The organism is Stutzerimonas sp. R40042 (genome assembly GCF_026642215.1).
In the GTDB taxonomy this organism is placed as follows: Bacteria; Pseudomonadota; Gammaproteobacteria; order Pseudomonadales; family Pseudomonadaceae; genus Stutzerimonas; species Stutzerimonas frequens.
In genome coordinates this window covers 1,704,736-1,813,964 of record NZ_CP113258.1, presented here as the reverse complement: position 1 = coordinate 1,813,964, position 109,229 = coordinate 1,704,736, and the positions used below count along the sequence as shown (strand labels likewise).

General features: G+C 62.8%; 117 protein-coding genes, 1 tRNA gene and 1 pseudogene (2 of these 119 only partly in view). 55 read left to right on the top strand and 64 right to left on the bottom strand.

Annotation, left to right across the window (positions count from 1 at the left end; genetic code table 11):
• The 5 genes from OUY36_RS08715 to OUY36_RS08695 all read right to left on the bottom strand — a co-directional run.
• On the bottom strand, nucleotides 1-455 hold the 5' portion of the coding sequence (locus OUY36_RS08715; RefSeq protein WP_267937604.1) for a 1,6-dihydroxycyclohexa-2,4-diene-1-carboxylate dehydrogenase. Its footprint begins 322 nt before the window's first position; 455 of the gene's 777 nt are visible here — the first part of the coding sequence; it begins with the start codon at nucleotides 453-455; its stop codon lies off the left edge, out of view.
• Nucleotides 456-526: 71 nt separating this feature from the next.
• Nucleotides 527-1,537: a benzoate 1,2-dioxygenase electron transfer component BenC gene (gene benC / locus OUY36_RS08710; RefSeq protein ID WP_267937602.1), complete on the bottom strand. Its 1,011-nt coding sequence runs from the start codon at nucleotides 1,535-1,537 to the stop codon at nucleotides 527-529.
• Between the two features lie 10 nt (nucleotides 1,538-1,547).
• Nucleotides 1,548-2,036: a benzoate 1,2-dioxygenase small subunit gene (gene benB / locus OUY36_RS08705; RefSeq protein ID WP_063543988.1), complete on the bottom strand. Its 489-nt coding sequence runs from the start codon at nucleotides 2,034-2,036 to the stop codon at nucleotides 1,548-1,550.
• Nucleotides 2,037-3,398, bottom strand: coding sequence for a benzoate 1,2-dioxygenase large subunit (gene benA / locus OUY36_RS08700; protein WP_267937600.1), 1,362 nt, complete (start codon nucleotides 3,396-3,398; stop codon nucleotides 2,037-2,039).
• A gap of 231 nt (nucleotides 3,399-3,629) precedes the next feature.
• Nucleotides 3,630-4,583 carry an AraC family transcriptional regulator gene (locus tag OUY36_RS08695; RefSeq protein ID WP_063543986.1) on the bottom strand — a complete coding sequence of 318 codons (954 nt, stop codon included), beginning with the start codon at nucleotides 4,581-4,583 and terminating at the stop codon, nucleotides 3,630-3,632.
• 303 nt (nucleotides 4,584-4,886) lie between these two features.
• On the opposite strand from OUY36_RS08695, the gene pncA reads away from it, so the two are divergent.
• The gene (gene pncA / locus OUY36_RS08690) at nucleotides 4,887-5,504 is read left to right on the top strand and encodes a bifunctional nicotinamidase/pyrazinamidase (RefSeq protein ID WP_196762553.1); all 618 of its coding nucleotides are present in this window, start codon (nucleotides 4,887-4,889) and stop codon (nucleotides 5,502-5,504) included.
• Between the two features lie 11 nt (nucleotides 5,505-5,515).
• On the opposite strand, the gene OUY36_RS22055 is transcribed toward pncA, so the two are convergent.
• Both OUY36_RS22055 and OUY36_RS08685 read right to left on the bottom strand, forming a co-directional pair.
• On the bottom strand, nucleotides 5,516-5,842 hold the full coding sequence (locus tag OUY36_RS22055) for a hypothetical protein (protein WP_161612081.1): 327 nt from the start codon (nucleotides 5,840-5,842) through the stop codon (nucleotides 5,516-5,518).
• Complete coding sequence (locus OUY36_RS08685) at nucleotides 5,787-5,939, bottom strand: hypothetical protein (protein WP_161612080.1); 153 nt, start codon at nucleotides 5,937-5,939, stop codon at nucleotides 5,787-5,789. Before OUY36_RS08685 ends, OUY36_RS22055 begins: the two co-directional genes overlap by 56 nt.
• Before the next feature lie 95 nt (nucleotides 5,940-6,034).
• On the opposite strand from OUY36_RS08685, the gene OUY36_RS08680 reads away from it, so the two are divergent.
• The 3 genes from OUY36_RS08680 (at nucleotide 6,035) to tal (ending at nucleotide 9,341) form a co-directional block, all read left to right on the top strand.
• Nucleotides 6,035-7,147, top strand: a complete 1,113-nt coding sequence (locus OUY36_RS08680; protein WP_063543982.1) for a CapA family protein — start codon at nucleotides 6,035-6,037, stop codon at nucleotides 7,145-7,147.
• A gap of 133 nt (nucleotides 7,148-7,280) precedes the next feature.
• Nucleotides 7,281-8,282, top strand: a complete 1,002-nt coding sequence (dusA, locus tag OUY36_RS08675; protein WP_267937599.1) for a tRNA dihydrouridine(20/20a) synthase DusA — start codon at nucleotides 7,281-7,283, stop codon at nucleotides 8,280-8,282.
• Nucleotides 8,283-8,414: 132 nt separating this feature from the next.
• On the top strand, nucleotides 8,415-9,341 hold the full coding sequence (tal, locus tag OUY36_RS08670) for a transaldolase (protein WP_102840927.1): 927 nt from the start codon (nucleotides 8,415-8,417) through the stop codon (nucleotides 9,339-9,341).
• A 7-nt stretch (nucleotides 9,342-9,348) separates the two neighbouring features.
• Here the strand turns inward: tal and rssC are convergent, their stop codons facing one another.
• The gene (gene rssC, locus OUY36_RS08665; protein WP_015277472.1) at nucleotides 9,349-9,831 is read right to left on the bottom strand and encodes an anti-sigma factor antagonist RssC; all 483 of its coding nucleotides are present in this window, start codon (nucleotides 9,829-9,831) and stop codon (nucleotides 9,349-9,351) included.
• A complete protein-coding gene (gene rssB, locus OUY36_RS08660; protein WP_110777531.1) occupies nucleotides 9,828-11,012 on the bottom strand; it encodes a two-component system response regulator RssB in 1,185 nt (394 codons plus the stop codon). Before rssB ends, rssC begins: the two co-directional genes overlap by 4 nt.
• Nucleotides 11,013-11,207: 195 nt before the next feature.
• On the opposite strand from rssB, the gene OUY36_RS08655 reads away from it, so the two are divergent.
• Complete coding sequence (locus OUY36_RS08655) at nucleotides 11,208-11,507, top strand: PilZ domain-containing protein (protein WP_110777533.1); 300 nt, start codon at nucleotides 11,208-11,210, stop codon at nucleotides 11,505-11,507.
• Nucleotides 11,508-11,556: 49 nt separating this feature from the next.
• On the opposite strand, the gene OUY36_RS08650 is transcribed toward OUY36_RS08655, so the two are convergent.
• On the bottom strand, nucleotides 11,557-12,255 hold the full coding sequence (locus OUY36_RS08650; protein ID WP_102840924.1) for an MlaA family lipoprotein: 699 nt from the start codon (nucleotides 12,253-12,255) through the stop codon (nucleotides 11,557-11,559).
• Between the two features lie 223 nt (nucleotides 12,256-12,478).
• On the opposite strand from OUY36_RS08650, the gene OUY36_RS08645 reads away from it, so the two are divergent.
• Entirely contained in the window at nucleotides 12,479-12,745 is a 267-nt protein-coding gene (locus OUY36_RS08645) for a DUF4404 family protein (protein WP_063543972.1), read from the top strand.
• 39 nt (nucleotides 12,746-12,784) lie between these two features.
• Here the strand turns inward: OUY36_RS08645 and queF are convergent, their stop codons facing one another.
• The 8 genes from queF to OUY36_RS08605 form a co-directional block, all read right to left on the bottom strand.
• Entirely contained in the window at nucleotides 12,785-13,615 is an 831-nt protein-coding gene (gene queF / locus OUY36_RS08640; RefSeq protein WP_267937598.1) for an NADPH-dependent 7-cyano-7-deazaguanine reductase QueF, read from the bottom strand.
• A gap of 93 nt (nucleotides 13,616-13,708) precedes the next feature.
• Nucleotides 13,709-14,488: an ABC transporter permease gene (locus OUY36_RS08635; RefSeq protein WP_110777535.1), complete on the bottom strand. Its 780-nt coding sequence runs from the start codon at nucleotides 14,486-14,488 to the stop codon at nucleotides 13,709-13,711.
• Nucleotides 14,485-15,414, bottom strand: coding sequence for an ABC transporter ATP-binding protein (locus OUY36_RS08630; RefSeq protein WP_063544017.1), 930 nt, complete (start codon nucleotides 15,412-15,414; stop codon nucleotides 14,485-14,487). The genes OUY36_RS08635 and OUY36_RS08630 overlap by 4 nt, the downstream gene beginning before the upstream one ends.
• 86 nt (nucleotides 15,415-15,500) lie before the next feature.
• On the bottom strand, nucleotides 15,501-16,499 hold the full coding sequence (locus tag OUY36_RS08625; protein ID WP_267937597.1) for a succinylglutamate desuccinylase: 999 nt from the start codon (nucleotides 16,497-16,499) through the stop codon (nucleotides 15,501-15,503).
• Nucleotides 16,500-16,511: 12 nt separating this feature from the next.
• Entirely contained in the window at nucleotides 16,512-16,793 is a 282-nt protein-coding gene (locus OUY36_RS08620) for a hypothetical protein (protein WP_011912811.1), read from the bottom strand.
• A gap of 56 nt (nucleotides 16,794-16,849) precedes the next feature.
• Complete coding sequence (locus tag OUY36_RS08615) at nucleotides 16,850-18,070, bottom strand: aspartate aminotransferase family protein (RefSeq protein ID WP_156244498.1); 1,221 nt, start codon at nucleotides 18,068-18,070, stop codon at nucleotides 16,850-16,852.
• A gap of 140 nt (nucleotides 18,071-18,210) precedes the next feature.
• Nucleotides 18,211-18,900, bottom strand: coding sequence for a crotonase/enoyl-CoA hydratase family protein (locus OUY36_RS08610; RefSeq protein WP_102840920.1), 690 nt, complete (start codon nucleotides 18,898-18,900; stop codon nucleotides 18,211-18,213).
• Nucleotides 18,901-19,019: 119 nt separating this feature from the next.
• On the bottom strand, nucleotides 19,020-20,309 hold the full coding sequence (locus OUY36_RS08605) for an HD-GYP domain-containing protein (protein WP_267937596.1): 1,290 nt from the start codon (nucleotides 20,307-20,309) through the stop codon (nucleotides 19,020-19,022).
• A 203-nt stretch (nucleotides 20,310-20,512) separates the two neighbouring features.
• Between OUY36_RS08605 and OUY36_RS08600 the strand changes: the two genes are divergently transcribed.
• Both OUY36_RS08600 and OUY36_RS08595 read left to right on the top strand, forming a co-directional pair.
• A tRNA-Ser gene (locus tag OUY36_RS08600) sits at nucleotides 20,513-20,602 on the top strand.
• A 108-nt stretch (nucleotides 20,603-20,710) separates the two neighbouring features.
• A complete protein-coding gene (locus OUY36_RS08595) occupies nucleotides 20,711-22,423 on the top strand; it encodes a site-specific integrase (RefSeq protein ID WP_267937595.1) in 1,713 nt (570 codons plus the stop codon).
• 295 nt (nucleotides 22,424-22,718) lie between these two features.
• Here OUY36_RS08595 and OUY36_RS08590 read toward each other — a convergent pair whose 3' ends face one another.
• The 5 genes from OUY36_RS08590 to OUY36_RS08570 form a co-directional block, all read right to left on the bottom strand.
• Nucleotides 22,719-23,351, bottom strand: a complete 633-nt coding sequence (locus OUY36_RS08590; RefSeq protein WP_267937593.1) for a KilA-N domain-containing protein — start codon at nucleotides 23,349-23,351, stop codon at nucleotides 22,719-22,721.
• Nucleotides 23,348-23,473, bottom strand: a complete 126-nt coding sequence (locus OUY36_RS08585; protein WP_267937591.1) for a hypothetical protein — start codon at nucleotides 23,471-23,473, stop codon at nucleotides 23,348-23,350. The genes OUY36_RS08590 and OUY36_RS08585 overlap by 4 nt, the downstream gene beginning before the upstream one ends.
• A 350-nt stretch (nucleotides 23,474-23,823) precedes the next feature.
• Entirely contained in the window at nucleotides 23,824-24,324 is a 501-nt protein-coding gene (locus OUY36_RS08580; RefSeq protein WP_267937589.1) for a ribonuclease H family protein, read from the bottom strand.
• Between the two features lie 65 nt (nucleotides 24,325-24,389).
• Nucleotides 24,390-25,349, bottom strand: a complete 960-nt coding sequence (locus OUY36_RS08575) for a ParB/Srx family N-terminal domain-containing protein (protein ID WP_267937587.1) — start codon at nucleotides 25,347-25,349, stop codon at nucleotides 24,390-24,392.
• Between the two features lie 34 nt (nucleotides 25,350-25,383).
• Nucleotides 25,384-25,629, bottom strand: a complete 246-nt coding sequence (locus OUY36_RS08570; protein ID WP_267937585.1) for a hypothetical protein — start codon at nucleotides 25,627-25,629, stop codon at nucleotides 25,384-25,386.
• Nucleotides 25,630-25,908: 279 nt separating this feature from the next.
• Here OUY36_RS08570 and OUY36_RS08565 point away from each other — a divergent pair, with 279 nt between their 5' ends.
• Complete coding sequence (locus OUY36_RS08565; protein WP_267937583.1) at nucleotides 25,909-26,229, top strand: transposase; 321 nt, start codon at nucleotides 25,909-25,911, stop codon at nucleotides 26,227-26,229.
• 57 nt (nucleotides 26,230-26,286) lie between these two features.
• On the opposite strand, the gene OUY36_RS08560 is transcribed toward OUY36_RS08565, so the two are convergent.
• The gene (locus OUY36_RS08560; RefSeq protein WP_267937581.1) at nucleotides 26,287-26,847 is read right to left on the bottom strand and encodes a recombinase family protein; all 561 of its coding nucleotides are present in this window, start codon (nucleotides 26,845-26,847) and stop codon (nucleotides 26,287-26,289) included.
• A 524-nt stretch (nucleotides 26,848-27,371) separates the two neighbouring features.
• Between OUY36_RS08560 and OUY36_RS22050 the strand changes: the two are divergent.
• Both OUY36_RS22050 and OUY36_RS08550 read left to right on the top strand, forming a co-directional pair.
• A pseudogene (locus tag OUY36_RS22050) lies at nucleotides 27,372-27,554 on the top strand (hypothetical protein); the annotation flags it as partial.
• Nucleotides 27,555-28,545: 991 nt separating this feature from the next.
• The gene (locus OUY36_RS08550; protein WP_156244496.1) at nucleotides 28,546-28,971 is read left to right on the top strand and encodes a DUF1810 domain-containing protein; all 426 of its coding nucleotides are present in this window, start codon (nucleotides 28,546-28,548) and stop codon (nucleotides 28,969-28,971) included.
• A gap of 24 nt (nucleotides 28,972-28,995) precedes the next feature.
• On the opposite strand, the gene OUY36_RS08545 is transcribed toward OUY36_RS08550, so the two are convergent.
• Nucleotides 28,996-29,433: a hypothetical protein gene (locus OUY36_RS08545; protein WP_267937577.1), complete on the bottom strand. Its 438-nt coding sequence runs from the start codon at nucleotides 29,431-29,433 to the stop codon at nucleotides 28,996-28,998.
• Between the two features lie 187 nt (nucleotides 29,434-29,620).
• On the opposite strand from OUY36_RS08545, the gene OUY36_RS08540 reads away from it, so the two are divergent.
• From OUY36_RS08540 to OUY36_RS08525, 4 genes are all read left to right on the top strand, one after another.
• On the top strand, nucleotides 29,621-29,830 hold the full coding sequence (locus tag OUY36_RS08540; RefSeq protein ID WP_125872082.1) for a hypothetical protein: 210 nt from the start codon (nucleotides 29,621-29,623) through the stop codon (nucleotides 29,828-29,830).
• A gap of 30 nt (nucleotides 29,831-29,860) precedes the next feature.
• A complete protein-coding gene (locus OUY36_RS08535) occupies nucleotides 29,861-30,217 on the top strand; it encodes a rhodanese-like domain-containing protein (RefSeq protein ID WP_152481102.1) in 357 nt (118 codons plus the stop codon).
• A gap of 118 nt (nucleotides 30,218-30,335) precedes the next feature.
• Complete coding sequence (locus OUY36_RS08530; protein WP_267937574.1) at nucleotides 30,336-31,475, top strand: mechanosensitive ion channel family protein; 1,140 nt, start codon at nucleotides 30,336-30,338, stop codon at nucleotides 31,473-31,475.
• Between the two features lie 112 nt (nucleotides 31,476-31,587).
• On the top strand, nucleotides 31,588-34,032 hold the full coding sequence (locus OUY36_RS08525; protein ID WP_267937572.1) for an acyl-CoA dehydrogenase: 2,445 nt from the start codon (nucleotides 31,588-31,590) through the stop codon (nucleotides 34,030-34,032).
• A 231-nt stretch (nucleotides 34,033-34,263) separates the two neighbouring features.
• On the opposite strand, the gene OUY36_RS08520 is transcribed toward OUY36_RS08525, so the two are convergent.
• Complete coding sequence (locus OUY36_RS08520) at nucleotides 34,264-35,865, bottom strand: ATP-binding protein (protein ID WP_200595174.1); 1,602 nt, start codon at nucleotides 35,863-35,865, stop codon at nucleotides 34,264-34,266.
• Nucleotides 35,866-35,876: 11 nt separating this feature from the next.
• Entirely contained in the window at nucleotides 35,877-36,593 is a 717-nt protein-coding gene (locus OUY36_RS08515) for a winged helix-turn-helix domain-containing protein (RefSeq protein ID WP_267937570.1), read from the bottom strand.
• Nucleotides 36,594-37,300: 707 nt separating this feature from the next.
• On the opposite strand from OUY36_RS08515, the gene OUY36_RS08510 reads away from it, so the two are divergent.
• The 3 genes from OUY36_RS08510 to OUY36_RS08500 all read left to right on the top strand — a co-directional run bounded on the left by OUY36_RS08510 (nucleotide 37,301) and on the right by OUY36_RS08500 (nucleotide 42,950).
• Nucleotides 37,301-40,186, top strand: a complete 2,886-nt coding sequence (locus OUY36_RS08510; RefSeq protein WP_267937568.1) for a ribonucleoside-diphosphate reductase subunit alpha — start codon at nucleotides 37,301-37,303, stop codon at nucleotides 40,184-40,186.
• Nucleotides 40,187-40,482: 296 nt separating this feature from the next.
• A complete protein-coding gene (locus OUY36_RS08505) occupies nucleotides 40,483-41,730 on the top strand; it encodes a ribonucleotide-diphosphate reductase subunit beta (RefSeq protein ID WP_061374396.1) in 1,248 nt (415 codons plus the stop codon).
• A gap of 77 nt (nucleotides 41,731-41,807) precedes the next feature.
• Nucleotides 41,808-42,950 carry an FRG domain-containing protein gene (locus tag OUY36_RS08500; RefSeq protein ID WP_267937565.1) on the top strand — a complete coding sequence of 381 codons (1,143 nt, stop codon included), beginning with the start codon at nucleotides 41,808-41,810 and terminating at the stop codon, nucleotides 42,948-42,950.
• 916 nt (nucleotides 42,951-43,866) lie between these two features.
• Here the strand turns inward: OUY36_RS08500 and OUY36_RS08495 are convergent.
• Both OUY36_RS08495 and gcvA read right to left on the bottom strand, forming a co-directional pair.
• Nucleotides 43,867-45,099 (bottom strand): PDDEXK-like family protein, encoded by a 1,233-nt coding sequence (locus OUY36_RS08495; protein WP_170910695.1) that lies wholly within the window; start codon nucleotides 45,097-45,099, stop codon nucleotides 43,867-43,869.
• Nucleotides 45,100-45,250: 151 nt separating this feature from the next.
• Nucleotides 45,251-46,156, bottom strand: coding sequence for a transcriptional regulator GcvA (gene gcvA, locus OUY36_RS08490; RefSeq protein WP_267937563.1), 906 nt, complete (start codon nucleotides 46,154-46,156; stop codon nucleotides 45,251-45,253).
• A gap of 117 nt (nucleotides 46,157-46,273) precedes the next feature.
• Between gcvA and OUY36_RS08485 the strand changes: the two genes are divergently transcribed.
• The 4 genes from OUY36_RS08485 to OUY36_RS08470 all read left to right on the top strand — a co-directional run bounded on the left by OUY36_RS08485 (nucleotide 46,274) and on the right by OUY36_RS08470 (nucleotide 48,868).
• Nucleotides 46,274-46,996, top strand: a complete 723-nt coding sequence (locus tag OUY36_RS08485) for an FMN-dependent NADH-azoreductase (RefSeq protein WP_267937561.1) — start codon at nucleotides 46,274-46,276, stop codon at nucleotides 46,994-46,996.
• A gap of 76 nt (nucleotides 46,997-47,072) precedes the next feature.
• Complete coding sequence (locus OUY36_RS08480) at nucleotides 47,073-47,423, top strand: TfoX/Sxy family protein (RefSeq protein WP_267937559.1); 351 nt, start codon at nucleotides 47,073-47,075, stop codon at nucleotides 47,421-47,423.
• Between the two features lie 107 nt (nucleotides 47,424-47,530).
• The gene (locus OUY36_RS08475) at nucleotides 47,531-48,223 is read left to right on the top strand and encodes a GNAT family N-acetyltransferase (protein ID WP_267937557.1); all 693 of its coding nucleotides are present in this window, start codon (nucleotides 47,531-47,533) and stop codon (nucleotides 48,221-48,223) included.
• 201 nt (nucleotides 48,224-48,424) lie between these two features.
• Entirely contained in the window at nucleotides 48,425-48,868 is a 444-nt protein-coding gene (locus OUY36_RS08470; protein WP_063543930.1) for a DUF2846 domain-containing protein, read from the top strand.
• Between the two features lie 80 nt (nucleotides 48,869-48,948).
• On the opposite strand, the gene OUY36_RS08465 is transcribed toward OUY36_RS08470, so the two are convergent.
• On the bottom strand, nucleotides 48,949-49,692 hold the full coding sequence (locus OUY36_RS08465; RefSeq protein WP_267937554.1) for a class I SAM-dependent DNA methyltransferase: 744 nt from the start codon (nucleotides 49,690-49,692) through the stop codon (nucleotides 48,949-48,951).
• Between the two features lie 161 nt (nucleotides 49,693-49,853).
• A complete protein-coding gene (locus OUY36_RS08460; protein ID WP_267937553.1) occupies nucleotides 49,854-50,486 on the bottom strand; it encodes a TetR/AcrR family transcriptional regulator in 633 nt (210 codons plus the stop codon).
• A 73-nt stretch (nucleotides 50,487-50,559) separates the two neighbouring features.
• On the opposite strand from OUY36_RS08460, the gene OUY36_RS08455 reads away from it, so the two are divergent.
• The 3 genes from OUY36_RS08455 (at nucleotide 50,560) to OUY36_RS08445 (ending at nucleotide 53,657) form a co-directional block, all read left to right on the top strand.
• Nucleotides 50,560-51,663, top strand: a complete 1,104-nt coding sequence (locus OUY36_RS08455; protein ID WP_267937549.1) for a DUF2855 family protein — start codon at nucleotides 50,560-50,562, stop codon at nucleotides 51,661-51,663.
• Between the two features lie 104 nt (nucleotides 51,664-51,767).
• Nucleotides 51,768-52,166: an ester cyclase gene (locus OUY36_RS08450; RefSeq protein WP_267932871.1), complete on the top strand. Its 399-nt coding sequence runs from the start codon at nucleotides 51,768-51,770 to the stop codon at nucleotides 52,164-52,166.
• Between the two features lie 180 nt (nucleotides 52,167-52,346).
• Nucleotides 52,347-53,657: a methyl-accepting chemotaxis protein gene (locus tag OUY36_RS08445; protein WP_267937548.1), complete on the top strand. Its 1,311-nt coding sequence runs from the start codon at nucleotides 52,347-52,349 to the stop codon at nucleotides 53,655-53,657.
• A gap of 39 nt (nucleotides 53,658-53,696) precedes the next feature.
• Here OUY36_RS08445 and OUY36_RS08440 read toward each other — a convergent pair whose 3' ends face one another.
• Complete coding sequence (locus OUY36_RS08440) at nucleotides 53,697-54,479, bottom strand: NAD(P)H-dependent oxidoreductase (protein WP_267937545.1); 783 nt, start codon at nucleotides 54,477-54,479, stop codon at nucleotides 53,697-53,699.
• An 84-nt stretch (nucleotides 54,480-54,563) separates the two neighbouring features.
• Here OUY36_RS08440 and OUY36_RS08435 point away from each other — a divergent pair, with 84 nt between their 5' ends.
• Nucleotides 54,564-55,454 carry a LysR family transcriptional regulator gene (locus tag OUY36_RS08435; protein ID WP_267937542.1) on the top strand — a complete coding sequence of 297 codons (891 nt, stop codon included), beginning with the start codon at nucleotides 54,564-54,566 and terminating at the stop codon, nucleotides 55,452-55,454.
• A 91-nt stretch (nucleotides 55,455-55,545) separates the two neighbouring features.
• Here OUY36_RS08435 and katG read toward each other — a convergent pair whose 3' ends face one another.
• A complete protein-coding gene (gene katG / locus OUY36_RS08430; RefSeq protein WP_267937539.1) occupies nucleotides 55,546-57,780 on the bottom strand; it encodes a catalase/peroxidase HPI in 2,235 nt (744 codons plus the stop codon).
• A 370-nt stretch (nucleotides 57,781-58,150) separates the two neighbouring features.
• Between katG and OUY36_RS08425 the strand changes: the two genes are divergently transcribed.
• A complete protein-coding gene (locus OUY36_RS08425) occupies nucleotides 58,151-58,573 on the top strand; it encodes a DUF2141 domain-containing protein (protein ID WP_267932544.1) in 423 nt (140 codons plus the stop codon).
• Between the two features lie 59 nt (nucleotides 58,574-58,632).
• Here the strand turns inward: OUY36_RS08425 and OUY36_RS08420 are convergent, their stop codons facing one another.
• The 5 genes from OUY36_RS08420 to OUY36_RS08400 form a co-directional block, all read right to left on the bottom strand.
• Nucleotides 58,633-58,881, bottom strand: a complete 249-nt coding sequence (locus OUY36_RS08420) for a zinc ribbon domain-containing protein (protein WP_063543918.1) — start codon at nucleotides 58,879-58,881, stop codon at nucleotides 58,633-58,635.
• A gap of 92 nt (nucleotides 58,882-58,973) precedes the next feature.
• Complete coding sequence (locus OUY36_RS08415; RefSeq protein WP_267932542.1) at nucleotides 58,974-59,990, bottom strand: sterol desaturase family protein; 1,017 nt, start codon at nucleotides 59,988-59,990, stop codon at nucleotides 58,974-58,976.
• 209 nt (nucleotides 59,991-60,199) lie between these two features.
• Nucleotides 60,200-60,322 carry a cytochrome c biogenesis protein ResB gene (locus OUY36_RS08410; RefSeq protein ID WP_218276905.1) on the bottom strand — a complete coding sequence of 41 codons (123 nt, stop codon included), beginning with the start codon at nucleotides 60,320-60,322 and terminating at the stop codon, nucleotides 60,200-60,202.
• A 108-nt stretch (nucleotides 60,323-60,430) separates the two neighbouring features.
• On the bottom strand, nucleotides 60,431-60,580 hold the full coding sequence (locus tag OUY36_RS08405) for a hypothetical protein (protein ID WP_174214569.1): 150 nt from the start codon (nucleotides 60,578-60,580) through the stop codon (nucleotides 60,431-60,433).
• Between the two features lie 86 nt (nucleotides 60,581-60,666).
• A complete protein-coding gene (locus tag OUY36_RS08400) occupies nucleotides 60,667-61,062 on the bottom strand; it encodes a MerR family transcriptional regulator (RefSeq protein WP_267937535.1) in 396 nt (131 codons plus the stop codon).
• 62 nt (nucleotides 61,063-61,124) lie between these two features.
• Here OUY36_RS08400 and OUY36_RS08395 point away from each other — a divergent pair, with 62 nt between their 5' ends.
• Nucleotides 61,125-61,772 carry a cation transporter gene (locus OUY36_RS08395; protein WP_230725755.1) on the top strand — a complete coding sequence of 216 codons (648 nt, stop codon included), beginning with the start codon at nucleotides 61,125-61,127 and terminating at the stop codon, nucleotides 61,770-61,772.
• 31 nt (nucleotides 61,773-61,803) lie between these two features.
• On the opposite strand, the gene OUY36_RS08390 is transcribed toward OUY36_RS08395, so the two are convergent.
• Nucleotides 61,804-63,702 carry an alkaline phosphatase family protein gene (locus tag OUY36_RS08390; protein WP_267938130.1) on the bottom strand — a complete coding sequence of 633 codons (1,899 nt, stop codon included), beginning with the start codon at nucleotides 63,700-63,702 and terminating at the stop codon, nucleotides 61,804-61,806.
• Nucleotides 63,703-63,825: 123 nt separating this feature from the next.
• Complete coding sequence (locus OUY36_RS08385; RefSeq protein WP_267937532.1) at nucleotides 63,826-64,662, bottom strand: CAP domain-containing protein; 837 nt, start codon at nucleotides 64,660-64,662, stop codon at nucleotides 63,826-63,828.
• Between the two features lie 150 nt (nucleotides 64,663-64,812).
• On the opposite strand from OUY36_RS08385, the gene OUY36_RS08380 reads away from it, so the two are divergent.
• From OUY36_RS08380 to OUY36_RS08365, 4 genes are all read left to right on the top strand, one after another.
• On the top strand, nucleotides 64,813-65,214 hold the full coding sequence (locus OUY36_RS08380; RefSeq protein ID WP_095461156.1) for a hypothetical protein: 402 nt from the start codon (nucleotides 64,813-64,815) through the stop codon (nucleotides 65,212-65,214).
• A 166-nt stretch (nucleotides 65,215-65,380) separates the two neighbouring features.
• On the top strand, nucleotides 65,381-66,415 hold the full coding sequence (locus tag OUY36_RS08375; protein WP_267937529.1) for a MerR family transcriptional regulator: 1,035 nt from the start codon (nucleotides 65,381-65,383) through the stop codon (nucleotides 66,413-66,415).
• A 147-nt stretch (nucleotides 66,416-66,562) separates the two neighbouring features.
• Nucleotides 66,563-68,563, top strand: coding sequence for a peptidase U32 family protein (locus OUY36_RS08370; RefSeq protein ID WP_267937527.1), 2,001 nt, complete (start codon nucleotides 66,563-66,565; stop codon nucleotides 68,561-68,563).
• A 152-nt stretch (nucleotides 68,564-68,715) separates the two neighbouring features.
• Nucleotides 68,716-69,309, top strand: coding sequence for a hypothetical protein (locus OUY36_RS08365; protein ID WP_267937525.1), 594 nt, complete (start codon nucleotides 68,716-68,718; stop codon nucleotides 69,307-69,309).
• On the opposite strand, the gene OUY36_RS08360 is transcribed toward OUY36_RS08365, so the two are convergent.
• The gene (locus OUY36_RS08360) at nucleotides 69,296-70,039 is read right to left on the bottom strand and encodes a DUF72 domain-containing protein (protein WP_267937523.1); all 744 of its coding nucleotides are present in this window, start codon (nucleotides 70,037-70,039) and stop codon (nucleotides 69,296-69,298) included. The genes OUY36_RS08365 and OUY36_RS08360 overlap by 14 nt on opposite strands.
• Nucleotides 70,040-70,126: 87 nt before the next feature.
• Here OUY36_RS08360 and OUY36_RS08355 point away from each other — a divergent pair, with 87 nt between their 5' ends.
• Complete coding sequence (locus OUY36_RS08355) at nucleotides 70,127-70,921, top strand: ion transporter (protein WP_063543894.1); 795 nt, start codon at nucleotides 70,127-70,129, stop codon at nucleotides 70,919-70,921.
• 39 nt (nucleotides 70,922-70,960) lie between these two features.
• Here the strand turns inward: OUY36_RS08355 and OUY36_RS08350 are convergent, their stop codons facing one another.
• Entirely contained in the window at nucleotides 70,961-71,398 is a 438-nt protein-coding gene (locus OUY36_RS08350) for a hypothetical protein (protein ID WP_267937520.1), read from the bottom strand.
• Nucleotides 71,399-71,673: 275 nt separating this feature from the next.
• Here OUY36_RS08350 and OUY36_RS08345 point away from each other — a divergent pair, with 275 nt between their 5' ends.
• The 6 genes from OUY36_RS08345 to glpD all read left to right on the top strand — a co-directional run bounded on the left by OUY36_RS08345 (nucleotide 71,674) and on the right by glpD (nucleotide 80,207).
• The gene (locus OUY36_RS08345) at nucleotides 71,674-74,031 is read left to right on the top strand and encodes an SUV3 family DEAD/DEAH box RNA helicase (RefSeq protein WP_267937518.1); all 2,358 of its coding nucleotides are present in this window, start codon (nucleotides 71,674-71,676) and stop codon (nucleotides 74,029-74,031) included.
• Nucleotides 74,032-74,106: 75 nt separating this feature from the next.
• Entirely contained in the window at nucleotides 74,107-74,871 is a 765-nt protein-coding gene (locus OUY36_RS08340) for a YoaK family protein (RefSeq protein ID WP_014819958.1), read from the top strand.
• A gap of 234 nt (nucleotides 74,872-75,105) precedes the next feature.
• Nucleotides 75,106-75,987: an MIP/aquaporin family protein gene (locus OUY36_RS08335; RefSeq protein WP_044314141.1), complete on the top strand. Its 882-nt coding sequence runs from the start codon at nucleotides 75,106-75,108 to the stop codon at nucleotides 75,985-75,987.
• A gap of 12 nt (nucleotides 75,988-75,999) precedes the next feature.
• On the top strand, nucleotides 76,000-77,508 hold the full coding sequence (glpK, locus tag OUY36_RS08330) for a glycerol kinase GlpK (protein WP_226685866.1): 1,509 nt from the start codon (nucleotides 76,000-76,002) through the stop codon (nucleotides 77,506-77,508).
• Nucleotides 77,509-77,642: 134 nt separating this feature from the next.
• Nucleotides 77,643-78,401 (top strand): DeoR family transcriptional regulator, encoded by a 759-nt coding sequence (locus OUY36_RS08325; RefSeq protein WP_063543886.1) that lies wholly within the window; start codon nucleotides 77,643-77,645, stop codon nucleotides 78,399-78,401.
• Nucleotides 78,402-78,671: 270 nt separating this feature from the next.
• Nucleotides 78,672-80,207, top strand: coding sequence for a glycerol-3-phosphate dehydrogenase (glpD, locus tag OUY36_RS08320; RefSeq protein ID WP_267937514.1), 1,536 nt, complete (start codon nucleotides 78,672-78,674; stop codon nucleotides 80,205-80,207).
• Between the two features lie 9 nt (nucleotides 80,208-80,216).
• Here glpD and OUY36_RS08315 read toward each other — a convergent pair whose 3' ends face one another.
• Both OUY36_RS08315 and OUY36_RS08310 read right to left on the bottom strand, forming a co-directional pair.
• Complete coding sequence (locus OUY36_RS08315) at nucleotides 80,217-80,504, bottom strand: cell division protein ZapA (RefSeq protein WP_267937512.1); 288 nt, start codon at nucleotides 80,502-80,504, stop codon at nucleotides 80,217-80,219.
• The gene (locus OUY36_RS08310; RefSeq protein ID WP_014819952.1) at nucleotides 80,501-80,728 is read right to left on the bottom strand and encodes a hypothetical protein; all 228 of its coding nucleotides are present in this window, start codon (nucleotides 80,726-80,728) and stop codon (nucleotides 80,501-80,503) included. The genes OUY36_RS08315 and OUY36_RS08310 overlap by 4 nt, the downstream gene beginning before the upstream one ends.
• Before the next feature lie 154 nt (nucleotides 80,729-80,882).
• On the opposite strand from OUY36_RS08310, the gene OUY36_RS08305 reads away from it, so the two are divergent.
• From OUY36_RS08305 to OUY36_RS08295, 3 genes are all read left to right on the top strand, one after another.
• The gene (locus OUY36_RS08305) at nucleotides 80,883-81,164 is read left to right on the top strand and encodes a peptidylprolyl isomerase (RefSeq protein WP_003299288.1); all 282 of its coding nucleotides are present in this window, start codon (nucleotides 80,883-80,885) and stop codon (nucleotides 81,162-81,164) included.
• 117 nt (nucleotides 81,165-81,281) lie between these two features.
• Nucleotides 81,282-81,650 carry an STAS/SEC14 domain-containing protein gene (locus OUY36_RS08300; RefSeq protein ID WP_156244539.1) on the top strand — a complete coding sequence of 123 codons (369 nt, stop codon included), beginning with the start codon at nucleotides 81,282-81,284 and terminating at the stop codon, nucleotides 81,648-81,650.
• A 93-nt stretch (nucleotides 81,651-81,743) separates the two neighbouring features.
• Nucleotides 81,744-82,208 (top strand): DUF3597 domain-containing protein, encoded by a 465-nt coding sequence (locus tag OUY36_RS08295; protein WP_125849878.1) that lies wholly within the window; start codon nucleotides 81,744-81,746, stop codon nucleotides 82,206-82,208.
• A 42-nt stretch (nucleotides 82,209-82,250) separates the two neighbouring features.
• Here the strand turns inward: OUY36_RS08295 and OUY36_RS08290 are convergent, their stop codons facing one another.
• The 3 genes from OUY36_RS08290 to OUY36_RS08280 form a co-directional block, all read right to left on the bottom strand.
• Complete coding sequence (locus tag OUY36_RS08290; RefSeq protein ID WP_102840882.1) at nucleotides 82,251-82,664, bottom strand: HPF/RaiA family ribosome-associated protein; 414 nt, start codon at nucleotides 82,662-82,664, stop codon at nucleotides 82,251-82,253.
• Between the two features lie 305 nt (nucleotides 82,665-82,969).
• Complete coding sequence (locus OUY36_RS08285) at nucleotides 82,970-83,230, bottom strand: hypothetical protein (protein ID WP_063543874.1); 261 nt, start codon at nucleotides 83,228-83,230, stop codon at nucleotides 82,970-82,972.
• A gap of 177 nt (nucleotides 83,231-83,407) precedes the next feature.
• On the bottom strand, nucleotides 83,408-84,211 hold the full coding sequence (locus OUY36_RS08280) for an inositol monophosphatase family protein (protein WP_110777589.1): 804 nt from the start codon (nucleotides 84,209-84,211) through the stop codon (nucleotides 83,408-83,410).
• Nucleotides 84,212-84,400: 189 nt separating this feature from the next.
• On the opposite strand from OUY36_RS08280, the gene OUY36_RS08275 reads away from it, so the two are divergent.
• A complete protein-coding gene (locus OUY36_RS08275) occupies nucleotides 84,401-84,796 on the top strand; it encodes a DUF3597 domain-containing protein (RefSeq protein ID WP_063543870.1) in 396 nt (131 codons plus the stop codon).
• 46 nt (nucleotides 84,797-84,842) lie between these two features.
• Here the strand turns inward: OUY36_RS08275 and OUY36_RS08270 are convergent, their stop codons facing one another.
• Entirely contained in the window at nucleotides 84,843-85,079 is a 237-nt protein-coding gene (locus OUY36_RS08270; RefSeq protein WP_200630069.1) for a DUF2789 domain-containing protein, read from the bottom strand.
• A gap of 116 nt (nucleotides 85,080-85,195) precedes the next feature.
• Between OUY36_RS08270 and OUY36_RS08265 the strand changes: the two genes are divergently transcribed.
• Nucleotides 85,196-86,128 (top strand): 2-hydroxyacid dehydrogenase, encoded by a 933-nt coding sequence (locus OUY36_RS08265; protein ID WP_267937507.1) that lies wholly within the window; start codon nucleotides 85,196-85,198, stop codon nucleotides 86,126-86,128.
• Nucleotides 86,129-86,154: 26 nt separating this feature from the next.
• On the opposite strand, the gene OUY36_RS08260 is transcribed toward OUY36_RS08265, so the two are convergent.
• A complete protein-coding gene (locus OUY36_RS08260) occupies nucleotides 86,155-87,363 on the bottom strand; it encodes an ammonium transporter (RefSeq protein WP_063543866.1) in 1,209 nt (402 codons plus the stop codon).
• Between the two features lie 324 nt (nucleotides 87,364-87,687).
• Nucleotides 87,688-89,184, bottom strand: a complete 1,497-nt coding sequence (gene dgt, locus OUY36_RS08255) for a dGTPase (protein WP_267937504.1) — start codon at nucleotides 89,182-89,184, stop codon at nucleotides 87,688-87,690.
• 106 nt (nucleotides 89,185-89,290) lie between these two features.
• Between dgt and OUY36_RS08250 the strand changes: the two genes are divergently transcribed.
• From OUY36_RS08250 to OUY36_RS08240, 3 genes are all read left to right on the top strand, one after another.
• Nucleotides 89,291-89,488 carry a hypothetical protein gene (locus OUY36_RS08250; protein WP_102840877.1) on the top strand — a complete coding sequence of 66 codons (198 nt, stop codon included), beginning with the start codon at nucleotides 89,291-89,293 and terminating at the stop codon, nucleotides 89,486-89,488.
• A 77-nt stretch (nucleotides 89,489-89,565) separates the two neighbouring features.
• Nucleotides 89,566-90,174, top strand: coding sequence for an MOSC domain-containing protein (locus tag OUY36_RS08245; protein ID WP_436785620.1), 609 nt, complete (start codon nucleotides 89,566-89,568; stop codon nucleotides 90,172-90,174).
• Between the two features lie 130 nt (nucleotides 90,175-90,304).
• A complete protein-coding gene (locus OUY36_RS08240; protein ID WP_256070182.1) occupies nucleotides 90,305-90,439 on the top strand; it encodes a hypothetical protein in 135 nt (44 codons plus the stop codon).
• 38 nt (nucleotides 90,440-90,477) lie between these two features.
• Here the strand turns inward: OUY36_RS08240 and OUY36_RS08235 are convergent, their stop codons facing one another.
• The gene (locus OUY36_RS08235; RefSeq protein WP_102840875.1) at nucleotides 90,478-91,362 is read right to left on the bottom strand and encodes an EamA family transporter; all 885 of its coding nucleotides are present in this window, start codon (nucleotides 91,360-91,362) and stop codon (nucleotides 90,478-90,480) included.
• A gap of 201 nt (nucleotides 91,363-91,563) precedes the next feature.
• On the opposite strand from OUY36_RS08235, the gene OUY36_RS08230 reads away from it, so the two are divergent.
• Together OUY36_RS08230 and OUY36_RS08225 are read left to right on the top strand one after the other, a co-directional pair.
• Complete coding sequence (locus OUY36_RS08230; protein WP_267937500.1) at nucleotides 91,564-92,262, top strand: YebC/PmpR family DNA-binding transcriptional regulator; 699 nt, start codon at nucleotides 91,564-91,566, stop codon at nucleotides 92,260-92,262.
• A gap of 96 nt (nucleotides 92,263-92,358) precedes the next feature.
• Nucleotides 92,359-92,703, top strand: a complete 345-nt coding sequence (locus OUY36_RS08225; RefSeq protein WP_102840873.1) for a YajD family HNH nuclease — start codon at nucleotides 92,359-92,361, stop codon at nucleotides 92,701-92,703.
• 22 nt (nucleotides 92,704-92,725) lie between these two features.
• Here OUY36_RS08225 and OUY36_RS08220 read toward each other — a convergent pair whose 3' ends face one another.
• Nucleotides 92,726-93,157, bottom strand: coding sequence for a universal stress protein (locus tag OUY36_RS08220; protein ID WP_063543852.1), 432 nt, complete (start codon nucleotides 93,155-93,157; stop codon nucleotides 92,726-92,728).
• Nucleotides 93,158-93,293: 136 nt separating this feature from the next.
• On the opposite strand from OUY36_RS08220, the gene OUY36_RS08215 reads away from it, so the two are divergent.
• The 3 genes from OUY36_RS08215 (at nucleotide 93,294) to OUY36_RS08205 (ending at nucleotide 95,257) form a co-directional block, all read left to right on the top strand.
• On the top strand, nucleotides 93,294-93,734 hold the full coding sequence (locus OUY36_RS08215) for a group II truncated hemoglobin (protein WP_267937498.1): 441 nt from the start codon (nucleotides 93,294-93,296) through the stop codon (nucleotides 93,732-93,734).
• Between the two features lie 177 nt (nucleotides 93,735-93,911).
• A complete protein-coding gene (locus OUY36_RS08210; RefSeq protein WP_063543848.1) occupies nucleotides 93,912-94,460 on the top strand; it encodes a non-canonical purine NTP pyrophosphatase in 549 nt (182 codons plus the stop codon).
• Nucleotides 94,461-94,465: 5 nt separating this feature from the next.
• Entirely contained in the window at nucleotides 94,466-95,257 is a 792-nt protein-coding gene (locus OUY36_RS08205; protein WP_267937497.1) for an SIR2 family protein, read from the top strand.
• Nucleotides 95,258-95,334: 77 nt separating this feature from the next.
• Here OUY36_RS08205 and OUY36_RS08200 read toward each other — a convergent pair whose 3' ends face one another.
• Together OUY36_RS08200 and OUY36_RS08195 are read right to left on the bottom strand one after the other, a co-directional pair.
• Nucleotides 95,335-95,850, bottom strand: coding sequence for a hypothetical protein (locus tag OUY36_RS08200; protein ID WP_063543844.1), 516 nt, complete (start codon nucleotides 95,848-95,850; stop codon nucleotides 95,335-95,337).
• Nucleotides 95,851-96,075: 225 nt separating this feature from the next.
• Entirely contained in the window at nucleotides 96,076-98,013 is a 1,938-nt protein-coding gene (locus OUY36_RS08195; protein ID WP_267937496.1) for a sodium:solute symporter family protein, read from the bottom strand.
• Between the two features lie 154 nt (nucleotides 98,014-98,167).
• On the opposite strand from OUY36_RS08195, the gene OUY36_RS08190 reads away from it, so the two are divergent.
• Nucleotides 98,168-99,004, top strand: coding sequence for a GNAT family N-acetyltransferase (locus tag OUY36_RS08190; protein ID WP_267937495.1), 837 nt, complete (start codon nucleotides 98,168-98,170; stop codon nucleotides 99,002-99,004).
• Between the two features lie 15 nt (nucleotides 99,005-99,019).
• Here the strand turns inward: OUY36_RS08190 and OUY36_RS08185 are convergent, their stop codons facing one another.
• The 8 genes from OUY36_RS08185 to ispF all read right to left on the bottom strand — a co-directional run bounded on the left by OUY36_RS08185 (nucleotide 99,020) and on the right by ispF (nucleotide 105,540).
• Nucleotides 99,020-99,157 carry a hypothetical protein gene (locus tag OUY36_RS08185; RefSeq protein WP_267932521.1) on the bottom strand — a complete coding sequence of 46 codons (138 nt, stop codon included), beginning with the start codon at nucleotides 99,155-99,157 and terminating at the stop codon, nucleotides 99,020-99,022.
• Between the two features lie 526 nt (nucleotides 99,158-99,683).
• A complete protein-coding gene (gene rpoS, locus OUY36_RS08180) occupies nucleotides 99,684-100,679 on the bottom strand; it encodes an RNA polymerase sigma factor RpoS (RefSeq protein WP_063543840.1) in 996 nt (331 codons plus the stop codon).
• A 98-nt stretch (nucleotides 100,680-100,777) separates the two neighbouring features.
• Nucleotides 100,778-101,584, bottom strand: a complete 807-nt coding sequence (locus OUY36_RS08175; RefSeq protein WP_267938128.1) for a peptidoglycan DD-metalloendopeptidase family protein — start codon at nucleotides 101,582-101,584, stop codon at nucleotides 100,778-100,780.
• Between the two features lie 67 nt (nucleotides 101,585-101,651).
• Nucleotides 101,652-102,587, bottom strand: a complete 936-nt coding sequence (locus tag OUY36_RS08170) for a DUF368 domain-containing protein (protein WP_063543838.1) — start codon at nucleotides 102,585-102,587, stop codon at nucleotides 101,652-101,654.
• A gap of 19 nt (nucleotides 102,588-102,606) precedes the next feature.
• Nucleotides 102,607-103,242 carry a protein-L-isoaspartate(D-aspartate) O-methyltransferase gene (locus OUY36_RS08165; protein ID WP_063544007.1) on the bottom strand — a complete coding sequence of 212 codons (636 nt, stop codon included), beginning with the start codon at nucleotides 103,240-103,242 and terminating at the stop codon, nucleotides 102,607-102,609.
• Nucleotides 103,243-103,280: 38 nt separating this feature from the next.
• Nucleotides 103,281-104,030, bottom strand: coding sequence for a 5'/3'-nucleotidase SurE (gene surE, locus OUY36_RS08160; protein ID WP_267937492.1), 750 nt, complete (start codon nucleotides 104,028-104,030; stop codon nucleotides 103,281-103,283).
• Nucleotides 104,030-105,070: a tRNA pseudouridine(13) synthase TruD gene (truD, locus tag OUY36_RS08155; protein WP_267937491.1), complete on the bottom strand. Its 1,041-nt coding sequence runs from the start codon at nucleotides 105,068-105,070 to the stop codon at nucleotides 104,030-104,032. Before truD ends, surE begins: the two co-directional genes overlap by 1 nt.
• Complete coding sequence (gene ispF, locus OUY36_RS08150; protein WP_267937490.1) at nucleotides 105,067-105,540, bottom strand: 2-C-methyl-D-erythritol 2,4-cyclodiphosphate synthase; 474 nt, start codon at nucleotides 105,538-105,540, stop codon at nucleotides 105,067-105,069. Before ispF ends, truD begins: the two co-directional genes overlap by 4 nt.
• Before the next feature lie 181 nt (nucleotides 105,541-105,721).
• On the opposite strand from ispF, the gene OUY36_RS08145 reads away from it, so the two are divergent.
• Complete coding sequence (locus tag OUY36_RS08145; protein WP_267937489.1) at nucleotides 105,722-106,024, top strand: ArsR/SmtB family transcription factor; 303 nt, start codon at nucleotides 105,722-105,724, stop codon at nucleotides 106,022-106,024.
• A 37-nt stretch (nucleotides 106,025-106,061) separates the two neighbouring features.
• A complete protein-coding gene (locus OUY36_RS08140) occupies nucleotides 106,062-107,111 on the top strand; it encodes an alkene reductase (protein WP_267937488.1) in 1,050 nt (349 codons plus the stop codon).
• A gap of 239 nt (nucleotides 107,112-107,350) precedes the next feature.
• Here OUY36_RS08140 and fghA read toward each other — a convergent pair whose 3' ends face one another.
• Both fghA and OUY36_RS08130 read right to left on the bottom strand, forming a co-directional pair.
• A complete protein-coding gene (gene fghA, locus OUY36_RS08135) occupies nucleotides 107,351-108,196 on the bottom strand; it encodes an S-formylglutathione hydrolase (protein ID WP_267937487.1) in 846 nt (281 codons plus the stop codon).
• 88 nt (nucleotides 108,197-108,284) lie between these two features.
• Nucleotides 108,285-109,229, bottom strand: the 3' portion of a protein-coding gene (locus OUY36_RS08130; protein WP_133455894.1) for an S-(hydroxymethyl)glutathione dehydrogenase/class III alcohol dehydrogenase. 171 nt of this gene lie beyond the right edge of the window; the window shows 945 of its 1,116 coding nt (coding positions 172-1,116); its start codon lies beyond the right edge, outside the window — the gene reads right to left on this strand; its stop codon occupies nucleotides 108,285-108,287.

Sequence of the window (109,229 nt, the reverse complement as noted above, 5' to 3'; positions counted from 1 at the left end):
GGCACGCGATTGAGGCTGCGCGTGGCGATCGAGGAGACATTGACGATGGCCCCGCCGCCCTGCTCCAGCATGTGCGGCAAGGCCGCGTGGCAGCACCAAAGGGTGGGGAACAGCGAGCGACGCACCTCGGCCTCGATCTCATCTTCCTGGTAATGCTCGAAGGGCTTGGCCCAGATGGTTCCGCCAACGTTGTTGACGAGGATGTCGAGACGGCCGAAACGCTCTTTCGCGGCATCCATCATCCGATGGCAATCGGCGAACTGCTCGAGGTCGGCGGTCAGGGTCAAGACTTCGGCGCCCTGCCCCAGTTGATCGGCCAGTTCATGGACCAGTTCGGAACGGTCCACGGCCACCAGCCGGCCGCCTTCCTCGACGAATCGCTCGGCGACACGGCGACCGATGCCCTGGGCCGCGCCGGTGATCACCGCGACTTTGTTGTGAAATCGTGAGTTCATCTACCCAACCTCTGGAATGGCGAGGATTCGGTGGGCAATGCGGCGCAGTTGCCCACCCTACGGCTGGCTGATCAGGCGCTGGCGGCGAACTTCTCGTAGTAGAAATTGGCCGGCTGCAGCCCCTGTTCACGGATGAACTGGTTGACCGACTCGACCATCGGCGGCGGGCCGCACAGGTAGATGTCCACTTCACCTTCGTTCAGGTGCTTGGGCTCGATGTGCTGGGTCACGTAGCCTTTCTGCGGGTACTGACTGTCGCTGCTCGCTACGCAGGCGCTGTAGGTGAAGTTGGGGATGCGCGCGGCGAAATCGGCGAGCTTGTCCATCTCCACCAGATCGAAGTCGTTGGAGACGCCATAGATCAGGTGCAGCGGATGCGCGCTGCCCTGCTCGGCGATCTTCTCCAGCATCGCGGTGAACGGCGCCAGGCCCGTGCCGCCGGCCAGCAAGAGCAGCGGCCGCTTGATCTCGCGCAGGTAAAAGCTGCCCAGCGGGCCGGCCAGGGTGAGGCTGTCGCCGGCCTTGGCCATGCCGCTCAAGAAACTGCTCATCAGCCCGCCCGGCACGTTGCGGATCAGGAAGCTGACCTCACCGCCCTTCTGCAGTGAGCTGAACGAGTAGGCACGGGTCTGATCGGTGCCCGGCACCTGCAGGTTGACGTACTGCCCGGGCAGGAAGGCCAGCTGGCTCAGCGACTCGCCCTTGATCGACAGCGCAATGGTGCTCTGCGACAGCTGACGCACGTTGCTGATGGTCGCCTGATAGCTGGCCTGCGTGGTCTTGCAGACATCCGAGGAGGCCGGCACGCGAATCACGCAGTCGCTTTCGGCGCGCATCTGGCAGGTCAGCACGAAGCCTTGCGCAGCTTCGTCCTCGCTCAGCGCATCCTCGATGTACTCCTCGCCGAGGTCGTAGCTGCCAGCTTCGGCGAAGCACTTGCAGGCCCCGCAGGCACCGTCGCGGCAGTCCAGCGGGATGTTGATGCCCTGGCGGTAGGCCGCGTCGGCGACGGTTTCGCCGAGGTTGGCTTCGATGAAGCGGGTCACCCCGTCTTCGAAATTCAATGCGATCTGGTGAGTCATGGCCTTGCCCTCACAGGTGGTAAACGTCGATCAACTGGCGGATGTAGTCGTTCTTCAGCACGACCTTCTTGTGCTTGATCAGCGGGCTCTCGCCGCGGGTATCGAGCGTGTAGAAGCTAGTGCCGTAGAAGTGGTCGACGGTCTTGTAGCGGAAGCTCATCGTGTGCCAGTTGAAGCGCAGCTTGCAGAAGCCCTCGCCCTGCTCGATCAGCTCCAGGTTGCTGATGTTGTGCGAAGTGCGGGTATCCGGAATGGTGGCGCTGGAGCGCTCGGTGCGTATGCGGAACACCCGGTCTTCCAGGCCGCTGCGGTTGCCGTACCAGATCAGCGAGATTTCCTTTTGCGGGTCTTCGGTGAGCTTGTCCTCGTCGTCCCAGGCCGGCATCCAGAACGTCGCGTCGGCCGCATACAATTCCAGCCAGCTGTCCCAGTCCTTGTCGTCGAGGTAGCGTGCTTCGCGGTAGAGGAAGTCACGCGCGGTTTCATAGGCGATGCTCATTTACGCGCCCTCCACGTGGATCAGCTGGTCCTGCTCGGCCTTCACTGCCTTGATCATCTGCTGCTGCCAGTAGTGGTGCTGCAGCACGAACAGGCCTTCGTCCTCGGTACGCGCGCCGCTCATCAGCGGCTGCAGGTCGATGTCGCGGGCACCTTCGTCGGCGCCGTCGATCCAGTGCTTGGCGCCGCGGGACATGTCGTTCCACTCCATGGCGCGACCGGCAAAGCCTTGTTGGCAGGCGCGGAACTCTTCGAGGTCATCCGGGGTGGCCATGCCGCTGACATTGAAGAAGTCTTCGTACTGACGAATGCGGCGCGCGCGCGCTTCGGCACTCTCGCCCTTGGGCGCGATGCAGTAGATGGTGACTTCGGTCTTGTCCACCGACAGCGGCTTGGCGATGCGCAGCTGCGAGCCGAACTGATCCATCAGGTACAGGTTCGGATAGAGGCAGAGGTTGCGCGAGTTCTCGATCATCCAGTCGGTACGGGCCTGGCCGAACTCGGCGATCATCTCGTCGCGGCGGGCGTACAACGGACGGTCTTCCGGGTTGTCCCAGCGGGTCCAGAGCAGCAGATGGCCATTCTCGAAGGAGTAGAAGCCACCGCCCTTCTTGCCCCAGCCGCCGGCGCTCATGGCGCGGATGTCGTCGCTGGCTTCCTTGAGCTTGCGCTGCTGCTGGGTGGCGGCGTAGTTCCAGTGCACGGCGGTGACGTGGTAGCCATCGGCGCCATTCTCGGCCTGCAGTTTCCAGTTGCCTTCATAGACATAGGTGGACGAGCCGCGCAGAACTTCGATACCTTCCGGAGACTGGTCGACCACCATGTCGATGATCTTCTTCGACTCGCCGAGAAACTCCTCCAGCGACGCGACATCCTCGCGCAGGCTGCCGAAGAGGAAACCGCGATAGGACTCGAAGCGCGCGACCTTCTTCAGGTCATGCGAGCCGTCGCAGTTGAAGCTGTCGGGGTAGCCGGCTTCCTTGGGGTCCTTGACCTTGAGCAGCTTGCCCGAGTTGTTGAAGGTCCAGCCATGGAACGGACAGGTGTAGGTCGCCTTGTTGCCGCTCTTGAAGCGGCACAGCATGGCACCGCGATGGCTGCAGGCATTGATGAAGGCGTTGAGTTCACCATCCTTGTTGCGCGCGATGAAGATCGGCTGGCGCCCCATCTGGGTGGTGTAGTAGTCGTTCTTCTCGGGGATCTGGCTCTCGTGGGCGAGGTAAATCCAGTTGCCCTCGAAGATGTGCTTCATCTCCAGATCGAACAACCGAGGGTCGGTGAACATCTCGCGCTTGCAGCGAAAGATGCCCTTCTCTTTGTCTTCTTCGAGCAGCGAATCAAGGTAGTCGATTCCCAGGGACATGGCCGGGGCCTCCATTGTTATTGTTTCCACGTGATGAAGGCTAAGGCGCGGGAAGCGACATCAATATCCGTTTTCTGCAGGACCTCTATCCGTTTTCTGCAGAATGCAAGGCGACCGTTTGCCGCACGAACGCGCAGCCGACGACCGCCCGTTCGAGCACGGAACCTGTGCAGATAAGGATGGGTAGGAAAAGGAGCCGCTGCCGTCGGACGGGCAGCGACTCAAGGGGACTCAGTGATGGCGGCGCAGGGTGTCCGAGGGCAGCTCGCCGAAGGTGCTCTTGTAGCTTTCCGAGAAACGTCCCAGGTGCATGAAGCCGTAATCCATGGCGATCTCGGTGATGTTACGCACCCTGGCCGAAGGGTCGCTCAGCCGGCCATGGATCTGCTCCAGCTTGCGCTGACGGATGTAGGACTTCGGCGTGGTCCCGACCTTGCGCTCGAACAGCAGGTATAGCGAGCGCAGGCTCATGTTGGCCAGTTCGGCCAGCTGCTCGACGGAGATGTCCTTCTTCAGATGCTCGTCGATGTAGTCGGTCAGCCGACCGAACGAGGGACAGCTGTCACCGAACGGGTCGCGCTGGATATTGCTGGCCAGGCTGCAGAGCAATTTGCTGGCGATGATCCGGCTGTACTGCTCCTGAATTTGCGGGATGCTCTGCTCGGAGCCCGCCTCGCGGCAAACCAGCCCGAGCAGGCTGTCGAAGCCATCCAGCTCGCCAAGGGCATGGCGATTGGCGCTGAAGCGGATACCGGCGGACGGAGCGCGCCACTGGTTCTCGCGGCAAGCCTGTTCGAGGAAGGAGGCCGGCAACTTGACGATCAACTTCTCGCAATCGTCCGAGTAGGTCAGATCCACCGGATCGTCCGGGTTGATCAGCAGCAGCTCGCCGGGGGTGAAGTAGTGTTCCTGCCCCCGTCCGCGCCACAGGCAGTGCCCGCGCTGCAGCAGCTGCAGGTGATAGATGGTTTCCAGGGCTGGTGAGGTGACATGGACGCTGCCACCGTAGCTGATCTGGCAGAGATCGAGCTTGCCGAACTTGCAATGGCTGAGGCTGGCCTGGGGTGTGCCGGTGCGGGGCAGACGAATGCAGTGCGCGCCTACGTGCTGATTGACGTAGTCCGACACGGCATGAGGATCGGCATGCTCGAAGATCCTGCTTTTTTCATTCAGCAGTCTGTCCATCACAAGGCACTCTCATAGTTTTTATAGTGGAGCTGACCGGCACGAAGCTCGGGCCCGCCGCAGCAAATCGAGGCAGGGCGAGAATATCGACTAATCGAACTGTATGTGATTCGACCAAGGGCGGCACCTCCGTCGGCCGGTAACCGAACGGTTTTTGTATTTCGATTGATGACGGCGACAGCGGCGGCGTCGCGCAACATCTGGCGTACCCACTGTCTACTGCAGACGGTGCCTAAGCGGCCGCGACAGACTGACGTGACAACGGCACCGCACTACCGATAGCCAACCCAAGCGGACATGCCCATGTACCTGCCTGACATGAGCGAACGAGACCTGTTGCTGATCATTGACGTGCAGAACGACTTCTGCGGCGGCGGAGCCCTGGCAGTACCCGACGCGGACGCCGTAGTACCGGTCATCAACCAGCTGTGCGAACACTTTGGCCATATTGCGGTAACCCAGGACTGGCATCCGGCTAATCATCTCAGCTTCGCCAGCAGCCATCCGGGACGCCATCCTTTCGAGCAAATCAACGTGCCCTACGGCCTGCAGACGCTATGGCCGGAGCATTGCGTGCAAGGCACCGTCGGCGCAGAACTGCACCCACGCCTGATGGCGCAACGGGCCGAACTGGTGCTGCGCAAGGGTTATCGTGCGTCGATCGATTCCTACTCGGCGTTCTACGAGAATGACCGCGCCACGCCCACCGGGCTGGGAGGCTACCTGCGCGAACGCGGCTTCGAACGGTTGTTCCTGTGCGGCCTGGCACTGGATTTCTGCGTGCTCTATAGCGCGCTGGACGCCCGCCGTGAGGGTTTTGCGGTAACGGTGCTGACCGACGCGTGTCGCGGCCTGGACGTTCAGGGTTCGCTGAGCGAGGCGCTGGCTCGAATGGGCGCTGCGGGCGTAGAGATTCGCTGAAGGAATCTTGATCAGCGATGCAGCCGATCTGCCTGTGCGGCCAGTGCAAGCACTGACTCGGCGATCTCGACCGGATAGCCGACTCCGTTCGGCTCCAGCGCCGTGAGGGATGCCGGTAGCCGCTGCAGCTGTTCGTGTGCATAACGCCGGATCTGCTGGAGACTCGGAGCCACCGCGACACGACGCCCCCGGCGCAGGACCGGCTGGATCAGCGCCCGCCCTTCATGCGCATCATCCTCCAGGGTCAGGATATCGCGGCAACACCTGCCCGGCGGCGAGGTATTAGCTGCTTCCGCTCGGCAGGCCGCGACAAAAGAACTCGAAAACGGCCATTGCATCCATGTGCTGGTCGAAATACGCCTGCAACATGGTCAGTTGATAAAGGTCTGTGAACAACGCGCCAGGCGAGGCAAGTCGCAACGGATCAACGGTCATGAGGCCTCCGGGTATCTCTACTATGTTTAGCAGGCTGTACCGCAACCAGCCGCTCAGCCTCTCTTGCCCACCCCGGCATCTGCGAGGGATCGAACATGCTCACGAAGCTATTTTTCGCTGGAGACCTGATGTGCGGCCGCGGCATCGACCAGGTGTTACCGCAGCGCGGCGACCCAGCCATCCATGAGGCTTATGCGCAGCACGCCGGCGATTACGTGCGCCTCGCCGAGCAGAAAAACGGCAAGATCCCCACTACGGTCGATTACTCCTATCCCTGGGGCGTTGCCCTGGCGGCGCTTGCGGAGCGACGGCCACACGTCCGCCTGGTCAACCTGGAAACCTCACTGACCTGTCGCGGCGAGCCACGGCCGCATGGGCTGCATTATCGAATGAATCCGGCCAACATGGGCATCCTCAACGTGGCCGAAATCGATTGCTGCTCGCTGGCCAACAACCACGTCCTCGACTGGGGCGAAGCAGGGCTTCGCGACACGCTGGAGGTCCTGGACAAGCATGGCATCCATCGCAGCGGTGCAGGCTTGGATGCCGCTGAAGCCGAAGCACCGGCGATCCTGCCGTTGCCCAGTGGCAAACGCATGCTGGTGTTCGCCTATGCCACCACCGACAGCGGTGTGGATGCGGAATGCTCTGCCGGCCCCGGCAAGCCGGGTGTTGCCTGGCTGCCCGACCTATCGTCCACGTCCCTGCGTCACGTTGTGCAGCGCATCCGTGCCAGCAAGCGCCCCGGCGACCTGGTGGTCGTGTCGCTGCATTGGGGCGGCAACTGGGACTTCTCGCTATACGAAGCGCAGACTCGCTTCGCCCGTGATCTGATCGACGAAGCAGGCGTTGATCTAATCCACGGACACTCCTCGCACCACGTCAAAGCGCTCGAGGTCTACCGGGGGCGGCTGATCGCCTATGGCTGCGGCGACCTGTTGAATGACTATGAAGGCATCGACGGTTACGAAAGCTACCGAAGCGATCTGGGGCTGCTGTATTTCGCCAGCCTGAAACCAGACGGCAGCCTCGCCGCATTGGAGCTCTGCCCGATCAAACGCTCCAGGCTCCGCCTGAACCGCCCTTCGAGCGACGAGCGCGACTGGCTGTTGAACGTCGTCAACCGTGACTCGGAGCACTTCGGCAGCTATCTGGAACCGGCCGCAAACGACGCCTTCAAACTGACCTGGCCAGCCATGCAGCATTGATGCGGTTCGGCAGGCGCGCCATTGGTACGGTGTATTTTCCTGTAGACTACGCGGCCCAGCGCGCCGCCCGATGGCCGCTTGATTTCAGGCGGCCCGCCGCGGCGTGCCGGACCACCGCGACTGAACTAACCTGATGCTTCCAGATTCCCAAACCACTGCTCACGCCGCTCTTTCCCGCCGCTTCTCGGTCGCGCCGATGATGGACTGGACGGATCGCCATTGCCGTTACTTCCTGCGCCAGCTTTCCAGGCACGCCCTGCTCTACACCGAGATGGTGACCACCGGTGCGCTGCTGCACGGCGATGCGGCACGGTTTCTGCGCTACGACGTGAGCGAGCATCCGCTGGCGCTGCAGCTGGGCGGCAGCGTGCCGGGCGATCTGGCAGCTTGCGCAAAGCTCGCCGAAGCCGCGGGTTATGACGAGGTGAATCTAAACGTTGGCTGCCCCAGCGATCGGGTGCAGAACAACATGATCGGCGCCTGCCTCATGGGCCATCCGCAACTGGTCGCCGATTGCGTGAGGGCCATGCGCGATGCGGTGGGCATCGAGGTCACCGTCAAGCACCGTATCGGCATCAACGGCCGCGACAGCTATGCCGAGCTGTGCGACTTCGTCGGCCAGGTGCGCGACGCCGGCTGCCGCAGCCTCACCGTGCACGCGCGCATCGCCATCCTCGAAGGGCTGTCACCGAAGCAGAATCGCGAGGTCCCACCGCTACGCTACGACATCGCCGCGCAACTCAAGCGGGATTTCCCGGACCTCGAGATCATCCTCAACGGCGGCATCAAGACGCTGGAAGAATGCCGTGCGCATCTGCAGACGTTCGATGGTGTCATGCTCGGTCGCGAGGCCTACCACAACCCCTACCTGCTGGCGCAGGTCGACAGCAGCCTGTTCGGCAGCGACGCGCCAGTCATCAGCCGTGCGCAGGCGTTACGCAACATGCGCCCATACATCGAACGGCATCTTGCCGAGGGCGGCGCCATGCATCACGTCACCCGCCATGTGCTCGGGCTAGGCCAGGGCTTTCCCGGCGCACGGCGCTTCCGTCAGCTGCTTTCGGTGGACATCCACAAGACCGGCGAGCCGCTGGCGCTGCTCGACCAGGCGGTGGCGTTGCTCGAAGGCCACTAACGACTTCGCGGCCAAGGAACGCAGGCAGAGCAATCGGATCAAAGGCTGGCGCACCCGCGCCCATCCGCTCGTTGAGCGGGTGAACGGGCTCGGGTAAGGTCGTGCCATTCACAGGACGGAGCCCCCTCTTACATGACTTCCAAGCTGGAACAACTCAAGCAGTTCACCACCGTCGTTGCCGATACCGGTGATATCGACGCCATTGCCCGCCTGAAGCCGGTGGACGCCACCACCAACCCATCACTGCTGCTCAAGGCGGCTGCGATGCCGCGCTATGCCGAGCACCTGGGCAACGCCATGAAGCAGTGTCAGGGCGATATCGGCCTGGCCTGTGACCTGTTCGCCGTGGCGGTGGGAAAGCAGATCCTCGAATTGATCCCCGGACGCATCTCCACCGAGGTGGATGCACGCCTTTCGTTCGACACCCAGGCGATGGTCCAGCGCGGCGAGCGGCTGATCGGGCTCTACGAGCAGGCCGGCATCAGCCGCGAGCGCGTGCTGATCAAGATCGCCTCCACCTGGGAAGGCATCCGCGCCGCCGAGCAGCTGGAAAAGGCCGGCATCCAGACCAACCTCACCCTGCTGTTCTCCTTCACCCAGGCGGTGGCCTGCGCCGAGGCGGGCGTGTTCCTGATCTCCCCGTTCGTTGGCCGTATCTACGACTGGTACAAGAAGCACGAGGGCCGCGACTACCAGGGCGCGGAAGATCCGGGCGTGCAATCGGTCAGCCGCATCTACGACTACTACAAGGCGCACGGCTACGAGACGGTGGTGATGGGCGCGAGCTTCCGCAACGTCGGTCAGATCGAGGCGCTGGCCGGCTGCGACCGCCTGACCATCAGCCCGGAACTGCTCGGCCAGCTCGCCGAAGCCAGCGGCACGCTGGAGCGCAAGCTGGAGCCGGGCCGCGCCTCCGAGCCGCGCATCAACCTGGATGAGAACAGCTTCCGCTGGGGGCTGAACGAAGACGCGATGGCGACCGAAAAACTCGCCGAAGGCATCCGTCAGTTCGCCAGGGATCAGGAAAAACTCGAGGCGCTACTGGCAGAACTGGCCTGAGTTCCGATCAGGAGCGCTCCAGCGCGGTGACGAGGTCATGGAAGGCCTCGCGGTTGGATTCGTTAAGGCTCATCAGGATGCGGTGAGCCTCCAGCACCTTGGCCTTCACCACCTCCTCCGACTGATCCTGTGAAGGCAGATCGGCCAGACACTCCGGACAAGGCAGCGGAGTATCGACGATGTTGAACACCTGATCGAAGCCCATCGACTGCAACAGTCGAGTGATATCCGGGTGGGTCGTGACCAGCGTCGGCAACATGCCGACCTTTTGCCGCGACAGAATCGACAGCTTGGCCAGCAGGCCGAGGGTAGTGCTGTCGATGCTACGGCTCTCGGTCAGATCAATGACGATGGATGAGAAATTGAGCGACGAGAAGATCTTCTCGATCGTTGCATCCAGCGCCGAACAGAGCGTCAGACGGATCTCACCAATGAACTTCAGAACAAAGGTGCCATCCATCTCGGCGAACTGGATTCTTCCAGTACTCATGCAAGGTTCCTGCTCAACACCAGCAAGGCGATATCGTCGGGCATGTCAGCCAGTTCGGCTAACCCGAAGACTCGGCGTAATCCATCCAGCGTGCCACCGGCCTCGGTAATCAGACCGGGCAACGAGGACTCTTTGTCTTTGAGTGTTTCCCCGGGCAAAAGGTCCAGAATGCCATCGGAGAGCAAGGTCAGGCTGAAGGTCTGCGGCAGCTCCAGTTCGAAATCCTGATAGGTGGCTTCGGCGAACAACCCTACCGGAAGCCCACGCCCCTCCAGATAGCGGGAGCTCTGGCCATCGAACAGCACCGGCATCGGCAAATGCCCGCCGATGCTGTAGTGCAGTACATCGCGTTCCTGATCGATCACGCCACCGAGCATGGTGACGTGCTTGCCCAGCTTGCAGTTGATCAGCCCGCGGTTGATGTGATCGAGCACTTCCGAAGGCTTGAACTCACGCAGTGTCCCGCCACGGCGCGATTCGTACAGCAGGCGTGTAGTCATGAACTTGAGCAGCACGGTGACGAACGCCGAGGACGCCCCATGACCGGACACATCCGCCAGGTAGAAGCCGATGCGTCGCTCATCCACGCGGAAGTAATCGACGAAGTCGCCGGACAGATAAAGCGAGGGAATGATCTGGTGGGCGAAATCGAAATCGTCAGCGCTCCAAGGGGTCACCGGCAGCATGTTCATCTGCACCTGGCGTCCGGCATCCTGATCTTCCTGCAACAGATGCAGGCTGGCCTGTAGGTCGCGGTTGGCGGTCTCCAGCTGCTCGCGATAACGGCGGTTTTCAAGCCGCAGGCGAGAACGATCCAGCGCGCGGCGAACCGAGTGTTCGAGCATCGCCAGATCTTCGAGAGGCTTGATCAGGTAGTCGGCAGCGCCCAGGCGCAACGCTTCCACCGCATCGCTCATCACCCCGGCGCCCGATACCACGATCACTGGCAGGTCGAGCTGACGCTCGCTGATCTGACGGATCAACTCCAGGCCATCCATCTGCGGCATGCGCAGATCGCAGATGACCAGATCGGGCTGCTCCGACTCGAAAAGCTCCATGCCTTGCGGGCCATTGCCAGCCTGCAGGACACGAAAACCGCTGTCATCCAGATAGGCGGCCAGACTGGCCCGAACCACATCGTCGTCATCAATGATCAGCAGCGTCGCGCTTGGTTTATGCATGTTCCTACCAGGCGGTGTCGCCAGGATGATTGGCGAAAGCATTGGCCCCGCGCGAACGCTGGGCATGGGTTCGTTTCAAGGCGCAGACGGTACTCCCATACGATCGGGGTTTCAAGCCGACCGGCTGGCGGCTTTACAGGTCGAATTGAGGGGCGCTATAAGAACCAAGCGAGCCATATATAAAAGGTTGAAACCATGAGCCAGAAAGACCGTGACTACAGCGAAAAACGCGATTTCATCAGGATGCGGGTGGAAACCACCGTCACGCTGGAACATGGCGATACAAAACTCGCCGGCACCTGTATCGACCTCTCGAGTACCGGCATGCAAGTCCTGGCCGGAACGCAGCTGCAGATGGGCGACAAGGTGCGCGTGCTGATCCCATCCGAACACAGCGAGCTGAAGGGCCTCGACGCACAGACAGAGGTGGTGCGCGTGATTCAGCTCGATGATGGCCGCCAGAGCCTGGGGCTGGCCATCCTTTCGATGAGCTGACGCCGCCCTGCCCCGTTGCTGGCCGCGCTGGCGCGGCCAGCGGTTGAACTCAGAAGTCGTCTTCGACCTCGCCATCCTTGACCCGGAATTCACGGTTCTGCAGATAGGCGTTGCGCACGAAGATATAACGATCGCCACGAATCATCTTCTCGGCGGAAAGCAGGCCGGCGCGGGTGTCGATCAGATCGACGCCCCGTGTGATGTTCCGGGTCGGCACGTGATCCATGTGCGGATAGGGCTCGAGAAACGCATCCGGCACGCGACCTGCTGCATCACGCACGGTGCTCGGCCCCAGCAAGGGCAGCACCACGTAGGGGCCGCTGCCCAATCCCCAGGCGCCCAGGGTCTGACCGAAATCCTCGTCGTTCTTGTGCAGCCCCATGGGGGTTGCGACGTCGAAGAAGCCGAGCACGCCAAAGGTGGTGTTGAACAGGATCCGGCTGGTGTCGATGCCGGCGTCGCGGACCTTGCCCTGCAGCAGATCGTTGGCCAGCACGACCACGTCGCCGAGGTTGCTGAAGACATTGCCAATGCCGTCTTCGAGGAACTGCGGCGTAACCTTCTGATAGCCCTTGGCCAAGGGCTTGAGCGTGTAGGTGTCAACGGTATCGTTGAAGCGGAACACCGCGCGGTTGACGCCTTCCCACGGATCCTCTTCGGCAGCCAGCGCATGGCTCGCGCCAAGCATGGCGACGGTGACGAAACTGGCCTTGAGCACGGCGATCCAGGCCGTTGCGATCTTGGGCATTGCTGTTTTCTCCCTAGTTTTGGTGCACGCGGCGCACCGACGCAGACCGCGCAGTATAGAGCGAACATTCGATTTGCGGCAGTCAGCCGGACAGGCCGCCTGTCCGCCGTCAATCCAGCCGGGGCTCGCCCCGCAAAGGCACAGACAAGGCCAGGCGGCTGGTTTAACCTTCGGGTATCGAGAGCAACGCTCGTTGCCCGTAAATCCATGAGAGGGAAGCAAGATGCCGGAACATGATCTGCAGTCGCAGCTCGAAGAACTGCGTAATCAACTGGCCCAGGACACGCCGCTGACCGACGAGGAGCGCGCCTCGCTGCAGGCGATCGCCCAAGACATCGAAGCGCGTCTGGCGACCAAAGACAGCACCGAATACAACGACTCGCTGGTCGATGGCGTCAACCTGGCCGTCGAGCGCTTCGAAGTCAGCCATCCGAGCATGGCCATGACCCTGCGCAACATCATGCAGACACTGGCCAACATGGGCATCTGAAGCAAGTCACGGGTCGCGGCATGCACGCGACCCGCCGCGTCACTGGCGTACCAGGCGACGATTGTCCACCTCTAGCGTATCGGTGCTGCGGTACGGATTGATGTCCAGCCCACCACGGCGCACGTAGCGCGCATAGACGGTGAGCTTCTCCGGCTGCAACAGGCGCTGCAGGTCGAGGAAGATGCGCTCCACACACTGCTCGTGGAAGTCGGCATGCTGGCGGAAGCTCACCAGATAGGCCAGCAGGCTCGCCGGCTGCAGCGCGGCACCACGATACTCCACCACCACGCTGCCCCAGTCCGGCTGACCGGTGACCGGGCAGTTGGATTTGAGCAGGTGGCTGTGCAGCGATTCCTCGACCACCCGCTCGGCATCGCATGCCAGCAGCTCGGGGCGCGGATGGTCGTAGTGCTCGATGGCTACGTCCAGCTCGTCGATGCACCGCCCTGGCAGCGTGGCGAGGCCTTCAGCGGCGACTTCATCCAGCGTGCGCAGGCGCACCCTGACCGGCTTGCCGGCAGCGGCCGAAAGATCGGCACCCATCAGCTCCAGCAGCGCTTCCCGCGATTCGAACACCGACTGGTTCAGCGAATTGAGGTAGAGCTTGAACGACTTGGACTCGATGATGTTCGGCGAGTCGGCCGGAATCTCGAATTCGCCGATCGCCACCACAGGCTTGCCCGACGGCAGCAGCCAGGACAGCTCGTAACAGTTCCACAGGTCCACGCCCTGATAGGGCAGCGTCTCGGCGGTCAGCCCGAGTTCGGCCCACTTCGGTGCCCGCGGAATCGGGAACAGGAGGTGCGGGCTGTAGGTGGCAACGTAGTCACTGGACTTGCCCAGCGGGGAATGTTCGGCGGGATGCTGCATCGGAAGGGAACCTGAACGAAAAACGCCGCGAAGTTTAGCGCTTCGCGGCGTTCTTTTCAGCGCCATCGGCGCAGCAGACGGACGAAGCGCCGACTACTGGCGCATACCCCGCCCGCTCTTGAGCAAATGCACGGACGCCAGATAGAGCGCCGCCACCGCCACCAGCATGAAGCTGATCGCCACACCGATGCGGATGTCCGAAACGCCGAGGATGCCGTAACGGAAGGCATTGACCATGTGCAGCACCGGGTTGGCCAGCGACAGCGTCTGCCAGAACGGCGACAGCAGATTGATCGAATAGAACACCCCGCCCAGGTAGGTCAGCGGCGTCAGCACGAAGGTCGGGATGATCGAGATATCGTCAAAGTTGCGCGCGAACACCGCGTTGATGAAGCCGCCCAGGGCGAAGATGCTCGCGGTCAGAGTGATGACCAGCACCGTCACGCCCAGGTGATGCACCTGCAGATCGGTGAAGAACATCGACAGCAGCGTCACGATCACCGCCACCGCCAGCCCGCGGGTGATGCCGCCCAGGGCGAAGCCTATGACGATGACGTGGGGCGACACCGGCGAGACCAGCAGCTCCTCGATGGAGCGCTGGAACTTGGTGCTGAAGAAGCTCGATACCACGTTGCTGTACGAGTTGGTGATCACCGACATCATGATCAGCCCCGGCACGATGTAGTCCATGTAGCTGAAGCCATCCATGTCGCCAATCCGCGCGCCGATCAGGCTGCCGAAGATGACGAAGTACAGCACCATGGTGATCGCCGGGGGCAGCAGGGTCTGCGGCCAGATGCGCGTGTAACGACGGATCTCGCGCTGGACGATGGTCTGCAGCGCGACCAGGTTGGGACGCAGTTCGCCGCTCATGACTTCACCTTCAGATTGTTCTCCACCAGCGACACGAACAGCTCCTCCAGCCGGTTGGTCTTGTTGCGCAGGCTCAGCACCTCGATGCCCTGGGCGCCGAGCAGACGGAACAGCTCGGTGACACCCTGGCTTTTCTCCACCTGCACCTCGAGGGTGTGATGGTCGATCAGCCGCGACGGATAGTTGCCCAGTTCAGGCGCCACCAGTTGCGACTCCTTGAGATCGAGCAGGAAGGTTTCCACGTGCAGCTGCTTGAGCAGCTCGCGCATGCTGGTGTTCTTGACGATCTGGCCGTGGTCGATGATGCCGATGTTGCGGCACAGCTGCTCGGCCTCTTCCAGGTAGTGGGTGGTGAGGATGATGGTGATCCCCTCGCGGTTGAGCTCGGTCAGGAACGACCACATCGACCGCCGCAGCTCGATATCCACGCCTGCGGTGGGTTCGTCGAGAATCAACAGGCGCGGCTGATGGATCAGCGCGCGGGCGATCATCAGCCGGCGCTTCATGCCGCCGGAGAGCATGCGCGATGACACGTCGCGCTTGTCCCACAGCCCCAGCTGGTTGAGGTAGCGCTCGGCGCGCTCCTTGGCGACCTTCGCCGGAATGCCGTAGTAACCGGCCTGGGTGACCAGGATGTCGAAGGCCTTCTCGAACTGGTTGAAGTTGAACTCCTGCGGCACCACGCCCAGGCAGCGCTTGAGGCCAGACGGGTCGCGATCCAGGTCATGGCCGAACACGTTGACCGTGCCGCCACTCTTGTTCACCAGGGTCGAGAGGATGCCGATGGTGGTGGACTTGCCGGCGCCGTTGGGCCCGAGCAAGGCGAAGAAGTCGCCTTCGGCGACATCGAGATCGATGCCCTTGAGGGCCTGGAAGCCGTTGCCGTAGGTCTTGGTCAACTGCCGAATGGACAGAGCAGTACTCATAAGAAGGTGCACACAACGCGAAGGGAATGGAGCTAGATATGGGCACCGCCAACCAATTGCAACCGCGCATGTCCGCAGTGAATGCCTCACTGCCCCGCTTCGGCTTGCTCCAACGGCACCACGATCAGCGCCGCACGCTGGCCTTCGGCGACGTCGGCCATGGGAAACAGGATGCGAGCCCCCGGTTCGTCGACCACCCAGCGCGCGCCATCATCCTCGGCCAGCAGACTGCCGAGCGGCAGAGGCGTGAAATTCTCGATATCCGCTGGCAGGCACAGCCGGAACCGAGGGCTGCGCTTGATGATCTCGCGGGAAATCTGCAGCAGCTGTAGCTCGGCCCCGGTACTGGCCGGCAATGTCCGCCCCTCGATCATCGCGATCAGCCCGTTCTCGAACTGCGAGACGGCAGCCGGTAGCGCCCCGCCCTTGCCTTCGGCCAGCTCCACCGTGAACGCCTCAGCGCCATGGCGCATGGTGGTCAGCGCGCTGAAGGTGTTCGTCGCCTGGCGTTGCACAAGCACGGCGTCGATGGCCAGCCCTTGCAGCCTGGCCAGCGCCTCGGCAGCTGCCTGCTCGTCCTCGTACCAGGGGCGGATGGCGAACTGGGCAAGGCGCGACGGACGCATCGCCGAATGCAGATCGTAGTGTCGACGCACGCGTCCCGTGTCGCCGAAGAAACCGCTGACCAACGCCTCCAGCTCTGCTGCCCGGATGGCTTCGCTGCCCCAGACGTCGGCATGCGCGCCCCGGAACAGCCGATTGAGGTCATGGTCGACCAGTCGCTGCGTCCGGCGCACCGCTGCCGGGTTGGCGAACAGCAACAATAGCCGCGCGCGCGGCCTGACATCGCCACGGGCAAGCGCCCGGATCAGACGGTCCAGCACATGGATGGGAACGAGTTCGTTGCCATGAACGCCGGCGGACACCAGCAGGTCCAGGCCGAGATCGGCGCTGGCAGGCGGCGAAACGAGCAGCGCGCCCTCCGCCAGCCAGTGCAGCTTCACCCCATGCGGGGTGAGCTGGATCTTCTCGCAGGGTTCACGCCCGGCGAGGGTGAGCTCCAGCAGCTTGCCGAGGGCGAGCATGCCGGCCTACGGTCAGTGGTTGCAGTCCGGGCCGTGGACGTGCTCGTCGTCATCGGCCTCGACCGGCTCCATTTCCAGCTGCAGGCTGACCAGGTTGGTCGCCAGCGGGCGCAGCACCAGATTGGCGTACTCGGTATCGCCATCCTCGACGTCCACGCCGATCATCAGCTGACCGTTGCCGACTTGCTGAATCCACACCTCGCGCCCCTGCCAGACCACAGCGAAACGGGTGCAGGAGGTTTCCAATTGGGTTCCATCGACGTCTTCCAGAACCAGTTGCAGGCTATCGCTCATTGAATTTCTCTCGTTTGGTAGAAGCGCGACGCCCCATGGCGCCGCGCGAAGATTGATCAGGCTTGGGTCAGCGTCGCGATGGCGCGCTCGAAACGATCCAGCCCCTCATTGATGTCAGCTTCGTCGATGACCAGGCTCGGCGCCAGGCGAACCACGTCCGGGCCTGCCTGCAGCACCATCAGCGCTTCTTTCTCGGCGGCAGCGCAGAAGGCGCCGGCCTTGCCCTTCCAGGCGTCGGTCAGCACGCAGCCGATCAGCAGACCACGGCCGCGAACCTGGCTGAACACGCCGTAGCGCTCACCGATCTGCATGAGGCGAGTCTTGAACTGCTCGTGGCGCGCCTTGACCCCTTCCAGCACCTCCGGCGTATTGATGATGTCCACCACCGTCTCGGCCACGGCACAGGCGAGCGGGTTGCCGCCGTAGGTGGTGCCGTGGGTGCCGACGCTCAGATGCGCGGCGATTTCATTGGTGGTCAGCATCGCGCCGATGGGGAAACCGCCGCCCAGGCTCTTGGCGTTGGTCAGGATGTCCGGCTCGACGCCGTAATGCATGTAGGCGAACAGGTCGCCGGTGCGCCCCATGCCGGACTGCACTTCGTCGAAGATCAGCAGCGCGTTGTGCTCGTTGCACAGCTGGCGCGCGCCTTCCAGGTAGGCCTGTTCGCCTGGCAAAACACCGCTCTCGCCCTGGATCGGCTCGAGCACCACCGCACAGGTCTTGTCGGAGATCGCCGCCTTCAACGCCTCGAGGTCGTTGTAGGGCACATGACTGATGCCTTCGATCTTTGGCCCGAAGCCATCGGAGTACTTCGACTGCCCGCCCACCGTGACGGTGAACAGGGTGCGGCCGTGGAAGCTGTTGAGCGCCGAGATGATCTCGAATTTCTGCGGACCGTAGACGTCATGGGCGTAACGACGGGCCAGCTTGAACGCCGCCTCGTTGGCCTCCGCCCCGGAATTGCAGAAGAAGGCGCGGTCGGCGAAGGTTGCCGCCACCAGCTTCTTGGCCAGGCGCAGCGCCGGCTCGTTGGTATAGATGTTGGAGATGTGCCAGAGCTTGCCGGCCTGCTCGGTGAGTGCCGCCACCATGGCCGGATGGGCATGCCCCAGCGCATTGACCGCGATGCCACCAGCGAAATCCACCAGTTCTCGACCGCTCTGATCCCAGACTCGCGAGCCCAGACCACGCACCGGCACGAAGGCCGCGGGGGCGAAGGTGGGAACAATGACCTGGTCGAAATCGGCGCGTTCTACCGGGGTGTGCGGGGCGGACATCGGGGCTCTCCTGCGAGGCGACACTGAATGAGAAATGAAAACGCCCCGCCATCGGCGGGGCGTCACTCGCGCAGTGTAAACGCAGGGCCGGCCCTCGTGCGCACTCGAGCAGAAATTCTCTTGTGCAGCCGACCGGACGATCAGCCGAAGTGCTGCTGGTCCAGTGCGATCGCCTGGTCGAGGGTCTCCAGCAGGGCCTTGCGCACTTTCAGCTTGGTGTTCTTGTGCGCCACCATGTTGATCTTCTTCAGCTGCTCGGCGGCCGCCTTGGCCACCGCCAGCAGTTCGCCCGTCGGCACCACCTTGTCGAGGAAGCCAGCGCTTACCGCGCCGGCTGGATCGAACATCTCGCCATTGATCACCGAGCGCTGGAACGCTGCCTTGCCCAGGCGATCACGCGCCAGCTCGATGCCGGCGTGGTGCATGGTCATGCCGATCTGCACCTCGTTGAGGCCGATATGGAAAGGCCCTTCGACGCCGATGCGGTAGTCCGAGGACAACAGCAGGAAGGCGCCCTTGGCGATAGCGTGCCCCGGGCAGGCGACGATGATCGGGAATGGGTGCGCCAGCATGCGGCGGGAGAACGTCGAGCCGGTGGCGACCAGCGCCATGGCATTCTGCGGGCTGGAAGTCATGACCTTGAGGTCGTAGCCACCGGAAAGAATGCCGGGCTGGCCGGTGAGGATGACGATGGCGCGGTCCTGCTCGGCGCGATCCAGTGCGGCATTGAGCGCCTCGAATACCGCAGGCGAGAGCGCGTTGACCTTGCCGTTGCACAGCGTCAGCGTGGCGATGCCGTCTTCGAATTGGTAGGAGACCAGCTCAGTCATGACGAGATTCCTTGTTCTTGAAGTGCGCAGACGTTACCCAGCACCCGGGTTCAGGTAAAGCACGATGACCGACCGGCCGGTCACGCTTTGCGTCTCGACATGCGCTCGGACTGGAGCGCTCAGGCATCCGGATCGAACTCGGCCAGCGCCTGCGGATGCAGGATCGACTGCAGCTCCGGATCGGCGATATGCAGGCCGAAGGAGCCATCCGGCAGCCCGCCGGAAATGCGATAGGGCGTGCCTTCCTCGTCCACGGTGATTTGCGCCAGATCCAGATAGCGCGGTGTGCAGCGCTCCTTCGCCGCGTTGCGCAGCACCACGACCCGCGGACGCAGCTGCAGCCGCTCGTGCTTTTCGACCACCACGGCCACTTCGCCGGTATGCAGCTCCACCAGGGTGCCGACCGGGAAGGCACCGAGCCAGCGAATGAATTCGCGCACCAGCTCCTCGTCGAACTGCACTCCACTGGCGCTGCGCAGGATCTCGAACGCCGACTGCACCGGCCGCGCGTAGTCGTAGGCGCGATGGCTGGTGATGGCGTCGAACGCATCGACGATGGTGATGATGCGCGTCATGTAGGAAATCTGCGCCGGCCCGGAGCCGAGCGGATAGCCCGTACCATCGAGCCGTTCGTGGTGACCATAGGCGGCCTGCAGCGCCACCTCAGGCACACCCGGCTGCGCACTTAGCGCCTCCAGCCCGAACGCCGGATGCCGCTTGATCAGCTCGAATTCTTCCGCGGTGAGCTTGCCCGGCTTGTTGAGAATCTCCGGATCGATGCGCATCTTGCCGACGTCATGCAGCAGCCCGGCCATGCCCAGCAGCTGCAGCTTGTCATCCGGCAAGCCGAGATGGTTGCCGAAGCCCATCGCCATGATCGAAACGGACAGGCAATGCAGGCTGGTATAGAGGTCCTTGCTCTTCAGGCGGATCAGCCAGAGCATCGCGCTTTCATTGCGCAACATGCTCGCCAGGTTGCGCTTGACCACCCCGTGGCAGGCGCGGGTGTCGATCACACGACCATGCTGCACATCGGCGAGCACCTGCTCGATCAGCCCGGCGCCATCCAGATAGGCCGCTCGGGCCTCTTCCACCTCACTGGCCAGCGCATGGCGCGATCGCTGCGGCGCCTTGCGCTGCCGTGGCGCCACGGCGGCGGCCGCTGTACCGTGCTGCAGCCGCACCCGCCGCGTGTCGTCGACATAGACGTACAAGCAGCGCTCGCGCACGGCACGCACTTCGTCGGGCGTGAGCAACGGAAAACCCTGGAAGGCGAACTTCGTTTCGCTCCATGGACGATCCAGCTCGCAGACGAACATGCCCAACTCAAGATTGGCCACGGCCACCCGGCGTCGGGTAGGTACCAACAAGGTATCGGGATGATTGCCTGACTCACCTGTCAGTCTCATGGGACAGCTTCGCTCCACTCGCTTTGCCTTCAACATAACCCAGGCGAGCGCCGAGGCTGCAGGTGAGTCTAGCGGAACGTGCAGCCCATCACCCGAGCGATGCGGATTTGTTAAGCGCATGAATAAGTTAAAAAAGTTTTTGCCAAAGGGCATTCGTTCGATTACATTAGCGCGCCTCGACGGACATGAACCTCCGTCGATCCGGTGAGGTGTCCGAGCGGTTGAAGGAGCACGCCTGGAAAGTGTGTATACGAGAAATCGTATCGAGGGTTCGAATCCCTCCCTCACCGCCAGATCTATGAAAGCCCCTGAATCCAATGGTTTCAGGGGTTTTTTCGTTTCAGACGTCTTCAAGCTCGCCCGAATGCGTACACCGGACGAGTACACCGATGGCCTTAGCTATGACCCGCCCCACTCTCGATTCACGCGGGGTCTACCAGTACCGACGCAAGGTGCCCACCTCCCTCCGGGGCATCCTCAAACGAAGCGAATGGAAGCGCAGCCTCGGGACTCGAGACCCGGAAGACGCCAAGCGCCGTGCTGTTGCGGTAGCGCAGGAGTGCGACCAGGAGTTTGCGCTCGCTCGCGCTGTTCTCGAAGGTAGCGTCACACTGAATGCCAGCGATGCGCAGCAGCTCGCGGCCCGCTGGTTCCGAGAGGAACTGGATGCGCTTGAGGCGAGTGGTGATTACGCTCATTACCTGGTGGTCAGACATTCCGACGAGCGAGATCCACGAACCGGCGAAGAGCTCGGGACAGTTTTTGATACCGTCCAGACAGTCCTACCCGGGGAGACTCTTGCTGAGCGCACCCGAGCAGTGGCCGGCTACGTCCACGCGATGCTGAGCGCCCATCACCTGCCTGCTGTACCTGCAGGCTCGCCCCTTGAAGCACTGCTAGCAGAAGCCTTCTGGACCCATCTCTGTGACCTGTCGAGTATCTGCCAGACCAAGCTGAACGCACGCGGTCGATATGTCCCGCCTCCAGTCGTTGCGCCTGAAGCGCCGCTATCCTTTGAAAAGCAGTCGATGAAACAGGCAGCGCTTGCCCTTTCGGTTGTATTCACCAAGTGGGCCGAGGACAAGCAGCAGACTGACGGCGACAACCGCAGCACCAACAAGACCATCTCCGAGTTCGGCGTTCCGGTGCATCGGTTCATTGAGCTGTATGGAGACCTGCCGGTGACCGACATCAACCGTTCACTGTGCCACGAGTTCAGGGCCGCACTGGGCAAGCTGCCTACCAAGGGCGAAGGCGTCCGCAGCCTCCCGGCTCCTGCGGCGATAGCCAGAGCTGAAGCAGAGGGACTCCCAGTTGCGAGCCTTGCGACCGTAAAGAAACAGCTGCGGGCGCTGTCAGCGGTCCTGAACTTCGCCGTCCAGCGTCTCGGCGTATTGAGCGAAGAACCTGTCTCCGCTTCCGGCATGCTCCGCAGCCTGTCCAAGGCAGCACGACGAGCCGACACGAAGGGAGACGAGGCCAAGCATTACAGCCGTGGGGAGCTGAAGACCATTTTCTCCAGTCCGCTGTTCACTGGCGGCTGGCGTCCCCAGCTGTCCGACTTTGGCGAGGCCCTGTACTGGCTCCCGCTGCTTATGGCTTACACCGGAGCCCGACGGGAGGAGCTGGCCCAGTTACTGGTCGCCGATGTCTGCAAGGATGATGCGCTGGACGTTTGGTATCTCTCCATCTGCCCCGGAGATGACAAGTCGATCAAGACTGCCAGCAGCCGCCGGAAGGTGCCGCTACACCCTGACCTCATTGCCCTGGGGTTCATCACGTACCGTACTGCGCTCCCCGTTGAGGGTCGCCTCTTCCCCAAGCTGGAGCCTCATCCCGCCAATGGTTATGGTCATGCAGTCGGGAAGGCATGGACCAAGTATCTGCGTGAACATGTCGGGCTTAACAGCCAAGCAAGTCCCTCGCATGGGTTCCGGCATACGTTCAAGACGCTCGCGCGGGAAGTCGGCATTCCGACTGATGTCAGCGATTGGCTTACCGGGCATGCAGCGCAGAGCGTCGGCGCCAAGTACGGCAGCAACCCGCTGTCCCGCATGGTCGAGGAGCTGGAGAAGCTGCCAAGCATCGCCAGGGAAGCGGGCCTCCTCAGGTAGCCGAGAGCCTCAACGTCGTGGCCCTCCTCGATGAGCCGAGCGGCCAGATCCGCCGATACCCGCATGCCGTTGTCCCAGAAGAACAGGGTGAGCACGGGTCATGTCGGACATGGTCGTTACGTCGTCATCGGGGTAGCGGGGGTTGGTACGAGTTTCGTTCAGGCCGAAGGGGTTCATACGCGACCCTCCAGGAGCACGCGGAGGCGCTCCAGGCCATCCTGGGTGACCATAGTCTGGGTGAAGGAGCGGACGTCGCCCTGAGGGGTGCGGACTTTGACCGCGAGGTAGCGGTTGTTCAGGGCCAGGACGGTGGGCTCGTCGCTGTCCTTGTGCTTCCACAGCCCAGCTCCCGCATGAAGCGGTTCAGGCGGATCGCGCTGCCGTACTTCAGGGCCGCAGCGGCCTCGGTGGTGCTCAGGTGACATGCGGTGTCGGGGTAAGCATCGAACGCATCAGCCTTCGCGAGCATCTGCTTGTTGGCCTCGACCAGGACAGCGTTCTGCTGCTGCAGCTCCTCCTGGGCCTTCATGGACTTCACCAGCTCCTCCAGGGACTCCAGGTAGGTCTGCGACAGTCGGGCAACCGAGGACTCAGCCGGCTTGGTGATAGTCAGCTCGGCTTTGCCCCGGAGGATGTCGTCGATGACCATGTTGCAGAACACGGCGAACTTCACGTCCAGCCAGCGGGCGAAGGCAACCGCCAGCTTGGGGTATGCCCAGGTGCCGCCACTGCGTCCACGCCCTGCTTCGTAAACGTGGGAATTTCCCACCTTTTCCAAAGCCTCGATGTACTCGATGGTGGAGGGGAGCCGCAGGAACTCCTTCGTCTCCTTGCCGTAAGCCTGCGCGGCCTTGGTCATGTTGAAGTAGCCGTCGTCCCGGAAGACGAACGACTGCCCCTGGTACTCGCGGGTGATGAGGGCGCTCATTGGGCACTCCCGACTTTCACCACCTTGTCGAAGGTGCGGAGCAGGTAGGTGGTCCGCTCGCCATCACTGTAACGGCGCCAGACAGCGCAGAGGATCCGCGCGGTCTTCGGGTGGATGCTCACGATGACTCCGGTGCATAGGCGCATAGCCACCAGCGCCGAACTCTACGCGGTCAATGACGGCCAGCTCCTGGCCCACGATGTCGGTGACCTTCACTGGGCACCCCCGAGTATCTTCTTGATGTTCGCCGCGGTTACTTCTGCCTGATCTGCTTCGGCATTCAGCGAATCCACTTCCTGTGCCGAGAGTTTCATCTGCACGGCCTTCTGGTCGGCCTTGATGCGGTTGTCGTTGGCCAGCTTTTCGAGCTGCGCGACGGTCTTGTTGAAGGTCTTCAGGAGAAAACGACAGGAGAGCAGACATGAAAAGCCAAACCAAGGAGACCCCGAAAGGTCTGCCCTGGTGATAGTGGTCAGGCAGAAACAGCCGCCGCGCTGGTCTTCCGTCGAATACTGCGGCCCTCACAGCCTCCGCGCGCCAATGCGTCAGCAGCCTCGTTGTCGGCGTTACGGGCATGACCTCGGACCCAGCTTATCGACAGCTCATGTAGCTGCCGCAAACGGTCCAGCTCTTGCCAAAGGTCAGCGTGGGCTACAGCCTTGCGACTGCTGGTCTTCCAGCCCTTGGCGATCCATCCGTCAAGCCACTGACAGAAACCTTTGGCGATGTACTCGCTGTCAGTGAACACATTCAGGACTGCCGGTTGTTTGATGGCCTGACAGGCCCGAACAACAGCGAGCAGCTCTCCACGGCTGTTGGTCTGCTGTTCAGCCTGCGGTACGGGACCAGCCAGCTCCAGGACGTCGCCTTGTGGGTTACGGAGAATGGCTCCCCAGCCAGCCTTGGCGAATGGTCCGCCATTGCCCGAGCAGGCGCCATCAGTGTGTATGGTGTAGGTGCGTAGCGCGTTCATGGGATTGATGTCCTTGATGGTGACTTACGACTCAGTCGTGCTATAGCGGTCGTAAGTGATGAGTCTCAGAAGTCAGAATGCTCTTCGACGGGGGCAAGCGTGCTGGTCAATCGCTCAGCGTCTTCCTGCAGCCTCAGGTATCGCTCCAACTGAGCACTGGAGCTGTCCTGATAACGAACTTCTGCCAGCTCGCAGGCGTGGTAGTAGTCCTTCGCCTCGGCGAGAATGCCGTCGAGATGCTTGAGCACCGACCGGAGTGCAGCTGTATCCTCCAGGCCGTAGCAGTTGAGCTGCTGCATGATGGCCGGGACCGTCCGGGCGATGAGCTGGCGTTCTTCGATGGTGGCTTGCTCCGTGCCTCGCTCCAGGCTCTTCTTCAACATCCCGTAGTCCTGGCTGTAGAGGGTGAAGAGATGCTGGCGCTGGTTGCAGTAGCCATCCAGGTCAGCATTGAACGCTCGTATTCCCCGCTGTCCCTGCTCCTTTGCCTTCACCCGTTCCTCCTCGTAGCCGATGTCCTGCTCAAAGGCAGCCCAGCGGCGTCGGATCTCGTACATGCGGTCAATGGTGCGAGTGGTGAGCCTCGCCCACTGAGCCATTTCCTTGATGGTCTTCAAGCGGAACTCATCGTGGTCGGGATCGTTGATGGCCCGCCATGCGTTGGCCAAGAGCTGGTCATCCTTGAGAGGGGCGACGATGTCGTCATTCTGTTGGTAGCTGTGCTTCCTCGCCACTGGTAGGCCGCGTCCTTCCAGAAGAATGGCGGGGACTTCCGCATGCTTGAGGATCTGAAGCGCCTCCAAGCGGTGATGACCTCCGACCAGCCAGTAACGTTGACCGGTGATATTCGCCTCATCCTCAGTCATCTCGACCAGGTCCAGCGGCTTTTCCAGTCCTTTTGCCTCGATGCTCTGCGCCAGCTTGCTGATGTGCGCTGCCCGCTCCTCGGCTCGCTGTCGGCTCCTCCGCATGGCAGAAGTCGTGTTCCGGTTCTGCAGGCAGGCGTGTTGCTTGATGCTTTCCATTGGGATGGATTGAAGTCGTCCCGTCATGGCTTCCTCAGCGAGTCCGGATGACCGGGCCAAGGGCTGCCCAGTGCGGCGCCTCTCGGTCGGACTGCGCCAGCGACAACAGGTCAGCGTCTGTCCAGGTCATGGCAGCAGCCAGCGCCAGCTCAAGCGCCTCAGCAAGGCGTGTGTCGCGCCCCTTCCGCTTGGCCAATGCCTGTGCAACGGTGGTCAGCCTGTCGAGGTGGGTGTTTCTCAGGTGAAGGTTCAGCCGAACCAGGGGTGGTTTGCTGTGCATGGATGGAGGTCCTGTGTAGCGATAGAAGAGCCAGCGCCCCGCCACAGTGGAACCGGGCAGCGTTGAACGATGGGTTGGTTGTGGTTGCCGGGACGAGAACGCCGCTGATGTGTTCAGGCGCCGCAGATGACGCCTGCCGGTTTACGGGATAACTGGGGGTAAACCGCGATGCGCCACACAACTCATAGATACGTACGTACGTACGCGAAACAGAGACTAATTAGACTCATCTTCGCCGAACGTGTAGATTGCCATCACCCAATCAAGGAGAGCCTTCAGGTGGACGGCAAGCGACGCATCTTCAGCGATGAATTCAAGAGGCAGATCGCCAGAATGGTGGTGGTCCAAGGTCTCAGCCGCAGTGAAGTGGCAAAGACCATGAGCGTGAGCCTCAGCTCAGTGGATCGATGCGTGACCCGTTTCGAGCCGGAGCTGAGCCATGTGCCCCAACCTGCAATCCAAGCCCAAACGACGGCGCCGTCACAGCCGGCAGAGCGAAGCGAAGTTGAGCTTCTTCGGGAAGAAAACTGCGCCCTTCGCCTGACAGCAGCGAATCTGCGTAAAGCGTTGGCCGTGTTCATCGAGCCGGGGCTAACCTGAGGCGGTAGTTCTACAGCCGAATGTGGTGAGTGCAGCTCTACCCACCACACTGCAGCTTCAGCCTGCAGCCGTCGCGGCCTTCCGTGTCCTGAAGACCGTGGTGCGGTCGATGCCCAGCCGCTTACCAATCTGCGTGTCTCCCATCCCTTCAGCCTTGAGCGCCATGATCTGGTCAGCCAGCGGCGCTCCCTTCGGCTTCCGTCCCTTGTACTTGCCTTCAGCCTTGGCCTTGGCGATACCCTCCCGCTGCCGCTCCAACATCATCTCCCGCTCGAACTGAGCGACCGATCCAAGGACGTTGAGCATCAGCCGCCCTGTCGGCGTGGTGGTATCAATCCCCAAGCCCAAGATGTGCAACCCCGCGCCCGCTGCTTCGAGCTGCTGCAGGATCTCACCCAAGTGGTGAATGCTACGGGCCAGTCGGTCCAGCTTCGTGACAACCAGAACATCGCCCTCCCTGAGGTCAGTCAGGAGCCGCTCAAGCTCTGGGCGTGTGGCAACGGAGGAAACCTGTTCCTTATAGATGCGTTGAGCGCCAGCAGCGGCCAGCTCCCTCTCCTGAGCCTCGAAGCCTGCTACCTGTTCCAGCGTTGATGTTCGTGCATATCCGATGCGCATGCGTATCTCCGTTGCGTTGGAATCTTAGACGTTGTAACGGTAGTGTTGCAGAATTCCCAAGTCAACCCTTGTGCAACGAATCGTTCATTGTTCTGCAACGTTGCGTTAGGGCTTGGTTCACTACAACATCCATGCAAGCTCTCACCGATAGGCCAGTCACCGACCGTGCCGCGCTCAACAGAAACGCCCCTTCCACGCCATCACGCACGGGACGCACGGGACGCCCGCCCCCCCCCGGGGGGGAGAAACCTGCCTTGGACATTGATAAAATGTGCACTCAAATTTTTGGCCCCAGAACATTTGGCTCCGAGCACTTGATCGGCATATAGTGGCAGGGCAACACCATGACCATGCAAATCGCAAGGCTACCTATGGATCTTGAACCTGATACACCTGCCATCGACAGGAGCGCGTCTGTGACTGCTCCGGCTGAGTCTTGGGGTGAGGACGAAATAGCTCGCGAGATTGCGCTGCTTCAGGCACATCTTTGCGAGGAAAAGATCTCTCGCATCATCGACAGGGCGATGGAGGCGCTTGTAGCTGTCGATGGAGTCCCACTCGATGACTTATCGAGAGGTCGGCCCGCAGATATTGAGGAGGAGCTTCGTCAGTCCTATCTCGACTACGCGCTGAGCGTAATCATAGGAAGGGCGCTTCCCTATGAGAAAGCGATCCGCAACATCCGCACCCTTTCGCGAAGGGCGCTAGCTCTTTTTCCTCACCTAACACACCGCCTCTCCGCTGCCGCATCTATCTACCAGCTCATCCAGGCCAACAGGGCTTGCTCTGCTCTTTTTCTGAAACTTCGTAGGTTCGCCGAAGCAGCGCTCTACGGACTCCCCCTCTTTGCCTACGGTCCCGAGCTCAACGAGTTCCGACACCGGCATCGGTAATCCGCCCCCTTCAAAAAGCGTGTTCTTGCCACCTTTTTCTAGAGGACGGGTTCATCATGACCATTCCCCGCATTATCTCGGCCGAGAACGAACAGGCCGGGACCATCCGCTGTGCTCACGTTTGGGACCACACCGCGACTCATATCGAGCTATCTCACGCTCATGACCACGATCCGGACGAGCATCTTGTCCTCTGTGGTGACTGCGCGAGGCTTGCTGGCCTACTCCCCTGTGACGATTGCAAGGGCGAGACAATCATCGTCCAGGCAGGAAGTACATTGGGATCATTGAGCCCTATTTACGCCCCGGAGGAGTTGGTTAAGGGGCGATGCAGTCAGCACTCGGAACTCCATTCCCACGAGTCGAGCAAGGCTGCGTCTGAAACGACAACTTGCTGAGTCGACTACCTGGGGCTGTCGGGAAGCGCTGATTGCCCTCCTGAGCAAGGAGGGCGTCGGCTTGCGCTGCAACACGGCTGCATGGACGCTAGTCGTGCGTACCCATAATGCGTACACTTCAGCCAAGGGGAATCCACTGCGATCCCCATATAGCCTGGGCTTGAAGACTTCCTTGGCGTATCGAGGGTTCGAATCCCTCCCTCACCGCCAGATTAGATTCAAGAAAAGCCCCCGACTTCGTACGAAGCCGGGGGCTTTTTCGTTGAGCCTTCTTTACTGCCCAACCTGGCTCGGTGCCGTGGACTTCCAGCGCATCGAAGCCTGCTGCCGGACGTCCGATGGCCGTTGTCAGCGACATTGCCCTGTAGCAACGTAGTTGCACCAGCCATGAGCAGCGAAACGCTCCCATGAACGACCCCTTCGATCTGCAGCGGTTTGTCGATGCGCAGCAGGATGTGTACGAACAGGCTCTGCAGGAGCTGCGAGCCGGCCGCAAACGTACGCACTGGATGTGGTTCATCTTCCCGCAGTTGAGCGGCCTGGGCCGTAGCGCCATGGCGCAGCGCTATGCCATTTCAGGGCGCGACGAGGCCCTTGCCTATTTGCAACACGCGCTGCTGGGGCCTCGCTTGCAAGCCTGTACCGAAGCGATGCTCGCGCATGCAGGCGACAGCGCACTGCAGATTCTTGGCCGCCCGGACGATCTGAAGTTTCATTCCTGCATGACATTGTTCGCCTGCGTCGCACCGGACCCGGCGCTGTTCGACAAGGCGCTGGAGGTGTTCTTTCGAGGCCAGCCGGACCCGGCCAGCCTCGAGCAGCTGAAGGCCTGAACGTTATCGCCTGCCTTGGTCCTGCTAGCGCTGACCGGCAGCACCGCCGGTCGGGTTCCCGCTGGTCGCGCCGCCAGTGGCCGCTCCGCCGGTGCCGTTACCGTTACCTGTTCCGATTCCACCCGGCGGCGTGACGGCTCCCGGATTGGCGTTTCCATTGGCACCACTCGGCGTCACCGGCGCCCCGGTGGTTCCTTGAACCGGTGCGTTGCCAGTGCCGCCGGTCGACCTTCGCTCGTTGTCCTGGGCGCTCGGCAATCCGGTCCCCGCGGCCGAACCGGCATTGCCGGGTACGGCGGGACGCGGGTTGTAGGCATCGCTCTGAACGCCACCACGGTTGAGGGTCGGTGCAGGGTCCTGCGTGGTTGCCGGTTCGCGGATACGGTTGATATCGCGGTCGATCTGTTGGCGATTTTCCTCCATCTGGGCGCCCATCCGGTCGCGCTCCTGCTCGAGGGTCATGTCTCGCTCTTGTGCGTTCGCGGCAGCCGCAGCTGCGGATAGCAACAGTAACCTGGTCAGTTTACGGTGTGCATGGGTGGTCTCCTGGGCAGTTCACTCAATAGGTGACAACCGAAGGCCACGCGCTGCTCAACGAGCGGGGTGAGTTTCTGGTGTGAAACTTGCTGCGATTATTTCCCAGGGGTGAATGTCCGGCACGTCTCATTTCCGCAGCCGCAAAGAAGAAAACCGAGCGAGCCATTCCGTCACAACCTTCTGGTCGGGCGACAATCCGCTGCACACAAGAAGAAAAGGCCATGTCATGCTCAAGCAGAAGAAATTTCGGCAGGCGACTCTGATCGTCATCGCCACGGCAGTGATCCTGATACTGCCGAACCTGTCCCGTATATTCAGCTGAGCGCGCTACGGCGCGCCGCGAGGTAGCCAGATGCGCACGACCAGCCTCTTCGCCCTGCTCACCCTGAGCATGGCCGCTACCGCCGGCGGGATCGACCGTGACTCCGCGCTTCAGGCGCTGCAGCAGCCGGACGTCGTGTTGATCGACGTGCGTACGGCAGAGGAGTTTGCCGAGGGCGCCCTGCCCGGCGCCACCCGCATCGAAACCCCAGACCTGGCCCGCAATATCGAGGCCCTGGCCCCCCGGAAGGACACGCCAGTGGTGCTCTACTGTCGCAGCGGCAGGCGCTCGTCCGCCGCCCAGGAAGTGCTCGAGAAGCTCGGTTACAGCCAGGTCATCAACGCCGGCGGTTATGACCAGCTCGCCAGTGCGCTGCAGCGGGACTGACGCAGAGCAGGCGTCGCAGGCCTCCGCCCGCCCACCGACCAGGGAACTTATGAGCAACGAGGGCCACTGAAAAACGTGGCCTTCGCTGCATCATGCGCACCCTTATCGGAGGATATGGATGAACTGGGACGCCCTGCTCAACGAGACTCTCTGGATCAACCTGGCGATCGTGCTGGGCATCACCATCGTCAGCTTTCTGGTCCTGCGCGCCATCCTCGGGATCGTCACGCGGCGTCTCAACAAACTGGCCACAGGGTCCAAGACCAAGTTCCTCGGCATCGCCGCCGAACTGCTTTCACGCACCAGCAATCTGCTGATCCTCGCTTTCTCGCTGCTGATCGCGCTGAAGACGGTCGAACTGTCGCCCCGCTGGGAATCGACGATGTCCCACGGCTGGTTCATCGCCCTGGCGTTCCAGATCGCGCTGTGGATGGATACCGGCGTGCGCCTGTGGATGGAGAGCCTGACCCGCGACGGCAAGGCGCGCAATCCGGTGACCACCACCATCATCGGCATCATGATCCGCATCGTGGTCTGGACCATGATGCTGCTGTCGATCCTGGCCAACCTGGGTGTCGACATCACCGCCATGGTCGCCAGCCTCGGCGTCGGTGGTATCGCCATCGCCCTGGCAGTGCAGACGCTGCTCAGTGACATCTTCGCCTCGCTGTCCATTGGCGTGGACAAACCCTTCGAGATCGGTGATTTCGTGGTATTTGGCGAAGTGGCCGGCAACATCGAGCACATCGGCCTGAAAACCACGCGCATCCGCGCCCTCAGCGGTGAGCAGGTCGTCATTTCCAACGCCGACCTGTTGCGACAGATCGTGCACAACTACAAGCGCATGAACACCCGCCGGATCGTCTTCAAGTTCGGCATCACCTACGACACGCCGACCGAAAAGGTTAAAGAGGTGGCTGCATTGGTGAAGCGCATCATCGAAGGCATCGAAATGGCCAAGTTCGACCGCGCGCACTTCCTCGGCTTCGACGACAGCCAGCTGACGTTCGAGGTCGTCTACATCATGCAAGTCTCGGACTACAACAAGTACATGGACACCCAGCAGGAGATCAACCTCGCCCTGCTGCAGGGTATTCGCGACATGGGCGTGCAGTTCGCCTTCCCCACCCGCAGCATCGAGTTCATCGGTGGGCAACTGCCGGAAATCAACGTGGCCGGCGTGCCGCAGCAAAAGCCGGCAGCCAACCAGAACGCCGCCGACGCCGACACGCACATGCCTGGCGCTCGGCCGACCTGAGCCATGCCCATCGCCGCCGGTTGGCCGGCGGCGACACCTCGTCCCTTCGCTGCAGCGGCGCAAGCGCCTATGCTGAACACGGAAGCTGTTCGAACCCAAAAGGATAAGACTCATGACGCTGCTCTGGTTGCTGGTTCTACTGCTCGGCATTGCCGTTCTCGCCCATCTGCGCGTAGCGCCCCGCCTGGCGCTGGCGGTCGTCGCCACCTACCTAGTCTTCATGACCGCTGCCGAAACCTCTGGCGTGGTGGTACTCCTGCTCTGGATCGCCCTGATCGCCATCGCAGTGCCACTGCTGGTCGCAGACGTGCGCCGCAAGTACTTCAGCGGCCCGATGTTCGATTGGTTCAAGAAGGTGCTGCCGCCTATTTCCGCCACCGAGCGCGACGCCATCGATGCCGGCACCGTCTGGTGGGACGGCGAGCTGTTCAGCGGCCGGCCGGACTGGGACACCCTGCTCGGCTATCCGAAGGCGCGCCTGACGGATGAAGAACAGGCCTTCCTCGACGGCCCTACCGAAACCCTCTGCGAACTGGTCAGCGAATGGGATATCGCCCAGCGCATGGACCTGCCGCCCGCCGCCTGGGACTACATCAAGGCCGAAGGCTTCTTTGCCCTGATCATCCCCAAGGAGTACGGCGGCAAGGGCTTCTCCGCCTACGCCCACTCGCAGATCGTGATGAAACTCGCCACCCGCAGCGGTGACCTGGCCAGCACCGTGATGGTGCCCAACTCTCTCGGCCCGGCCGAGCTGCTGATGCACTACGGCACCGATGAGCAACGCAACCACTACCTGCCGCGCCTGGCCAACGGTACCGACATTCCCTGCTTTGCCCTGACCGGCCCGTACGCGGGCAGCGATGCCGGTGCGATGAACGACAGCGGCGTGATCTGCCGCGGCCAATGGCAGGGCGAAGAAGTGCTCGGTCTGCGCCTGAACTGGGAGAAGCGCTACATCACCCTCGGGCCGGTCGCGACCCTGCTCGGCGTGGCCTTCAAGACCTACGACCCAGACCACTTGCTGGGCGATGAGGAAGAACTCGGCATCAGTCTGGCGCTGATCCCCACCGACACGCCCGGCGTCGAGATCGGCCGTCGCCACCTGCCGCTGGGCGCTGCCTTCATGAACGGGCCGAACTGGGGCAAGGATGTCTTCGTGCCGCTGGATGCGATCATCGGCGGCCGCGACATGATCGGCAAAGGCTGGATGATGCTGATGAACTGCCTCTCGGTCGGCCGCTCGATCTCGCTGCCGGCGACCGGCACCAGCGCGGCCAAGGTCTGCAGCTATGTGAGCGGCCGCTACGCGCAGGTCCGCGAGCAGTTCAATGTGCCGCTGGCCGCCTTCGAAGGCATCCAGGAACCGCTGGCGCGCATCGGCGGCAACGCCTGGCTGATGGACGCGGCACGTATCCTCACCGCCAACGCCGTCGACCTGGGCGAGAAGCCCTCGGTGCTGTCGGCGATTCTCAAGTACCACCTCACCGAGCGCGGCCGCGCCTGCATCACCGACGCCATGGACATCCACGGCGGCAAGGGCATCATCCTCGGGCCGAACAACTACCTCGGCCGGATGTGGCTGTCGGCGCCGATCTCCATCACCGTGGAAGGCGCGAACATCCTCTCGCGCAACCTGATGATCTTCGGCCAGGGCGCGATCCGCTGCCATCCGTTCGTGCTGCGTGAAATGGAGCTGGTCCACGAGCCGGATCGCGAAGCCGCTGTTGTGAAATTCGATGACCTGCTCATGCAACACATCGGCTTCGCCGTCAGCAACACCGCCAGCACTCTTCTGCTGGGTCTGAGCTTCGGTCTGATGGGGCGAGTGCCCGGCACCGCCGTGACGCAACCCTACTTCCGCGCCCTCAATCGCATCGCCGCGGCATTCGCGATGTTGGCCGATCTGTCGATGATGCTGCTGGGCGGCGAGCTCAAGCGCCGCGAGCGGCTGTCTGCACGCCTGGGCGACGTGCTCAGCCATCTCTACCTCGCCTCGGCAGCGCTCAAGCAGTTCCACGACCTCGGCCACCCGGCCGAACAGGAGCCGCTGCTGCGCTGGGCGCTGGAGGATTGCCTGGAGAAGGCCGAATCAGCCCTGCAGGACGTGCTGGCCAACTTCCCCAACCGCATCCTCGGGCACCTGCTGCATGCGCTGGTGTTCCCCTTCGGTGCGCGGCACAAGGGGCCGTCGGACACGCTGGACGCTGAAGTCGCCGCCCTGCTCGGCCGCCCCGAAGGCGATCCGGCGCTAGAACGCATCCTCGACGGCATGCACCGCCCGCAGGACCCCGAGCAGCCGCTGGGCGCGCTGAAGCATGCCTTCGAGGCGCTGGCCGCCAGCCAGAACGCGGCGAAGAAGCTGGCCAAGGCGGTGAAAGGCGGCACGCTCCAGCCGATGCCTGGCGAGCACCCCATCGATGCAGCGCTGACGGCTGGCGCGCTCGATCCCGCCGAAGCCGAACAGCTGCGCATGGCCGAACTGGCGCGGCGCAAGGTGATCGACGTGGATGACTTCGCCAAGGAAGAGCTGGCGCTGGAAGAGGGCCGGATTCGTTGATGGAGATGGGACCCGGGCGCTACGTAGCATTCGCGTAGGGTGGGCTTTAGCCCACCAGCCCTCGCCACCGCTGCCGGTGGGCTGAAGCCCACCGAGGCCATCCAGACGCATGCGGGCGTTACATCAAAGGCGAGTCTCAAATCGTCGTAGGGCGGGCTCTAGCCCACCACGGTCCTCACACCACAGTCGAAGGTGGGCTGAAGCCCACCCTACAGGCAACCGCCCCTCACCTTAATCCGCGTGCCGCCTTGGCCAGACCAGGCTGAAACGCGCCCCACCCAATGCGCTGTGCCCGACCTGCGAACGGCCGCCATGCCAGTAGACGATGCGCCGAACGATGGACAGGCCCAGCCCGTGTCCGCCTGACGCGCGGGTGCGACTGTCGTCCAGACGCAGGAATGGCGTGAAGACCTTCTCCCAATCCGCCTCCGGCACACCAGGACCGTCGTCGTCCACCTCCAGCCGTGCCGTTTCCCCATCGATGGCGAAGCTGACCCGCACCTGGCTTTCGGCATGGCGCATGGCATTGGTGATGAGGTTGCTCAGGGCACGGCGCAGGTACTGCGGCTCGGCGTCGGCCCAACCACTACCGTCCTCCGCCAGCACACACTCGCCACGCGCGACGCCAACAACCGGGCGCAACGGCGCCAGCTCGCCGATCACCTGATCGACCAGCGCACCCAGCTCCACGCGCTGGAAACTCAGGTTCGGCGAACCGCGTTCCAGCCGCGAATACACCAGCATCTCGTCCACCAGCGCATCGAGGTCGTCAATATCGCCATCCATGCCTTTCAGGTACTTGTCCCGGGCCTCGTCGGTCGGTGCCTCGGCGGTCATCTCCAGGCCGAAACGCAGCCGTGCCACCGGCGTACGCAGCTCATGGGCAACAGCGCTGACCATCTCCCGCTGCACCGCCAGCAAGCGCTGCAGGTGCTTGGCCATGCCATTGAAGGCCGCCGCCAGCCGCCCTACCGAGTCGGTGCCGACATCCGGCACGCGGGTTTCCAGATTGCCCGCGGCGATGCGCGTGGCCGCGCTTTCCAGCACGCTCAGGCGTTGCTCCAGCTGGCGCACCAGCAGGTAGACCGTCAGGCCGATCAACGACAGCCCGAGCACGCCGATCAGCACCAGCAGCTGCGGCGGATAGGGGTTCATCTGATGCAGCGGGCCGAGCTGCATGATCCAGCGTGTACCGGCGACGGCGGCGAACACGCGCACCGCATCACCGCCGCGAGCGAGCGCCATCACCGTATCGCCCTCGTCCAGTCGCCGACGCTGGTCGTCATCGAGGTTGGCGCTGTCGCGGGTCAGCAGCTCCAGATTGAAGCCGAAGCCGCGTGCCCGCTTCAGCTCGGCAAGGCGCTGTGGCTGTTCGGCTTCGGGATAACGAATCAGTTCGTCGATCAGCAGATAGATGGTGGCACGCGCCAGCTGCTCGCTGAGCTGCTCCACCTCGCCGGTAAGCACCAGCCGATCCCGCGCACTGACCAGACTGAACACCGTGGTGCTCTGCGGGCGGATCTGCTCGACCAGCACCTGCCCGCGCAGCAGGCGCGCCTCCAGGCTGCTTTCCAGGCTGACATCATCCAGCGTCCGCACCCGCAGCGGGATACCCAGCAGCCGCCCCCAGAGGTTCGCCGCCTGGCGCCGCTCGATGGGCGTCATGCTGCTCATGTTGTGCGCCATCAGACGGAAGGTGCCGCTGGCCAGGCGCTCGCGGTGATCGTCCGCGCGAAACTGGTTGAGCAGATGCAGCCCACCGGCGCCAAGCAGCGCCACCAGCACCAGCACGCCGAGCATGCCGCCGTAGATGCGCAGAAAGATCGAGTTCATGGAGAGCGGCGCTACACCATCGCCAGGGCAGCTTCGGACACGAACAGATAGCCCTTGCCACGCACCGTCTTGATCAGCCGCGGGTGATCCGGGTCATCACCGATCTTTGGCCGAATTCGCGAGATGCGCACATCGATGGAGCGATCCTGCCCGTCGTACTCGATGCCGCGCAACTCGGCGAAGATTTCTTCGCGCGAGAGGATTCGCCCGGGGTTGGAGGTCAGCAGCCAGAGCAAGTCGAACTCGGCGCCGGTCAGCTCGATCTGGTGCTCGCGCAGCCAGGCCTCGCGCAAGGCACTGTCGATCACCAGCGGGCCGAACTGCAGGCGCTTGGCATTGGCCGGCGTTTCCGGCGGCTGACGGCGCAGCAAGGCGCGGATGCGCGCCAGCAACAGACGCGGCCGCACCGGCTTGCAGACATAGTCGTCAGCGCCGGTTTCCAGCCCCAACACCTGGTCGAGATCATCGGCCCGCGCGGTGAGCATGAGGATCGGGCCATCGTAGCGGTCACGCACCCGCCGGCAGATCGACAGGCCATCCTCGCCGGGTAGCATCAGATCGAGCACCACCAAATCCGGACGCTCCTCGATGATGCGCTCGACCGCGCAGGCGCCGTCCGACTCGATCGACACCTCGAAGCCGCCGTTGCTGTGCAGATACTCCTGCGTCAACTCGGCCAGCCGTCGATCGTCCTCGACGATGAGAATCCGCCACGTCTCTTGTTCCATCCCCGCCCCCTGTCTACGCGTCAGGCCACAAACCGAACAGCGCGCATTGTACCCAACGCCCGGACGCGAACGATGCACAAAAAGCGGGCATCAGCAAACACAACATGTTGTGTCATTGACCATCATCAAAATATGCCCGGCGGAGCGTATTTCGTCGGCATTCAGCCAAGCGCCGGAGCCATGCGGGTTGCGGCCGGACGCCCAGCTTTCACCCACAAACCGCACACACGTTATCCACAGGTTATCCCGGCAGACTGCCTTGCATTGGCCTCGAGCCAGCATTATCTTGTCGCCCTTGCGCGCCGCAGGCCCTAGATGTTGGGCCTAGACGGGCCAAGTGACACAATCGAGACATTTTCGAGCGCTAGGCTATCGCCACGCGTCTCACTGCTCTGCAACACCGTCGGCAGCCTCAGGTCAAGCATTAATGCAAGCCTTCGACAGTCGTCTCCCTGACTTCAGGCGCAGAACCAGTAGCTGTGTTCTGACCCATAACAAAACACAACATATTGTGTTGACAGTTTTTCCAGCCTGACTATCCTTCCGGCAACGACTTAGCTCGTGAGCGGCCGAGTCAGGACTATTTCCTTGCGATACCACCATGCGCCGCCATGCGGGGCAGGTTCATGCAATAACGACGCGAGGGCCCGACCAGGCCTGCGCAGACAGACTCAGAACGCGATCAAAAAATAGAATCCGGAGCCCCCATGCAAAACCAATCCACTCGCGAGAACCCGCTGTCAGCCGATGCACCGGATCTGGCGGCTACCGCCCCGGGCCAGCTGCGCGTGATCAAGCGCAACGGTACCGTCGTCCCCTACACCGACGACAAGATCACCGTCGCCATCACCAAGGCCTTTCTCGCAGTGGAAGGCGGTAACGCTGCCGCTTCCTCGCGCATCCATGACACCGTCGCGCGTCTGACCGAGCAGGTCACCGCCACCTTCCGCCGTCGCATGCCGTCCGGCGGCACCATCCATATCGAGGAAATCCAGGACCAGGTCGAACTGGCCCTGATGCGCGCCGGCGAGCAGAAGGTCGCCCGTGACTACGTGATCTATCGCGAAGCCCAGGCTGCCAAGCGCAAGAGCGCCAACGACAGCAGCGACATCGCCCAGCCGCACCCGAGCATCCGCGTGACCCGCGCCGATGGCAGCCAGCAGCCGCTGGACATGGGCCGTCTGCAGACCATCATCACGGAGGCCTGCGAAGGCCTGGCCGAAGTCGATGGCGCGCTGATCGAGCGCGAGACCCTGAAGAACCTCTACGACGGCGTGGCCGAGAAGGACGTCAACACCGCCCTGGTGATGACCGCCCGCACCCTGGTCGAGCGTGAGCCGAACTACAGCCAGGTCACCGCGCGCCTGCTGATGGACACCCTGCGTGCCGAAGCCCTGGGCTTCCTCGGCGTAGCCGAAAGCGCCACCCATCACGAGATGGCCGACCTGTACGCCAAGGCCCTGCCGGCCTACATCGAGAAAGGCGTCGAGTTCGAGCTGCTCGATTCCAAGCTCAAGAGCTACGACCTGGCCAAGCTGGGCGCCGCGCTCAACCACGAGCGTGACCAGCAGTTCACCTACCTCGGCCTGCAGACCCTGTACGACCGCTACTTCATCCACAAGAACGACATTCGCTTCGAACTGCCGCAGATCTTCTTCATGCGCGTCGCCATGGGCCTGGCCATCGAGGAAGAGCAGAAAGAAGCGCGCGCCATCGAGTTCTACAACCTCTTGTCGTCCTTCGACTACATGGCCTCGACGCCGACCCTGTTCAACGCCGGCACCCTGCGTCCGCAGCTGTCCTCCTGCTACCTGACCAGCGTGCCGGACGACCTGGGCGGCATCTACGACGCCATCCGCGATAACGCGCTGCTATCCAAGTTCGCCGGCGGCCTGGGCAATGACTGGACCCCGGTGCGCGCACTGGGTGCCTACATCAAGGGCACCAACGGCAAATCCCAGGGCGTCGTGCCGTTCCTGAAAGTGGTCAACGACACCGCCGTCGCGGTCAACCAAGGCGGCAAGCGCAAGGGCGCGGTCTGCGCGTACCTGGAAACCTGGCACCTGGACATCGAGGAATTCCTCGAGCTGCGCAAGAACACCGGTGACGACCGTCGCCGTACCCACGACATGAACACCGCCAACTGGATTCCGGACCTGTTCATGAAGCGCGTCTTCGACGACGGCCAGTGGACCCTGTTCTCCCCGTCCGACGTACCCGACCTGCACGACCTCACCGGCCGCGCCTTCGAGGAGCGTTACGAGTACTACGAGGAGCTGACCAAGTACGGCAAGATCAAGCTGTTCAAGACCCTGCCGGCCAAGGACCTGTGGCGCAAGATGCTCTCGATGCTGTTCGAGACCGGCCACCCGTGGCTGACCTTCAAGGACCCGTGCAACCTGCGCAGCCCGCAGCAGCACGTCGGCGTGGTGCACAGCTCGAACCTGTGCACCGAGATCACCCTGAACACCAACAAGGACGAGATCGCCGTCTGCAACCTGGGCTCGATCAACCTGGTCAACCACATCGTCGACGGCAAGCTGGATTCGGCCAAGCTGGAGCGCACCGTACGCACCGCTGTGCGCATGCTCGATAACGTCATCGACATCAACTACTACAGCGTGCCGCAGGCGCAGAACGCCAACTTCAAGCACCGCCCGGTGGGCCTGGGCATCATGGGTTTCCAGGACGCCCTGTACCTGCAGCACATCGCCTACGGCTCCGATGCCGCCATCGACTTCGCCGACAAGTCCATGGAAGCCATCAGCTACTTCGCCATCCAGGCCTCCTGTGACCTGGCCGACGAGCGTGGCGCCTACTCCAGCTTCGACGGCTCGCTGTGGTCCCAGGGCATCCTGCCGCTGGATTCTCAGCAGATCCTCATCGAGGCCCGTGGCCAGAAGTACATCGACGTCGACCTGACCGAGTCGCTGGACTGGGCCCCGATCCGCGAGCGCGTGAAGAAAGGCATCCGCAACTCCAACATCATGGCCATTGCGCCGACCGCGACCATCTCCAACATCGTTGGCGTGTCGCAGTCCATCGAGCCGACGTACCAGAACCTGTACGTCAAATCGAACCTGTCCGGCGAGTTCACCGTGATCAACCCGTACCTGGTCCACGACCTCAAGGCCCGCGGCCTGTGGGACCCGGTCATGGTCAACGACCTCAAGTACTACGACGGCTCCGTACAGCAGATCGAGCGCATCCCGCAGGACCTGAAGGACCTGTACGCCACCGCCTTCGAAGTGGAAACCCGCTGGATCGTCGACGCCGCCAGCCGCCGCCAGAAGTGGATCGACCAGGCCCAGTCGCTGAATCTGTACATCGCCGGCGCCTCGGGCAAGAAGCTCGACGTGACCTACCGCATGGCCTGGTACCGTGGCCTGAAGACCACCTACTACCTCCGTGCCCTGGCCGCGACCAGCACCGAGAAGTCCACCATCAACACCGGCAAGCTGAACGCCGTGTCCAGTGGTGGCAGCGAGGCGGCGAACTCCGCCAGCGCCGCGCCGGCTGCTGCAGAGCCGAAGCCGGCTCCGGTGCCGCTGGCGTGCAGTATTGATAACCCCGACTGCGAAGCCTGCCAGTAATAGAAGTCGCGCGTAGCTGAGCGGCGTCTGCGGCGTTGGCCGCCAAACCGGACCCCATCACGTACAGCTGTACGCTCAGGGGTTCCGGCTCGGCAGCCGCCTAGCAGCCACTCGCTCAGCTCCACGCTCGCGCCGAGTAGTCTGATTCGTAGGGTGGATGTCGCTTTCCACATCCACCGTGATCCACTCGATGACGCGCAACACCAAACCAGATTCCGCGCTTTTGCGTGCACAACCAAAAGCCACCCATACATCCGACCGGCCAAGCCCCGGTCCCCGATCAGGAGCAATCGCACATGCTGAGCTGGGACGAATTCGACGAAGAAGAAACCACCACCGCCGCGCCGGCCACCGCTGCCGCGCAGCCAGCAAGCCAGACCGCCGCCAAGCTGGACAACGAAGCCGCCGGTTCCGTAGAAGAAGCCCGCGCCGTTGCCGCTGACGACTCCGACGCCATCGCCCGCGCCAAGCGCGCGCTGGACGAACTGGACGTGCGCGAAGGCCTCAACGAACTGGAAGGTGAAGCTGCTCGCGTGCGCGTCGACGAGAAGCGCATGATCAACGCCCGCGCCGACCTCAACCAGCTCGTCCCCTTCAAGTACGACTGGGCCTGGCAGAAGTATCTGGATGGTTGCGCCAACCACTGGATGCCGCAGGAAGTGAACATGAACGCCGACATTGCCCTGTGGAAGAGCAAGGACGGCCTCAGCGAAGACGAGCGCCGCATCGTCAAACGCAACCTTGGCTTCTTCTCCACCGCCGACAGCCTGGTCGCCAACAACCTCGTGCTGGCCACCTACCGCCTGATCACCAACCCCGAGTGCCGCCAGTACATCCTGCGCCAGGCCTTCGAAGAGGCGATCCACACCCACGCCTACCAGTACTGCATCGAATCGCTGGGCATGGATGAAGGCGAGATCTTCAACATGTACCACGAGATCCCGAGCGTCGCGAAAAAGGCCAGCTGGGGCCTCAAGTACACCCGCTCCATCTCCGACCCGACCTTCCAGACCGGCACCCCGGAGACCGACAAGCAGTTCCTGAAGAACCTCATCGCCTACTACTGCGTACTCGAAGGCATCTTCTTCTACTGCGGCTTCACCCAGATCCTCTCCATGGGCCGCCGCAACAAGATGACCGGCACCGCCGAGCAGTTCCAGTACATCCTGCGTGACGAGTCCATGCACCTGAACTTCGGCATCGACATGATCAACCAGATCAAGATCGAGAACCCGCACCTGTGGGACGCCGAAATGAAGGACGAAGCGACCCAGATGATCCTCCAGGGCACCCAACTGGAAATCGAATACGCCCGCGACACCATGCCCCGTGGCGTCCTTGGCATGAACGCCGCGATGATGGAGGACTACCTCAAGTTCATCGCCAACCGCCGCCTGACGCAGATTGGGTTGAAGGAAGAGTATCCGGGTACGACTAACCCGTTCCCGTGGATGAGCGAGATCATGGATCTGAAGAAGGAGAAGAACTTCTTCGAGACGCGGGTTATTGAGTATCAGACTGGTGGGGCGTTGAGTTGGGATTGATTCAACGGTCGTAATCGGAACGCAGCCAAGGAAAGGTAAGAGGCCCCGCTAAGCGGGGCTTTTTTCAGACTATACATATGAAACAAGTATTCATCTGCACCAACTCAACCGGTTTACTGCAAGAACACGAAGATCGTCTTGTCGAAGTCGGTGCTATAGAGGTTAAGGATCGAGAGCTCACAGGAAGACACTTTCACTGCTACGTGAATCCATCGAGGGATGTGCAAGAACGCGCCATTATCAAACATGGCATCACGGATGAGTTTCTTTCAGACAAGCCACTTTTCAGCCAGGTTGCAGACGAGCTAGACGATTTCCTAGGTTCCGCGGAGATCCTCGTAAACACACACGCAGAACTCCAGCTTTTACAGAACGAGTTCGCTTTACTCCGCATGCACCCCAAAAATCATCAATTAAGAAGATCTAGCAGAACAAGCACTGTACAAGACATTCTTACTAGCAGCTCATACGAACAATACAAAGAGGCAGAGAAGATATATAGATCTCAGTGCCGGGATCTGTTTGGCGCTTTGTTGGATGCAGAAATATTTGCTGACGCATATCTAACTGCGACCAAGAATGAAGTTATAGTTTCCAGCATGGGCGATTTTCTAGAACGCGTTAGCACGTCAGACCCTAACGACTTGTTCCGAGGCGTTCCTGACAGAAACTTCAAGCTATTACCTTCTTTGTTCAGACATGAAACTGATGGGCACAAAATCCGAGAAGATAAGATGATGTGGGTTTTCAAAGCGCACTCGCGCCCTCATCTCGAAAAACAGCCCGACAATGATATTCAATGGCTGACACTTGCTCAGCATCACGGCCTCCCCACGCGACTTCTGGATTGGACGTTTAGCCCTCTTGTTGCGTGCTTCTTTGCCGTAAGAGAATTACCCGAACGCGACGGAGCCGTTTACCTGTACGAAGCTAGAGAATACAAAAGAGAAGAAAAAATCAACATGCAGAAGTTAACCAAGCCTGTTGAGTTTCTTCCGGCGCATGGCTCAAAAAGAATCACAGCCCAGTCTGGCGCATTCACGATCCATCCAGACTGCTGCCAAGAAATAGATGAACCAAAAATCTTAAAATTAATAATTCCAAGCAATCAGAAGCCTTCATTTTTGAAGCATTTGACCAAATACGGAATTAACAACTCAACAATATTCCCTGATCTAGACGGCCTGTGTGCTCACATAAAAAAACAACAAGGGTACTAGCGAGGTAGCCTGAAAGTGACGCGTGGAAAAGGCTTCGCCGTTTTCCACCCTACCTCCGGCAACGTCGATGCGTCGGCGGCGTGGGCTGTTGAGATGTCGTAGGGTGGATAACGCTTTGCTTATCCACCGATACGGACCTCCCGCCAACACAACGCTCAAGGGTGAGCCACCATGGCCCGCTACCGCCGCGCCCAAGTGCCGGGCGCCACGCAAGAAAGGGGGACAGATTTATTTTTTGACCTGCCGGCTCGCCGTTTGGCGTTCCCCGCCACGCTTTCCTCGGCCCAATCGACAGGTTTCGCGTTGCACGGAGAGTCACTTGACTCGCTTCGCTCACCCTTCGGGCCAGCCTTCGGCTGTTACTCCGCTACGCTACGTATCTCTTGTCTGGCCAAGAGAAAGTAACCAAAGAGAAGGCCACCCCGACATCCGGGTCTGGCCTGCGGCCAGACTTCCCTCGCTGCGGTGCTGCTCCGGGGGCCGGCTTACAAGGGCCATCCTTGGCCCTTTATGCGGGGGCGCCTAGCCCTCTCGCCGCATCCATGCGGCTCGTCCCCTACGCAACACCTCCACTCGGCCTCCTGACAGAGATCGGAGTCCGAGTCGCCCGGAGGTTCGAGCGTCACTTGTTTGGTTTTTTTGCAGGGTATCAAGCGACACCAACCGCCCCTTCAGGAGGGTGAGCGGAATCGCCGTGGAAGGGGTTGAGCGGCATGGATGCCGCGAGAGCCGCGATGGGCCAGGGATGGCCCTTCGCGGCGTGCCCCTGGAATGGCGATGGAGCGAACGCACCCGGAGCGAAGCGCAGGGCCGCATGCAGGGGCAAGACCTTTTGGTTCCTTTTGGGGCGACTGCCAAAAGGAACCCGCCCAGCAGGGCGGAACCAATGCGCCAAGCAACTCGTCCATTTCTAGCTCTACAATTCACTCTCAAGCGAAGCCACCTGAATCCCACACTGAAGTGCTCGCTTACGAATGTAATGCAGAAACCGATACACGCCGTCCAGCTGCGTACGAAGAAGACTCCTAACGCCTCCCCCGTGGATCAAATTGGCATCCCTACATTCTTTGTCCCACAACGGCCTCTCGCACATAGCGCCCATATAGGCAAACTCACTGGCGAAAACTAGCGCGACCGGCTGTATGGGAGCGTCAAAGATGGCACCCACACGCTCCCAATCCTTGTCCTTGCCTTTCTTGGTTAGCCAGTTGTATAGGCTGTCTTCATCAAGCGTTTTGAACGGGCCGCGCTCCAAGAGCGCCACTTCACCGAACAGCGCCTTAAGGCCTTCAAACAACCTCGCCGCAATAAAGCGATCCAGAGCCGTCTGCGACTCGACCATAAATGCGTACATCTCACGCTGATCCATGTCCGGCAGGCTCATGGCGTAGCTATCAAGAGTCATGACTTTTCTCCAAGCCTTGGGTTTCTCCAACCGTTTTAAAACGAGGAGGTATTCGTCAAAAGCGTTTCGTATGCCGCCAGCCGGCGCCTTTTCAGCGCAGTTCTCAGCCCACCGAACCAGCGATGGGAAATACGGAACATGATGGAAAGGTATTTCTACGTTCAGGTCGTCCTGAATATCTGGAAGATCAGGATGAGGCTTGCAGCCAGCGAAACCCTTCCAGCGCAGTATATTTCCAATGAGTGCAAACCCCGCCAGGCTCTCGGACTTCTTGCTCGGATTGGTACGTTTGGCGCTCAGGTAAATCACCGCTATCCGTTTGGATACATCCGGCTCACCGCCAAATAACTTTCTCTGCACGCAACCGATATAGCGACTGATCTGGTAGCGCTGATCTGTTGCGTAGACCTTATTCTCGATGACAAGCGCGTGCTCACCGTCATGTACCAAGATGTCAATACTGTCCTTTTCTCTAATGATCGTGGCGCGATCGGGATCAATGAAGTTTCGGAGTCCGGCCGGTAACTCTTTGAGGAAAAGTTTGAGAAATACATTGCCCTGATAATGCGCGCCCTTCGGATTAAGCATGGAGCAGAGGAAGCGTGAATGAAGCGTCACTTCGTTTGACGGCTTCAACATTGATGTAATCAGGCTGTAGTCATGCATCCCTTCTTTAATCTGCTGCTGCTTGTTGGCATTCAAACTCTGGTAATGCTTAAGGCAACGTTTCGCCAGCTCTTCCATGCCGCGTCCTTGTGGTCCGCTGTTAGTGAGCGCGCACTATAGGGCATGACGGAAACATTGCCATCATTTAGCCATCTATCAATTCGCGACACCGGTGCAGCCATCGCGAGGCCGACCGAAGCAGCTGCGATTGCTAGACGTTTTAGAGACATCACCCCACCACCTCACACAACCCACCCGGCACCCTCATCACCCACTCCCTCACCGCCCGAACCGTCGGGTCATCCCGACGGTTCTCCGGGTACACGAGGTGAAAAGGCTTGCCCTCCATCTCCGGCCCGAACGGTTGCACCAGCCGCCCTTCCCTCAGTTCGTCCTCGATCAACTGCCGACTCATCAGCGCCACGCCCTGCGCACCGATGGCGGCGGAGATGGCGTGGGTCTCGTCGGAGAAAACCAGCCCGGCGCTCACATCCAGCCCCGGCACGTTGGCGAGCTTTTGCCACGACGCCCAATGAATCGGGGCGGACAAGGCGGCTTGCGCACGGAAGTGAATCAACGGGTGTTTGGGCAACTCGGCTACATCACGCAAGCCGAGGTGCGGGCTGCAGACCGGGACGAAGGTGTTGTCGAACAGCTTCTCCGCCACCAGCCCCGGCCAGCGGCCGTCGCCGTAGCGGATGGCGATATCCGCCGTGACGCCATCCAGCGCCACCGGTTCATGGGAGGTGTGAAAGCGCAGGTCGATATCCGGATGGGAATCGCGTAGCAGGCAGACCCAGGGCACCAGCCAGCGCACCGCGATGGCCGGTGTGGTGCTGAGGGTGATCGCCTGGCGACAGGGCTTCGCGCTCAGGCGTTCGACCGTGGCGCTGATGCTGTCGAACGCGGCTTCCAGCGTCTGTTGCAGCTCGCGTCCCTGATCGGTCAGTTCCAGCTTGCGCGGTTTGCGCAGAAACAGCGCGACGCCGAGCGACTCCTCCAGCGAACGAATCTGGTGGCTGATCGCCGTGGCAGTGACGGACAGCTCCTCCGCGGCCTGCTTGGCGCTCTCGTGCCGGGCGGCCGCTTCGAAGGCGCGCAAGGCGGAAAGCGAGGGTAACCAACGGTGCGCCATGGCTGAGTTTTCCTCATCTGTATCTCGAAGAAATCGTCGTTTGTCGCCCGTAGAGCCTAGCCCTAGGCTGACTCTGCCGCGAATGACAGATGAATTCTTTTACAGAGGAGAATCGCCATGACGCACCTTCTGCACCTCGACGCCAGCGCCCGCCCCGGCCTCGCCGGCAAGGACGAGCACGGCTCCCATAGCCGCAACCTCAGCCAGCGCTTCGTCAGTCAATGGCTGGTCCGTCGCCCGCAGGATGGCGTGACCTACCGGGACATCGGCCAGAACCCGCCCTCCTTCGTCAGCCATGACTGGATCGCCTCGGCCTTTACCCCGGAAGAGCGCCGGGAGCCGTGGATGAACGACACGCTCGCCGAAAGCGACAGGCTGGTGGACGAACTGCTGGCCGCAGATGTGCTGGTCATCGGCACGCCGCTCTACAACTTCGGCATGCCGGCGGCGCTCAAGGCCTGGATCGATCAGGTGGTGCGCCTGAACCGCACGGTCGGCATGGACGAGAGTAACCCGCTCGATCCCTACGTGCCCATGCTGGCGGACCGGGAGCGGCACGCGGTCATCCTCACCGCCCGGGGTGGCGTAGGCTTCGGCCCCGGAGGGGCGATGGCGCATATGAACCATCTGGAGCCGAACCTGGCGACCGCGCTGGGTTTCATCGGCATCACCCGCATCCATCAGATCGCCATCGAAGGCCAGGAAATCGGTGGCGAGCTGCTGGCCAGTTCGGTGGCCGAGGCGCTGCGTCAGGTCGATGCGCTGGTCAACAGTCTCCAGGCAACGGTCGAGGCATCGTTGCCTGGCGCTCACCGGCAGGCCGAGTGCGCTACGGTGTAGCGGGCCATGCGTAAAAAGCATTCCGTTTTCCACGCTACGCTCTACGGCCGACAAGGGTGGAGACAGCGGAGCACGCATGGCGACCGATAACAGCTTCATGCAATACGTGGCCGAACAGATCGACCTGGGCGGCAGGCTGAGTTACCGGAAGATGTTCGGCGAGTACGCCGTGTACCTGGATGAAAAGGTCGTCGCGCTGGTCTGCGACAACAGCCTGTTCATCAAGCCCACCCCGGCGGCCGCAGCGCTTGCGCCGCAGTTGCCGCAGCGGCCGCCGTACCCTGGCGCAAAGCTGTATCCGGTGGCCGACGAGCTACTGGACGATGCCGACGTGCTGCGCCGCCTGGTGATCGAGACGGCGCAGCACTTGCCGGTCCCCGCACCGCGCAAGCCGAGGAAGAAAAAGCCAGATATAGCTGCCCCATAGCGGCAGACTGCATCGTTCGTAGCATCGATCGCCCTGCGGCTTCACCTGGCCAGTCGCATACCGCCCGGTACAATGCGCCATTTTTCGTACCGCCCCGGAGCACCGCCATGTTCACCCTCACCCACCTCGACACCCCGCCGCCGGAATCGCTGAAAAGCCAGGTGCTGCAGATGGTGGTGGATTATCTCGGTGACATCAGCCCGGTCTCGCTGCAGCCCAGCAACCCGCTGTATCAGCTGTACCAGTACGTGGTGGGTTTCGAGGTGCATCGCTATCTGGACAGCATGGACGGTGCGCAAGCCGGCAAGCCCGAACTGATCATGGCGCTGGATGCGGACGACCCGGCTATCCTGCTCGGTTTCGCGCTGTACCTGCCCTATCTGGATGATCCCGACGCCTGTGCACTGGTTTATCTGGCGGTGCAGGCCGAGCATCGCCGGCAGGGCATCGGACAAGCCATGGTCGAGGCGATGGTGGCGCGCTATCCCCATGCCGAAGTGGCCTGCGTAGCGAGCAAGGTGCCCTATTTCCAGAAGCTCGGTTTTCAGCCACTGGCGGCGCGCGGCCCGCAGGTAGTGATGAATACGCGAAACGAGGCTTCGAACGGTGCGGTGGCGGTGCAGGATCTGGAGCCGATCTTCCAGTCCAAGGAAGTCCGGCAGATCTACAGCTACCTGGTGCAGCAGAACGGCCGCAAGGCGATGAGCGAGGCGGAGAAACAGCGCGACCGACTACTCGATCAGCTGGCGCGTCAGGCACAGGACCTGATGCAGCAGTCGATGGCGCGACGCCTGCACTAGCCGTTGCCAGGTTCAGAACAGGCAAGATAGACCTAGACCAGACAATCGCTCGGCAGTACACCGCCGCACCCAGCCATTAGCGTGAATCCCGTCACTAAAACCGCTCACCAAGACTTGCTCGATGCTGCAGAGGGTTAACGGCCAGTTGATAGCACTTTAATATCTGCTGGCAATTCGCCTAACACTCAGGAACGAGTATTCATGTTCAAGCATTTCATGATGAGCGCCGCGGCGCTGAGCTTTGCCATTCTGACCGGCTGCGCATCGGTCCCAATGGAATCACCCGAAAAGGACCAGGCGTACAAGACTTTCCCGGCACCTCCACAGGATCAAGCCGGCCTGTACATCTTCCGCGACTCCATGCTTGGAGCCGCTCTAAAGAAAACGGTGAAGATCGACGATGAGGTCGTCGGCGAAACAGCGGCTAACACCTACTTCTACCGTCTCATCACGCCCGGAAAGCACACGCTGGCTACCGAGTCCGAGTTCAGCGACAACCTCATCGAACTGGACGCCATAGCTGGCAAGAACCATTACGTGCGTCAGTCGATCAAAATGGGCGTGTTCGTGGGTGGTGCGAAGCTGACCGAAGTATCGGAAAGCGAAGGCCAGCAAGCTGTAGCGAAAACCGAGCTAGCACGCTAACGCTGCGGAAAGAATCGTCGCCAAACAGAAGCCCCGCACTTGCGGGGCTTTTTTCTGCTCCCGCTCTATCCGCGATCCGCTCAAACCTTCACGCAGACGAATATCGCGTTTCCCGAGACCTCGTCCCAGGGCACGATCTTTTCATAGTCGTGCTCGAGCACATGCACCTCGAAATACGGCGCCAGCAACGCGCTCAGCTCGGCAAAGCTCACCGCCACCATCCTGTGTTCGTCATGCCAGACCTGGCTTTGGTCCGCCGCGGTTCTGCCGATGCGCAGCCTCAGCAGTTGCTGCTCCCCTTCCCCCGGGTAGTGCCAACCGGAACTGAAGGTGAACAGGCCGTCCGCATGCCGGGCCGTGTGCGAGACGAATGACGCGTTGTCGATCCGGCGCTTGTCCACGGCGTTGAAGCAGAACAGCCCGCCCGGGGCCAACGCGGCATGCGCGCTGGCGATGCACGACTCGAGTCTGGCCAGCCCGGCGCTGTAGTGGATGGAGTAAAGAAAGCAGGTGATCAGATCGGCCGGCTGCTCGACCGCAAAGCCACACATGTCCTGCAGGGAAAATTGCGCTTCCGGGCAGCGCGCGGCGGCTCTGTCCAGCATCGGCTGGTTGATGTCGAGCCCGCCGCTGGTATAGCCGGCATCGATGAAATGGCGGACGTGCGGGCCCGTGCCGCAGGCGAGGTCCAGATGCCTCGTGCCGCCGTTGCCGAACAGCTGCTGCAATCGCTGGACACAGTGGCTTTGCGCCCTGTAGTCGATGTCCGCGCACATGAGATCGTAATAACCCGACAAGTCGGTATAGAGGGCGTCGCCGGGCATGATGACCTGATGTGCGGGGTCGATGGGGCGCGCATATTATCCCGGTCGGCTGCGATTCGCCCGGCATTTGCGCTTGAGCCGACGTGTCCATACAGGTTGTTCATCTTTACGGTCAAAAGCTCACCGCCTTTTTGAGCGGGCTGGGCTCGGCCCGATCATGCTCAGGCAGGGGCGACCGGCCCCGCGAGCCTTTCCAGGCACAGCTGTTCCATGCAGTTGGCCCAATCGATCATGCGATCCGCTTCGAGCTGCACCAGCATGGCGTAGCGGCGGCCGCCCCAGACCGAAAGATGCAGCGCTTCCAGCGTCGCCGCGCTCGGGCGTACCGGCAGATCGGTCGCCGCATCGATGACACGGTGCCAGGCGCCCAACAGATCCTCGTAGGCCCGACGCTGATGCTTGGGCTCGGCCACCAGCGTTTCCAGTTCGAGCATATCCGGGTGGAACCAGGGCCGCCGTGACTCGACCCCGGCAAGGGTGCGGACCAGTCGCCGAATGCGCTCGGGCCAGGCAAGCGCGGTTGGCGCTACCGCTTGCGCCTCGATGGCCTCCAGCAGCTGCTCGACGCAATAGCGCACGTAGCCCGAGTGCAGCGCATGCTTGTTGGGGAAGTAGTCATACAGCGTGCCGATGGCCACGCCGGCTTCGAGTGCGACCGCTCGGGTCGTCAATCGAGCCCAGCCGTCGCGCTGCCATATCCGAACATAGGTGTCGAAAATCGCCTGAACGGTGGCCTTGGCGCGCTGCTGAGTCGGCCGTTTGAGCGGCTTGGCGCTCGGCAATCGTGTGCTCATGAAATCCGAACCCGGCGGTGAAACGAAAGGGATAGAGTCAAAGCCGTCCATTTACGAACCCAAGGTGCCATCGATGAGCGTCATCCGCCAGTTGCAGAACAACAAGAAAGACATGCAGCAGACCCGCATTCAGACCCGACCGATACCCGAGCTGAAACCCGGCGAAGCCCTGCTGCGTATCAGCCGGCTGGCACTGACCACGAACAATGTCACCTACGCCGCATTCGGCGAGACGCCACACCTGCGCTATTGGGACTTCTACCCCACCGGCGATGGCGAGTGGTTCCACATGCCGGCATGGGGCTTCGCCGAAGTCGTGGAGAGCACCGTCGATGGCCTGGCGAAGGGCGAACGCTTCTACGGCTTCTGGCCGATCGCCAGCCATGTCGTCATGCAGCCGGTGCGCGTTTCCGAGCGCGGTTTCTACGACGGTGCCGAGCATCGACTCGAACTCACCTCGGCCTACAACCAGTACCAGCGCATCAGCAGCGACGCCGCCTACCGCGCAGAGAGCGAAAACTATCAGATGCTGCTGCGGCCGCTATTCATCACCTCGTTCATGCTGGCCGATTTCCTCGACGACAACGCCTTCTTCGGCGCGCGCCAGATCCTGATGTCGAGCGCCTCGAGCAAGACCGCGTACGGCACGGCGTTCTGCCTGCAGGACAACCCGGCCGTGCAGCTGATCGGGCTGACTTCCGCCGGCAACACGGACTTCGTGCAAGGCCTGGGTTGCTACCATCAGGCCTTGGGCTACGACCAGCTGGCTTCGCTGGACCCGAGCGTGCCCACGCTCTACGTCGACTTCTCCGGCAGCGCCGATCTACGCCGGCAGATCCACAGCCATTTCAAGGATGCCCTGGTGTACGACTGCTTCGCCGGGTCAGCCCAGAACCACGAATACAGAAAGACGGACGCAACGCTGGCCGGTCCGCAGCCACAGCCCTACTTCGCGCCCTATCAGATCAAGAAACGCAACGCCGACTGGGGCCCCGCCGAGGTGACCCGCCGCTTCAACGAGGCGCAGCTGGCCTTTATCGCTCAGGTGAGCGATGCGCAGCAGCCCTGGATGCAGGTGAACGAACACGCCGGCCTCGAAGCGGCACAGGCGCTGGCCGAATCCCTGATCAAAGGCGACATCAATCCGCTGGAGGGCCACGCCGTGGTGCTCGACTGACCAGGTAATCGGATAACCGCAGCGAGCGCGGCCGGTAGATGGGACTGGCGTATATCGAGCCAATCGCTAGCCTGACTGTCGGGCTTTCTTTGCGGGGGACGATCATGACTGGAGAGGAGATCGCTGATTGCTACCGGGGCTACATCGCCTGCCTGAACGGCAGGCGCTGGGCGGAGCTGGAGCGCTTCGTCCATGACGAGGTGCACTACAACGGCCAGTTCGTCGGGCTGGACGGCTATCGCCAGATGCTCGACGGCGACGTTCGGACGATCCCCGACCTGCAGTTCAATATCGGGCTGCTCATCGTCGAACCGCCCCATGTGGCGGCACAGCTGCGGTTCGATTGCACCCCCACAGGCGAGCTGTTTGGCTTTGCGGTGAATGGCAGGCGAGTCGTCTTTACCGAAAACGTGTTCTACGAGTTCCTCGAGGGAAAGATCCGCAATGTGTGGTCGGTGATCGACAAGAAGGCAGTTGGCGATCAGCTCAGCTCTGAGGGCTAGGACGGCTCATATCACATGTGGGGCGAAGACGAACGCGTGGTAATCGCCACCTTTGATGGTTCCGCTTCGGCACGCACTGCGTCGGTTCCACGGCTTTCGCTGACGCGACATGGAAGTCGCTCAAGCGCCCGCACTCTTCGCCGATATCGGAAGCACAACTAGATCGATTGGATGCCCTGCATGTTTAACAGCCGCTTGAAAAAGGATTTGGAAGCCAAGGATGCCGAGCTGGCAATCCTGCGTCAGCTCATGGGCAAGATGAACAGTGACATGCTCTCGCTCACGCTGGATGCAGATTCCAGGATCTGCGCGTTCAATGATCGATTCGCCCGAACCTTGGGTTACTCGCACGGGCACCTCCAAGGCCGCCCTCTGGCCGAAATCGTTCCGCCCTATGTGAAGAACCTGCCCTGCTTTCACAACTTTCGCGCCGCCGTGGCCAAGCTCGAGCCGATCAGCGATGACTATCGCTACCTGCGAGCCGATGGCAGCCTCGCCTGGTTGAAGATCCACTGGTATCCCATCGCAACCGCCGACGGAAAGCTTTCGCATATTCAGGGCTTCGGCAGCGACATCAGCGAGGCCGTATACCGGGCGAAGGAGAACGAGGCATTCATCAGCGCCCTGCTGCGCTCGACCGCGGTGATCCAGTTCAATCTGGACGGAACGGTGGTCACGGCCAACGAGCAGTTCCTCCAGACCATGGGCTATTCGCTCGCGGAGCTAAAAGGCAAGCACCACAGCCTGTTCTGCATGCCGGAAGATGCCGCTTCGGCCGATTACAAGGCTTTCTGGCAGAAGCTCAATCGCGGCGAGTACATCGCCGACCGTTTCAGGCGTGTCGACCGCAATGGCCGTGAGGTCTGGCTGGAGGCGACTTACAACCCGGTGCACGACACCGAAGGCAACCTCTACAAGGTGGTCAAGTTCGCCAACGTGGTGACCGATCAGGTCATGCGTGAAGCCGAGGTGCGACAAGCCGCGGGCGTCGCCTACGACATCTCGCTGCAGACCGACGTCAGTGCCGAGCGCGGCGCCAGTGTGGTGAAGGACACCCTGGTGACGATGCAGAAGATCACCGACCAGGTGCAGTCCGCCACCGATGGCATCGAGGCGCTCGGCAAGCAGTCGCTGCTGATCAGCTCCATCGTCCAGACCATTGGCGGCATCGCCGCACAGACCAACCTGCTGGCGTTGAACGCGGCCATCGAGGCGGCCAGGGCTGGCGACCAGGGTCGCGGTTTCGCGGTGGTGGCCGACGAGGTTCGGCAGCTGGCCGCGCGCACGAGCACCGCTACCGACGAGATCGTCAATGTGGTGCAACAGAACCAGGCGCTGGCCGACGAGGCGGTGCGCAACATGTTCGCCAGCCGCGAACAGGCGGTGCAGGGCCTGGGGCTGGCCAACCAGGCCGGTGCGGTGATCGTCGAGATTCAGGACGCCGCCAAGCAGGTGGTCAGCGCGGTCGAGCGGTTCGCCAAGGAACTTTGACGACGTAACGGCAAAACACGACCCCAGCCCCTGGAGCTGTTACGGCTGTTCGACATGCGCGGCGAAGCCGACCTGCTCTGGCGCCACCTCGGCCCTGAGCGTCAGCGCCGGAATATCGTAGTCGCCGCCGTTCTGCTTGCGATAGGCGATGGGCTCAGTGCGCCAGAGGTCGTCCAGGCGTTTGCCCAGCTCGTCGCGGAGTGTATCGAATCGAGCCCGGTCGATACGGCTGGTGCGGTGCACGAGGAACGGTGGCAGCACATCGAAGCCCGGGTAATGCAGGATGCCGTGATGGATGGGGAATAGCAGGTCCTCGATGGGCCCGTTGATCCCCCGCGGGCTGTAGTGCGAATCCCAGCCACCGGTAGTCACGATCAGCATCGCCCGTTTGCCAACCATCGAACCCTCGCCATAGCGATCGCCCCAGCGCGCATCCGAGTGCTCTCCGACGCCATAGGCGAAACCGTAGGCATATACCCGGTCGACCCAGCCCTTGAGAATCGCCGGCATCGAGAACCACCAGAGCGGGAATTGCAGGATCAGCGCATCCGCCCAGCGCAGCTTGTCCTGCTCGGCCGCGATATCGGGACTCTGCCGGCCACTGGCGAACGCGCGGCGGGAATCCTCGGAAGCATCGAAACGCGCTTCGGGGTCGCGATCCAGGTTGTCGCCGGCGTCGATCGCGGCCTTCCAGCCCATGGCATACAGGTCGGAAACCTGGACCTGATGGCCGGCCGCTTGCAGACGTTGGACGGCGAATTCCTTCAGTGCGCCATTCAACGAGCGCGGTTCGGGATGGGCATAAACAAGCAGAACATTCATGGGAAACCTCCTTAGCGGGACGGCTGCAGAATGTGGCTTGCCGAGGTATGTTTGAAATGAATAAGCCATATCTCAGGTATTGCCGTGAATAATCTCAGACGCCTCGATCTGAATCTGCTGGTGACCCTGGACGTGTTGCTGGCCGAGCACAATGTCACCCGCGCCGCAGAGCGCCTGAATTTTTCCCAGCCCTCGGTGAGCGTGCACCTGGCCAAGCTGCGCGACATTTTCGACGATCCTCTGCTGATACCTGGGCCGCGAGGCATGCGCCCGACCGCACGGGCTGAAGCGTTGCGCGAGCCCTTGCGCCTGGCGCTGGAGGCGCTGGAGCAAGCCGTCGCCCCAGCCAGCCCGTTCGACCCTGGCGCCGCGCAGAACGTCTGGCGCATCGCAGCCAGCGACTATGGCGAGTCCGCGATTGTGCTACCCGCTCTGGCCGGCATGCGATCCGCCGCACCGGGCACCCGCATCGCCGTGGTCGAGATGCAGCCTTCGCGCATCGCCCGCCAGGCAGAACAGGGTGATATCGACCTCGCCTTGCACACCGTCGATGGTTCGCCGTCCAACCTGCGCCGCCGCGTTCTGTTCACCGAGCGCTACGTACTGGCCGGCCGTGCCAGGCATCCGCGCCTGCGGCGACGGCCAACGCTGGAGCAGTTCTGCGCGCTGGATCAGGTGATCGTCTCGCCGGACGGCGGTGGCTTTCACGCTGCCACCGACGACGCCCTGGCCGGGCATGGCCTGAAACGACGCGTGGTGCTGTCGGTGCCGCATTTTCTGTTTCTGCGCTCGGTGCTGGAGAGCACCGACCTGGTGGCCATGCTGCCCGAAAGGCTGGTTGAGGGCGCCGCCCTGCAGGTCGTCGAGGCGCCGCTGGAGATTCCCGGCTACGAAATGGCCATGCTCTGGCATGAGCGCGCCCATCGCGACCCGGCCCATCAATGGCTGCGCGAGCAGATCGCTAGTGCGGTATAGCCGCCGCTTTACCGGGTAACTGCCGGCCGGGATGCGGCGGCGTGAAAACCGATGTGGCGCTGCGGCGGCGCCTGAGGCGCCGCCGCCCTTCTTACGCCGAGAGCTTCTGGCTGAAGTTGTCGGCCGGCTTGCCGATGTCGAGCCGGTCGGCGTTCATCACCTTGTCCCAGGCCTTGACGAAGTCGTGGACGAACTTCTCGTTGCCATCGGCCATGCCGTACACCTCGGCCTGGGCACGCAGTTCCGACTGCGAGCCGAAGATGAGGTCGACGCGGGTGGCCGTCCAGGTGGGCTGGCGAGTCTTGCGGTCCAGGCCCTGGAAGCGGTTCTTGTGCTCCGTGGCGGTCCACTCGTTCTTCATGTCCAGCAGGTTGACGAAGAAGTCGTTGGACAGCACGCCGACGCGCTGGGTGAACACGCCTTCCTGGCTACCACCGGCGTTGGTGCCCAGCACGCGCATGCCGCCAACCAGCACGGTCATCTCCGGTGCGCTCAGGCGCAGCAGGTGCGCCTTGTCCACCAGCGCTTCCTCCGGCGCCATGAAGCTGGACTCGTGGTAGTAGTTGCGGAAGCCATCGGCCGCCGGGCGTAGCGCTTCGAAGGACTGCGCGTCGGTCCACTCCTCCTCGGCATCCATCCGACCTGGCGTGAACGGCACGCTGATGTCCACGCCTCCGTCCTTCGCCGCCTTCTCGACCGCCGCACAACCGGCTAGCACGATCAGGTCCGCCATGGAGACCTTCTTGCCACCGCTGGCCGAAGCGTTGAACGCGTTCTGGATCTCGCCGAGCTTCTCCAACACCTTGGCCAGCAGTGGCGGATTGTTGATTGCCCAGTCCTTCTGCGGGGCGAAGCGGATGCGTGCACCGTTGGCGCCGCCGCGCTTGTCGGAACCCCGGTAGGTCGAAGCCGAAGCCCAGGCCACCGACACCAGGTCTGAGACGGAAAAGCCCGTGCCCAACAGCTTTTGCTTCAGTGCGGCGATGTCGCCCTCGTCGATCAGCGGATGGTCGCACTCGGGAATCGGGTCCTGCCAGATCAGCGGTTCCTTCGGCACCAGCGGGCCGAGGTAGCGGCCGATGGGGCCCATGTCGCGGTGGGTCAGCTTGAACCAGGCCTTGGCGAAGGCGTCGGCGAACTCGTCGGGGTTCTCCAGGAAGTGTCGGGAGATCTTTTCGTACTCAGGGTCGAAGCGCAGCGACAGGTCAGTGGTCAGCATGGTCGGCTTGCGCTTCTTGTTCGGGTCGAAGGGGTCCGGAATGATTTCCGGCGCGTCCTTGGCTTCCCACTGGTGCGCGCCGGCCGGGCTCTTGGTCAGCTCCCACTCGAAGTTGAACAGGTTCTCGAAGAAGTAGTTGGACCAGCGCGTCGGGGTCTGGCTCCAGATCACTTCCAGGCCGGAAGTGATCGCATCGGCGCCGATGCCGGTTTTGAAGCGGCTGCGCCAGCCCAGGCCCTGGTCCTCGATCACCGCGCCTTCCGGTTCCGGCCCCATCAGCGAGGGATCGCCGGCGCCATGAGTCTTGCCGAAGGTATGGCCGCCAGCGATCAGGGCCACGGTCTCGTAATCGTTCATGGCCATGCGGGCGAAGGTTTCACGGATGTCGATGGCCGCGGCCTTCGGGTCCGGGTTGCCGTTGGGGCCTTCCGGATTTACGTAGATCAGCCCCATCTGCACGGCGCCAAGGCCGGGGTGCAGCTGGCGTTCACCGCTGTAGCGCTCGTCGCCCAGCCAGGTGCCTTCCGGCCCCCAGTAGAGCTCTTCCGGCTCCCAGGTATCGGCGCGCCCGCCGCCGAAGCCAAAGGTCTTGAAGCCCATCGATTCCAGCGCGACGTTGCCGGTGAGCACGAACAGGTCGGCCCAGGACAGCTTGCGGCCGTATTTCTGCTTGATCGGCCAGAGCAGGCGCCGCGCCTTGTCCAGCGAGGCGTTGTCCGGCCAGCTGTTGAGCGGGGCGAAGCGCTGCTGGCCGCCGCCGGCGCCGCCGCGGCCGTCGGTGATCCGGTAGGTCCCGGCGCTGTGCCAGGCCATGCGGATGAACAGGCCGCCGTAGTGGCCGAAATCGGCTGGCCACCAGTCCTGCGAATCGGTCATCACCTTGTGCAGGTCGGCGATCACCGCATCGAGATCGAGCGAATTGAAGGCGGCGGCGTAGTCGAAATCGCCACCGTAAGGATTGGAGCGTGGGGAATGCTGGTTGAGCGACGTCAGGCTGAGCGCCTCGGGCCACCAGTCCCGGTTGGTGATGCGCTTGCGTGGCGTGCCGGCACCATGACCGAAGGGGCAACCACCACTCGCATTGTTTTCTCCAGACTCGGCGTTCATCTTCTGTTCCTCACGGCTGGTTATGGTCCAGGTGCGCCCAGGCACCGCTCAGGAAAACGTAGCACCGGGATCGAAGGGCGAATGCGAGCGGAACGCTGGCTTACCCTGTTCCGGTACGGCCGGATGCCAGCGCACGTGCGCCAAAGCCCCGATGTAGACGCGTTACGTAGTCCGACAACGTCCCTGTAGCGACGACCATGAAACTTCCCTATCGAGGTGATAGAAGGTCTTTCACCCTGAGCAGGATCGCGTGCGTGGACAACACTTCGCTTGTTGCTGGAAGATGTCCGCCGATCGAGCCAGCCGCCGCCAGCCAGGCCCTTGCATGAAGGGCGGCGACTTCAGCCACCGTGAATTGAACGAGCACAGCATGAAGACACTTTCGACTCTGGGCATTGCCCTCGCCCTTGCCGCACCTGCGGCACATGCGCAGCAATTGCAGGTCACGCTCAACGGGCTGCAACATGATCGGGGCCAGGTGGCCGTGGCGGTGTATTCCGATGCCAAGAGCTTCCGCAAGGACAACCAGGCCTTCACCGCACGGAAGGCCAAGGCCGAAGCCGGTACGGTGACCGTTACATTCGACGATGTGCCGCCCGGCCGCTACGCGGTACTGGCCTATCACGACGAGAACGACAACGGTCGGCTGGACCTGCGCTTCGGCATGTTCCCCACCGAAGGCTACGGGCTATCGAACAACCCCAAGGTGATGGGCCCACCGTCCTACGAGGACAGCGCCTTCGAGGTGACCGCCGAGGATCCCGCACAGATTGAGCTGAAGATGCGTTATTAGCGACCGTCGACTCGGCCCCGACTCGCCGCCAACGGCTCGCGGTCAAACGCGGCGATGGCTCAGCGACAATTACCGGCACAACCGCCGCGGGCACATGCCGGCGCTTCCGGATTCTTCAGCACCCGGCTGTTCACCACCCCGGCGGCGGTCATCAGCCGGGTCACCGGCGCATCGTCTGGAATCGACACATCCTCGGCCAGCGCACAGGCGGCGCGCAGCTCGCCCCAGGTCTTCGGACGCAGGGCCATGGGATGGCGGACTTCATAAACCTGACCGTTGGCTTCGCAGCGATAGTCGTAGGTCGGCATGGTTTTCCCCTCGTTTGTTGCGCAGATCGGCTCAGGGCTCCGTTGCCCGGCCGCGGATGGCGCACGATTGTACGAGCAAATCCGTCCCGCACTCAGCTCCTGCCGCGCTGCGCCGCGCCGGTCGGCGCCCTCGCCGGCAGAAACTTGCGGACGGTATCCACAAATGGCAACACGATCAGGCTGTAGAGCGTCAGATAGCGGTGCGCGTCCTGCTCGGCGGTGCCGAAGCGGATGTCCTCTGGTGTGCTTTTGGTGACGTAGAGCGTGCCGAACATCCAGTCCCAGATGGACAGGTTGGTGCCGAAGTTCTTGTGAAAATGTCGCGGCGCGTCGCTGTGGTGGATCTGGTGCTGCGCCGGGCTGTTGAGGATGTGCTCGAGCCGCGGGCCGAACGACAGCCAGACATGGCTGTGCCGCAGATTGGACGCCAGCGCGTTAAAGATGAACACCAGATAGGTCACGCCGAACAGCGTGTAGCGACTGATCTCGCCGCCGCAGGCATACCAGAACACGCCGGCGTAGAGGCCGAGCAGCACCAGGTCTACCAGCCGGCCGACGATCTTCTCCAGAAAGTGCACCCGGCTGGCGGTCAACGGGACCATCACCGGTGCCGAGTGGTGGACCTTGTGGAACTCCCACAGCCAGCCGCAGTGAAACGCGCGATGCACCCAATAGCTGGCGAAGTCGCTGATGATGAACACGCCAAGCCCGTAGAGCAGCGACAGTGACAGGTGCTGTCCCAGCTGCGGCCGCGCGCCCCAGAGATTGGTGAAGAATGCCGCGTAGTCGCCGGAGCGCAGGATGTATGGGTCAACCAGCGCAACCACAGGCACCACCAGCGCGACCTTCAGCACGCCCCGCACGAAGTAGTAGCGATAGTCCAGGCGGGCCGATGGATGCCAGTGCACCTGCCAACCCCCGAGAAAGCGCCAGAACGACGCGGCCTCGGTCAGGCCGTGGCGCTTTCGATAGCGGAACAGCAAGTAGGCAACGGCATAGGACACCCCGAGGAAAAGCAGGCCCAGCCGACCGTTGAGGTCGAACAGACTGCTGAACTGCAGCAGGATCGGGTCAAGAACATAGTGCTGAAATGATTCGGAAACGCCCACGCCCGGCCGCCTCGGAAAAAAGGTGGCGGATTATAGGAGCGTGCGGAACCATTCGTATATGCGAACGCTTATCAGACAAAAGTTGCAGACGACTTGCTCGTCTCGGCGCGGTTACCCATCAGCACGCGGCAATGGAAACAGCCCCGCCGTAGCCGGGCTGCGGGTGATTCGGCAGGGATCGCCGGCCTTCCACGAAACGTGAACAGCGCTTACTTGCTCATCACAAGGGCAAAGCCCACCAGGATGCCGGCCAGGGCTATCAGCCAGCCGATCCGGTGGGCGCGATTCTTTTCTGCTTGCCGGACGGGGTCGACGGGCTTCTTCTTTCTCACGATGGGGCTGCCTCCGTTGAACAGTGCTGCTGCGCAGCGCGCCTTTTTAGGCTGGGCGGCGCCAATTGTCCAGTCGGAGTGCCAAGCGTCGGGCGGCCTGGCCTAGGACTATCCGAGCGGGCTCTGACCCGGATTCGCTTCGTCGCCGGAGTCGTCATCCGGCTCGGTATCGTTCTCGCCCGAATCCGGAACATCGCCGTATTCGTCGTAGTCCGGCGGCGTCAGGCCGTCCTTGAGCGGGTCGTCTGGGTCGATCATGGCAACGGGCCTTTGCTGGTGCGTGTACACAGCCTTGGAGCCGCCAACCGAGCCGGAGGTTCGCCAGAACCGACAACACTCATCCATCAATCGGCCGCCGAGAGCGCTTCGATGATGCGGCACTCGCGGACCGACGACTCGCTGCAGCCCGCCAGGCGCTGCAGCTCCGCTTCGAGCCGCTGCAGGTCGGCGATGCGCTGACGTACCTGCACCAGATGCGTCTGTACCAGGCGATCGACGTCGGTGCAGGCATGTCCCGGCTGGTCGGCCAGCTCGACCAGGGTGCGGATTTCGTCGAGGGAAAACCCGAGCTCCCGCCCGCGCTTGATGAAACGCAATCGGGCGGCGTCCTGCTCACTGTAGGTGCGATAGCCGGACGACGTCCGCGCCGGCGCCGCGAACAGCCCGATGCGCTCGTAATAGCGAATGGTTTCCACGTTCACCGCGGTGGCCTGACTGAGCTTGCCGATGGTTAGAGGCATGGCTTGACCCTGTAGCTGCTACAGGGTTTAGCGTATCGCCATCGACAACTGGAGGCGATGTCATGGCGGGAAATTGTTGCGGCGGCGGTTGTGCCAGCACGGCGGCACGCGGGCGCTATCGGCGCATTCTCTGGATCGCGCTGCTGATCAACCTGGCAATGTTCGCGGTGGAGATCGGCGCCGGCGTGCGGGCCGGGTCGGTGTCGCTGCTGGCCGACTCGCTGGACTTCTTCGGCGATGCGGCCAACTACGGTGTCAGCCTGTTCGTGTTGGGTCTGGGTGTGGTGATGCGCGCGCGAGCGTCGCTGGCCAAGGCGCTGACCATGGGTCTGTTCGGCGTGTTCATCCTGGTGGTCGCGATCGACAACTTCATCGATGCCAGCGTGCCGCAGGCCACGACCATGGGTATCGTCGGCACGATCGCGCTGCTGGCCAACGTCGCCGTGGCGCTCATGCTCTATGCCTACCGTGAAGGCGACAGCAACATGCGCAGCGTCTGGCTGTGCAGCCGCAACGATGCGCTGGGCAATATCGCCGTAATGCTGGCGGCGCTGGGTGTGTTCGGCACCGGCGCGGGCTGGCCGGACCTGATCGTGGCCAGCATCATGGCGCTGCTATCGATCAGCGCAGCCGTGCAGATCACCCGCCACGCCCTCGACGAACTGCGCACCGAACGATTGGCCGCCAGCGAACTGGAGCGAGGTGCCTGATCGCTGGCGTCACGACCCTCTATAGATCGCTCTACGGCCGGTTGCGCTCGCTAAGGAAGGCCACCGGCGCCGAGCCGTCGGCGTTCAGCTGGAGGATCTGCCGCGGCCTGCCCTGCTCGTCCAGCATCAACAGGCCGATGCCCGAGCCGTTCCACAGCCGCTCGCCGGCCTGACTGCGGTCCGGTACGCGCGGCACGACTTCCAGCCGACGCCGCTTGGTCAGCCAGTTCAGTGGCGACCAGGGCGCGTAGAGCCAGCGGTTGAGGCGATCGAACCAGTCCAGCAGGCGCCGCGGGAACTCGTTCTTCACGCCGCTGCTGGTGATCTGCCACAGCTGAGGTGCGGTATCGCGACCGCGAATGTGCACTTCGTAGACGAACGAGTAATGCACGTCACCGGAGAGGACCACGTAGTTACCGGGCGTACGTGAATGGCGGAAGATGTTCATCATCACGTGGGCCGCGCCGCGGTGCGCCATCCAGTTCTCCGCATCGACCAGCAACGGCTGGCCGGCCCAGCTGAATACCCGCTGCACCGCCTCGATCAGCTTGACGCCGAACATCGGCGCCGGCGACACGATCAGCACAGCCGGCTTGTCGAGGATGTTCTGCTGGAATTCGCTCAGCGCCTCCCAATCCATCAGGCCGGACGGTCGGCTGAGGTTGCGCTCGCTGCGCCAGCGCCGGGTGCGGGTGTCGAGCACCACCAGCGGCGGCTCGGTCGGAAGTTCATAGCCCCAGCCGTCGAGATGCAGCAGGGTGTCGATGAAGCGGTTCTGCTCGACGCAATCGAGCCAGCCGTCATCCACACTGGCCAACACGCGCTGCATCTGTTCCAGCAGCCTGACGAATCGCTCCGGCTGGTTGCCCCAGGCCTGGCACAGCAGGTAGGCGATCAGCGCGTTGCCGATGATGCGCCGCGAGAACGGGTGCTCGTAGGCGGTTTGCTCCCAGCGGGCCGACAGGTTCCAGTCGTCGGTGATGTCATGATCGTCGAAGATCATCAGCGACGGCACGTGCGCCAACGCCCGCGCCACCCGCGGCAGGCCCTGGCGGAACGTCAGCAGGCAGCACTCTTCGCAGCGATAGCGCTCGGCGTGCTCTGGCTCCAGCGCAGGCATGACCGGCGCGATCAGCGACCAGGGCGTCGGCGACCAGACCAGCAGGTACAGCGCCATGAGTTCGGCCAGGCTGATGAGGTGGTTCTGCCCATTGGCGGTGGTGAACACGGGCTTGTCGACACCACCGAAGAAGCGCTCGCGCAGCGCCTCGTTGGACTTGAACGCCGGCAGCAGCCGCTCGCGGTGGTAGTAGGTCGCCGGATGCGCCATCAGCTCGTCGCTGTCATCCACCACGGCACCTTCGAGGCGCTCGCCGTAGAGGCCGAGACGGCGCACCAGCGCATGGATGGCTACCAGCATCGGCCCGGCGACGTCGTCGGCATAGACCTGATCGCCAGTCATCAGCAGCACGGCCGGGCGCGCCGCCGGATCGTCCAACGCATCGTGCAGCAACTCATCCACGCACAGCAGGCCATCCGCGGCGGCGTGGTGCGGTTTGCGGCAGGAACCGTGCAGCAGGCGATCGAGCCGCGACTTGATGACGAAACTCGGCGCTGTTGCGTCGCCGTAGAGCAGATGCGGTGCCCAGTCGGCGATGCCCTGCTGCGTTGAGCCGGTGTGGATGAGCAAGTCGTAAGCGATCAGGCAGTCGCTGGGCAACGGCGCCGGTGGCACGGCCTGGATCAGGTGCAACACTGCGTGCTCGCCGATCGCCAGGCGCTGGCAATCCAGCTCTTGCGGCGCTATGCGGCACTGCAGCCCCCCGGCCGGGCTTTCGAGCAGCAGCGACAGCGTCAGCGATCGCGAAGCGACCAGCCACAACACGATCCGGCCAGGCTCGACCCGACGCAGCAGCGGACCGGCAAGCACGGGCGGGAGGTCATGGGTTGGGGGTATATCGCTCAAGGGTAGACCTGATTGCGGGAACGAGGACTCTCTGACAGCGGGCTGCTGCCGAACGCTCCGCGGTGGAACGGCCGCCAGCGTCGTCGATCAGGGCGCACCGAACATCGCAGTCCAGTAGATGGCCGCATCGCTCTGCGGATCGACCGCATAAGCGGCACCAAGCTCGGTGAACTGCGGGTTCATCAGGTTCGCGCAATGCCCTGGGCTGGCCAGCCAACCCTCCAGCACCTTGCGGGCGGTCGGCAGCGCGGCGGCGATATTCTCGCCCACCTGCCTGCCCGTGTAGCCGGCCAGTTCAGCGCGATCGCCAGGGGTGCGCCCGTCCTCGCCCAGATGGCTGAAGAAATTGCGATTGGCCATCGCGCGGCTGTGCGCTTCGGCCGTGCTGCCGAGCGTCTCGTTCCAGCTCAGCGGCCCGGCGGCGGCGAAGTCCTGCGTACCGCAGCGCCGGGCCGATGCCCGCGCCGTATTGATCTGTTCCAGCAGTTTCTGCCCTTCGGCCTGCCAGTCGCCGAGGCGACCATCGAGCAGCGGCCGCGCCACCACGATGCGCCAGTCTCGACCTTGGCGGCTGACGCCGATATCGGTGAACTGAGGGTCGAGGATCACCCGGCAGAAGCTCTCGCGCAGCGCCTGCATCGCCGCCTGGGCATCCCGCGGCCCGGACAGCGTGATCGCCTGCACCGTGACCATCGGATAGCCGGCGCGGGACAAGGCATCCTGCAGGTCACCGGCAGCACCGACCGGCAGGTTCAGCCGGGAATCGGCCGTGAGTGGCGGCAATTCCTCGCTGGCCTTGCTGCCGCAGCGCTGCACCTCGCCACGGTAGGCATTGATCGACTCGATCAGCCGGGCCTCCTCGGCGGCCGCGACGCCGGCAACGCACAAGCTTGCCAGCAGCAGGACAGATGACAGAACACGCATGACAGTTCTCCAGCGATGGCCCTGACGGGACGGCGCGCACCCGGCGCGGAACAGGCGCCATGGTGCGCGACGCGGCCCAGCTTGTCATCACCAGCCGGCACAACGCCACCGGCTGGGCGCCTTGCCCGGCCTTGGCTATGATCGAACGCCATGAACGATCATCCACCGCTTCGCCAATCCTGCCCGCCCGGCACCTGCACCTGCCGGCGCGACGAACTGCTGGAAACGCCCGGAGCGGACGTGCGCATCCTGCGTCTGACCCGTCACGAGGAACGCCGTCTGCTGGAGCGACTGGAGAACCTGCAGAGCCTGGAGGACCTCGAACGACTGCAGCAGCGCATGTTCGATCAGCTGGGCATTCGCGTCAGCGTGAGTCCTGGGCACAACGAAGTGCGCAGCATGCGCGGCATCGCCATCGAGTTCGCCGAGCAGCCAGGCCTTTGTCGCAAGACTCGCCCGGCCATCGCGGCTGCCATTCGCCGGGGTCTGGAAACGCATCCGGAAGTCGCCTGGCGCCTGCTCGATGCGCATGACTTGCTGGGTGGGCTATGAGCGTGCGTCCCATCACGATCACCCTGCGCTCGCTGCCATGCACGGTTTCATAGCCGAGCCTGCCACCGCCTGACCCCGCGTCGAAAAAAATCCGTTGCTGCCGCTTGACCCTCACGCAGCGTCAGCCCCGACGATCCCTGCCGTGCGAAACGAAAAGGAGACATCAATGTTGCTCAAGGTAGGCGAACTGGCCAGGCGCTCCGGCGTGACCGTCCGAACGCTGCATCACTACGACAACCTTGATCTGCTCAAACCGTCCGCACGCTCCGATGCCGGTTATCGGCTCTACGACCGCAAGGACGTCGAGCGCCTGCATCACATCCAGGCACTGCGTGGCCTTGGCCTGTCGCTGACCGACATCGGAGCCCTGTTGAACCAGCGCGCGGTTTCCCTGCCCGGACTTATCGACCAGCAATTGCTGCAGCTCGATCGCCAGTTGCAGAGCCTCCAGCGCCTGCGCAGCCGATTGCACAGGCTGCGCGAGCGCTACGTCCTGGGCGAGGAACCCGCGCTGACCGACCTACTGGATACCCTGGGATCGATGATCATGTACGAGAAGCACTTTTCCGCCGACGAACTGGCCAGGCTGGCCTTCACCGAACGCCTCGACCAAGGCACCAGTGCCTGGCCCGCCCTGGCTGAGCAGGCCAAGGCACTGATGGAGGCCGGCGTACCGCCGCAGGCTGAGCAAGCACAGCGGCTGGCGCGGGACTGGATGATCCAGCTCGAGCGCGACACCGCGCAGGACCCGACCCTGCTGACCCGGCTCGACACCATGCACGCAGCCGAGCCAGGGCTGCAGCAGCGAACCGGCGTCAGCCAGGCCATGCGCGACTATGTGCTGGCGGCGTTCGCCGAACACCGCCTGGCGATCTACCGTCGCCACCTGACGGACGACGAGTTCGCCCGCATGCGCACCCATTACGCCGCAAGCCTGCGCCAATGGCCGGAACTGCTCGCGCAGCTTCAGCGCTGCCGTAGCGAGCGTCTCCCCCCGGAGCACGAGCGGGTGACCGCACTGGCCCGCCGCTGGGGTGAGTTGTTCAGCGCCTACGCCGGCCCGAACGCCGACACCCAGCGCCGAATCCAGCAGGCCGAGCAGCAGGAACCGGAGTTGCAGGCCGGCACCTGGGTAGCGCCCGAGCTGATCGACTACCTGCGGCAGGCCATGACGGCCCTGATGCAGCAGCCCCGCGGCTAGGCAGACCGCCGGCGGGAGCCTGCGTGCCAGCCACGCAGGTTCCCGCCTCGGCCGGCAACAGATCGTCGCCAACGGCGGTGTTGCGCATGGACGCTGCGCAGCAAGTCTTTACAATGCACGACCTCGAAACACAGCCGGTCCGTGCCCATGTCCCTTCCCAAGCACCATCTCGAACTGCTCGCCCCTGCCCGTGACGCCAGCATCGCCCGCGAGGCCATCCTGCATGGCGCCGATGCGGTGTACATCGGCGGCCCCAGCTTTGGTGCGCGGCACAACGCCGAGAACAGCGTGGCCGACATCGCCGAGCTGGTGAAATTTGCCCATCTGTTCCACGCGCGGGTGTTCGTCACCATCAACACCATCCTGCATGACGACGAGCTGGAGGCCGCGCGCGCGCTGATCCAGCAGCTGTACGAGATCGGTGTCGATGCGCTGATCGTGCAGGACATGGGCATCATGGAGCTGGATATCCCGCCCATCGAGATCCACGCCAGTACCCAGACCGATATCCGCACGCTGGAACGGGCCAAGTTCCTCGACAAGGCCGGTTTCTCGCAGCTGGTTCTCGCCCGCGAGCTGAACCTGCAGGAAATCCGCGCGATCTACGAAGAAGTGGATTCGACCCTGGAGTTCTTCATTCACGGCGCCCTCTGCGTCGCCTTTTCCGGGCAGTGCAACATCAGCCACGCGCAGACCGGGCGCAGCGCCAACCGCGGCGACTGCTCCCAGGCCTGCCGCCTGCCCTACACGCTGAAGGACGACCAGGGCCGCGTGGTGGCCTTCGAGAAGCACCTCCTGTCGATGAAGGACAACAACCAGAGCGCCAACCTGAGCGCGCTGGTGGATGCCGGCGTGCGTTCGTTCAAGATCGAGGGGCGCTACAAGGATGTGAGCTATGTGAAGAACATCACCGCTTACTACCGCCAGCGCCTGGACGGCATTCTTGCCGAGCGCCCGGAACTGGCCCGCGCCTCCAGCGGCCGCACCGATCACTTTTTCGTCCCGGACCCGGACAAGACGTTCCACCGCGGCAGCACCGACTACTTCGTCACCGACCGCAAGATCGACATCGGCGCCTTCGACTCGCCGACCTTCACCGGCCTCGCCGTGGGTGAAGTGCTCAAGGTCGGCAAGCATGACCTGACCGTGCAGACCCGCGAGCCGCTCTCAAACGGCGACGGCCTCAACGTGCTGATCAAGCGCGAGGTGGTGGGTTTCCGCGCCAGCGTGGTCGAGCCGCTGAAGCAGTTCGAGGAGGACGGTCAGCCGTTCTGGCAGTACCGCGTCGAACCCAACGAAATGCCCGCCGCGATGCGCCAGGTGCGCCCGAACCACCCGCTCAACCGCAACCTGGACCACAACTGGCAGAACGCACTGCTCAAGCCCTCCGCCGAGCGCCGCATTGGCGTACGTTGGCTGGCCCGTCTGCGGACCGACGGCCTCGAGCTGCATGTCACCAGTGAGGAAGGCGCCTATGCCATGGCCACGCTGCCCGGCCCCTTTGGCGAAGCGAAGAAGCCCGAGCAGGTGCCCGGCCAGATCGCCGATCTGCTGAGCCAGCTGGGCACCACCATCTACCACGCCGAAGAGGTCGAGGTGGATGCGCCGCAAGCGTTCTTCATCCCCAACTCGCAACTCAAGGCGCTGCGCCGCGAAGCCATCGAGGCACTGACCGAAGCGCGCGAAGCCATCCGCCCGCGCGGCGGGCGCAAGCCGGTCAGCGTGCCGCCGCCGGTCTACCCCGAGTCGCACCTGTCGTTTCTCTACAACGTCTACAACGAGAAAGCCCGCGCCTTCTATCACCGTTACGGCGTGCAGCTGATCGACGCCGCCTACGAGGCCCACGAGGAGACCGGCGAAGTGCCGGTGATGATCACCAAGCACTGCCTGCGCTTCTCCTTCAATCTGTGCCCGAAGCAGGCCAAGGGCGTCACCGGCGTGCGTACCAAGGTGGCACCGATGCAGCTGGTGCACGGTGATGAAGTGCTGACCCTGAAGTTCGACTGCAAGCCTTGCGAGATGCACGTGATCGGCAAGATGAAGGGCCACATCCTCGACCTGCCGCAGCCGGGCAGTGCCTCCAGCGTGGTCGGCCAGATCACCCCGGATGACCTGCTCAAGACCATTCGCCGGGCACCGCAGGCCTGACAGCCGGCCGGGCAGCCACGAGCACGGCTGCCCCGGCTCATGTCCACACACATTTGCGCCGGAACCATCCCCGGCCACCTCGCGCCAAAGATTCATGGCCTTTACCGAACCATCCATGAATCGCAGCTCCGCTGCCCGACACGAGGTGATCCATGAAACAGATTCTGATCGCAGCATTCGATCGCTACGAGCAAGCCCAACAGGTCAAGCAGGCGCTCGTGCAGCAGGGCATCGCCGCCGAAGACATCCAGCTGTCGGCGTCCATGAACCCTGAGCAGGTCAATAGCAGCCGCGTGGAGGTGGTTGGCGAGGAGCCCGCCCCGGATGCCACCGCGGCCGAACATATCGGCAATTTCTTCCGCAAGGTCTTCGGCGATGGTGCCGCTGCCCATGCCGGTCGTTACCCCGAAGCGGCGCGCCGAGGATCGACGATCGTGACTGTATCGCTTGAGGATGAAGCGCGGGTGCCGGCGGTGGAGCGGATCATGGAGCACAACGGCGCCATCGATATCGACGAGCGCAGCGCAACCTGGGGCGACGACGCCACGCCGGTCACCGCCAGCACCGAGACGCTGACCACCGGCTACCCGGACGCCACCTCCATCAGCGTCGACGAACGCGAGCTGGACGGCACGGCGACGCCTGAGCGTGGCCAGGAGTTCGCCAGCATCCCCGGTCGCACCGAGAACGAGAAGGCCGCGCGGCGCGACAACACCGCCGGGCGCGTGCGGATCATTCCGCGCTGAGCCGGCGCAACATCACCTGGAGCGTCAGCGCATTTTCCAGCGCGGCGCCGCTGGCGGTGTTGTCGAAGATGCACCAGCAAGGCACACCCGACCTCGCGCAGTCTTCCAGCTGTTCGGCCAGGCTTTGCAGCCACTGGTCGGCGTAGGACGAGTGGTAGATGCGTGGCGAGCCGTGCAATCGGTAGTAGTGCATACCCAGCCAACCACCCGGCTGGTCGCCACACGGGATTGGCGAAGGGTCCGCGGCGACCCGCGCGATACGCCAGTGGGCCAGCTGCGCATCGGCGTCGAGCCAGCTGGCATGCCGCGGCTCCAACGCCAGGGCACCGCCGTAGCGCTTACGCAAGCCTGCAAGGAAACCCTCGACCAGCGGACGCTCGTAGACCAGCGACGGCGGCAGCTGCAGCAACAGGCAGCCAAGGCTGGCACCCAGCTCGCTGATTTCGACGAGAAAGCGCTCGAGTTCTTCCATGCCCCCGTGCAGGCGCTTGTCATGACTGATCTGTCGCGGCAGCTTGACGCAGAAACTGAACCCGGCCGGCACGCTGGCGGCCCATTTACGGTAGGTCGCCGGGCGATGCGGGCGGTAGAAGGATGAATTGATTTCCACCGCCGGCAGCCGCCGGGCATAGCGCTCCAGATGCGTGCCGTCTCCAGTGAACTCCGGCCAGACGGCACGCGGCAGACTCCAGCCGGCGCAGCCGAGACGAATGGCTTCGCTCGGGTTCATCGACACTTCACGCCTTCCGGTCCGGCGCGAAGTCGGCGCTGTGCTTTAAACTTCGGCGCTTCTCCGCCATATCCGCATGGTTCAATCATGAAACATCGCCTCGTCACGCCCTTCCAGATTCTGATTCTGGTGCTGTCGATCTATGTGGTCGGTGCGCTGATGGCCGATCTGCTGCTCGATCTTCCCGACGACATTTCGACACTGCTTGGCTATCTGGACAACATCGTCTGCTTCTTTTTCTTTCTCGATTTCTGGATGCGTCTGCAGCAGGCCGAGAGCAAGCGGCAGTTCATGCGCTGGGGCTGGATCGATCTGTTGGCCAGCATTCCAGCCGGCGGCTTCCAGGCGGCGAAGCTGTTCCGCGTGTTCCAGCTTTTGCGGGTGCTGCGCGCGATCAAGTCGGTGCGACTGATCTGGCGAATCCTGTTTCGCAACCGCGCTGAGGGCATCGTCGCCTCCGCTGCCACCGCGACCATGCTGCTGGTGGCGTTCGGCGCGCTGACCATGCTGCTGGTCGAGGCGCCCAATCCGCAGAGTTCGATCAATACGCCGGAAGAGGCGCTGTGGTGGGCATTCGTCACCGTCACCACGGTCGGCTACGGCGATTTCTACCCGGTCACCACCGAAGGCCGTATCGTCGCGGTGCTGTTGATGGTCTCCGGGGTCGGGCTGTTCGGCAGTTTCGCCGCCTATATCGGTTCACTGTTCGTCGCCGACCGGAGCGCGGAGGACAACCGGCGATCAGCCGATGGCGAGATGCTGCAACGCCTGCTGCTGCAAGTAGAGGCACTGACGGAGGAAGTACGCAGCTTGAAACTGCAGCTTGAAGATGGTCGTTGCGGCGACGTCGAGGAACGGCCTGGCGGGCAATCCCCGCGGTAGCCTTCGCGCCGCCAGGTCGAAGGCTGCCAGCTGGGTGAATCAGTTGGCGAAGTACGCCTGGGCGCGCGCTACTTCAGCCGGGGTCGGCTTGTACACGGTCCACTGATCGGCTTCTTTCTTCTTGTAGCGGACCTCGCCCTTCTCCACGTCGAACTCGTAGAACGGGTAGACCTCGCGCAGGTTGTAGAAAGCGGCGGGTGCAAAGAAGAGGATGTCGGCGACCAGGTAGCCGCTGTTGAACTTCAGCGGAATAAGACCGTACATGGGTTCCATGCCGGGCTTCTCGGCGCGGAAACGGTACTGGCCGAAGCTGGTGGCCTTGTAGGTCTTGCTGACCGGATTCTTCAACACCAGCGGGGCGTCCTGGTTGATCTTGATTGCCAGATCAGGATCGGTGGCGCGAAGCGAAGTGGCGGCGGTACAGGCGGAAAGCAGTGCAGCAGTAATGGCTACTGCCAGAACGTGTTTGGCATTCACCGAGTTAGTCCCTTGTGTGTCTGTCGGGCAGTGACAGCTCTATTGCAGTCCGGGCACAGCCGAACTGTTGGCCATCCATTGCGGCGCGCACTATAGGGCAGCGAAGGACTAATGGCCAACAGCCATACCGACCAGCGGCAGGCTTTCTTGATCATGGTCACGCCGGCCCCAACGCCGGCTCAGAAACGCCACCGCGCCCTCTATAATCGCTGCCGGCTGAGCAAATGGCCGTAGCGCGAGTCGTAACACAACACTGATCAGCAAAGGTGTCGATCATGGCCAAGGCCGGGGGCAAGCAGTTCAAATCCGTCAGGCTCGAGCGCCTGGCGCGGTTCATCGAGTGGGCAACGGCGCGTTATCCGGATTTCGTGCCGAAGAAACACCATCAGGAAAAGTGGTTCGCGCCCTATATCGGCTACCCGATGCCGGGCCTTGGTCGGGCGGCGAAAGCCTTCTGGCTGGGCTTACATGCACCGGCAGTCGATCAGTTGATGGCCGAGCCCGCGGCGGATGAGCTGATCGAGCGGATCGTCAGCCGCGACCTTGGCGAGATCCCCTGCCACGTCGATGTGTTCGGCAGCGAGAAGACCTTCACCCTGGGCTCGCCCGCTCATCTGCTGGAGCCGGAGTGGGCGCTGCGCCTGGCCGACAGCCCACAGCGCGACGACTTCCCAGGCAATCTCCAGGCGGCCGTGCAGCAGTACGTGCGCGGCCGTCTGCAGTTGCTCGAGCGTCCCTTCGCCGAGATGGACGAAGAGGACCGCCAGCGCTGCCTGGCGCGCGTCCGCCCGGAGCTGTCGCGGCTCGACGAGTTCCTGCAGCACGCGGTCGCCACGGTGAACGAGATCCGCCACGAGCTGCGCTATCTGGTGACGCTGCGTCACGGCCCGCTCGAGCTTGAACTGCAGCGGCGCATTCCTGCCGAGCAGGATCACCTGCTCAGCGACGCGGAAGTCGAAGCCTGGCAACGTCAGGATCGAGCCGACCTGCAGGCCAGCTTCGATCGTCTGCTCGAGCTCGCCGGCGACTTCGACCTGCAGCAGCTCGGCCACAAGCGGCTCACCGAACTGCTGATGCTCGAACCCGGCCGCATGCGCAAGGCTGTTCGCGCCGCCCGCCGCGAGCATGAAGAACGCATGGCGTTTGCCGTGCTGCTGGAGAACAACCCGCGCTTCGTTCACTACCACAAGCTCTATCCAGCGCGCCGTCTGACGCGGCGCTGGATTGCCCTGCTCGGCCCCACCAACAGCGGCAAGACGCACCGTTCCATCGAGGCGATGGCGGCCGCCGAACACGCCATCTACCTCTCGCCGCTGCGCCTGATGGCCCTGGAGAATCAGGAGCGCATCGAGTCGATGGGCGTGCCCTGCTCGCTGGTCACCGGCGAGGAGGAAATCATTCGCGAAGGCGCCACGCACTTCTGCTGTACCGTGGAGGAGTTCGCGCGTTTCCGCCATCAGCACTGGGACGTGGTCGTGGTCGACGAAGTGCAGATGATGGCCGACCCGCAACGTGGCTGGGCCTGGGTCGACGCGCTGGTCAGCGCGCATACGCCGAAGCTGATGATGACCGGCCCGGCGCTGATCGAACCATCGCTACGCACGCTCTGTGAACTCTGCGAAGACCAGCTGCAGGTGCAGCGCACCAAACGCCTGTCACCGGTGGAAGTATCCAAGCGCTCCACCACGCTGGAGCGCTTGGAACCCGGCTCGCTGCTGGTGGCGTTCAGCCGCAAGCTGGTGCTGGAGCTCAAGGGCATGCTCGAGAGCGTCGGCAAGAGCGTCTCGGTGGTCTACGGCGCGCTTTCGCCGGAAGTGCGTCGCGAGCAGGCCCGGCGCTTCCGCGAAGGCGAGGCGGACATCATGGTCGCCACCGATGCGGTCGGCATGGGCCTCAACCTGCCGGCGCACACGCTGTGTTTCTATACCGACGAGAAGTTCGACGGCATCCAGAACCGCCAGCTCAAGGTCCAGGAGGTCAAGCAGATCGGTGGCCGCGCCGGGCGATTCGGTCACCACGACAGCGGCGAGATCACCGCGCTGGACCCGCAGACGCTCAAGTCCATCCGCCGGCTGTTCAACAGCCCGGATGCGCCGGTGGACCTGAGCCAGTTCCAGGTGCGCCCATCCATCGATCACCTGTCCGCCATTTCCGAACTGATGGGCGAGCCGAGCCTGCTGCGCGCCTGGCTGACCTTCAACCGCAACATCAATTACGGCGAGGCGTTCATCTCGGTGCTGCCGGACGAACTGGCCGAATGGATCGAGCTGATCGACGACCCGAAGATTCCGCTATGGCTGCGCTGGACGTTCGCCTGCACGCCGATCCGCGGCGGCTACGACAGCCCGGCCAGCCAGCATGCCCAGCGCTGGATCAAGCGAGTCGCCGAAGGCCACGCCATCCCGATGCCCAAACTGCTGCTCGGCAGCGATCTGGCCAGCCTGGAAAGCACGCTGCATGTGGTGGAAACCTACCTGCACCTGTCCCGTAGCCTGCCCGAGCATTTTCCCGAGCACGACGACGGTGAAGACGCGCGCAAGCTGCTCAACGATGCCATCACCCGTGAACTGTCACGCCAGCGCAAGCCACGGGCAGCACGACGCGGCGGCCGCAAGGCCGGACGGCGACGCTGAGAATTTTCGCCAACCGCGATCCAGTCAGGTCGGCCGCTCTATAATCGCCGCTTTGCTGCCGAACGCGAGCCTGCCATGCCGATCAAGTACGCCCGTCGTCTGACCGATCGTCGACGGACCGTCCATAGCAATCGCCAGCTTGGCCTGTGCCTCGCCTTCGTAGCGGGGGCCGCCAATGCCGGCGGGTTCATCGCCGTTCAGCAGTACACCTCGCACATGACCGGTATCGTTTCGGCAATGGCCGATAACCTCGCCCTCGGCGCCACCGACCTGGCGCTGGCCGGCTTCGGCGCACTGCTCTCGTTCATCCTCGGCGCGATGTGCTCGACGCTGATGATCAACTTCTCGCGGCGACGCCGGCTGCACAGCCAGTACGCGCTACCGCTGGCGCTGGAAGCCGCACTGTTGCTGCTGTTCGGCATCCTCGGCGCGAGGCTGATGTTGGTTCCCGGGTTTTTCGTGCCGCTGACCGTGGTCCTGCTGTGCTTCATCATGGGCCTGCAGAACGCGATCATCACCAAGCTTTCCAACGCAGAGGTGCGCACCACCCATATCACCGGCATGGTGACCGATATCGGCATCGAGCTAGGCCGGCTGATCTACTTCAACCGCAATCGTCATGACGACATGCCACCGGTCCGGGCCAATCGACAGCGCCTGCGTATCAACCTGCTGATGGTGATGAGCTTCTTCGTCGGCGGTTTGAGCGGCGCCATCGGCTTCAAGCATTTCGGCTTCATCGCCACGGTCCCACTGGCCGCCTTGCTGTTGGCACTGGCGCTGGTGCCGATGGCTGACGATCTGCTGCTCGGCTGGCGCCTCTGGCGGCGTCGGCGCTAAGACACCGATGGTTTCCAACGTCTCCAGGTTGGAAAGGCTGCATCGGTCAAGTAGACGCCTCCAAGACGCGCAGCGACAGCAGGCGCGCTCATTTGTTCCCGCAGCGCGCCCGTAAAATGTTCGAATTTTTACTTTGACAGCGGCTTTTATTGCCTCTAAGTTTTCGTTTCCGAACAATTCCGAACCAAAGCAGTGCTCGGAATAAAACAAAAACAAACGAACGAGGCTCCGCGCATGAGTACGCCCATCGTCCCGACGCTCAAGGGACAATGCATCGCCGAATTTCTCGGCACTGCCCTGCTTATCTTCTTCGGTACCGGCTGCGTCGCAGCGCTCAAGCTCGGCGGTGCCGACCTGGGGCTGTGGGAAATCAGCATCATCTGGGGCATCGGCGTTTCGATGGCGGTGTACCTCGCCGCCGGCGTCTCCGGTGCCCACCTGAACCCGGCCGTCACCATCGCACTGTGGCTGTTCGGCACCTTCGAGCGGCACCGCGTTCCGGCCTACATCCTGGCGCAGGTGGCCGGCGCCTTCTGTTCCGCGGCATTGGTCTACGGGTTGTACAGCAGCCTGTTTTTCGATTTCGAACAGGCCCAGCAGATGGTTCGCGGCAGTGTCGAGAGCCTCGAACTCGCGTCGATCTTTTCCACCTATCCGCACGCCTCGTTGTCGTTCGGTCAGGCATTTCTCGTGGAGGTCGTCATCACCGCCATTCTGCTGGCGATGATCATGGCCATCACCGACGACGGCAACGGTCTTCCCAGCGGCCCGCTCGCACCTTTGCTGATCGGCCTGCTGATCGCTGTCATCGGCGGCGCAATGGGACCGCTGACCGGCTTCGCGATGAATCCCGCGCGGGATTTCGGGCCTAAACTGATGACCTTCTTTGCCGGTTGGGGTGACGTGGCCTTCACCGGCGGGCGAGACATCCCGTATTTCCTGGTCCCGATCTTCGCCCCGATTCTCGGTGCCTGCCTCGGCGCTGCAGGTTACAAGGCACTCATCTGCCGGCACCTGCCGGGCGTTGGCTCTGCCGCCTGCGATGCACCGAAACCCAAGGAAAAGGCCTCTGCCGAAATGGGCTCCGCCCAGCCCGATATCAGCAAAGTTCGCTAAGGAAACGTCGCCATGAGCAATCAGAACAAGCAATTCGTCGTCGCCCTCGACCAGGGCACCACCAGCTCCCGCGCCATCGTGCTGGACCGCAACGCCAACGTGGTGACCATCGCCCAGCGCGAGTTCGCGCAGATCTACCCACAGCCCAGCTGGGTCGAGCACGACCCCATGGAAATCTGGGCGACCCAGAGCGGCGTGTTCGTCGAAGCCCTGGCCCAGGCCGGCATCACCAACGAGCAGGTGGCGGCGATCGGCATCACCAACCAGCGCGAAACCGCCATCGTCTGGGACAAGATCACCGGCCGGCCGATCTATAACGCCATCGTCTGGCAGAGCCGCCAGAGCACGCCGATCTGCGACCAGCTCAAGCGCGACGGCATGGAAGAGCACATCCGCAAGACCACCGGCCTGGTGATCGACCCCTATTTCTCCGGCACCAAGATCAAGTGGATTCTCGACCACGTCGAGGGCAGCCGTGAGCGCGCCCGCCGCGGCGAACTGCTGTTCGGCACCGTCGACTGCTGGCTGATCTGGAAGATGACCCAGGGCAAGGCCCACGTCACCGACTACACCAACGCCTCGCGCACCATGCTGTTCGACATCCACAAGCTGGACTGGGACCCGGTAATGCTCGAGGCGCTGGATATCCCGCGCGAAATGCTGCCGGACGTGCGCTCCTCGTCGGAGATTTACGGCCACGCCTACATCGGCTCCGGCCAGAGCACCGGCATTCCCATTGCGGGCATCGCCGGCGACCAGCAGGCCGCGCTGTTCGGCCAGATGTGCGTCGAGCCTGGGCAGGCCAAGAACACCTACGGCACTGGCTGCTTCCTGCTGATGAATACCGGGACCAAGGCAGTGCAGTCCGAACATGGCCTGCTGACCACCATCGCCTGCGGACCGCGGGGCGAAGTGAATTACGCGCTGGAAGGCGCCATCTTCAACGGCGGCTCCACCGTGCAGTGGCTGCGTGACGAGCTGAAGGTACTCAATGAGTCACTGGATTCGGAGTACTTCGCCACCAAGGTGCCGGACAGCAACGGCATTTACCTGGTGCCGGCGTTCACCGGCCTTGGCGCGCCCTACTGGGACCCACGCGCGCGCGGCGCGCTGTTCGGCCTGACCCGCGGGGTCAAGGTCGACCATCTGATCCGTGCAGCGCTGGAGTCCATCGCCTACCAGACCCGCGACGTGCTCGACGCCATGCAGCAGGACGCCGGCGAGCGCCTGCGCGCCTTGCGCGTGGACGGCGGCGCAGTGGCCAACAACTTCCTCATGCAGTTCCAGGCCGACCTGCTCGGCACCCAGGTCGAACGCCCACAAATGAAGGAAACCACCGCCCTCGGCGCGGCCTACCTGGCCGGACTGGCGACCGGTTTCTGGAGCGATCTCGACGAGTTGCGCAGCAAGAGCAGCATCGAGCGTGTGTTCGAACCGGCGTGCGGAAGTGAACAGCGCGAAGCGCTCTATCGCGGCTGGCAGAAAGCGGTCGACCGTACGCGCAACTGGGCCGAAGACTGATCTGACGGACAGCAGGCCTGCTTTGGAAGGGTTTCGGAGGCAGGCCTGGCATGTGCGAATTCGAACAGGCAGCGCTTTAAACGAACGCCAGACTACGGCATGCTTCCCCGCACAACAGCGAACAAGGAAGCCTCATGAGCCTGGCGCCCCGACAGCAGAACATTCTGGAACTCGTGCGCGAGCGCGGCTACGTGAGCATTGATGAGCTGGCGCGGCATTTCGCCGTCACCCCGCAAACCATCCGCCGCGACATCAACCAGCTCGGCGATGCGGGCCTGCTGCGGCGCTACCACGGCGGCGCGGCCTACGATTCCAGCGTACAGAACACCGCCTACAGCCAGCGCGCGCACCAGATGCGCGACGAGAAACTGCGCATCGCCGCCGCCATGGCCGCGCGCATCCCCGACCAGGCTTCGCTGTTCATCAATATCGGCACCACCACCGAGGCGATCGCCCGCGCCCTGCTCAATCACCGCGACCTGAAGATCATCACCAATGACCTGCACGTGGCGAGCATTCTCAGCACTAAGGAAGACTTTGACGTGCTGATCGCCGGCGGCAACGTGCGCAGCGACGGCGGCGTGGTGGGCCAGGCCACCGCCGATTTCATCAGCCAGTTCAAGGTCGATTTCGCCCTGATCGGCATCAGCGGCATCGACGAGGACGGCACCCTGCTCGACTTCGACTATCAGGAAGTCCGCGTCTCCCAGGCGATCATCCATAACGCACGCAAGGTGTTTCTGGCAGCGGACTCCAGCAAGTTCGGCCGTAGCGCCATGACGCGCCTGGGCTCGCTGGAGCAGATCGACTGCCTGTTCACCGACTCGGCACCTTCCGAGGTATTCGCCGAGCTGCTGGCCCGCCACAAGGTGCAAGTGGAGATCGCCGAGTAGGTTTGGCGGCAGCTCGTGCGCGGGCAACTCCGCTCACACAGTGATAACTGAACGCTGGTAACGGATTCGAGCGCTTACGGGCAGGCTGAATCTGGCCGTTCGGCGCAATGCGAACCGTCATTGCCGGCTAACAGCGGCAATCAGCCAGAAGTGCAAGGTTCGAATATTTTCTTTTTTATATATTTTCGAACATTTTTGCTTTCAAACGGATTCTTTTGCGAATAGCATGTTCAAAACCGAACATAATCTTTCGTTTCCGAGGAGAAGCCCGTGCCCCATTCCGCCCAGCCCGTCTCCGAGCTCTATGACGTCGCCGTGATCGGCGGCGGTATCAATGGCGTCGGTATTGCTGCCGATGCAGCTGGTCGCGGGCTTTCTGTGTTCCTTTGCGAACGCGACGACCTGGCCAGCCATACGTCATCGGCCAGCAGCAAGCTCATCCACGGTGGTCTGCGCTATCTGGAGCACTATGAGTTCCGCCTCGTCCGCGAAGCACTGGCCGAGCGTGAAGTTCTGCTGGCCAAGGCACCGCATATCGTCAAGCCTATGCGCTTCGTGTTGCCCCACCGCCCGCACCTGCGCCCGGCGTGGATGATTCGTGCCGGTCTTTTTCTTTACGACAACCTGGGCATGCGCAAGAAGCTGCCGGCATCTCGGGGTTTGCGTTTCGGAAGCGATAGCCCGCTCAAGCCGGCGATCACCCGTGGTTTCGAATACTCGGACTGCTGGGTCGACGATGCGCGGCTGGTGGTGCTCAACGCCATGGCGGCACGGGAGAAAGGCGCGCACATCCATACCAGAACCCAATGTCTGAGCGCCAAGCGTGCTGGCGGTATCTGGCATGTCGAGCTGCAGCGCGAGGACGGCAGCCGCTTTTCCTTGCGCGCCAAAGCACTGGTCAATGCGGCCGGCCCCTGGGTCGCACAGTTCATCGGCGAAAACCTGCAACAGCGCTCGCCTTACGGCATCCGCCTGATTCAGGGCAGCCACATCATCGTGCCCAAGCTGTATGAAGGTGAGCAGGCCTACATCATGCAGAACGAGGATCGGCGCATCGTCTTCGCCATCCCCTATCTGGACCGCTACACCATGATCGGCACCACGGATCGCGAATATCGTGGCGACCCGGCCAAGGTGAGCATCAGCGAGGAGGAGATCGCCTACGTACTGGGCGTGGCCAACACGCACTTTCGCAAGCAGCTCGAGCCCAGGGACATCGTGCATACCTTCGCCGGCGTCCGGCCGCTGTGCGACGACGAATCGGATAACCCGTCCGCGGTCACCCGCGATTACACCCTGTCGCTGGCGGCGGAAGAAAAGCAGGCGCCGCTGCTTTCGGTGTTCGGCGGCAAGCTCACCACCTACCGCAAGCTCGCCGAGTCGGCGATGGCGCAGCTCAAGCCGTTCTTCCCGGCCATGGGTGAAAGCTGGACGGCACAGGCCGCACTGCCTGGCGGTGAAGGCATGAGCACGGCCGACGCGCTCGCCGAAGAGCTGGTAGCCAAGGTACAGGGGCTGAAACTACCGCTGGCCAAGCGCTGGGCCACCCTCTACGGCAATCGGGTATGGCGCATGCTCGGCGAAGCGCGCTCGCTCGATGCGCTGGGCGAAGACCTCGGCCAGCAGCTGTATACGCAGGAAGTCGACTACCTGCGGCGCGAGGAGTGGGCAACCCAGGTGGAGGACATCCTCTGGCGCCGCACCAAACTCGGGCTGGCCTTCAGCGAGCCGGAAAAGGCTCGCCTGCAGCGTTACCTGACAGAGCGGCCGGTCAGCGAAAACACGCGCAGCAGCGACGCAGCCTGAGACAGCCGCTCAGCCCTGCGCCGCGAGCTGCTGATTGATACGGGCGACGCTGGCGGCGATGCGTTGCTCGACATTCTGCATCTGCTCGTTCTGTTGCAGCAGCGGCACGCAGAGATTCAGTGCGGTCAGCACCAGCAGCTTGTCACCCGTGGCGTGGGGGAACTGCCGCTGGCTGTCGGCCAGATGCTGCTGCAGCAAGGCCGCCGCCTCCTGCAGGAGAGCATCCTGGCTGGGCGGCGCGCGGAACGAGTATTCGCGACCGAATACCCTGAGCACCTGAACGCCATCCGCCGTCATGCGGCGCTACTGCCAGCTGCACGCTCCACCAGCGCCTGCAGCCGGGCCAGGGTAGCGCCCTGCCTGTCTTCCTGCTCCAGCGCAGCCAGTTGCAGATTATCGTTTTCCTCACGTGCCTGCTGCAGCTGCTGCTCGAGCAAGACACAGTGCTCGCTGAGGCTCTGGTTGCGTTGCAGCAGATCGTTGATGACGTTTTCAAGTTGCGCAAGGGTGCTATCAAGCATGGAGCGTTTTCCGGGTCCGATGAAAAAGCGCGCGAGAGTACCCGAAAGGAAGGTCGCCGGGGGCCTTCATTAAGCCTTCAATGCCACGCGGTCCGGTCGCCAATGCCACGGGTTTGCGGTAGCCTCGGCAGCCTATCTGAAGAGGAGAGTCCCCATGGCACGCGCTACCGCCCGCCACATCCTGGTTTCCACTGAAGCCAAGTGCAACGAACTGAAAGCCGCCATCGAAGGCGGTGCCGACTTCGCCGAGGTCGCCAAGGAAAACTCCACCTGCCCATCCAGCCGTCAGGGCGGCGACCTAGGTTCGTTCGGCCCCGGCCAGATGGTCAAGGAATTCGACACCGTCGTGTTCAGCGCCCCGCTGAACCAGGTGCAAGGCCCGGTGAAGACCCAGTTTGGCTATCACCTGCTGGAAGTGACCAGCCGCCAGGACTGATTGAAGCGTCTCCCCGCGCCTGCTGCGTGGGGAGACGCCAGGCTGCGCCCTCCCTTCCTCGCGGTTCGTCATTTCCGGCCTATCCTCTAGAGCAGACCCAACTGCGAGGAAAGGCTCATGTTCCGAGTGACACGCGTCGCCCCCGACCGTATCGATGTCATCCTGTCCGGCAGGCTTGATAGTGACGCCATGCGCGCAGCGCTGGACGACCTGTTGTTCAAGTCCGAAGGCATCAATCACGGGCGGATGCTGTATCGCATCGACGAATTCGACCTACCGACCCTCGGTGCGGTGGCAGTCGAACTGTCACGGCTGCCGCAACTGTTTCGCTTCATCCGCCGCTTCGATCGCTGTGCCGTGATCGCCGGCAAGGACTGGTTGCGCCGGATCAGCGAAGTCGAGGGGCTGCTGATTCCCGGGCTGACCATCAAGGCGTTCGACCTGCATCAGGAAAGCGACGCCCTGACCTGGCTCGAACAAAGCTGAACGCCCGCAGGGTTCATCCGACCTGTGGCTACGAATGGGTCGCCCCGGTTCGCTGTCGAACGCTCACACTCGACAGCACGGAGGAACCGCCCCATGGGACTTTTCGACACGATCAAAGCAAAGCTTGGCCTCGGCGACGTCTCCAACGAGGCGCAGCGCAAGGCGGACGTTCCGCCGGCCGATGCCGGACGGTCGAACGCGGAGGGCATCACGCTGGACAACGACAGGCCCTCCACCACAAGCAATGCCACAACCGCCCCGAACATGGACCTGAACAGCCCGTCGGCCACACAAAAGGGGGTGAATGTCGTCGCTCAGCTGGAAGGCAAGGCTGCTCAGCACCCGGAAGCTCTGAACTGGCGTACCTCGATCGTCGACCTGCTCAAGCTGCTTGGCCTCGACAGTAGCCTGGAGGCCCGTCGACAACTGGCGACCGAGCTGGGCTGCCCACCGGAGCAGATGGCCGATTCGGCCCAGATGAACATGTGGCTTCATCGCGAGGTGATGAAGCGTCTCGCCGAGCATGACGGCAGCATACCGCCTGAACTACTGGGTTGATTAGCGAAGGGCCTTCCGCATGGAAGGCCCTGATCGGGAGGGTTATGCGTTGCGGACCTGCTCGTCCGCGAGGAAATCTTCCTCGAGCAGTGCGTCACGACCAGCTACGGCGCCGTCGATCATTTGCGGTTGCGCACCGGAGCGCTTGCTGCGCAGCTTGCCAAACTGGTGACCGAGCGCGTTGTTCAGCTTGTCGACGGCACCATCGAGTGCCAGCTCCAGGGACTCGGCCTTGTGCGTCACGGAAATCGGCTGCAGCCCCTTCGGTCGTGCTTCGATCTGGCAGCGCTTGTCGTGCGCGCCTGCCTTGTCTCCGTTTTCGTCATTGAGATGAACAACGACTCGCGTCAGCTCGTCATCGAAGCGATCCAGCCGGCTGGCGACACTGGCGCTGACCCAGTCGGCGAGACGGGCACTGCCTTCGATGTGGTTATCGCTGTGAACCTGGATTTGCATAAGTCGTCCTTACTTCCGCTTATGAGCACCACCGTTGCCGGTGGCTTGCTGATAGCTATGCCACCGTTTGGATCATTAAGCAATGCGCCAAATGTCGCCGAACCTTTCCTGGGCCATGGCGCGACACGGCGTTGCACTCCATAAGGTCGTGGGATCGCTGCCGTTCTCGGCATTAGTTTGAACGATGCCGACAGGGCAGCCTCGCCCGGAGAGTGCAGCGGAGGCAGAGCGAAGTGCTATTGGCGTGATCCAGGGCAACGAAAGACGCACCGGACGAAACCGTCCGGTGCGCGGTTGTGCAAGCGTCAGGCAGCCTTCTGAAACAGCTCACGCCCATGGTCGAGGTGCTGATCCACCAGCCACTTGCCGTGGGCAATGGACAGCCGCTGGGCCTTGTCCAGTTCGTCCATGAACGCATGTTCGAGTGGCAGCGGCATGCGGCGAGTGACGTGCCCATCGGGGGCGGTAATCCGGCAACCGCCGGCCCAGGGCGTCGAGGTGCCAGGATATTCCATCACTTCGGCGGTGATGATGTGATCGCGGTAGGTGCATTGCATCATGGTCATGATCGTTACCTCGCTATGTGCGGGCAGCCATCGATCATGCAGGTTGACTCGGGCCTGATGGCTGCCGGAATTCCCCCCTTGCCAGAGCGGGCCAGGCGGATAGGCTGGCCCTCGGTGCGTCACATCGGTATAGCACAGTCCGCCGACCGCGCCTGCGCGGATCGACGAACGTGCCGCTCATGCATCCAGCGAAGGGCCGATCAGTTTGGCCAGCTGGCTGTATACCCCGGGCGCCGCCACCAGATATGGATTGCCTCGCAGCAGACCGTCGTTACGGAAGAAGTCGTTGCGCAGGCCACCCGCTTCGGCCACCAGCACCAGCCCGGCCAGGCAGTCCCAGCTCTTGAGCTCGGTCTCGTAGTAACCGATCAGGCGACCCGCAGCGACGTAGGCGGTCATCAGCGCGCCGGAGCCGTTGCGGATGAACATGCCGCCTTCGGCCAGCAGTTTTTCCAGAAACGGAATGAAGTGCTCCTTGCCGCGCGGATGGAAGGTGCCAGCGCCGGTCAGCCCCTCGCACACGTGGGTCGCGGTGCTGGCTCTGAGCGGCGTCTCGTTGACGTAGGCACCGCGGCCGAGGCAGCCATGGAAGAGTTCGTCGTGATTCGGATCGGCGATCGCGCCGACGTGCGGTTCGCCGTCGACCAGCAGACCGATGGAGACGCACCAGTTGTGCAGGCCGTTGACGAAGCAGGCGGTGCCGTCGATCGGGTCGATGACCCAGACACAACGTGCCTTGAGATCGGCCGAGCCGCTCTCCTCGCCGAGAAAGCCGTCCTCGGGAAAACGTTCGGCGAGCCGCCCGCGAATGAAGTCCTCGATGCGCTTGTCGGCGATGCTGACCACGTCCTGGCGATCGCTGCCCTTGTGCTCCACATCCAGTGTCTCGCGCTGACGGTAGTAGGTCATGCCGAGCTGCGCAGCTTCCAGTGCAAGGCTCTTGGCGCAGGCGTAGCGGGCGTCGATGTCGAGGTTGCTCATGGCGGGTTTCCCGGGCAAAAGCGGCATTCTAGACAGGCGTGGAGCACAGCACGAGGGCGGCGGGCGCGGCGAGCCAGTCAACCACGAGCTTGGCGGACGCACCGCTCGCTTCAAGCGCGACTAATCGAAGCGCCGGCGGTCCTAATTGCGAGCCACGGCTCACGTATCCACGCAGACAGGAGAATATCCATGGGCTTGTTCAATTCGATTCTGGAAAAGATCGGCATCGGCCGGGCGCACGCCACGCCTGACAGCAGCGCACCCACGACCCCGCCGGAAGCCTCCACCGGCGGCGCCGGGGCGCCCACGACGCCTGCCGTGGATCAGGTTGACGTGGCGGCCAAGCTCGACGGCATGGCCAACAACCACCCGGAAAAGCTCAACTGGCGCACCTCCATCGTCGATCTGCTCAAGCTACTGGGCCTCGACAGCAGCCTCGCAGCGCGCAAGGAGCTGGCCACCGAACTCGGCTGCCCGGCGGACAAGATGGGCGACTCGGCGCAGATGAACATGTGGCTGCACAAGGCGGTGCTCAAGCGGCTGGCCGAGAACGGCGGCAACGTGCCGGCCGATCTGCTGGACTGAGCGGGAGGAACGCAAGCTGCGGTCGCTGCCGCAGCCTGCGAGGCGATCAGTGTTCGTGCAGACGCACGTTCAGCTCGTCGACGATGGGCGCCCATTCGGCGTCCTCGACCCATTCGTCACGCAGGAACGCACGCTGCGACTCGTTCCAGAACGGCGCATCAGCCAGACGGACATCCTCCGGCAACCGGCCGTGCGTGGCGATGAAGGCATCGATGCTGGCAGGATCGGATTCCAGGCCGAGCTGTTCGAACAGGGTGCCGAGGTCTTTGTTGGGCAGTTCCATGGGATTCTCCTTGGGCTTGGTCAATTGAACGGACGCCACTTGCGCGCTCCGTGACTTGCCTATTCAGAGACTCCGCGGCTGACTACAGTTCCGCTTCGCCCACCTGGAGCCATTCCATGGACCTACTGCTTTGCGGCAGCTTCGACAGAGAAGAACGCGACGCCTGGCTCGTCGAGCTGCAACGCGCCATGCCCGATGCCCGCTGGCACCTGCACGCCCCGACGCAGAACGCCGGGCGCATCGTCGCCGCCGTGGTTGCCAACCCGCCGCCAGGCTCCCTGCAAGGCCTGCCCGGGCTGCGCCTGATCCAGTCGCTCTGGGCCGGCGTCGATCGCCTGCTGGACGATCCCAGCCTGCCGGACGTACCCCTGGCGCGCATGGTCGACCCGGCCATGAGCGCGGCCATGGCGGAAACCGCCTTGTGGGCGACGCTTTCGCTGCATCGCCGCTTCTTCGACTATGCGCAGCAGCAGCGCGATCGCCATTGGTACCCTCTGCCACAGCGGCGCGCCGACGAGATCGAGGTAGCCGTGCTGGGCATGGGCCAGATGGGACGGACCTGCGCGCGGCGGCTGCTGGAAACGGGTTATCGGGTGACCGGCTGGAATCTGCACGGTGGCGCCATCGCCGGCATGGCGCTGGAACACGGCCTGGAAGCGCTGTGGCCGCTGCTGGCGCGCAGTGACATCGTGATCAACCTGCTGCCTCTCACCGCACAGACCGCCGATCTGCTGGACCGAAGGTTCTTCGCCGCCATGCGCCCCGGCGCTGCCCTGATCAACCTCGCCCGTGGCGGGCACCTGGTGGAAGCCGACCTGCTGCAGGCGCTGGACAGCGGACAGCTCGATCGTGCGGTGCTGGATGTGTTTCGCCAGGAGCCGCTGGCGACGGACCATCCGTTCTGGTGCCATCCGCGCGTGACGGTCCTGCCGCATAGCGCCGCCGCGACGGACATGCGCAGCGCCGCGTCGATCGTCGCGCAGAACCTGCAGGCCCTGCGCGACGGCCGGCCGATCAACCATCTGGTGCAGCGCAAGCGCGGTTACTGAACCGCGGCTTGCGCCAGCGCAGCGCCTCAGTCGTGGCTGAGCGCGCCGATTCGGTGGATCGAGAGGTCCGCCCCGTTGAATTCCTCTTCCTGGCTGAGGCGGATGCCCATGGAGTGCTTGAGCAGGCCGTAGACGCCGAAGCCACCGACCAGTGCCACCAGCATGCCCAGACCGCTGCCGATCACCTGGCTGAGCAGGCTGACGCCGCCGAGCCCGCCCAGCGCCGCCTGGCCGAAGATGCCGCAGGCGATGCCGCCCCAGATCCCGCACAGACCGTGCAGCGGCCATACACCCAGCACATCGTCGATTTTCCAGCGGTTCTGCGTGGCGGTGAACGCCCAGACGAACAGCGCCCCGGCAATCGCGCCGGTGGCCAGCGCACCGACCGGATGCATCAGATCGGAGCCGGCGCAAACCGCCACCAGCCCGGCCAGCGGGCCGTTGTGCAGAAAGCCCGGGTCGTTGCGGCCGGCCAGCCAGGCCGCGGCAGTGCCGCCCACCATCGCCATCAGCGAGTTCACTGCCACCAGGCCACTGATGCCCTCGATGGACTGCGCACTCATGACGTTGAAGCCGAACCAGCCGACGATGAGAATCCACGAGCCCAGCGCTAGAAACGGAATGTTCGATGGCGCGAAGGCCACCAGCCGGCCGTCGCGGTAGCGGCCGTTGCGACGTCCGAGCAGGATGACCGCACCAAACGCCAGCCATCCGCCCATGGCATGCACCACCACGGAGCCGGCGAAGTCATGAAAAGGCGCACCGAACTGGTGCTCCAGCCAGGCCTGGAAACCGAAATTGCCGTTCCAGATCAGCCCTTCGAAGAATGGATAGACGAACGCCACGATCAACAGCGTCGCGCACAGCTGAGGGCCGAAGCGCGCACGCTCGGCGATGCCGCCGGAGATGATTGCCGGGATCGCCGCAGCAAAAGTCAGCAGGAAGAAGAACTTCACCAGGGCATAGCCGTGGTCGGCCACCAGCTGATCGGCCGGCTGCATGAACGTCACGCCATAGGCGATCCAGTAGCCGATAAAGAAGTACGCCAGGGTCGATACGGCGAAGTCGGTGATGATCTTCGACAGGGCATTGACCTGGTTCTTCAGGCGCACGGTCCCGACTTCGAGGAAGGCGAAGCCGGCATGCATGGCCAGCACCATCACCGCGCCCATCAGGAGAAACAGGGTATTGGAGCCATGGACCAGGGTTTCCACGGCGCTGTTGAGGTTTTCCATGGGTTACTTCAGCCTCAGCGGGTAATACGCACCAAAACGGTAATCGTCGGGGTGTGCATGCACCGAGATGCATCACTTCACCGTGAGCGACTACCGTCACCTGCAGCCGGAGCCTGCCTCGGAAGAATTGCCGAAGCACCATGAAACCTTTGTTTTCAACGGGTTATGGAAACTGCCGGGTTTTCATCATGCGCCATTGCGGGGCTTGCACGACGACTGCTGCACCAAGCCGTAGCAATGCCTGTACCAAGCGCAGCGTCGGGCGAGGTTGATATCGGACTTCGGTGCGTTCTGAGTGGGCTTCAGCCCACCAGTCAGCGCCGTTCAGAGCGCCGACAGCGCGCGGTACTCGTCCTGGGCAAGCTGGTCGGTCATGCCGCTGATGAAGTCCTGCAGCATGCGGTTGCGGTAGTAGAACTCCCACAGCGGGCGATCGGCCGACGTCTCGGCATGGGGCTTGAGCGCCTCGTGATAGGCCTTGACCAGCTGATTGGGCAGCCGCCGCGCCAGCATCTGCAGATGCGGCTCGCTGCGACAGCCGCCCAAGGTAAGCGCGTCGAACACCGGCGCCGGCACACGCAGCAACGGCGCATAGAAGTCCAGCAGTCCCTGGAGGATGCGATAGCCCTGCAGCTGCAGCGTTTCCACCTCGCGGTGGCAGAACACCTTGTCCATCGCCACATCCTTGAAGGTCTGCACGATGGCGTTGGGCAGGCTCTCGTCCTCGAGCAAGGCGCGGTCCAGCGTGCCGTGGTACACCGCTTCGATGTTGTCGATGAACTGTCGCGCAGCGTGCTGCACCAGCGGGTGGATCATGTTCACCCGCAGCCAGATGAAGAACTCCCCGGCCTTGTTGATCGACTCCTTTTGCGCCCGCTCCAGAGCGTAGCTGACCATGCTGCGGAAACTGCGCTCCGGGCCGGGCACGGGCGCATCGACGTCGCCATGCAGGGCGAACTTGTCCAGCAGCAGCTGTGCCAGCTGCTCGATACTGAAGATGTCCTTCTCCACCGAATCCTCGATGTCAGCCAGGCAGTAGGCAATGTCGTCCGCCGCCTCCATCACGTAGGCCAGTGGGTGGCGCGTGCAGGGCTGCATCTCGAGGGCCGCCTGCAAGGCACGAACGAAGGGTTCTTCGGAAAGGTAGAAGCCAGGCTTCTTCTGCAGATAGGCGCCCGGCGTGCCTTTGTCCGGTCGCGGCATGTAGGCTGGGCGGACGTACTTGAGCAGCCCGGCGGTCTGGGTGTAGGTCAGGTTTAGGCGCTGCAGCGAGACCACCAGGCGAATCGCCTGGGCGTTGCCTTCGAAGTGGTTGAGGTCATCGAGCATGCGCTTGCGCAGCGCGGTGTCGCCCTGCCCTGGTGGCACGGCAGCGGCGAACAGTTCATCCAGGTGGCGCTCGAACCATTCGCCGATGGCGTATTCACCGAAATGGCCGAATGGTGGATTGCCGATGTCATGCATCAGGCAAGTCATCTCCACCAGGCTCTCCAGTGCCGTCTCCAGCCCATCCAGGCCAAACGTCGCGGCACGGCTGCCAAGCTGCTTGTAGAGCGTACGGACGATGAAGCGGCCGGTCTGCTGCACCTCCAGCGAGTGGGTCAGGCGGCTGCGCACTGCGGCGTTGCGCTCCAGCGGAAAGACCTGCGTCTTCTGCTGCAGACGGCGCACCGCCGCGGAATTGATGATGCGCCCGCGATCACTTTCCAACTGGTCGATGACCGCGCCCAGATTGCCCTCGCTGGCGCGCAGGCCCGGCTCGGCCTTGCCGTAAGGGCGTTGACGGGAAATCTTGTGCTTGAAGTTCACGGACTCCGGCATGCATCGTTCTCATGGCGCGAAAAACAGCCATGGAGCCTAACGCGAGCGGTCCGGGTTTACCATCGCCACCCACCCTGCCAGCCAGAACCCTACGACGGAGACAGCCGTGAGTCGTGCCGACTTTCATCACCAGAACGCCGAGCGGGCCAGTGCCGAAGCCCAACGCCTGATCGAGCAGCGCGCTGCCCTTGGCTCACGCTGGCTGGATTGGGTCGCTGGAGAGCTGTATCGCCTGAGCCCGCCGGAGTATGCCTCGATGGTGCGCCGCGAACTCGAACGATTGGCGCAGGCAGCGCAGCCTTGAACGATCCATGGACGGTCAGCGGCCCGCTGCTGTGCCCAGCATTCTCGCCGCTGCCGGGTAGCCGCAAGGCCACCGCGATGGACAAGCGACCGGCAGACGACCCACTCTGGCTGGACCGAGATGGCCTGCAAGGCGACCGTATCGCCGACCGGCGCTTTCATGGCGGGCCGGATCGCGCCCTGTGCCATTACCCGACGCAACATTACGTGTACTGGGCGCAGCGCTTTCCACAGCTGCGCACGCGACTGGGCCTCGGTGCCTTCGGCGAGAATCTGGGCGGCGAAGACCTGGACGAAGCGCAGCTGTGCATCGGTGATCGCCTGCGCTGGGGCGATGCACTGATCGAGGTGAGCCAGCCCCGCTCACCCTGCATCCGCCTGGACAGCCGTCACGGCGTGCGCGGCCTGGCGCGCGAGCTGTCCGCGAGCGGCCGCACCGGCTGGCTTTATCGGACCCTGGAGCCCGGCAGCGTGCGTCCTGGCGACACCCTGCAACTGCTGGAACGGCCCCACCCCGAAATCAGCGTCGCCTTCTTGTGGCGCTGCTTTCTCGATCCCGCACTCGCGGACGAAACCCTGCTGCGACTGGCCGAGCTGCCGTCGCTTGCAAGGTTCTACCGGCAGGCATTCGGCCAGCGCCATGACGCTCGACGCGGCCAACGGGACCAGCAGCGGCTGTTCGACTGACAGCCGTGCAAAGCGGTGCAGCAGTGCCATACTGCAGCGGTCGGACGGGCCCGGGACGACGTTGGCAAGCGCCAACGACCGCCCCGGCCGCGACAACATAGGTCCAGCCACGCAATCAGAGGTGATCACCATGAGCAAGGGAATGGACGCGAAGAAGAACAGCAAGAAAAAACCGCTGAAAACTGCGCAAGAGAAGCGCATGGCCAAGCGCGACAAGAAGAGCGGCTCCACCACGCTGCTCGGCACCCACGCCGCCACCCACTGAAACGACCGTCTCGAACGCCCGGCTGGATGCCGGGCGCTTCAGGCTCGGGCCAGGCGCAGCCGGCCGAACAGCCAGCCTCCCCACACATTGACCACCAGCCCGATCATCACCAGCAGGGCACCGGCCAGTTGCAACGAGGCCAGCCGCTCGCCCAGCAGAATGCTGGCCGAGGTCAGCCCCACCACCGGCACCAACAGCGAAAACGGCGCCACCTGGCTCGCCGGATAGCGCGACAGCAACCGGCTCCACAGGCCATAACCGAGAATGGTCGCGCCGAAGGCCAGGTACACCAGGACCAGAATCGTCTGCCAGCCGATGCCACGCAGCGCCGCCTCGATCACACCCGGTCCCTCCAACCATAAAGACAGCGCGAGAAACGGCAACGGCGGCACCAGGCTGCCCCACACCACCAGCCCGACCAGATTCACCTTGCCGACCTTGCGCGTGACGATATTGCCCAGCGCCCACATCGAAGCAGCGCAGATGGTCAGCAGGAACCCACCAAGGGTCATGCCCAGCCCGCTTTGCGCGCCGATCAGCGCAAGGCCGCAGGCCGCGATCACCAGGCCCAGCAGGTTGGCCGCGCGCAAGCGTTCGCCGAGAAACAGCGCAGCGAAGAACAAGGTGAAGAACGCCTGGGACTGTAGCACCAGCGACGCCAGGCCCGCGGGCATGCCGTGCTTCATGGCGGTGAAGAGAAAGGCAAACTGGCCCAGCGAGATGGTCAGCCCGTAGGCCAGCATCCAGCGCAGCGGTACCTGCGGACGCCTGATGAAGAACACCGCCGGCACCGCCGCCAGCATGAATCGCAGAGCACCGAGCAACATGGGCGGCACGTCGTGCAGGCCGACCATGATGACCACGAAGTTCATTCCCCAGACGACGATGACCACCAGTGCGAGCAGCAGGTCTCGAGGCGACATGACGACGCACCCTGTAATGAAAAGATTCATTAGAGCCGCGCATCCGCTCTGCCGCTCCATACAGTGAGCGCCGAATTGGCCGGCACAGTCCGGGTTGGCCGCCGATCGGGCCGACCTCGTCCTCCCCCGGTACCGGCGACGAAACCCACAGCGACGCTATAGAATTCGCGCCTGTTTCCCTCACATGAGACGAGTACGAGCATGGGCGCACAGTGGAAAGCGAAGCATAAGGAAGCGGCGGCGAACGCCAAGGGCAAGGTCTTCGGCAAGCTGTCGAAGGAAATCATGATCGCAGCCCGCAGCGGTGCCGACCCCGACATGAACCCGCGCCTGCGTCTGGTCGTCGAGCAGGCCAAGAAGGCCTCCATGCCGAAGGACACCCTGGAGCGCGCCATCAAGAAAGGCGCCGGCCTGACCGGCGAAGTGGTGCATTACGAGCGCACCCTGTACGAAGGCTTCGCCCCGCATCAGGTGCCGCTGATCGTCGAATGCCTGACCGACAACGTGAACCGCACCGTCGCCGAGGTCCGCGTGCTGTTTCGCAAGGGCCAACTGGGCTCCTCCGGTTCAGTGAGCTGGGATTTCGACCATGTCGGCATGATCGAAGCCATGCCCGCAGGCGACGCCGACCCGGAAATGGCCGCCATCGAGGCTGGTGCTCAGGATTTCGAGGCTGCCGACGAAGGCGCCACGCTGTTCATTACCGAGCCGACCGACCTCGACGCCGTGTGCAAGGCCCTGCCGGAATTTGGCTTTACCGTGCAAGCGGCGCAGCTGGGCTATCGACCGAAAAATCCGGTCAGCCTTTCCGGTGCCGAGCTGGAAGAAGTCGAGGCCTTCCTCGAGGCCATCGATGCCCATGACGACGTGCAGAACGTCTACGTCGGCTTGGCGGGCTGATACCCATCGTCTTTACTAGGTTCTGTTGACATTCGGTTAGCGGCCCCGCCGTCACCGGATGTCATCGACAATCCAAGCAGCCGGCGAGTATTCACCATGAGCAGTAGCAAACCCACCACGCCCTACAGCCAGCGCGAGCAGGGCTACCGGGAAAAGGCCCTGAAGATGTATCCCTGGGTCTGCGGGCGGTGCGCGCGGGAGTTTTCCGGCAAGCGCCTGAGCGAGCTGACGGTCCATCACAAGGACCACAACCACGACAACAACCCCGAGGACGGCTCCAACTGGGAGCTGCTGTGCCTCTACTGTCACGACAACGAGCATTCCCGCTATACCGACAACCAGTACCAGGCCGAAGCCCGGCCGGGCAGTGACCTGGGGCCGAAGGAGACCTTCAAGGCCTTCGCCAACCTGGCCGACCTGCTCAAGGGCAAGCAGAGCTGATCGGCCTGGGCGACGCGTCCTTCTACTTGACCAGCAGTACCGGGACCGATACCTCGTGGATCACCCGGTTCGCCACCGAGCCCAACACCAGCCCGGTAAAGCTGCCCAGGCCGCGGGTGCCCATCACCACCGTGTCACAGCCCAGCCGTTTGACCGCATCGTTGATCTGCTCGGCGACGTTGCCCAGCTGGGTGTGGGTCTCGCAGGTCAGCCCACCGGCCTGCAACATTGCCGCTGCCTCGTCGAGCACGCTGCGGGACTTGGCCATCAGGCTGTTGTTGAGCTCGTCGATCATGGCCGAGGTGACGTACTCGCCATAGATGATCGGCTCGTGCTGAACGTTGACCACGTGCACCTGCAGCGCCATTCCGGTATCCCGGGCCAGATCGACGACATACTGCAGGGCGCGCTTGGAGTTGTCCGAACCATCGTATGCAACCAGAAGCCTGCGCATTTCCTGTCTCCGCTGTTGGGTAGGTTTTCAGCTTAGACCAGCTGCCGCTGCGTCGTGGCCACTGCTTGCACTTGTCTTGATCTGGCACAAGCGCGCATTATCCCGCGCGCCTTTTTCTGCGCCGGAGACGCAGCTGATGAATTCCGATCAACGTCCCGTTTTCGGCGTCGCTGACGCCTCGTTCCAGGCTGCCGGCGGCGAAGCGGGCCTGCAGCGACTGGTCGCAGACTTCTACCGGGTGATGGACGAAGCGCCCGAGGCCGCGAGCGTTCGCGCGATGTACCCGGCGGATGTCAGCGAAGCCGCCGATCGGCTGGCCAGCTTCCTGAGCGGCTGGTTGGGTGGGCCGAAGCGCTATGCCGAGAAATATGGCGCCATCAGCATTCCGCAGTTTCATACCCGCTGGCCGGTCGGCGAAGCCGAGCGCGACGCCTGGCTGTTCTGCATGGAACAGGCGATCGCCAGGCAACCCTACAGCCCGGACTTTTCCGACTACCTGCTACGCCAGCTGCGCGTGCCGGCCGAGCGCATCCGCCAGGTGCAGGTCGCCTGCCCTGCCCAAACGGACCACAGCTGAATACATCGGCGACGCCTGCCGCGCGGCGGCAATGAAGCCAAAGAGCCGCAAACCGAGCGCACCCTTCTACGCTGAAATCCGCCGCAGAGGAGAACCGAGCCCTCCCCCTTGCGTCATACAAGCATGGGTAGACCAACGCGACACCCGTTCGCCGCGCAACCGGAGCTGGCTCGTTCGATGAAAATCCGCTTCGCGTCCATCAATCAACAGAAGATCCGCGAGGTTCGCGAGATCCTCGAGCCCAGTGGAATCGAGGTGAAGCCCTTTCCGATCCGCATCGAGGAGTTGCGCACCGAAGACCTTTATCAGCTGGTCAGCGACAAGCTGCTGGTGGCGTTCAAGATGATCGGCAAGCCGGTGTTCGTCGAACATACCGGGCTGTTCATCAACAGTCTCAACGGCTTTCCCGGCGGCCTGACCCAGATATTCTGGGACCGCCTGCAGGCCGAGCGCTTCTCCGAGCTGATCGGAAGGCTCGAGGACCCCGCGGCCGAAGCGCGAACCCTGATCGGCTACTGCGATGGGCGCAAGCGGCACTTCTTCGAAGGCGTGGTTCCGGGCCGAATCTCGCCGTCGCCGGCCGGTCATGGCGGCTTCGAGTGGGACGATGTATTCATCCCCGAAGGTCAGAACCAGACGTTCGCGCAGCTGGGCACGCAGAAGAACGGCCTTTCCATGCGCCGCCGCGCGCTGGATGCCTTCGTTGCCTTTCTGCGGGAGTCCTGAAGCACATGGACCAACTGCGTGACGCCTACCGCAACAACCGGCTGCTTCTCTTCGTCGGCTCCGGCGTCTCGGCGAACATCGGTCTGCCGCCATGGAAAGAGCTGATCGACGAGATCGCCGTGCAGCTCGACTACGACCCGGAGGTCTTCAACACCTACGGCAATTTCCTCGCCCTGGCCGAGTACTACCGGATCAAGAAAGGCAGCATCGGCCCGCTACGCAGCTGGATGGACCGTGAGTGGCACCGCAACATCGAGATCCGTGACTCCGAAATTCACCGGCTGATCGTGCACGGCCGGTTCCCGGCGATCTACACCACCAACTACGACCGCTGGCTGGAATACGCCCACGACGCTTATGCGGTGGATTACATCAAGATCGCCAACGCCAGCGACCTCACCAAGGCTCGCGATGGCGTCCGGCAGATCGTCAAGTTTCATGGCGATTTCGATGACGATGCCTCGATCGTGCTCGACGAGACCAGCTATTACCAACGGCTGCAATTCGAAACACCATTGGATATCAAACTGCGCGCAGATACGCTGAGCAAGGCTGTCCTGTTTATCGGCTACAGCCTGTCGGATACCAATATCCGCCTGCTTTTCCATAAGCTGTCGAAGATATGGAACGAACATGAAACGCTGGGCGTTCGCCCTATTTCATATGTCTTCTCGCACAAGCCGAACCCGGTTCAGGAAGAAGTATTGCGGCAATGGGGGATTCGCATGATCGCATCAGAGGATGACGAACCTGGCATTGCACTCAGGAACTTTCTGCAACAGTTGGTGGAAAGCTAACTCAAGAAACAGAACAAGCGAAACGGCAACGGTAGAACAACTAGCGCGACGCCGTCGAGGCGCCGCGCAGGCTTCGATCAATAATTGAAGCCAATACCGATGCTGTAAAGGAACACGCCGTCATCGTATCGATCCTGCGCATCGCTGCCGCTCTTGAACAGGAACTGATATTCCGCCATGGCGGTAATGAAGGTCTTGTCCTGTACCCAATACTTGAAGCCAACTTCCGGCCCCGCCATGAACGTCTCGTCCACCTGATCACCGTAGACACCGCCGATGCTGGCACCAATGAAAGGCCGCGCCTTGCCAGTACCGAAGTGATAGTCATAGAAGACCCGGGTCGAACCGTCGAACTTCACGCTCTCACCCTCTGTATCGCGCGCATTGACGGTTTGCCTTACACCCCACAGGGACGCTTCGCTCAAATACTGACCCCAACTTCCCTGTACGGAAAACACAGTATCGTCAAAGTCCTTGTCGCTGCTTCCTGCGCCACCCAACGTGATTTCCTTGTCGCCGGTCATGGGTGCCGCTCCGGCAATAGCCGGAAGCATTGCGACAACCATTAAGGAAGTTTTGAAAAGTCGATTCATGACGGCACCTCTTATGCTTGTTTTCAATTACGCATTAACTCTGCGTAGGGGTGAGACAAGCATGTAAAACGGATGGTTGCCGAAAGAATCGACGAATGACCTGCATTTCATCAGAAATCACAGGAAAGTGCTTTAACAGGATGATTCTTATCGATTTATGACCTAAACAAATATCAATAAGCCATCACTCCCAATAACAGTACGGGCAATTACAGGCTTTACTCTTCAGCGCGCCACATCCGCCTCTTCCATATGTACCTCCAACGAGTGCTCGTCAGACTGTCGGTCGAAGTAATGGCTGAAAGCTAGATATATCCATACCGGCATCAATGCAAGCCCGACGACTACGCACGTCCAGGCCAGCACAGCACTGCCTTCGGGATCCGGAAACAGCAAGCGCCCGACGCCGACCAACAGGGTATATACGGACAGTGCCGTGACCGCGACGGCGAACAGCCGGACGCCCAGCGCCTTGAGTGATTCCCGACGATCAAAGCCACAGCGCGCCGCGGTTTTGCCCCAGAACCCGAAGGGCCGAACACGCCGATAGAAGCGGTCAAGGGTTTGCGTATCGGTTGCAGGCGTGACGAAGCTCACCAGAACCGCCGCACTGCAGGTCACCAGCGACATGATGCTCAGACGGACCCACTCGCGCTCCGGATCCGTGCCGAGGAAGTACAGCAGCAGGGGCGCGGTGATCAGCGAAAACACCATGGCCGTCAGCTCGGAGTACAGGTTGATCCGCTCCCATAACCAGCGCAGCACCAGCACCGAGCCCATGCCGGCTCCGAACAGCAGCGAGATGAACCAGGCGGTCTGGATCGAACCGAGGTTAGCCATGATGATCATCGCGATCAGCAGGATGAGCACGTTGGACAGCCGCGCCACCAGCACCAGCTCCTTGTCCTTCGGCTTGCGCTTGAGCAGTTTCGGCGCGACCACGCCGCCGTAGACGTCGTTGCTCCAGTAGGAGGCGCCCCAGTTCAGATGCGTGTCCACCGTCGAGGCGAGCGCCGCCAGCAGCCCCACCAGCATCAGGCCACGGAAGCCCGGCGGCAGCAACTCATCGATGCCGGTGACGAACAGCGCCTCGCGAGCGGCAGTGAAGCCGTCCGCGCTCATGTCTTCGGGGCTGAACGGATAGAGCACCAGCAGGCCGATGGCGATCGCCAGCCAGAACAGGCTGCGCAGGAAGATCTGCAGCCAGGTGAACACCAGCCCGGCGATGCGCGCTTCGCGGTCAGTCGGACAGGCCATGCTCCGCTGTGCCAGATAGCCGGTGCCATCGGAGTTCATCTGAAACAGCCACTGCAAACCGACGATCATCAGGAACGGCAAAAGCGCCTCGCCAGCGTTGCTGGGCGGTGCGAACGACAGCATCTTGCTGGCCTGCTCGCTACCGTACAGCTCGACGACACGGTCGGTAAGGCCACCCAACCCGCCGGCGGCATCGACCACGAACCAGGCGTAGGCCAGCGTGCCCAGCATCGCCACACTGAACTGCATGACGTCGGTCTGCACCACCGCGCGCAAGCCGCCAGTGATCGAGTACATGGCGGTGAATGCCAGAATGAGCAGAATCGAGATGAGGTTGTTGGTACTGGTGGTCAGCTGATCGAGGTCCGTGATGCTCTCGCCCAGTTCGATGCCGCTTGCCTGAACCGCGCTCTGAATCATCCCGTAGGTGCCGCCCGGCAGCCATTCGTGCCAGGGCAGGAATACCTCGGCGATACGGATAGCGGCGACCAGTACCATCGCCAGCACCACGCAGTTGATTACCGTGCCGTAGTAGATCGCCTTGAACAACCGCAGCGGCACCACGGCTGGCCCGCTGTAGCGCACACGCGTCAGCTCCGCATCGGTCAACACGCCAGCACGGCGCCAGCCAGAGGCAAACACCCAGGCCAGCAGCAGAAAGGCCAGACCGTAGATCCATAGCCGCCAAAGCGCAAACACACCGGCGGTGGCGACCAGGCCGCTGACCAGCAACGGCGTGTCGGCTGCGAATTGCGTCGCGGACATCGACACACCCGCGCGCCAGCCTTTGATGGTTCGGCCGGCCAAAAAGTACTCATGCAGACTCTGCGATGCCTTGCTGCGGGCGCGCATGCCCGCCGACAGGCCATAGAAGACAAACGCAAGCACGATCACTAAGTCCAACATCTTGTTATTCCTGTCGTTGGCGTACCTAAAGGGTGAGAGCCCGACGACCTGGGAAAAGATGCAGTGAGCGGATGAACGGCATGCCAGCGGAACAGGCTTTGGCGAAGAGGAGGCAGGCGCTAGACTGGCGCGATCGAAAACGCCCCGGACGGCCATGCCTGTACTCGAGTACCAGCGCTTACCCCAGCCGCAGAAGCCTCTGCTGGTCAAGTTCTATCGAACCCACCACAACCGCAACCGGGTGCGCCCCGAAGCCAGTTGCTGGGTTGCCAGATGCGGCGAGATCATCGCCGGCCTTTGCCTGACGCCGGTTGCCGATGGCCATTTCCTGACCGGACTACTGGTCAGCCCTGCCGAGCGCGGCCGAGGGATCGGTCAGGGACTGGTGCGCCGGGCGCTGCGTTGCGTCTCGGGGCCGGTCTGGCTGTTCTGTAAACCGGAGCTGCAAGAGTTTTATGCCCGGCTCGGTTTCAGCGAGGCAGTACAGCTACCGCAAACGCTGGAAGATCGTCTTGCCCGTTATCGCCGCAGCAAGACATTGATCGCTCTGACTCATCGCCAGAAGGAAGACGCCATGCCCGACGCCACCCTGAATATCGCAATTGCCTGCCTGTTCGACGAACACGGACGGTTGCTGGTGGTACGCAAGCGCGGTACGCGCTTCTTCATGTTGCCCGGCGGCAAGGCCGAGCCAGGCGAAACCGCCTTGCAGACGCTCAGGCGAGAGCTGGTCGAGGAGCTGGCGCTCTCCCTGGAAGATCGAGATCTTGAGTCGCTAGGACAATTCCGGGCGCCGGCAGCCAACGAACCGAACCATCAGGTCCAGGCGCAGGTGTTCGTTGGACGCCTTCCGCACCCCGTCAGCGTTCAGGCAGAAATCGAAGAGATGGGCTGGCTGGATCTGGAACCCTGCCACCGTGATGACGTTGCGCCACTCTTACGGACGCAGATTCTGCCGGCCTTGCTCGAGCGCGCAGCCGCGCGCGCATGATCTGCCGAGCGCCACTCAAGGAGAGATCGGATCGCTGGCCGGGAAGGTTTCCTCGATGGCTTCGTCGAGCTGCTCTTCGTCCGCCTCGTCCGGACGCCGGGCTGCATCGTCCCGGTCCTCGGGCGACTGCTCATGCTGCTGATCACCGTTCATGTTGACCTCCGTGATGGCTGTTGAGCCTTAGGCCGTGCGAAGGCAACTCGGTTCAGTCCACTTTTCTCAAGGCAAAAAAAGGGGCGGGATACGATCCCGCCCGCCTCCTTCCCTGTTCCCTTGATCCCTTCTCATCGTCCTGATGGCACCGCGTCCTGCGATGATCCCTGACCTTCATCCTGAAGGCCGTGCTAATCCCTGAGCACGTGGGCGATATTAATGATCGCAGGGCCAAGGACAACTGCGTCAGGTCGCCACATTGCCCGCAGCCCGTGCCGAATAAACGATTAAAACCCTTTAAAAATCAAATAGTTACCAAGATACTCACAAGTCAGTAGCGGTTCAGCGAGGCTGCTACGTTGGCTTTGCTTACATCGCTTGTAAGTGAATGCTTACAAACGATATCGAAGAAGTGGAAACTCAGGACGATTGGCTTAAGTCGATCGCACGAAGCCATTACCTTCTGGGCAAGCGTACGAACAAGCCGCTGCGCCGACCGGGGCCTCCGGCCGGCGCAGCGTTGCGCTCACTGGAAAAGCGCGTCGCTGGACAACCCGTTGCGCTCGAGAATCTCGCGCAGGCGGCGCAGCGCCTCGACCTGGATCTGGCGCACGCGCTCGCGCGTCAGGCCGATCTCTTGGCCGACTTCCTCCAGCGTCGAAGCCTCGTGTCCACGCAACCCGAAGCGACGGATGACGACCTCGCGCTGCTTCTCGGACAAATCCGACAGCCACTGATCGATACTGGCCGAGAGATCGTCATCCAGCAGCAGCTCGCATGGGTCGGTTGGTCGATCGTCGGTAAGCGTATCGAGCAATGTCTTGTCGGTATCCGGTCCGAGCGAGACGTCCACCGAGGTGACCCGCTCATTGAGGCCGAGCATGCGCTTGACCTCGCCGACCGGCTTCTCGAGCAGGTTGGCGATCTCTTCCGGGCTGGGTTCGTGATCGAGCTTCTGCGTCAGTTCGCGAGCTGCACGCAGATAGACGTTGAGCTCCTTGACCACATGGATCGGCAGGCGAATCGTCCGGGTCTGGTTCATGATGGCCCGCTCGATAGTCTGCCGGATCCACCAGGTCGCGTAGGTCGAGAAACGGAAGCCGCGCTCCGGATCGAATTTCTCCACCGCACGGATCAGCCCGAGGTTGCCCTCCTCGACCAGATCAAGCAGGGAAAGGCCGCGGTTAACGTAGCGCCGGGCGATCTTGACCACCAGGCGCAGGTTGCTCTCGATCATGCGCTTGCGCCCCGCCGGATCGCCTTTCTGCGCAAGACGCGCGAAATGCACTTCTTCTTCGGGGGTCAGGAGAGGGGAGAAACCGATTTCGTTGAGGTACAACTGGGTCGCATCTAGCGCCCGGTTGTAATCGATGAACTTGTGCTGTTTGCTGGATGCGGCCTTGGGTCTGCCTGCACCGGCAGCCTTGGTCACTTTGTCTTTCTGGTCGAAGTGGATGGGCGTTTCCATGAGCAGAACCGCATCGTCGACGTCAAACTCCAGCGCTTGGTCTTTAAGTGCCATTATTCTTGTCCTGTTCCGAGTTCGACAACAGGCCCAAGCGACGCGGGTCCTTGGCTACGCTCAAGCCTAACCTAGTGCTGGAACAGGCAGGCGACAGGTCAACGTCTTGGCAGATATTGCAGCGGGTCTACGGGTTTACCCTGGCGACGAATTTCGAAATGCAGCTTCACCCGGTCGGTTCCCGTCGATCCCATCTCGGCAATACCTTGCCCAGCCTTGACTTGTTGGCCCTCCCGCACCAGCAGCCTGCGGTTGTGTCCGTAGGCGCTTACATAGGTATCGCTGTGCTTGATGATCACAAGTTCGCCGTAACCCCGTAATCCACTGCCGGCGTACACAACAGTCCCATCAGAAGCAGCTAGAACAGGCTGTCCTAATTCCCCAGCGATATCAATTCCTTTATTCAAACTACCGTTTGAGGAAAAACGACCGATGATCGTGCCGTTCGCCGGCCATGCCCAACCGCTCGCCGAGCGGGCTACAGGGGTGACTGGCGTACGTGCCTGCGGACTGGACGGCGGGCTTGGCTGGGTGCTGATCGCCGGCTGACGGGGAACCGGGTTGGCGACCACCACCGGGGTAGACGGCGCCGGCTTGGGCGCTGGCTGGGGCCGTGGCGCGGCGGCCGCTACTCGAGCGCTGCTGCCACTGAAGCGGATCTTTTGTCCGGGATAGATAACATGCGGTGGCTGGATGCCGTTCACACGTGCCAGCTCACGCCAGTCCCAGCCGAAGCGGAACGCGATGGACCAGAGCGTATCGCCGCGCCGTACGATGTACTGGCCGCTGGTGACCTTGTCACGCTGGTTGCGGTCAACGACCTGCACGCCTCCCCCTTGGGGCGACGACACACAACCGACCAGCGTTCCGGCAATCACCAGAACACCGAGCATCGAACGGACCATGGGGTCGCGCATCCACCGCGGTACTGCTGTGAGCCTCAATGCCCGCTCCCTTTCATAGACAAGTGCGTCAGACGCCTTCAGTCATCGGCTGGCGCCGGCCGGCAAACCACTCGAGCCCCAGGACCAGAACGATACCACCCACGGCCAACAGTACGGCCAGCAGCAGCTGAGGGTCCTGCCCGGTCAGGTCGCCATAGGCGCCAGGCAGCAGATTGTGCTGCAGGACCGGAACGTTCTCGCCACTGGAATTGGTGCGCCAGGTCAGCGTTTCCTTCCATGGCCAGACCTTGTTCAGCGAGCCGAGCATCAGCCCGGTCAGAAACGCCAGGGTCAGGTCGCGCCAACGCTTGAGCAGCCAGCTGAGGAACTTGGCGAAGCTCAGCAAGCCTACCAGGCACCCGGCGGCGAAGACCGCCATCACACCGAGATCGAATCCCTTCACCGCGCCCAGAACCACCGGGTACAGCCCCAGCAGCACCAAGATGAAACTGCCGGAAATGCCCGGCAGGATCATCGCGCAGATGGCGATGGCGCCAGCGAAGAACAGGCTCAGGCTGCTGCTGCCCCACTGCACCGGCGCAGCCACGGTAATCCAGTAGGCAAAACCGATACCCAGACAGAAGCTCACCAGACGCGACAGGTTGCGGCGCTGGATTTCCTTGCCCACCAGATGGACCGAAACCAGGATGAGGCCGAAGAAGAAGGACCAGACGGGAATCGGATGCTCTTCCAGAAGATAGGTAATCAGCCTGGCCAGGCTGAGAATGCTGGTCAGGATGCCGGCGAACAGCACCAGCAGGAAGCTTGCGTTGGCGGTTTTCCAGGCCTCGGCGAAACGCCCCCGCAACAACGGGCCGACCGCATAAGGCACAGCGCTGATGGAGCGCAGCAACTCATCATAGATACCGGTGATGAACGCCACGGTACCGCCCGAGACACCGGGCACCACGTCCGCAGCCCCCATCGCCATGCCTTTGGCGTACAACAAAAAAGCGTTTTTCATGCTTCCTTCCGCTGAATGATCAAATCACGGGTCCATTGAGCAGCGGCACGAAACGTACGGTGTCCAGAAGATGGCGCGAAAAGCCGTTTTCCTCTCGAATGATCAGCATGAGTTGCTGGACCTCGCCGGCACCCACCGGAATCACCAGACGCCCACCGGGCGCCAGCTGATCGAGCAAGGCCTGCGGCACATCGGTTGCCGCCGCGGTGACGATGATGCCGTTGTAAGGCGCCAGTGCAGGCCAGCCCTCCCAACCATCGCCCCAGCGAAAGACCACATTGCGCAGCTTGAGTTCGACCAGTCGTTCCTTGGCCCGGTCCTGCAGCGCCTGGATGCGCTCCACCGAAAACACGCGCTCGACCAGTTGAGCCAACACCGCGGTCTGGTAGCCGGAGCCGGTGCCGATCTCCAGTACCTTGTCCAGCGGACCGTCGGCCAGCAGCAGTTCGCTCATCCGGGCGACCATGAACGGCTGGGAAATCGTCTGGTTATGGCCTATCGGCAACGCAGTGTCTTCGTAGGCACGGTGTGCCAGCGCCTCGTCGACGAACAGATGACGAGGGGTACGGCGGATCACTTCGAGCACATGGGCGTTGGACAGCCCTTCTTCGTAGAGCCGCTGAATCAGACGGTCACGTGTGCGCTGCGAGGTCATCCCCGAGCCGTGCAGCAGGCTGTCTTGTCCGCGATGTATCACAGCACGTTCTCCAGCCAGCTCTCGAGACCGTGAAAGGCCTCATGGAAGGTTCGATCCAGCTGCAGCGGGGTTATGGAGACATAACCCTGCATGACTGCATGGAAATCGGTGCCCGGACCGCCGTCTTCGACATCACCGGCCACGGAAATCCAGTAGCCTTCCTTGCCACGCGGATTGGCCTGCTTGACCGGCGGTTTGGCCCTGCTGCGATGACCTAGACGCGTCAGCTGGATGCCGCGGATATGGTCCAGCGGCAGATTGGGCACGTTGACACTGAGGACGGTGCGCGGCGGAAGCTCCAGCTGGTCGTGCTTTTCCACCAGAGCCCGAGCGATGTAGGCAGCGGTTGGCAGGTTGTCCGGCAAGCGGGAGACCAGCGAGAAGGCGAAAGCCGGCCGACCGGTGAAGCGCCCTTCGATGGCCGCGGCAACCGTTCCTGAATAAAGCACGTCATCGCCCAGATTGGCACCGAGATTGATGCCCGAGACCACCATGTCCGGCGTCTCCTCGAGCAATCCGTTGAGGCCAAGGTGAACGCAATCGGTGGGCGAGCCATTCAGGCCGATAAAGCCGTTGGGCATGGTCACGGGATGAAGCGGGCGGTCCAGGGTAAGCGCGCTGCTGGCGCCGCTCATGTCCTGGATCGGGGCAACCACCTTGCACTCGGCATAGCCGCCCAGCGCGTCATAAAGCGCGGCGAGCCCGGGTGCATACACCCCGTCGTCGTTGGCGATCAGAATACGCATCAGATGTCCGTCTGCCCTGCCAGGCTGACCAGCTCACGCACCACGGCGGTGGCGAAGCATCCGGTCGGCAGGACGAATTCCAGTTGCAGAATGTCAGGCCCGGGATAATGCCACGACAAACCGCTGATGGGGAGGCGGAGAATGCGCCGTTCGTGCTTCATCCCTGCCTGCGCCAACCAATTGGCGACAGCCGCTTCATTTGTAGCGACGGCGTCTTCCAGTGCCTGTATTTCGTCACCTGCTGGCGAGCCCCCAACGCCCCATAAAGGGCCGGTCGGATGCAGATCCAGAATCCTCAGGCGCGGGTCTGCGCACTCGTCCGGTCCGGCGGGGAAAAAGCTGCGACTGTCGGTGAATGCCAGCAGATCGCCCACTCGTGCCTGATCCCAGCTGCCATCAGCAACCCGTTCGGCGAGCACACGGTTGAACAGGTAACTGCGGCCAGCCGAAAGCAGGCGCGAACGCATGTTGCGCTGCTCCGGCAGCTCTCCTTTCGCCGCGAAGTGGCGCGCCCCGTGGAGGTTGCCACCTTCATAGCCGAAACGCTGCAGGCCGAAGTAGTTCGGCACCCCCTGCAGCTTGATCCGCTCTAGCCGCGCGTCGAGCTGCGTATGATCGGCATGCAGCTCGGTCAGACGCAGACGAAACCCATTGGCCGAATGCGCGCCGCGCTGCAGCTTGCGCAGATGACGAACGCACTGGAGCAGCCGCAGGCTGCCGTCTTCGGCGGCGCTCAGATCGGGGTCGGCCTTGCCCGGCAGATGCAGGCTGAACCACTGCCGGGTCAGCGCCTGGCGGTCCTTCAGGCCCGCATAGCTGATCATCTTCAGCGGCACGCCAGCGGCGCGGGCGATGCGTTTGGCGGCTTCCTCGGTGTTCAGATTGCGTTTTTCAACCCACAACCAGAGGTGTTCACCCTCGCCGGCCAGCGGGATATCGAGCACCTCATCGACCTGAAAATCCTCGGCGACCGCTTTCAGCACCGCACTGCCGCAGGACTCGCCATGGGCACGTGGCCCGAGCAGCTGATCTTCGGTCATGCGCGGACCAGCAAGGCAACCGCGTGAACGGCGATCCCCTCCTCGCGCCCGGTGAAGCCGAGCTTCTCGGTGGTGGTGGCCTTGACGTTGACCTGATCCAGCTCCACCTGCAGGTCTGCGGCGATCAGCGCACGCATGCTTTCGATGTGCGGCGCCATCTTCGGGGCCTGGGCGACGATCGTCGCGTCGACGTTGCCGACCACGTAGCCCTTGGCCCGCACCTGCGCCAGCACATGGCGGAGCAGCACGCGGCTATCGGCGCCCTTGAACTGCGGGTCGGTGTCCGGGAAATGCTTGCCGATATCACCCAGCGCTGCGGCACCGAGCAGCGCGTCGCTCAGGGCGTGCAACAGAACGTCGCCGTCGGAATGGGCGAGCAGCCCGAACCGGTGTGGAATCCGCACGCCGCCAAGCGTGATGTGGTCGCCTTCGCCGAAGCGGTGCACGTCGTAACCGTGGCCGATACGCATAGATCAAACACCTTGGAATAACTCGAGGCGGCGATTCTACAGGAGGCAGATGTCCCTGAGCGGATCGCCGCGGCGCGCCCGTACATCGACGCCGCCGATAACCACCATCAGCCGAATCGATCTCGTATCGTCAAATACCGATATATAGTTCGCCTCAACCCGATATAGGCAGCTGAAGACCATGCCGGACGACTTCGACGACATCATCAAGGCCCTCGCCCATCCGCTGCGCCGCGACATCCTGCGCTGGCTCAAGGAGCCGCAACGCTATTTCGCCGAGCAGCACCATTCGCTGGAGAACGGCGTGTGTGCCGGTCAGATCGATCAGCGCGCCGGCCTGTCGCAGTCAACCGTATCGGCCCACCTGGCGACCCTGCAGAAAGCCGGATTGGTGACCAGCCAGAAGGTAGGCCTGTGGCATTTTTTCAAGCGCAACGATGCCCTGATCCAGACCTTCATCGAGCGCATCGGCCAGGAACTCTGACCTTACGAACCACCACCTGAACAGGAGCGGTATCGCTATGCCCACACTCTTCGACCCGATCAAGATCGGCGACCTGGAACTGAACAATCGCATCATCATGGCGCCGCTGACCCGCTGCCGAGCCGAGCCCGGCCGCGTGCCAGGCGACCTGATCGCCGAGTACTACGCCCAGCGCGCCGACGCCGGCCTGATCATCAGCGAAGCCACCTCGGTCACGCCGATGGGTGTGGGCTATCCGGACACTCCGGGCATCTGGTCGGCCGAGCAGGTTCAGGGCTGGAAGAAGGTCACCGATTCCGTGCATGCCAAGGGCGGCAAGATCGTCCTGCAACTCTGGCATGTCGGTCGCATCTCCGACCCGATCTACCTCGACGGCCAGCTGCCGGTCGCGCCCAGCGCCATCAAGCCCGCCGGGCACGTCAGTCTGGTCCGCCCGATGAAGGATTACGAAACGCCTCGCGCCCTTGAGACCAACGAGATCCCCGGCATCATCGAGGCTTACCGCAAGGGTGCCGAGAATGCCAAGGAAGCCGGTTTCGACGGTGTCGAGATCCATGGCGCCAACGGCTATCTGCTCGATCAGTTCCTGCAGGACAGCACCAACAAGCGCACCGACGCCTACGGTGGCTCACTGGGAAATCGTGCACGACTGCTGCTCGAAGTGACCGATGCCGCCGTCTCCGTATGGGGCGCGGGGCGCGTCGGTGTACACCTGGCACCGCGCGCCGACGCCCACGACATGGGCGATTCCACCCGCGCCGAGACCTTCGGCTACGTAGCCCGCGAGCTGGGCAAGCGCGGCATCGCCTTCATCTGCACTCGCGAGAAGGCCGGTGAAGACAGCCTCGGCCCGCAGCTCAAGCAGCTCTTCGGCGGCGTCTACATCGCCAACGAACGCTTCACCAAGGAACAGGCCAACGCCTGGCTGGCGGAAGGCAAGGCCGATGCGGTGGCCTTCGGTATTCCGTACATCGCCAATCCGGATCTGGTCGAGCGTCTGCGTCAGGACGCACCGCTGAACGAGCCGAAACCCGAGCTGTTCTACGCCCAGGGCCCGGCTGGCTATACCGATTATCCGTCGCTCTAAGCTCCTGGCGATGGAAAGGCCCGAGCGGCATGTCCGCTCGGGCCTTTTTTATGTCCTGCCGTCCCTGGCAGTAGACGTGCGCAAGAGGCTGCGCGGCCAACGTCCTACGCCTTCAGCGCGCGCTGTGCGGGCTCGTAGGGTGGAAAACAGCGAAGCGTTTTCCACGCGAGCAGGGTCATGCAAAACACCCCGGTGCCGACCGAAACAGACGCGTGGATGAGGCTGCGCCGTCATCCACCCTACGCCCTCAGTGCCTCGGCATGATGGCGCAGGTGATCGTCGATGAAGCTGGCGATGAAGTAGTAGCTGTGGTCGTAGCCCGGCTGGATGCGCAGGGTCAGCGGGTGACCGGCCGAATCCGCAGCGGCGCGCAGCGCCTGGGGCTTGAGCTGGCCGTCCATGAAATCATCGCGATCACCCTGGTCGACCAGAAGCGGCAAGCGTTCGCGGGCCTCGGCGATCAGCGCACAGGCATCCCACTCCCGCCAGCGCGAACGATCCTCGCCAAGATAGCGGCCGAAGGCCTTTTCACCCCAGGGACAGTTGATCGGGTTGCTGATCGGCGCAAAGGCCGATACCGAGCAATAGCGGCCCGGATTCTTCAGCGCGCAGATCAACGCCCCATGGCCGCCCATGGAATGCCCGCTGATGCCACGGCGCTCGGAGACCGGGAAGTTGGCCTCGACCAGTGCCGGCAGCTCCTCGACGACGTAGTCGTACATCCGGTAGTGCTGGGCCCAGGGCTCTTGCGTCGCATTGAGATAGAAGCCCGCGCCCAGACCGAAATCCCAGGCGCCATCGGCGTCATCCGGCACGCCTGGGCCGCGCGGGCTGGTGTCCGGCGCGACAATGATCAGGCCGAGCTCGGACGCCATGCGTAGCGCTCCGGCCTTCTGCATGAAATTCTCGTCGGTGCAGGTCAGGCCGGACAGCCAGTACAGCACCGGCAGCTTCTCGCCCTGTTCTGCCTGTGGCGGCAGATACACGGCAAATACCATGTCGCAGTTCAGGGCGTTGGAGCGGTGGCGGTAGCGCTTGTGCCAGCCACCGAAGCTCTTGTTGCTGGAAACGATTTCAAGGGTCATGAGCGGTCTCGCGCAAGGTGGAAACCGCGCAGGCCTCCACCGATCGAGGTGGACAAGCCGCCGGACGACGGCATTGCCCACCCAGGGGTCAGAAGTGGATGACGGTTCGGATGCTCTTGCCTTCGTGCATCAGGTCGAACGCTTCGTTGATCTGCTCCAGCGGCAGGTTGTGGGTGATGAAGGTGTCCAGCGGAATCTCGCCGCTCTGCGCCTTTTCCACATAGCTCGGCAGCTCGGTACGCCCCTTCACGCCGCCGAACGCCGAACCGCGCCAGACGCGTCCGGTGACCAGTTGGAACGGACGGGTGCTGATTTCCTGGCCGGCGCCGGCTACGCCGATGATGGTCGACTCGCCCCAGCCCTTGTGGCAGCACTCCAGCGCTGCACGCATCAGCTGCACGTTGCCGACGCACTCGAAGGAATAGTCGACGCCGCCATCGGTCATCTCGACGATTACCTCCTGAATCGGCTTGTCGTGGTCCTTCGGATTGACGAAGTCAGTGGCGCCCAGCTCTTCGGCAATGGCGAACTTGCCCGGATTGATGTCGATGGCGATGATCCGGCTGGCCTTGGCCATCTTCGCACCGATGATCGCCGCCAGACCGATGCCGCCCAGGCCGAAGATCGCCACGGTGGCGCCCTCTTCCACCTTGGCGGTATTCAGCACGGCACCAATACCGGTGGTCACGCCGCAACCGAGCAGGCAGACCTTTTCCAGCGGGGCTTCCTTGGGAATCTTGGCCACCGAGACTTCCGGCAGCACGGTGTACTCGGAGAAGGTCGAGCAGCCCATGTAGTGGTAGATCGGCTCGCCGTTGTAGCTGAAGCGCGTGGTGCCATCGGGCATCAGGCCCTTGCCCTGGGTGGCGCGCACGGAGCTGCACAGGTTGGTCTTGCCCGACTTACAGAACTTGCACTCGCGGCATTCGGCGGTATAGAGCGGAATCACGTGATCGCCGACCGCCACCGAGGTGACGCCCTCGCCCACCGCCTCGACGATGCCGCCACCCTCATGACCGAGGATGCAGGGGAA

Bases quoted from the DNA above. Each gene is read 5' to 3' on its own strand.
- OUY36_RS08215 (WP_267937498.1), top strand. From the start codon at position 93,294: ATGAATTCCGATCAACGTCCCGTTTTCGGCGTCGCTGACGCCTCGTTC.
- OUY36_RS08395 (WP_230725755.1), top strand. From the start codon at position 61,125: ATGGCGGGAAATTGTTGCGGCGGCGGTTGTGCCAGCACGGCGGCACGC.
- OUY36_RS08310 (WP_014819952.1), bottom strand. From the start codon at position 80,728: ATGCTTGATAGCACCCTTGCGCAACTTGAAAACGTCATCAACGATCTG.
- dusA (WP_267937599.1), top strand. From the start codon at position 7,281: ATGCTTCCAGATTCCCAAACCACTGCTCACGCCGCTCTTTCCCGCCGC.
- OUY36_RS08605 (WP_267937596.1), bottom strand. From the start codon at position 20,309: ATGAGACTGACAGGTGAGTCAGGCAATCATCCCGATACCTTGTTGGTA.
- OUY36_RS08470 (WP_063543930.1), top strand. From the start codon at position 48,425: ATGTTCAAGCATTTCATGATGAGCGCCGCGGCGCTGAGCTTTGCCATT.
- rssC (WP_015277472.1), bottom strand. From the start codon at position 9,831: ATGAGTACTGGAAGAATCCAGTTCGCCGAGATGGATGGCACCTTTGTT.
- benB (WP_063543988.1), bottom strand. From the start codon at position 2,036: ATGAGCATCGCCTATGAAACCGCGCGTGACTTCCTCTACCGCGAAGCA.
- OUY36_RS08440 (WP_267937545.1), bottom strand. From the start codon at position 54,479: ATGAATGTTCTGCTTGTTTATGCCCATCCCGAACCGCGCTCGTTGAAT.
- OUY36_RS08550 (WP_156244496.1), top strand. From the start codon at position 28,546: ATGAACGACCCCTTCGATCTGCAGCGGTTTGTCGATGCGCAGCAGGAT.
- OUY36_RS08475 (WP_267937557.1), top strand. From the start codon at position 47,531: ATGTTCACCCTCACCCACCTCGACACCCCGCCGCCGGAATCGCTGAAA.
- OUY36_RS08205 (WP_267937497.1), top strand. From the start codon at position 94,466: ATGGACCAACTGCGTGACGCCTACCGCAACAACCGGCTGCTTCTCTTC.
- OUY36_RS08240 (WP_256070182.1), top strand. From the start codon at position 90,305: ATGAGCAAGGGAATGGACGCGAAGAAGAACAGCAAGAAAAAACCGCTG.
- dgt (WP_267937504.1), bottom strand. From the start codon at position 89,184: ATGCCGGAGTCCGTGAACTTCAAGCACAAGATTTCCCGTCAACGCCCT.
- benC (WP_267937602.1), bottom strand. From the start codon at position 1,537: ATGACTCACCAGATCGCATTGAATTTCGAAGACGGGGTGACCCGCTTC.
- OUY36_RS08275 (WP_063543870.1), top strand. From the start codon at position 84,401: ATGGGCTTGTTCAATTCGATTCTGGAAAAGATCGGCATCGGCCGGGCG.
- OUY36_RS08245 (WP_436785620.1), top strand. From the start codon at position 89,566: ATGGACAAGCGACCGGCAGACGACCCACTCTGGCTGGACCGAGATGGC.
- OUY36_RS08580 (WP_267937589.1), bottom strand. From the start codon at position 24,324: ATGAACGCGCTACGCACCTACACCATACACACTGATGGCGCCTGCTCG.
- OUY36_RS08380 (WP_095461156.1), top strand. From the start codon at position 64,813: ATGAACGATCATCCACCGCTTCGCCAATCCTGCCCGCCCGGCACCTGC.
- OUY36_RS08635 (WP_110777535.1), bottom strand. From the start codon at position 14,488: ATGAGCGGCGAACTGCGTCCCAACCTGGTCGCGCTGCAGACCATCGTC.
- OUY36_RS08230 (WP_267937500.1), top strand. From the start codon at position 91,564: ATGGGCGCACAGTGGAAAGCGAAGCATAAGGAAGCGGCGGCGAACGCC.
- OUY36_RS08165 (WP_063544007.1), bottom strand. From the start codon at position 103,242: ATGACCTCGCAGCGCACACGTGACCGTCTGATTCAGCGGCTCTACGAA.
- OUY36_RS08325 (WP_063543886.1), top strand. From the start codon at position 77,643: ATGAGCCTGGCGCCCCGACAGCAGAACATTCTGGAACTCGTGCGCGAG.
- gcvA (WP_267937563.1), bottom strand. From the start codon at position 46,156: ATGGCGCACCGTTGGTTACCCTCGCTTTCCGCCTTGCGCGCCTTCGAA.
- OUY36_RS08285 (WP_063543874.1), bottom strand. From the start codon at position 83,230: ATGACCATGATGCAATGCACCTACCGCGATCACATCATCACCGCCGAA.
- OUY36_RS08595 (WP_267937595.1), top strand. From the start codon at position 20,711: ATGACCCGCCCCACTCTCGATTCACGCGGGGTCTACCAGTACCGACGC.
- OUY36_RS08520 (WP_200595174.1), bottom strand. From the start codon at position 35,865: ATGAACTCGATCTTTCTGCGCATCTACGGCGGCATGCTCGGCGTGCTG.
- OUY36_RS08295 (WP_125849878.1), top strand. From the start codon at position 81,744: ATGGGACTTTTCGACACGATCAAAGCAAAGCTTGGCCTCGGCGACGTC.
- OUY36_RS08530 (WP_267937574.1), top strand. From the start codon at position 30,336: ATGAACTGGGACGCCCTGCTCAACGAGACTCTCTGGATCAACCTGGCG.
- OUY36_RS08545 (WP_267937577.1), bottom strand. From the start codon at position 29,433: ATGACCCTCGAGCAGGAGCGCGACCGGATGGGCGCCCAGATGGAGGAA.
- OUY36_RS08615 (WP_156244498.1), bottom strand. From the start codon at position 18,070: ATGTCCGCCCCGCACACCCCGGTAGAACGCGCCGATTTCGACCAGGTC.
- OUY36_RS08510 (WP_267937568.1), top strand. From the start codon at position 37,301: ATGCAAAACCAATCCACTCGCGAGAACCCGCTGTCAGCCGATGCACCG.
- OUY36_RS08355 (WP_063543894.1), top strand. From the start codon at position 70,127: ATGAAACATCGCCTCGTCACGCCCTTCCAGATTCTGATTCTGGTGCTG.
- OUY36_RS08525 (WP_267937572.1), top strand. From the start codon at position 31,588: ATGACGCTGCTCTGGTTGCTGGTTCTACTGCTCGGCATTGCCGTTCTC.
- OUY36_RS08235 (WP_102840875.1), bottom strand. From the start codon at position 91,362: ATGTCGCCTCGAGACCTGCTGCTCGCACTGGTGGTCATCGTCGTCTGG.
- surE (WP_267937492.1), bottom strand. From the start codon at position 104,030: ATGCGTATTCTGATCGCCAACGACGACGGGGTGTATGCACCCGGGCTC.
- OUY36_RS08265 (WP_267937507.1), top strand. From the start codon at position 85,196: ATGGACCTACTGCTTTGCGGCAGCTTCGACAGAGAAGAACGCGACGCC.
- OUY36_RS08185 (WP_267932521.1), bottom strand. From the start codon at position 99,157: ATGAACGGTGATCAGCAGCATGAGCAGTCGCCCGAGGACCGGGACGAT.
- OUY36_RS08140 (WP_267937488.1), top strand. From the start codon at position 106,062: ATGCCCACACTCTTCGACCCGATCAAGATCGGCGACCTGGAACTGAAC.
- OUY36_RS08685 (WP_161612080.1), bottom strand. From the start codon at position 5,939: ATGACCGTTGATCCGTTGCGACTTGCCTCGCCTGGCGCGTTGTTCACA.
- OUY36_RS08270 (WP_200630069.1), bottom strand. From the start codon at position 85,079: ATGGAACTGCCCAACAAAGACCTCGGCACCCTGTTCGAACAGCTCGGC.
- OUY36_RS08290 (WP_102840882.1), bottom strand. From the start codon at position 82,664: ATGCAAATCCAGGTTCACAGCGATAACCACATCGAAGGCAGTGCCCGT.
- OUY36_RS08210 (WP_063543848.1), top strand. From the start codon at position 93,912: ATGAAAATCCGCTTCGCGTCCATCAATCAACAGAAGATCCGCGAGGTT.
- OUY36_RS08680 (WP_063543982.1), top strand. From the start codon at position 6,035: ATGCTCACGAAGCTATTTTTCGCTGGAGACCTGATGTGCGGCCGCGGC.
- OUY36_RS08335 (WP_044314141.1), top strand. From the start codon at position 75,106: ATGAGTACGCCCATCGTCCCGACGCTCAAGGGACAATGCATCGCCGAA.
- OUY36_RS08375 (WP_267937529.1), top strand. From the start codon at position 65,381: ATGTTGCTCAAGGTAGGCGAACTGGCCAGGCGCTCCGGCGTGACCGTC.
- OUY36_RS08365 (WP_267937525.1), top strand. From the start codon at position 68,716: ATGAAACAGATTCTGATCGCAGCATTCGATCGCTACGAGCAAGCCCAA.
- OUY36_RS08445 (WP_267937548.1), top strand. From the start codon at position 52,347: ATGTTTAACAGCCGCTTGAAAAAGGATTTGGAAGCCAAGGATGCCGAG.
- OUY36_RS08340 (WP_014819958.1), top strand. From the start codon at position 74,107: ATGCCGATCAAGTACGCCCGTCGTCTGACCGATCGTCGACGGACCGTC.
- OUY36_RS08575 (WP_267937587.1), bottom strand. From the start codon at position 25,349: ATGGAAAGCATCAAGCAACACGCCTGCCTGCAGAACCGGAACACGACT.
- OUY36_RS08360 (WP_267937523.1), bottom strand. From the start codon at position 70,039: ATGAACCCGAGCGAAGCCATTCGTCTCGGCTGCGCCGGCTGGAGTCTG.
- OUY36_RS08190 (WP_267937495.1), top strand. From the start codon at position 98,168: ATGCCTGTACTCGAGTACCAGCGCTTACCCCAGCCGCAGAAGCCTCTG.
- OUY36_RS08195 (WP_267937496.1), bottom strand. From the start codon at position 98,013: ATGTTGGACTTAGTGATCGTGCTTGCGTTTGTCTTCTATGGCCTGTCG.
- OUY36_RS08170 (WP_063543838.1), bottom strand. From the start codon at position 102,587: ATGAAAAACGCTTTTTTGTTGTACGCCAAAGGCATGGCGATGGGGGCT.
- OUY36_RS08625 (WP_267937597.1), bottom strand. From the start codon at position 16,499: ATGCTCGCCCTCGGCAAGCTGCTGGAGCTCACCCTCGCCGGGCGTGAA.
- OUY36_RS08315 (WP_267937512.1), bottom strand. From the start codon at position 80,504: ATGACGGCGGATGGCGTTCAGGTGCTCAGGGTATTCGGTCGCGAATAC.
- OUY36_RS08465 (WP_267937554.1), bottom strand. From the start codon at position 49,692: ATGCCCGGCGACGCCCTCTATACCGACTTGTCGGGTTATTACGATCTC.
- OUY36_RS08385 (WP_267937532.1), bottom strand. From the start codon at position 64,662: ATGCGTGTTCTGTCATCTGTCCTGCTGCTGGCAAGCTTGTGCGTTGCC.
- OUY36_RS08280 (WP_110777589.1), bottom strand. From the start codon at position 84,211: ATGAGCAACCTCGACATCGACGCCCGCTACGCCTGCGCCAAGAGCCTT.
- OUY36_RS08405 (WP_174214569.1), bottom strand. From the start codon at position 60,580: ATGATCGACCCAGACGACCCGCTCAAGGACGGCCTGACGCCGCCGGAC.
- OUY36_RS08420 (WP_063543918.1), bottom strand. From the start codon at position 58,881: ATGCCGACCTACGACTATCGCTGCGAAGCCAACGGTCAGGTTTATGAA.
- OUY36_RS08500 (WP_267937565.1), top strand. From the start codon at position 41,808: ATGAAACAAGTATTCATCTGCACCAACTCAACCGGTTTACTGCAAGAA.
- OUY36_RS08480 (WP_267937559.1), top strand. From the start codon at position 47,073: ATGGCGACCGATAACAGCTTCATGCAATACGTGGCCGAACAGATCGAC.
- fghA (WP_267937487.1), bottom strand. From the start codon at position 108,196: ATGACCCTTGAAATCGTTTCCAGCAACAAGAGCTTCGGTGGCTGGCAC.
- OUY36_RS08560 (WP_267937581.1), bottom strand. From the start codon at position 26,847: ATGCGCATCGGATATGCACGAACATCAACGCTGGAACAGGTAGCAGGC.
- OUY36_RS08610 (WP_102840920.1), bottom strand. From the start codon at position 18,900: ATGACTGAGCTGGTCTCCTACCAATTCGAAGACGGCATCGCCACGCTG.
- OUY36_RS08145 (WP_267937489.1), top strand. From the start codon at position 105,722: ATGCCGGACGACTTCGACGACATCATCAAGGCCCTCGCCCATCCGCTG.
- tal (WP_102840927.1), top strand. From the start codon at position 8,415: ATGACTTCCAAGCTGGAACAACTCAAGCAGTTCACCACCGTCGTTGCC.
- OUY36_RS22055 (WP_161612081.1), bottom strand. From the start codon at position 5,842: ATGCAATGGCCGTTTTCGAGTTCTTTTGTCGCGGCCTGCCGAGCGGAA.
- OUY36_RS08455 (WP_267937549.1), top strand. From the start codon at position 50,560: ATGAGCGTCATCCGCCAGTTGCAGAACAACAAGAAAGACATGCAGCAG.
- OUY36_RS08655 (WP_110777533.1), top strand. From the start codon at position 11,208: ATGAGCCAGAAAGACCGTGACTACAGCGAAAAACGCGATTTCATCAGG.
- OUY36_RS08370 (WP_267937527.1), top strand. From the start codon at position 66,563: ATGTCCCTTCCCAAGCACCATCTCGAACTGCTCGCCCCTGCCCGTGAC.
- OUY36_RS08175 (WP_267938128.1), bottom strand. From the start codon at position 101,584: ATGGTCCGTTCGATGCTCGGTGTTCTGGTGATTGCCGGAACGCTGGTC.
- OUY36_RS08460 (WP_267937553.1), bottom strand. From the start codon at position 50,486: ATGAGCACACGATTGCCGAGCGCCAAGCCGCTCAAACGGCCGACTCAG.
- OUY36_RS08570 (WP_267937585.1), bottom strand. From the start codon at position 25,629: ATGCACAGCAAACCACCCCTGGTTCGGCTGAACCTTCACCTGAGAAAC.
- OUY36_RS08485 (WP_267937561.1), top strand. From the start codon at position 46,274: ATGACGCACCTTCTGCACCTCGACGCCAGCGCCCGCCCCGGCCTCGCC.
- pncA (WP_196762553.1), top strand. From the start codon at position 4,887: ATGTACCTGCCTGACATGAGCGAACGAGACCTGTTGCTGATCATTGAC.
- OUY36_RS08535 (WP_152481102.1), top strand. From the start codon at position 29,861: ATGCGCACGACCAGCCTCTTCGCCCTGCTCACCCTGAGCATGGCCGCT.
- OUY36_RS08200 (WP_063543844.1), bottom strand. From the start codon at position 95,850: ATGAATCGACTTTTCAAAACTTCCTTAATGGTTGTCGCAATGCTTCCG.
- OUY36_RS08450 (WP_267932871.1), top strand. From the start codon at position 51,768: ATGACTGGAGAGGAGATCGCTGATTGCTACCGGGGCTACATCGCCTGC.
- OUY36_RS08225 (WP_102840873.1), top strand. From the start codon at position 92,359: ATGAGCAGTAGCAAACCCACCACGCCCTACAGCCAGCGCGAGCAGGGC.
- OUY36_RS08425 (WP_267932544.1), top strand. From the start codon at position 58,151: ATGAAGACACTTTCGACTCTGGGCATTGCCCTCGCCCTTGCCGCACCT.
- OUY36_RS08590 (WP_267937593.1), bottom strand. From the start codon at position 23,351: ATGAGCGCCCTCATCACCCGCGAGTACCAGGGGCAGTCGTTCGTCTTC.
- benA (WP_267937600.1), bottom strand. From the start codon at position 3,398: ATGTCCCTGGGAATCGACTACCTTGATTCGCTGCTCGAAGAAGACAAA.
- OUY36_RS08300 (WP_156244539.1), top strand. From the start codon at position 81,282: ATGTTCCGAGTGACACGCGTCGCCCCCGACCGTATCGATGTCATCCTG.
- glpK (WP_226685866.1), top strand. From the start codon at position 76,000: ATGAGCAATCAGAACAAGCAATTCGTCGTCGCCCTCGACCAGGGCACC.
- rssB (WP_110777531.1), bottom strand. From the start codon at position 11,012: ATGCATAAACCAAGCGCGACGCTGCTGATCATTGATGACGACGATGTG.
- katG (WP_267937539.1), bottom strand. From the start codon at position 57,780: ATGAACGCCGAGTCTGGAGAAAACAATGCGAGTGGTGGTTGCCCCTTC.
- OUY36_RS08495 (WP_170910695.1), bottom strand. From the start codon at position 45,099: ATGGAAGAGCTGGCGAAACGTTGCCTTAAGCATTACCAGAGTTTGAAT.
- OUY36_RS08260 (WP_063543866.1), bottom strand. From the start codon at position 87,363: ATGGAAAACCTCAACAGCGCCGTGGAAACCCTGGTCCATGGCTCCAAT.
- OUY36_RS08630 (WP_063544017.1), bottom strand. From the start codon at position 15,414: ATGAGTACTGCTCTGTCCATTCGGCAGTTGACCAAGACCTACGGCAAC.
- OUY36_RS08220 (WP_063543852.1), bottom strand. From the start codon at position 93,157: ATGCGCAGGCTTCTGGTTGCATACGATGGTTCGGACAACTCCAAGCGC.
- rpoS (WP_063543840.1), bottom strand. From the start codon at position 100,679: ATGGCACTTAAAGACCAAGCGCTGGAGTTTGACGTCGACGATGCGGTT.
- ispF (WP_267937490.1), bottom strand. From the start codon at position 105,540: ATGCGTATCGGCCACGGTTACGACGTGCACCGCTTCGGCGAAGGCGAC.
- OUY36_RS08620 (WP_011912811.1), bottom strand. From the start codon at position 16,793: ATGAGCGATAGCCTGCAACTGGTTCTGGAAGACGTCGATGGAACCCAA.
- queF (WP_267937598.1), bottom strand. From the start codon at position 13,615: ATGCAGCATCCCGCCGAACATTCCCCGCTGGGCAAGTCCAGTGACTAC.
- OUY36_RS08345 (WP_267937518.1), top strand. From the start codon at position 71,674: ATGGCCAAGGCCGGGGGCAAGCAGTTCAAATCCGTCAGGCTCGAGCGC.
- OUY36_RS08305 (WP_003299288.1), top strand. From the start codon at position 80,883: ATGGCACGCGCTACCGCCCGCCACATCCTGGTTTCCACTGAAGCCAAG.
- OUY36_RS08505 (WP_061374396.1), top strand. From the start codon at position 40,483: ATGCTGAGCTGGGACGAATTCGACGAAGAAGAAACCACCACCGCCGCG.
- OUY36_RS08650 (WP_102840924.1), bottom strand. From the start codon at position 12,255: ATGCCCAAGATCGCAACGGCCTGGATCGCCGTGCTCAAGGCCAGTTTC.
- truD (WP_267937491.1), bottom strand. From the start codon at position 105,070: ATGACCGAAGATCAGCTGCTCGGGCCACGTGCCCATGGCGAGTCCTGC.
- OUY36_RS08540 (WP_125872082.1), top strand. From the start codon at position 29,621: ATGTCCGGCACGTCTCATTTCCGCAGCCGCAAAGAAGAAAACCGAGCG.
- OUY36_RS08400 (WP_267937535.1), bottom strand. From the start codon at position 61,062: ATGCCTCTAACCATCGGCAAGCTCAGTCAGGCCACCGCGGTGAACGTG.
- OUY36_RS08515 (WP_267937570.1), bottom strand. From the start codon at position 36,593: ATGGAACAAGAGACGTGGCGGATTCTCATCGTCGAGGACGATCGACGG.
- OUY36_RS08645 (WP_063543972.1), top strand. From the start codon at position 12,479: ATGCCGGAACATGATCTGCAGTCGCAGCTCGAAGAACTGCGTAATCAA.
- OUY36_RS08695 (WP_063543986.1), bottom strand. From the start codon at position 4,583: ATGGACAGACTGCTGAATGAAAAAAGCAGGATCTTCGAGCATGCCGAT.